Genomic DNA, 112,201 nt, shown 5'->3' on the forward strand with positions numbered 1-112,201 from the left:
GCTGGTCTGGGGCTCAGCCCCGGGCTTCTATCACGTGGCCATCTACCTGGGCAACGGCCAGGTAGTTCAGGCGCTGAATCCGGACGAGGGCATCAGCGTGACCCAGTTGAGCTGGATGGCCGGGATGCAGCTCCACCCTTACGCAGCCCGCTACTGATGCGGACAGGGCTGCGGTCCGAGGCTCCGGCCCGGGACTTCAGGCCCAGCGCTCGAGGCTCAGGACAGCACGTCCTTGGTGACAAACCGGCCATAGGCGAGCGCCCCGAACACGGCCACGTAGCCCGCCTGCAGCAGCGCGTTGCTGGCAAAAGAGTCCCACAGCACCGGCTGGCGCAGGATGTCCGCGAAGCCGAACCAGTAATGCGTAAACAGCCAAGGGTGCAGCCATTCCAACTGCGGCAGCTGGTCCAGCACCTGGGAGACCACCGACAGCACCACCGTGGCGGCCATCGCGCCGACAGGGATCACCGTCAGGGTGGACAGGAACAGGCCGATGGCCGAAAGCCCGGCCAGGGACACCGCAAGATAGGCGGCGATCAGGACCAGCCGCAGCGCGGCCTCAGGCGGCTGGACGACATCCCCGGACAGGAGCGTTACCGGCCCGACAGGGAACAGCGACGCCCCGATCGCGGCCCCGGCAAGGGCCACCGTGACGGGCGCGGCGATGCAAAACGCCAGTGCTCCGGCGTACTTCACCAGCAGCAGGCGCACGCGACCGGCCGGCGCCACCAGCAGGTAACGCAGCGTGCCCAGGCTGGCCTCGCCGGCAATGGTATCGCCCGCCACCACCCCGATGGTCAGGGGGAGGAACAGGGGCACGGAAACCAGCATCGCCGTAACCGCCACGAACAGCCCGTTCTGGCTGATCCGGTCCAGGAACGCCGGTCCCCTCCCGGCAGGAACGGATGACGAGAGCCGGACAGCGACGGCGATCAGCACCGGTATAGCGGCAAGGGCCACCAGCATGGCCGCGGTCCGGCGGCGCCGGAAAAGCGTCTTCAGCTCGGACCCCAGCAGGGACAGGCTCGACGGCGCGCTCGAAGCACTATTGGGCAATGTCGAACCCCTCTCCCGTCAGCGCCACAAAGCGTTCCTCCAGGCTCTCCCGCTCCACGGAAAAACCGCGGACGCGCACCCCGGCTGCCACGAGCTCCGCCACAATGTCCTCCGGGGCCTCAAGCCGGGACGCGGCCGCGACCGCGGTCAGAACGTCGCCGTCCGGTTCAGGCGTCCCCGTTCCCGGGGACATGCCCAACCGCAGCAGGACCTCGCTGGCCGTCCCGGCGTCGGGCGTTAACAGGCGGATCCGGGTCTCGCCTGCCTGGCGGAACTCGGCCAGCGGCCCTTGGGCCACCAGCCGCCCGGCGCTCATGATGGCCGCGTGCGTGCAGATCTGCTCCACCTCGGCGAGGAGGTGGCTGGAGATAAAGACGGTGGCACCATCGGCGGCCAGCGACCGGACCAGGCTCCGCACCTCCCGCGTTCCCTGCGGATCCAGTCCGTTGGTGGGCTCATCGAGCACCAGCAGCTCCCGCGGCGACAGCAATGCGTTGGCGATCCCCAGCCGCTGCTTCATGCCCAGGGAGTAGGCGTGGACCCGCTTGCCGGCGGCGTGTGAGAGGCCCACCCGCTCAAGCGCGGCAGCAACGCGGGCGGTCCGGGTAGCGGGCGCCGCATGCCGGCCGGCAGCATCCAGGCGGTGCAGGTTGGCGGTGCCGGAAAGGAACGGATAAAACGCAGGCCCCTCCACCAGGGCACCGACGCGCGGCAGAACCTCATGCAGGCGCTGCGGCATCGGCAGGCCCAGGACGCTGACGGTTCCGGCCGACGCGGCAGCAAGGCCCAACAGCATCCGGATGGTTGTCGTCTTGCCGGAACCGTTAGGGCCCAGGAACCCGAACACGGCACCGTGGGGAACAGCGAGGTCCACGTTGTTGACCGCCAGCTGGTTGCCGAAACGCTTAGTCAGGCCCTGGGTCTCGATGGTCAGCCCGGTTGTGCCGTTCCTTTGAGGGCTGGTCCGGGCGGCGGCCAGTCCGGCAGCCGTCCCCCCGGCCGCGGTCACACTGCGCCGGCGGCGGCCTGGAGCCGCTCCGCCGGGACCATCCCCACAAAGATCCTGCCGTCGTCGGTCAGCAGGACGTTGACCAGTGCCGTGGACAGGAGCCTTCCGCCGGGTACGACGACGGCGGCCTGGGACAGGAGCGGATCCTTCAGCAAGGATTCAGGCAAGGCAGCCCCTTGGCCGTCGGGTGCCGCGGGGAACCCGATGACGGTCTCCCAGCCCTTGCCAGTCACCGTTGGCCGGGGTGCATCCCGGTGCCGCAGGCCGGCGTCGCTGCCGGGAACCTTCTCCGGGCCGCTGTCTGGAACCACGCCGGGCGTAATCCCTCCGGGACTGGGCGGGAGGTCCGGCATGCCGGGCTGGAGCGGGAGCGGTGGTACCTGCAGCTCCTTAACCGTGGCGCCTGGCGGGGCAACGAACGTAAACACCGAGTCGTCCGGAGCCGCCAGGGACAGGCTGGTGAAGCCGGCCTCAAAGGCCGGTTCCGCCTGGCCGCGTGCCATCACAGTTACGCGCAGCGGCATTCCGGTCTCGCCGTCGACAGCGATGACAACCTTCTCAAGCAGTGTTCCCTGCGTCCTTGGCGCCAGTGCCAGGCTGTAAGCGGACCGGCCGGCGACGTCGACGTCCGGACCCACCGTCACCTCGGTGGAACTGTCCACGACCGCGAGGAACTTCCGGGCCAGGTCCTCGGGGGTGGGCGGTACTGGCGGGCCGGGCAGGATGGGCATAGGCAGAACGGGCAAGGGCAGGTCCCGGCCCGGCAGGTCGCCGGGCGGTGCGGGAGGTCCTGGCAGAGCGGGACGTTCGGGGACGGGCAGCGGCAGGTCGCTGCCGAACGCCGGCAAGGCCAGGTGGGCGGCGCTGTTGTCCTTGGAGTTGTAGAACCACACCTCGCCGTCCCGCCGGATAACGTCACGTTCAGCCAGCCGGTCCATCACCTGGACCCGCATCTTTGTTGGCCCGTCCATGAATATCCGGGCAGTGTGCTCACCGGTCAGGAACGCCAGGATCGACGCGGCTCCACCAGCCGACACCGGTCCGGACGTGGGACCGGCGGCCGGCAGTTCGGGCAGGCCCAGTTCGGCGGATTGCTCGACCGTTCCGGAGAATGACCCGGTGTTGTGCTGGCCAAGGAGGGCAAGGACCTCAGCCGGAGACTTTTGTGGCAACGGATCGCCGGCCCTCGCCGGAATGGATCCCACCAGCACGCCGGCGGCGATCACTGCAGGTACAGCTACGGCAGGCACCCAGCGCAGCCATGCGCGGATCATGCCAGCCCTGCTTCATCCATGGAGCCCATACTTCAGGTTACGCCTGGGGACCGCCAGCGCACACGTCTCTTCAGGAAGTCTTGCCGGGGGCTGCCCTGCTACGAAGGCACTACGGTTCCGGCGCCGCCGTCGACCGTTATTTCCTGCCCGGTGGAGAGCCGGAGCGTGGCGTCCGGGACGCCCACCACCGCGGGAATGCCATACTCCCTGGCCACCACGGCACCGTGGGAATTGGGCCCGCCCATCTCCATCACCAGTCCGCCCGCGGTAAGGAACAGCGGTGTCCAGCCGGGGTCCGTGGATGGCGCCACCAGGATTTCTCCCGGTTCCAGGCGCGCGCCCACCGGGTCGAGGATCACACGGGCAGTGGCCGTGACAACACCGGCCGACGCCGGACTCCCGGTCATTGCCCCCGGCACCCTGGATGCCGCCGCAGCGCCGGCGGATGGAACAGCTTCCGGCTCGGTGCCGTCCGACAGCAGCACCCGCGGCACGTGACGCCGTTCGAGTTCCAGAGCGTAGTCCGCGCGCCGCTGCGCCACCAGGTCGCGAAAGTCGGCTGTTTCGGAGCTAAGGCCGGCCCTGGCTTCGTCCAGGTCCAGGAAGAAGACGTCATCCGCCTCGGCCACTGCCCCCGCCGCCGCCAGCGCTGCACCGGCCAGGGCCAGTTGCTTTCGCACTTCGGCAAGGCCCACCACCAGCTGGTACTTGGGCAGTTCGCGCAATCCGGCGAAAAGCCGCGCCCGCCGCAGCGCCGCCCGGACCACAGCCCCGCGCAGCCGGCCGCGGCTCCGCGCCTCCGCGACGAGACGCTCAACGCAGGCTTCGGCTTCTTCTGCCGCATTGCTGAACTGGACATCCGGCGCCAGCGCCGAGCCCTCGAGTCGGAGATAATTCGCCAGGACACCCAGGATGTGCGTGGCGTCGTCCGACCAGCGCGGCAAACCGACGTCGATCTCGGCCACGGCACGGTGCCCGTACTGGCCCATGAACCGGGCCACCCCGGACTGCAGCACGGCGGGCAGCTGGCCCGCACGGAAGTCTTCGGCCAGCTCGGCGGGTGCCCGGTCCGTCACGGCGGTGCGGGAATCGCCGTCGTTCCTAATCACCTGGGCGAGGCGCCACAACTCCAGGTCCATCTCGGTGGTGACGTTGTTGGGCAGCCCGCGGAGCACAGTCTGCAGATCTTCCCACCGGCCGCCGCCGAGCAGTTTTCCGGCGAGCGCCAAGGCAGCGAACCCGAGCGCCGGAAGCGGCAGGATGGACGGCACTACTGAGAAGATGCGGGTGCCGAGCACGTGTTCGGCGTAGTCCAGGTGCTGCAGCGGGGTGAGGCCGGCGGGCGGTTCGAGTGAGTGGGCGAACTCGCGCGCGCGCCGATTGGTCCTGCGGAGGGCCGCGTCGGGGCGGAAGATGGCCCTAAGCAGCGTCTCCGGCACCCCGGCATGCACCGCCGCAGGGACCACGTGCCGCAGCAAGCCCAGCGGCGTCCCGCGGGTCACGGAAAACCGCGGGTCCTCGAAAACCCGGCGCAGCACCGTGGCTGAGCGTGCTTCCATCACGTCAAAGACTTTGGGAACAATCCGCCGGCCGGTGGTGCTGCGGGCTACTGCGGTCAGATCGAAGTAAATCCGCTGGCCCGCCGCTGCGTACGGCGACGGACCCTGGCGTGGCTCGGGTACGTCGAACTGCGCCGCGCGGGCCACCGAGGAGGCAATGAGGCGGAAAGCTGCCAGGCCCATGGGCGTGATGGGCCGGGTCAGGCCCTGCGCCAGGCTGAAGCAAAGATAGACGCGAATGCCCTCCCCGCCGGGAGTGCTCCCGCCGGCGGCACTCTGCGGGACGGGGAACAGCGTGGTGATGGGCCGCGACTGGGTCAGCCAGAGGCGGCCGTCGCCGGCGATGGCCCATTCGATGTCCTGCGGTGAGCCAAAGTGGCCCTCCACCCGGTGGCCCATGGCCGCCAGCTCGGCGGCCTGCTTGTCCGTCAGGCAGGCCGCTGCTCCGCCATTGCTGATGGCCAGCGTCCGGGTTCCGCCCCCGGGGATCGGCCGGACCGCGATGCGTTTGTCCCCAAGCCGGCGTTCCAGCACCCGCCCGGTGAGCGGGTCAACAACGAAATGGTCCGGGTTCACGGCCCCGGACGCCACAGCCTCCCCCAGCCCCGGACTGGCATCGATCACGGCCTGCTTCCGGCGGCCCGTCAGCGGGTTGGCGGTAAAAAGCACACCGGCGGCGGTGGCATCCACCATCCGCTGGACCACCACCGCCAGCGACACCGCGGCCGGATCGATCCCCCGGGTTGCCCGGTAGCTGACGGCCCGGTCCGTCCAGAGCGAGGCCCAGCAGTCTCGCACGGCTTCCACAACGGCGGCTGCGCCCACCACATTGAGGTAGGTGTCCTGCTGGCCGGCGAAGCTCGCCGACGGAAGGTCTTCGGCAGTGGCCGACGACCTGACGGCCACCGGAACGTTGTCACCCATGGCTGCGTAGGCCGCCTCGACGGCGGCGGCCACCTCGGTGGGGACCGGGGCGTTTTGGACAATATCCCGGGCCCGGGACGCCAGGGCGGCCAAGGCGGGGAGGTCGCCGTCGGGCGTTGCTTTCAGCGCCGGGTGGACCTCGGCGAGCGCACCGCCCGCAGTCGCTTCACGGTAGGCCTCCGTGGTGAGGCAGAAGCCGTCCGGCACGGGCAGCCCAGCGGCGAGCAGCTCCCCCAGGTTCGCCGCTTTGCCACCCACCAAGGGAACCATTGCTGCGGTGACCGCCTCCAATCCGAGGATGGGCGGCTGGCTGCCGGTGTCAGGCATCTTCATGCCTCCTGCTGCGAAGGTAACTGGTCAGGCTGCGCCGGGGAGCGGCCCAAACTTGTCGCGGTCCGCCAGCCGCGGATCGTCGCGGTCCGGAACTACCAGGACCGGGCTCTTGGCGTGATGGAGCACGCCGCCGGATGTCGAACCCAGGAGCATTCCGGTGAACCCGCCATGGCCCCGGGTGCCCACCACGACGAGTTCCACGTGCCGGCTGGCCTCCACAAGGACGTCCACGGCAGAACCGTCCAGCAGTTCCGACTCCACGGCAAGGTGCGGGTAATGGCTCTTCAGCCAGGCCATTCCGGCGTCAAGTTGGATCTGGATGTCATCGAAGAGTGCTTTGCGGTCCATGGGGGCCGGGACCCAGGCCAAGGATCCACTGAATTGCGGCACCGCACAGATGACGCGCAGGGTTGCCCCGAGCCGTTCAGCCTGGTCGGCAGCCTCCAGCAGAGCGATCCGTGCCTGTTCGGACCCGTCCACGCCCACCACCACAACGTTCTCGACCTGCGTGTGCCCTGGCTTGGCCTGCTCGGCCCTGATGCGTTTGTCTTCGGTGGTTTCGCCCAGCCTGTCCGAACACACCAGCGGCACCGTGACCGTGGGGCACTTGGCGTGTGCCGGCAGGGCACTGCTCACCGAGCCCAGCAGGCGTCCCACAAATCCGCCACGGCCGCGGGTGCCAAACACCAGCAGATCAGCTGTCTCGGACATTTCCAGGAGCACGCCCGAAGCGTCCCCGTTCTCCACGGAGCCGTCAACCTCGATGTTGTAGCCGGAAACCTTGTCCAGCGCCTGCTTGACGATCGCTTCGGCGCCCTCGCGGATCACGGAATCATCCACGGTGGCGTACCCGCCGTCCAGCCCGGACGCCGCAAAGATCGGCACTGAATAGGCGGTGACAATGTGCAAAGGCCGACGGCGGCGCTCGGCTTCCCGGGCTGCCCACACCAAGGCGCACTGGCCGTGGTCGGACCCGTCTACGCCGACAACAATTCCCACCGGAGCCGCCGAATTTCCGGCCCTGTCCTCGTCCGGATCCGGATGCAACTCATGTGCGCCCATGGGGCCGCCTCCTCGCGATACTGCCTTATGTTGCGGCTATTCTGCCAGACGCGGCGCCCTCCGCCCGCACCGGCCGCGATGTGTGCCCCGACGGGCTGGAGAGCCCTGCTTCCGCTTCTCACTATTCTCGGTCCGCGGACACTTAGCAAGCGGCCCAGCGCCGCTGGCCGGCCGGTTATCCACAGCCCACGGCGAACGGAGCGGAAAGCGTATTCATCGCGGAGAAGAATGTTTGTGTTTGGGCTATCCACGGTCCTGAATGTTCGGTAGTCTTCGAGGCACTGCCGGTCCGCCGACGCCCGATTCACGGTGCGTCCCGGGCCGGTGCTGCGGCCGGACTTTGGGGGTAACGGAACGCATGCGGGGCGACGCTGCCTGCATCCGAAAGCCTTTGAAGGAGGAAAACTGTAGTGTCAAGCATGCCTGTGAACGGCGGGACCGAACGGACCACCACGGTGATCATCGGCACGGGGCTGTCAGGCCTGGCGATTGGCGCGGAACTGCGCCGCCGTGGCGTGCACGCCATCGTAGTGGACGGGCTCGACATCCTCGGCGCCGCACAACCGGCCAACACTGCTTCACTGCAGCGCTGCGACGCAGCAGACTCCGAATCCCTCCGGGAACGCAACGAGATCCTCCGCCACCTGCGCAACTACGCCGCCAGCCACCACATGGATGTCCGCACCACCACCCGGGCGGTTCAGCTGACCATGGTGGGCGGCGAACCCGGCGGAACCAGCACGGGAACGGCCGCGGGGTCTCCGTCCGGCCAGTGGGAAGTCCATACGCCCAACGGCATCCTGCTGGCAGACAACATTGTGCTGACCCGGTGCGCGCACAGCCAGCTGCGGCGTATGCTCAGCGACTTCGGCATCACTGTTGGCCGCAACCTGGTGGCCGCGATGCGCCAGATCGGCATCTACCTCGTGGGCGTGGGCGAGCTCATCACGCCCTCACCCAAGGAAGTCCTGCGTCAGGCCAAAACCGTGGGCCAAGCCATCTCGGCCACGGTCCACCCGGAAAGCGCCGCCGCCGTCTAAGCCTGTTCGGTTTCGTCGTCGTCGCTGCGTGTGGTGAGGCGGCGCTTCGCGAGGATACCGATGGCCACCAGCAGGCCCACGGCCACTGCAGCAAAGATCACCAGGCTCCAGGGGAACGGCTGGGACGCGTTTTCAGCCGGCGCCGGAGCCGCCACGGTTCCCGGCTCCGCGCTTCCCATCGTGGGAATAGCGGCCGACGGCGATGCGCCCGCCGATGCTCCCGAAGGCGCGGCTCCCGCCGCAGCTGCTGTCGCCGTAAAGCCGAACGTCCCCTCGATCGGATGGGAATCCGAGCTGACGACGCGCCAGACCACCGTGTATGCGCCCGCCGGAGCGCCGGCTTTGAGCTTTTGGGTGGCCGTGCTGTCCACGATCTCAAGAGCGCCATCCGCCCACTCTGCACCGGCCGAATCCTTGACGGAGAACTGTGCGCCGATGCCCAGCGGGTTCTTATTGAAGGTGACGGACACCTGCTCCGGGGCCGTGGCCACCGTGGCGCCCTGCGCGGGACTGCTGGACTCGGCGGCATCGTGTGCCGAGGCCGGAGCCGCGAATCCCAGGACCGCGGCTACGAAAACGAAGGTCCCGAGCACAACGCTCAGCAACTGGCGGCGTATGGATCGCATGGGTGTACTGCTCCCTTGGGTTGGCGTCCTTCCAGCCTAGGCGAACTTCCGTAGGCGAACTTCCGTAGCGAGATTCGCGGGCAGCGCCCGCCCACGCTGTCCGGGCACCGGCGTCCAGCCGGCGACGTTCAGCCGGCGACGTTCAGCCGGCGACGTACGCCGCGAGGTGCTTGCCGGTGAGCGTGGACTTGGCGGCCACAAGCTCGGCGGGAGTCCCCTCGAAAACGACCTTACCGCCGTCGTGCCCTGCTCCCGGACCGAGGTCGATGACCCAGTCGGCGTGCGCCATGACCGCTTGGTGGTGTTCGATGACGATGACCGATTTGCCGGAGTCCACGAGGCGGTCAAGGAGGCCGAGGAGGTTTTCGACGTCGGCGAGGTGGAGGCCAGTGGTCGGTTCGTCCAGGACGTAGACATCGCCCTTCTCTGCCATCTGCGTAGCCAGCTTGACGCGCTGCCGCTCGCCGCCGGACAACGTGGTGAGCGGCTGGCCGAGCGTCAGGTAGCCGAGCCCGACGTCGACGAGCCGGCCCAGGATCTTGTGGGCCGCGGGCGTGCGGGCCTCCCCTTCGCTGAAGAAGACCTCAGCCTCTGTCATGGCCATGGACAGCACCTCGGAGATGTTGCGGCCGCCCAGCGTGTATTCCAGCACTGACGCCTGGAAGCGCCGGCCCTCGCAGTCCTCGCACGTGGACTCGACCGTGGCCATCACGCCCAGCTCCGTGAAGATGACGCCCGCGCCGTTGCAGGTGGGGCAGGCACCTTCGGAGTTGGAGCTGAACAGCGCCGGTTTCACGTCGTTCGCCTTCGCGAAAGCCTTGCGGATCGGCTCAAGCAGGCCTGTGTACGTGGCGGGGTTGCTGCGGCGCGAGCCCTTGATGGCGCCCTGGTCGACTACCACCACGCCGTCACGTCCGGCCACGGAACCGTGGATCAGCGAGCTCTTGCCCGAACCCGCGACACCTGTCACCACGCAGAGCACGCCGAGCGGAACGTCGACGTCGACATCCTGGAGGTTGTGCGTGGAAGCGCCACGCACCTCGAGGGCGCCGGTGGAGGTTCGCACGGATCCCCTGACCTTCGCACGGTCATCGAGGTGGCGGCCGGTGATGGTGTCGCTCCGCCGCAGCCCGTCCACAGTGCCCTCGAAGCAAACGCTGCCGCCCGCGGTGCCGGCGCCGGGGCCGAGATCGACCACGTGGTCGGCGATGGCGATGGTCTCGGGCTTATGTTCAACCACGAGGACGGTGTTGCCCTTATCGCGCAGCTGCAGCAGCAGCTGGTTCATCCGTTCGATGTCGTGCGGGTGCAGGCCGATGGTGGGTTCGTCGAAGACGTAGGTGACGTCGGTGAGGGACGAGCCCAGGTGCCGGATCATCTTGGTCCGCTGCGCCTCGCCCCCGGAGAGGGTGCCTGCCGGGCGGTCCAGCGAGAGGTAGCCCAGCCCGATTTCGGCGAAGGAATCCAGCAGGTGCCGCAGACCCTTGAGGAGCGGCGCAACCGACGGCTGGTCGAACCCGCGGACCCACTCGGCCAGGTCGCTGATCTGCATCCCGCAGAGCTCGGCGATGTTTTTGCCCTGGATCCTCGACGACCTGGCCTCGGGGCTGAGCCGCGTGCCCTCACACTCGGGGCAGGCCTGAAAAGTAATGGCGCTCTCCACAAAGCGCCGCACGTGTGGCTGCATCGCCTCGACGTCCTTGGACAGCATGGACTTCTGGATCTTAGGGATGATGCCCTCGAACGTGAGGTTGACGCCCTCAACCTTGATCTTGGTGGGCTCGGCATACAGCATCGTCTCAAGCTGTTTCTTCGTGAACACGGCAATCGGCTTGTCCATCGGCAGGCCCATGCCCTCGAACAGCCGGCCGTACCACCCGTCCATGCTGTAGCCGGGGACAGTCAGGGCACCGTCGGCGAGGGACTTGGTGTCGTCGTACAAAGCGGTCAGGTCAAAGTCGGAGACCGAGCCCATACCCTCGCAGCGCGCACACATGCCGCCCAGGTACACAACGTTCTGCACCACGGCCTTCTCCACCCGGCCGCCGGCCTTCTCGGTACTCATCACACCGCTGGCCTTCCGCGTCGGGACGTTGAAGGAGAAGGCCGTGGGCGGCCCGACATACGGGGTGCCCAGCCGGCTGAAGAGGATCCGGAGCATGGCGTTGGCGTCCGTGGCAGTTCCCACCGTGGAGCGGGGGTTTGCGCCCATCCGCTCCTGGTCAACGATGATCGCCGTGGTCAGCCCTTCGAGGTGGTCCACGTCAGGCCGCGCCAGGTTGGGCATAAACCCCTGCACAAAGGCGCTGTAGGTCTCGTTGATCATCCGCTGGGACTCGGCGGCGATCGTCGCGAACACCAGTGAGCTCTTGCCCGAGCCGGACACCCCGGTGAATACTGTCAGGCGGCGCTTGGGGATCTCGATGCTGATGTCTTTGAGGTTGTTCTCCCGGGCACCCTGCACACTGATCAGATCGTGGCTGTCGGCGACGTGCGCCGCGGGGAGCTGCTGGTCTGTCGATGCGTCAGTAGTCATGGTGTCTCCAACATATGCTCGGCATTGTGAGGTTCCTGACAGATATTCTAGGCGCGCGCCCCCCGCCCTCTAGGATCGAGTAACCCCCAACAACACATCCGGAGGACTAATGCTTAAGCAGGGCTCTGCCTTGGACCGGTACTTCAAGATCTCCGAGCGGGGGTCCAACCTCTCCCGCGAGATCCGCGGCGGCTTTGCCACATTCTTCGCCATGAGCTACATCGTGGTGCTTAACCCCCTGATCCTCTCCGGCCCGGATTCCACCGGCACCACACTGGGCTTTGCCGCGGTGGCTGCTGTGACGGCGTTTGTGGCGGGTATCCTTACTATCCTGATGGGCGCCTGGGGCAGGCACCCCTTCGCGCTGGCCGCCGGGCTGGGCGTGAACGCGTTTGTTGCCGTCACGGTCGCTACGAACCCCGGCCTGACGTGGCCGGACATGATGGGCCTGGTGGTCCTGTCCGGCGTGACCATGCTGATCCTGGTCCTCACCGGCTTCCGGACCGCCGTCTTCAAGGCCGTCCCGGACGGGCTCAAGACCGCCATCGTGGTGGGCATCGGACTGTTCATCGCCCTGATCGGGTTGGTGAATGCCGGTTTTGTGCGCCGGATCCCCGACGCTGCCGGCACCACTGTTCCCGTGGGCCTGGGCTTCGACGGCAAGCTGCTGGGCTGGCCCACTGCCGTCTTTGTTTTCGGCCTGATCCTCACCATCGCCCTCGTGGTCCGCAAGGTCAGGGGTGCCATCCTGATCGGCATCATCGCCTCCACCATCATTTCCGTGATCCTGGAAATGACCCTGCACATCGGTCCCAGCTTTGACGGCACCACCGCCAACCCGCAGGGCTGGTCCCTGGTGGCGCCGTCCTTTACGGGGTGGAGCGCCCCGGACCTGTCGCTGATCGGCAAGGCCAACCCGTTCGGCGCTTTTGAACACCTGGGCTTTGTAGCCGCCACGCTGCTGGCCTTCGTGATCCTGCTCAGCATCTTCTTCGACGCCATGGGCACCATGGTGGGCCTGGCAAACGAGGCGGGCACGGTGGACAAGGACGGCAACATCCCCGACGTGGACCGTGTGCTCCAGGTGGACGCGCTGGGCGCTATCGTGGGTGGCGGCGCGTCCGTCTCCTCGAACCAGATCTACGTTGAGGCCGGCGCCGGAATCGGCGAGGGTGCGCGAACGGGCGTGGCGTCCATCGTCACCGGCCTGCTGTTCCTGGTGGCCATGTTCTTCACACCGCTGATCAACCTCGTGCCATTCGAGGCGGTAGCCCCTGCACTGGTGGTGGTGGGCTTCATGATGGTCTCCCAGGTGGGCAAGATCGACTGGCAGGACTGGGGCATCGCCATCCCTGCTTTCCTGACCTTCACGCTGATGCCGTTTACGTACTCGATCGCCAACGGTCTCGGCGCCGGTTTCATCGCCTTTGTCCTGATCCGGACGTTCCAGGGCCGCGCCAAGGACGTCCACCCGCTGATGTGGGCGGTGGCCGGCGCATTCCTGCTGTTCTTCGCTGTCGGTCCGATCGAGGCCGCCCTGGGAATGTGACCTACACGGCAGTGGTGGGGGCCTTGCCCTCATCGCCGGATTCTGCCAGGGCCTTCCGCTCCCGCATGCGGTCGAGCCGGTTCATCAACGGCGAAGTAGTGGCCCCATGGATCACGATGGAAAGGGCCACTACCAGGCCCACGAAGGACCACAGCCACTCAGCCTGCTCGGAAAACCGGCCCTTTCCCAGCGCATACGCCAGGTAGTACAAGGAACCGATGCCGCGGATCCCGAAGAAAGAAAGGGCAACGCGTTCGTAGGGGCCCGTCTTTCCGCCAAGCAGTCCGATCCAGCCGGCCGCGGGCCGCACCAGGAGCAGGAACGCCAACGCAACCAGGAGTTCCGCCCAGCCGACCTCGGCCAGGAGTCCGCGGCCAATCGCGCCGCCCAGCAGGACGAGGATCACCACGGTCACCAGCCGTTCCAGCTGTTCCACGTAGGAGTGCAGCACACGGTGGTAGCCGTGGGTATGCTCGGCGGACCGGATGGTGACCGCGCAGACAAACACCGCGATGAAACCGTAGCCTTCGATCATCTCGGTGAGGCCGTACGCCAGGAACGTTGCCGCCAAGGCCACAAATCCTTCGGAGTGGTTGGCGAGCCGCAGGCTTTGCATCCTCGCGGAGAAAAACAGCCTGGCCAGCAGCTTGCCCGTGGCGAAGCCGCCGAGGACCCCGATTGCCAGGCGCCAGACCACGTCTACACCGAACCACTGGGGGAACCACTCCGACGGCGACGCGCCCACCACACTAATGGCGATGGCCAGGTACACAAACGGGAAGGCGAGTCCGTCGTTCAGGCCGGCTTCCGACGTCAGGCCGAAGCGGACCTCGTCCTCTTTGTCCGTTTCGTCGTCATCATCGGCCGGTTCGCCCACCTGGACCTCAGCGGCCAGCACCGGGTCCGTAGGGGCGAGGCTGGCCGCCACCAGCAAGGCCGCCCCCAGCCCCAGCCCCAGGAACCACAAACCCATCAGTGTCAGGGCAATGATGCACAGCGGCATGGCTATTCCCAGGAGCCGCCAGGTTGTGGCCCAGCTCCGGCGCCCCAGGGGCCTGTCCAGGGCCAGACCCGCGCCCATCAGGGAAATAATGACGCAGACCTCCGAGAGGTGGACGGCAATGTCGCTGTGCACTATCGGATTTGGATCCGGCAGGCTGGGGATCAGCGAGAAAGCTGCGATCCCGGCGCCCAGGAACACCATTGGCATGGAGAAGGGTACGTGGCGCAGGACCTTGGGGAGAATCGCGGCGACAAAAACCGCAACGCCCGCCACGGCGAAGAGGATGCTGGTGGATTCGAACATGGTGCTCCGACCTGCCGACTTGCCCTGAGGCGCCTGCCCTGCGGACGGGCCCACCCCGCGGAGGGATTGCTCCACCTTAGCGTGCGGCTGCCGAGACCACACCTGCTGCCAGTCTTTCACCCCGGGCCTGTGGTTCCGTAATTACAGACACGACGACGGCGGCCCCGCTGGCTTTGGCGGTCCGCATGCGGTGAGCTTGGAACATGGCCCCCTCCGCATTCACCGCCGATGTCCCCCCTCAGCCCTGGAGTGGGCGGTTCGACGGCGACGGCGACGGGCACCGGCGCTGGTGGCAGGCTGTTTCGCCCTACGCACCGCTCAGCGCATCCTCCTCTTCCCCTGCCCCAGTCACGCACGCCGGCTCCCCTACCGGCGCCCCGCAGCGCCCTGCCGTCATCCTCGGATTCGCCAGCGACGAAGGAGTGCGCCGCAACAAAGGCCGGACGGGTGCAGCTCTTGCCCCGGCAGCGATCCGCGCCGCGCTTGGCCCGCTGGCTTTCCATCTGGGCCGCTCTGTGTCCGATGCCGGAGACGTTGTGGTTTCGGACGGCGCCCTGGAGGCCGGGCAGGCCCGCGCCGGGAACGCCGTTGCGGCCATGATTGACGCAGGCATGCTCACCTTTTTGCTGGGCGGCGGGCACGAGACCGCCTACGCGAGCTATCTGGGAGTTGCAGGCTCCGAAGCGGTGAGTGGCGGGCAGCGGCTGGGCGTCCTGAACCTGGACGCCCACTTTGACCTCCGCGATGAACAGCTGCCAAGCTCCGGCACACCGTTTCTTCAAATGGCGCAGGCGGAAGCTGCCGCGGGACGCGAATTCAGGTACGCCGTCGTCGGGATTTCCGAGCCGAACAACACACCGGCGCTGTTCGCTACCGCCGAGCGGCTGGGCGTGAAGTATGTGCTGGATGAGGACTGCGCCGCCGGGCGGGTAGAGTCTTTCGTTGCTCAGTTCCTGGACGGCGTGGACCTGCTCTACCTGACCATTGACCTGGACGTGCTGCCGGCGTCGGTAGCTCCCGGCGTAAGCGCGCCCGCGGCGTACGGAGTGCCCCTGCCGGTGATCAGCGCAGTGTGCAGGCAGGCAGCGGAAAGCGGGAAGCTCCTGCACGTGGACGTGGCCGAGCTGAACCCCGGGTTCGACGTCGACGGGCGGACCGCCAAGGTTGCCGCGCGGCTGGTAAACACGCTGCTGCGCTAAGTCCCCCGGCCCGAATGCTGGCGGCCGGTACGGCTAAGCCTTGAGCATGTATCGCCGCTCGGGCCTGCCCACGCCGTACTTGAGCCGGACCTCCAGGACGCCTTCGTCATGGAGGTACTCCAAATAGCGGCGCGCACTGACCCGGGACGTGCCCAGCTCGGCGGCCACTTCGGCGGCGGACAGGGTTCCGTCGGCCTCATTCAAGGCTGCTTCCACCAGCTTCAGCGTTTCGATGCTGCAGCCCTTCGGCAGCGGCCGATCTATCCGGTCCAGCCCGAACACCCGGTTCACGTCCGACTGCTCCGCCACATCCTTGGCCGAGTCAAGGCCCTGGTAGGCGCTGCGGTAGTGCTCCAGCCGTTCCTGCAGGTCAGCCTGCGAGAAGGGCTTGATGAGGTAGTGCACAATGCCGCCGCGGAGGGCCTTGCGCACCGTGTCCACCTCACGGGCGGCGCTGATCACCAGGACATCCAGTTCAGGGGCCACCTCGCGGAGTTTGTGCATGAGGTCCAGGCCGTTGATATCCGGCAGATGGATATCGAGCAGCACCAAATCCGGTTGCAGCCGCCCGGTCTCGATGACCGCCTGGGCGCCGGTGTGGGCCACCCCGACGACGGCAAAACCCGGCGTGCGCTGGATGAACCCGGCGTGGACCTTGGCCACCATAAAGTCATCATCGACGATCAGGACTTTGATCATTGTTGCAGTCTCCGTGTTCGTTCCAGGCGGGTCCGTATCAGCCGGGCGGTGAAGACCGCCCCGTTGTTGTTGGTTACCGTGAGGTCTCCGCCGCTGCGCCGGCAGACCACCCGTGAGAGCGCCAGTCCGAAGCCGCGGCTCCCGCCGGGGCCGGGGTCCTTGGTGGTGAAACCCTGCCGGAAGATCTCCGCCGGATCACCGGTGACGCCGGGGCCGGAATCGCGGACGGTGACCGTGACGCGGTCGGCCGTGTCCTCCACGAGCACGCTTACCACGGCCTCTGGAAGCCCGGCGACGGCGTCGAACGCGTTGTCCACCAGGTTCCCGACGACGGTGGTGAGGTCCCGGGACAGCTCATCGTCAACGCGCTCCAGCCCGGAATCCGGATCGAGCTGCAAAGTGACCCCGCGTTCGGCGGCCAGGCTCGACTTGGCGATCAGCAGGGCGGCGAGCGCCGGGTCCTCGATGCGGCTGGTGACCTCGTCGTTGAGCCGGGTCCTGTCCAGGGTGGCGCCGTTGACGAACTGGACCACGGAATCATATTCGCCGATCTGGATGAGCCCTGAGATCACGTGCAGCTGATTGGCGAATTCGTGGGCCTGGGCACGGAGCGTGTCGGTGGCCGTCCGGGTGGCTCCGAGTTCCCGCTCAAGTGCGGACAGTTCCGTACGATCGCGAAGCGTGGTGACGGACCCGATGTCGCGGCCGCGCGAAAGGATGGGAACCCGGTTCAGTACCACCAGCCGATCGCCAACGAGCACCAGCTGGTCCGGCTCCGGCTGCTCACGGGTGAGGACGTCCTTGAGTGCGGGCTCCACGGCCAGGCTGGCGAGACGCTTGCCCACGCAGTCCGCGGGGAGGCCCAGGAGGGCACGGGCACTGTCGTTGGCGACGGTGATGCGCTCGTGCGGGTCCAGCGCCACCACCCCTTCCTTGAGGCCATGCAGCATGGCCTCGCGGTTTTCCACCAGACCTGTGATTTCGCTCGGTTCCATGCCCAGTGTCTGCCGCTTCACCCGGCGGGAGAGCAGCAGCGAGCCGGCAACACCCAGCACGCTTGCCACGCCGAGATAGGTGAGAAGGTTAGGTACGGCGTCCCCCAGCCGCTCCAACGTGGAGGGGTAGTTCCGGCTGATGGACGCAATGCCGATCATGATCCCGGCGTCATCCAGGACCGGAACATGGGCGGAAAGTTCCTCCGTGCCGGATCCGTCAACCACGCCGGTCCACGAACGGCCTTCCAGCACGCGGCTGGCGCCAAGCTCCAGAAGTGTCCCCAGCAGTTCGGGATCGGAGGCGGCCACGATGGTCCGGTCCAACTTGGCCAAGGTCACATGGGATGAGCCGGAAACGGTCCGGACCGACTCCGCCACAGCCGGAAGGATGGCGCCGGCCCGCGGCTCGGCAGCGGGGAGCAGTTCGCGGACCGTGGGGTTATTGCCCAGCGCTTCGGCGGCGGACAGCGCCCGGCGGCCCTCGATCCGCTCGAACGCTGCGGCTGACTGCGCCAGCGAAATGCCGACGACGGCAACTAGGACGGCGAGGACTATCAGCAACTGAAGGACCAGGTACTGCCCCGCAAGGGACATCCCTCTTCGTCGAGTCACTGTAATTCTGTCCTCTTGTTGGCGGGTCTCTGGTGGTCAGGCTACCTGAACTATGCGCACTGCAGAGTCCCGGTGGCATACCGGAAACGTGAACGCAATGAACTTAACTTTCTCTGCGTACACAAGAGTGATGCCGGTCACGGCCGGGCCTAGCATCGGAATTACAAGTCAGCCCAGCTGATCAGTTTTGATGAAAAGAGGAACACCATGCGCCAGATCCGCGCATTGCGAATTGCCGCCGTCGCCGCCGGCATCGCCCTGATGGCCACCGGCTGCGGTGCCACCGGCAAGAGCTCCACCGACGGCGCCAGCTCCCGCGCCGCAGCAGGCCCCGTGACCGGGCTCCAGATCATGGTGCCCAACACTCCGGGCGGCGGCTACGACACTACCGCCCGCGTCGCAGCAAAAGTTCTCGACGACGAGAAGGTCGCCACCAACACGGAGGTCTTCAATCTGGCGGGTGCAGGCGGAACTGTCGGCCTGGCCCGCATCGTCAACGAAAAGGGCAACGGCGATCTCGCCATGCTCATGGGCCTGGGCGTGGTGGGCGCGAGCTACACCAACAAGTCCGAGTCCAAACTGACGGACACCACCCCGCTGGCCCGGCTCATCGAAGAGCCCGGCGCGATCATGGTCAGTAAGAACTCGCCCTACAAATCCATCGGTGACCTGGTCAGCGCATGGAAGGCCGACCCCGGTTCCATCAGCGTCGGCGGCGGCTCCTCGCCCGGTGGACCGGACCACTTGCTGCCGATGCAGCTTGCGGGAGCCGTCGGAATTGACGCCACCAAGGTGAACTTTGTCTCCTACGACGGCGGTGGAGACCTCCTCCCGGCCATCCTTGGCAACAAGGTGGGCTTCGCGGCCTCCGGCGCGGGAGAGTACCTCCAGCAGATCAAATCCGGCGATGTCCGAGTCCTGGCAACCAGCGGCACTGAGCGGCTCGAAGGCGTCGACGCACCTACGCTGAAGGAATCCGGCATCGACCTGGTGTTCAGCAACTGGCGCGGCATGGTGGCTCCTCCGGGAATCACCGAAGCCGACAAAGCCAAGCTGATCGCCGCGCTCGAAAAGATGCACGGCACCGACGCCTGGAAGGAAGCCCTTAAGAAAAACAGCTGGACTGATGCCTTCGTCACCGGTGACGAGTTCGAAACCTTCCTGACCGAGCAGGACAAGCGGGTGGCTGACGTCCTCACGAAGCTTGGCTTGGCGTGAGCTCCTCCCCAACTTTGGCGTTCAAGCTCAAAGGCCGCTCCGAGCTGGGGGTTGCCCTCCTGCTCGGAGTGGCGGGCGTCGTCGTCCTGGTCGACGCCATCGCACTGGTCACCCCGTATTCCCAGTCTGATCCGGTGGGACCAAAGACCCTGCCATACATCATTGCGGGTCTGCTCCTGATCTGCGCCGTCCTGCTGGCAGTCAACGTGCTGCGGGGCGGACAGGGAGAAGCCGAAGGCGGTGAGGACGTGGATCTCTCGCACCCCGCCGATTGGAAGACGGTCCTGCCACTGGTGGGGGCCTTCGTGGCCAACATCCTGCTGATCGACTGGGCAGGATGGGTGATATCGGGAACCGTCCTGTTCTGGGGCAGCGCGTGGGCACTGGGGAGCCGGCATTACGTCCGCGATGGCCTCATTGCCCTGGCTGTGTCCGTACTGACTTTTTACGGCTTCTACCTGGGCCTCGGCATCCCGCTGCCCGCCGGTCTCCTGGAAGGAATTCTTTAATGGATGTCTTCTCGTCCCTCATGGACGGCTTTGCCACCGCCCTGACCCCGATGAATCTCCTCTACGCCGTTATTGGCGTGATCCTGGGTTCCGCCGTCGGCGTGCTTCCGGGCCTTGGCCCGGCCATGACCATTGCCCTGCTGCTCCCGGTCACCTACGTCCTGGAACCCACCAGCGCCTTCATTATGTTCGCTGGCATATACTACGGCGGAATGTACGGCGGCTCCACCACTTCCATCCTCCTAAACACCCCAGGGGAATCGTCTTCTGTTGTCACCGCCATTGAAGGCAACAAGATGGCTAAAGCCGGCAGGGCCGCCCAGGCCCTGGCGACGGCAGCCATCGGTTCCTTCGTGGCCGGCACCATCGGCACCGCACTACTGGCTGTCTTCGCACCGATCGTGGTTGAGTTCGCAGTCAGCCTGGGCTCGCCGAGCTACTTCGCCATCATGGTGCTTGCACTCCTGGCAGTGACCGCCGTCCTTGGATCTTCGCGGCTCCGGGGCTTTGCCTCGCTCGGCCTCGGGCTGGCCATAGGCCTGGTAGGCATGGATTCCGTCACCGGCCAGCGCCGCCTCACCTTCGGCCAGCCCCTGCTCGCCGATGGCCTGGACATCGTGGTGGTGGCAGTGGCCATCTTTGCGGTGGGCGAAGCACTGTGGGTTGCCGCTCATATGCGCCGCACACCCTTGCACGTTATACCGGTAGGCCGGCCCTGGATGGGAAAGCAGGACTGGAAACGTTCATGGAAGCCCTGGCTCCGCGGAACGGCGTTCGGTTTCCCTTTCGGCGCACTTCCGGCCGGTGGAGCCGAGATCCCCACGTTCCTCTCCTACGTGACGGAGAAGCGCCTAAGCAAGCATCCCGAGGAGTTCGGCAAGGGAGCCATCGAAGGAGTTGCCGGACCGGAAGCAGCCAACAACGCGGCCGCCGCCGGCACCATGACGCCCCTCCTGGCGCTGGGCCTGCCCACCAATGCCACTGCCGCCGTGATGCTCGCAGCGTTTGTCCAGTTCGGCATTCAGCCGGGACCCCTCCTGTTCGCCAACGAGGGACCGCTGGTTTGGGCGCTGATCGCGAGCCTCTTCATCGGCAACTTCCTGCTCCTGCTCATCAACTTGCCCTTGGCACCGATGTGGGCAAAAATCCTGCAGCTCCCGCGGCCGTACCTGTACGCCGGGATCCTGTTCTTCGCCACGCTGGGCGCCTATTCAGTCAACCTGCAGGCATTCGACCTGATACTCCTGCTGGTGCTCGGCGCGTTGGGATTTATGATGCGGCGTTTCGGACTCCCGGTGCTGCCGCTTATCCTGGGCGTCATCCTGGGGCCGAGGATCGAAGGACAGCTTCGCAAGAGCCTCCAGCTCAGCGCGGGTGACCCCGCCGGTCTCTTGAGCGAGCCGATCGCCGTCGGCATCTATGTCATTCTGGCGATTATTCTCGCCTTTCCGCTGCTGCTCAAGCTGTGGCGTCGGAACCGTCCGGCAGCGGGACTCGCGGGGATGCCCGCTAAGTCCGGTTCCGCCGAGCAGACGGATCTCGGAGACGGCGGCAGCCATGGCAGCCGCCGGGCCGACGCCACCGCTGGTGGCGACGGGGACGGCAACGGCTAGCCAGACCTGGACATCCGCCCCGCAACAAGATATTAGACGACAGAAGCAGAGGAGCAACCATGACGATTGTGGTGGGATACGTCCCTTCACCCGAGGGCGAAGCGGCGCTGACCCAGGCCATCGCCGAGGCCCGGAAGAGCAACACCACCCTGCTGGTCATCAACTCCTCCAAGGGCGATGCCCTGGTGGATAACCGGTACGCGCAGGAAGACGAAGTGCAGAGCATCGAGCAACGCCTGGCATCCCACGGGATCGACCACGTGATTAAACAGCCGGTCCGGGGCCATGATGCGGCAGCGGAGGTTCTCGATGCCGCGGAGGAGCACAACGCCGAGCTCATCGTGATCGGACTGCGGCGGCGCACCCCGGTGGGCAAACTGATCATGGGCAGCACGTCGCAGCGGATCCTGCTCGAGGCTGATTGTCCTGTTCTGGCCGTCAAAGCGGGCATGGCGGGCTGATCCGGGCGTCACCGCCTATCCGAAGTTTGTTCGCAGGACCGCGCCTTGACGGCGGGGTTCCGCGAACAAGCTTCGGATTTTTGGCGCCTGGGCGCACCAGATAGCAGTCATCTGACATCCTAAGTCCTGCAACCGGTACAATGAATCGAGCCCTTCGGCACGAGACACAGAAAGTTCGGCACATGACGACAGCATTTTTGGAACGCCCCCTGGCCGCAGTTGCGGCCCTCGAAGCCCCGGCTTCCCTGTCCATCGACCTGCAGTTTTCCACAGCGCACGAGATGCACGAAGGCCTGGACAAGGCTGTTGCCACCTTGATCGCACCGGCAAAAGACGCGGCCTGCGGCATCCTTGTGACGCGGTTGCGCCCGGGACGCTTCACCGTGGCCCTGAACGAGTCGGTCCCCTTCGGTGAAACGTACGAAAGCTTTGCGGCCTGAGCTATTCAGACAGCATTGCGGCCTGAGCTGATTCGGCCCCGAATCCGGGCTACGATCCCTGCTGGGATCCAGCCCGCGATCCAACGCGATCTACGCAAGAGTCCCCGCCCTCCGGCAACGGAAGGCAGGGACTTTTTTTGCGTTTTGAAGTTGCGTTCCTAGCTCCTGCGGACTTCTACACCGTCAGACTTAAGGAAAAGTTCCTTCTCTGACGGGGTGGCCGGCACGAGCCACAGCACGTTCCCGCTCTGCGATACTTCTTCCACTTCGCCCGCCGCAATGACGTGCGCGTGTTTAATGATTTCCACCCGGTCACCAGCTTTGAGCGTTCCCCACTCCGAGATGGTGGCCGAATGGACATTACGCCTCGACAGGACAGCCCCGCGTGCTTTCATTTGAACTACTACCCCTTTGTATACGTTCTGCGCCACAGCCTCTTTGATGTGACTTTCACTACACCTTCATTTCTACTACACTCCCGGCGCCGAATTGTACGTGTCGCACCATATTTCGACATTGCTTGGATTTCGTAGCAGGACCGAAGAATATTTCCCGCTCAGGAAAGAATTCCGACGGCGGATTCGGCGGCTGCCCGGACCTTTCCGGAGGCAACCAGACGGTCAGCCGCCTCCAGCTCCGGTGACAGGAACCGGTCGGTTCCGGGGCCTTCGACGACGGACCTCAGCACCCCGATCACGGCAGTGCCTGCCGGGCCCGGAGTGAGCTCGCCATCGGACAGCTGCGTCCGCATGTCGATGGCGCGGGCGCTCGTCACCAGTTCGATGGCCAGGACACGGCGGAGGTTCTCCACGGCTTTGCGCAGCTTCCGGGCCGCGTGCCAGCCCATGGACACGTGGTCCTCCTGCATGGCGGAGCTGGGGATGGAATCCACCGACGCCGGGACGGCCAGTCGCTTGTTGTCCGAGACGAGCCCTGCCTGTGTGTACTGGGCGATCATCAGGCCCGAATCCACGCCCGGATCCGCGGCGAGGAACGCCGGCAGCCCGTGTGAACGCGCCGGGTCCAGCATCCGGTCCGTCCGGCGTTCGGCGATGGAGCTGAGGTCCGCCACGGCGATGGCCAGGAAGTCCAGGACGTACGCCACGGGTGCGCCGTGGAAATTGCCGTTGGAACTGACGCGCCCGTCCGGCAGGACCACCGGGTTGTCGATGGCCGCGGCAAGCTCACGGGATGCCACAAGGGCGGCGTAGTCCACGGTATCGCGTGCGGCGCCTGCCACCTGGGGTGCGCAGCGCAGCGAGTAGGCGTCCTGGACCTTGGAATCCCCCACCCGGTGCGAGGCCACGATCGGGGAGTTGGACAGCACTCGCAGCATGTTGTCTGCACTGGCGGCCTGGCCGGGGTGCGGACGCAGCGCCGCATGCAACTCCGGCACGAAGACCTGGTCCGTACCGAGCAGCGCCTCCACGCTGAGCGCGGCGGTGATATCCGCCGTCGTGAGCAACTGGCGGATGTCCGCTATGGCCATCAGGAGCATGCCCAGCATGCCCTCGGTGCCGTTGACCAGCGCAAGGCCTTCCTTCTCGGCGAGGACGACCGGCTCGATGCCGTGACCGGCGAGCAGCGCGGCGACAGGCGCCTCACCCCGCCCCCCGTACGTCACGCCGTCGGGCCCTTCCGCTTCCCCCTCGCCCATCAGCACCAGCGCGCAGTGGGACAGCGGGGCGAGGTCGCCGGAGCAGCCGAGCGAGCCGAACTCGCGGACCACCGGCGTGATGCCGGCGTTGAGCACGTCAACCATGGTCTGCAGGACGACCGGACGGACGCCGGTTCGGCCGGACGCGAGAGTCTTGGCGCGCAGGAACATGATGCCGCGGACCACCTCGCGTTCCACGGCCGGGCCCATGCCCGCGGCGTGGCTGCGGATCAGCGATTTCTGCAGCTGGGTGCGCAGCTCGCTGGGGATATGCCGGTTGGCCAGCGCACCGAAGCCGGTGGAGATCCCGTAGGCGGGGGTCTCGCTGTGCGCCAGCTCGTTGATGTGCGCGCGGACCTTAGCCACCGTGTCCAGCGTTTCCTGGGCGATGGTCACCCGGGCATTGTGGCGCGCGACGGCGACAACGTCCTCAGGTGTGACTCCGCTGGAGCCGAGGGTGACGGTGAGCGCTTCGTTCGTGGTGATGGTCATGATTCCTACTTCTGGTGATTGAGCCTTGGCCGGTGGTTGAGCCTGTCGAAACCTGGATCTCGAGGCTCGATCACCGGGTCTCTTGCATGGGGATGCGGACGCCGCGTTCTTTAGCGACGTCGAGGGCGCGGTCGTAGCCTGCGTCGGCGTGGCGGATGACGCCCATGCCGGGGTCGTTGGTGAGGAGGCGTTCGAGTTTCTGCGCGGCGAGGTCGGTGCCGTCGGCGACGGAGACCTGGCCGGCGTGGATGGAGCGGCCGATGCCGACGCCGCCGCCGTGGTGGATCGAGACCCAGGTGGCGCCTGAGGCGGTGTTGAGCAGGGCATTGAGGAGCGGCCAGTCCGCGATGGCGTCCGAGCCATCTGCCATGGCCTCGGTTTCGCGGTATGGGGAGGCGACGGAGCCGGAGTCGAGGTGGTCGCGGCCGATCACGATGGGCGCCTTGACCTTGCCGTCCTTGACGAGCTGGTTGAACAGCAGGCCGGCCTTGGCGCGGTCGCCGTAGCCGAGCCAGCAGATCCGGGCCGGCAGCCCTTCGAACTCCACCCGTTCCTGTGCGGCGTCGATCCAGCGGTGCAGGTGCTTGTTCTCGGGGAAGAGTTCCTTGATGGCTTTGTCCGTGACGGCGATGTCCTCCGGGTCGCCGGAGAGCGCCACCCAGCGGAACGGTCCGAGGCCCTCGCAGAACAGCGGGCGGATGTAGGCCGGGACGAAGCCCGGGAATTCGAACGCGCGGTTGTAGCCGCCCGTGCGGGCCTCGTCGCGGATGGAGTTGCCGTAGTCGAAGACCTCGGCACCGGAGTCCTGGAACTCAACCATGGCCTGGACGTGCCTGGCCATCGAGGCCTGGGCCTTCTTGGTGAAGCCTTCCGGGTCGGCGGCGGCCTCGGTGTGCCACTCCTCGACTCCGATGCCTTCAGGGAGGTAGCTCAGCGGGTCGTGGGCACTGGTCTGGTCCGTGACGATGTCCACCGTGAGTTCGCCGGCGTTGTGGCGGCGCAGGATCTCGGGGAAGACCTCGGCGGCGTTGCCGACGTAGCCCACGGACCAGCCGCGGCGCTCTTCCTTGGCCTTCAGCACCTTGGCGATCGCGGCGTCGAGGTCGGTTTCGACCTCGTCGAGGTAGCGTTTGCCGGCGCGGCGGCGCAGGTGGCTTTCGTCGACGTCGACAATCAGGCAGGCGCCTTCGTTCATGGTGACGGCGAGCGGCTGGGCGCCGCCCATGCCGCCGCAGCCGCCGGTGAGGGTCAGGGTGCCGGCGAGGGTGCCGTCCTCGTCACCGGTGAGTTTGCGGGCGATCGCCGCGAAGGTCTCGAAGGTGCCCTGCAGGATGCCCTGGGTGCCGATGTAGATCCAGGACCCGGCGGTCATCTGGCCGTACATCATCAGGCCCTCGGCCTCCAGCCGGCGGAATTCAGGCCAGTTGGCCCAGTCGCCCACCAGATTGGAGTTGGCCAGCAGCACACGGGGTGCCCATTCGTTGGTGCGGAACACGCCAACCGGTTTGCCGGACTGGACCAGGAGCGTCTCGTCGTTTTCCATGGTTTCCAGGGTGCGGGTGATCGCGTCGAACGCAGCCCAGGACCGGACGGCGCGGCCGGTGCCGCCGTAGACCACCAGGTCATCGGGGCGTTCGGCTACCTCGGGGTCCAGATTGTTCATCAGCATGCGCAGCGGGGCTTCGGTCTGCCAGCTCTTGGCGGTGAGCTCGGTGCCGCGGGCTGCTTTGACCGGACGGGCACCGGTGGTGAAATCGGCGGGTGCCATGAGGGCTCCTTTGTGTTCTGGCGAGTGGTTCGCGGGGATGGGAAGAGATTCTGTCTCTACTAAAGCCCCTTCTCGCCGGGGCAAACAGGGCTTTCGGACGGGTAGTGTCCGGGATTCCAGACCGCTGCGGTTTCCCTGTTGCCCTATCAGATCCGGTCGCCAAACCGGGCGGGAACCGAAAGTGATAGAGCATCGTTCCGGGGCGGCGCTATTTGGCCGGGCGGCCGTGGATGCGCACCGACAGCTCGTCCGCTACTTTCTGGACCCGCGCTGCGAGCGCCGGCCACTGGTCCGCCGGCAGCCTGTCCTCGATGAACGTGACGGCGACAGCCGCCGTCGGCCACCCCACGTGGTCCGTAACAGCGGCGGCGATCGAGCCGAAGCCGGGCGTCACCTCGCCGTGTTCGGTGGCGTAGCCGCGCTGCCTGACCCTGTCGAGGTGCGAGGACAGCGCGGAGTACTTCATAATGGCGCCCTCCACCTCGTGCCGGGCAGTGAAGGCCTCGGCATTCGGGTAAAGCGCACGGACCTGGGACTTGGGCAATGCCGCGAGGATGGCGCGACCGCTGGCCGTGAGGTGGCTGGGGAGCCGGACGCCGACGTCGGTGACCAGGGACGGGCGGTTCTTGGCCCGCTCCTCCACGATGTACAGCACGTCGCGCCCGTGGAGCACAGCCAGGTGCGCGCTCTCGCCGATCACGTCCACGAGCGACGCCAGCAGCGGCCGGCCCAGGCGGGACAGCGGCTCCTGCCGCGAGTAGGCCGAGCTGAGCTCGAAGGCACTGATCCCCAGCCCGTAGCGCTGCTCCTCGTGCAAGTGGAGGACAAAACCGTTCGCCTCCATCACCCCGAGCAGGTGGTAAACGCTTGAGCGCGGCAGTCCCAAGGACGTGGCAATGCTCGACGCCGCCATCGGCCCCCGCTTCGAGGCCAGTAGTTTGAGGATACGGAGGGTGTTCTCAGCTGCGGGGACTTTCGACGTTGCCTTAGTATCAGGGCCTCCCAATGTGTCCTCCGATGCATCGCCGTCGTTATCTCCGGGTGTCCGGATGTCCGGGGTACCGTACTTAAGCTTGCGCCCTTGGCCCGCTTCGCTTGTGCCGGACACACGTGGTCAGTGTCCGGCATACCAGACTATTCCTCGACTGTGAATGACCGGGGATCTGTGCCCAAAGAAAAACCGGCCGTTCGGTAGAGTGCCCGCTATGGATGAAAAAGACACCCAACATCGCTACCTCCGGGTCCGACGGGACACCTGCTCGGCAAGCTGGACGGCCTGAGTGAGTAAGACGTCCGCCGGCCACTCACGCCGACCGGCACCAATCTGCTGGGCCTGGTCAAGTATGTGGCAAGTACGGAAGTCGGCTACTTCGGCGAGGACTTTGGCCGCCCCAGCGGGGGGCATCTCCCACGGTTCGACGATGACGCCAGCCCAGATGCAGACCTCTGGGCTGGCGCCGAGGAAAAGCCGTTCTGAGCCCGTTGAGCTGCACCAATTTCCCGCAGCACACAGCGACGCCACCATCGAGGCTGCGGCGAGGCAGGCATGAGCACCAGCGACGTTACTGCGCAGATCGGGGATCTGCCACCGATCGGCCGGCCGGCAAACGGCGCCCTGCTCCATGCGGGCATCACTTCCTTGGCTGAGGTGGCCATGCTTGGACGCAGGGAACTGCTTGCCATGCACGGCATTGGCCCGAAGTCCTTGCGGATTCTCGAAGCGGCCGCCACCGAGCGCGGGCTCACCTTCACGCCCTGAAGTCGGGGTTCGTGCCTAGGTTACCGAGGGCATCCCGGAGGTCAGAAATGACGCCTCGTCCGGGTATGACTCCTCATCCAGCGGATCGTCGGGCGGGGTGCCTCCATCTGGAACGGCGCCTGCGTAGAATTCCGGGTCTTTCATTCCGGGCCACTTTGGTGGTTCCCAGTCGGGGTGTTCGCTGGTGTAGTGGCGTCCGGTGGGTGATGTCCAGCCGGGTGGTTCATTCTTGGTGGCCGGGGTGGGGGTCCAGCCGGTGGTGTGTCTGAGTCTGTGGTGTTTGTGGCAGGGCTGGCTGAGGTTTGAGATGCCGGTGGTGCCGCCGTGGGCCCAGGCGAGGAGGTGGTCTGCTTCGTTGTCCAGGGACTGGTTGCTGCAGCCGGGGAACGGGCACTTGCCATCGCGGAGTCGGAGCCATTGGCGTTGGGCTTTCGTGACCCGGTAGCTGCTCCGCCCAATCTCCAACGCAGCACCATCACGCGGGTCGATCAGGACGCGGTGGAAGGAGTCGGCACCGCCGGCGACGAGACGGCGGGCCATCGACGGCGGGATCGGGCCGTATCCGTCCAGCATGGCGGGTTCATCGGTCAGGCCCAGCAGCGCGAACACCGGCACGGTCACGAGGACTTGGGCCTTCGGTGACGGGATCAGATCGGATTCCCCGCCCAATAGCCAGTCCGCGGCAACGTCCGCACGCAGCTGGGTGAGGGTCCGGGATTCGTCGGAGCCCTGCAACGCCCTCGCGGCGGCTGTGGTCCGGTCCCAGATCCCCGCCGCCTGATCAGCGGGAAGGTAGGCCGAGAGCCAGGCCATACCGTCCCGGTCCGGGGCATACTCCACCCGCCGATCCTGGACACCGCGTGCACGGCGTTTTTCGATGCTGACCGGATGATGGCGTTCCCTCCAGGTCCGGGCCTTAGCCCGGAACCGGCCGGGGAAAAGCTCACCCGCCGGGCCACCCCTCGCCGCGTTCACGGCGTCAGGATCCAGGAAATGCGCCTCCATCGCATGCTTGCCAGCAGGGTCCAGGTTCACGGTTTCATCGACCATGATCCTGGCGTGCTGCCACGAAATCGTCCCCGTCTGCAACGCCGAGAACGTCAGCGGCAGGTCCGTCGTCAGGACGTGCGATTCGCCGAGCAGCGCGCCGGCCGTGCGTTCACTGACCGTCATGGCGCAGGCGACCTCGGCCTGGATGCCCATGTCCTGGGCGGTCTGGTCTCCAGGGGATGTGATGGGTGCGGCGATGGCCTGGGCCGCCTCATCGAAACCGTTCACGGCATGGACCTTCACGGCAGCCATCATGGCTTCCATCCCGGCAGTTCCGGACAAAACGGTCAGGCACGCCTCAGCCCGCCAACGCAGCAGGTCCGAGCCCGTAGCCAGGCCCGTCGTGGAAGGGGCATCAGCCGGCCAAGTGGCCGACGGTCCAGCCGCCAACGAGCCTGCTGCCAAGCCCTCAGCCGGTTTTACAGCTGCCCCACGGAGCACACCGGCCATCTGCAAAGCAGAAGCCGCGATAGCCTCCAAAACCCCTGCACATGCCGTCCTATCCACACTCATATCATCCTGCGAGGCACTGACATTAACCGGGCAGAAGATTGCGCATGTGGATACCCCGCGGCAATCTTGGCCTTCAGAGCAGCGAGCTCAGCTTTCGCCCGAGCGATATCGGCGAGAATGGCCAGGAACAAGCCGTGACGTGCCACTGAATCAATGTACTGCCCATAAGGCGACGGCTGGTCGGGCGCGGCCGCGACTATTCTCCTCGCGAGAACGTAGGCCCTCGAGCGGATCGACTCCAAGGCTTTTCGATTTTCGGCCTCCCAGGCTTCTCGGCTTTCCATACCTCCAGCTTTCCGCGGGAGTCCAGCAAAAGCATCGTGCCCTCTTGCCTATGTGGATAACCTGAACCATCCAGACCCTAACAATCAATCAGATGCTGACTACTACTTTGCCGCGGGCCCGGCCCTCGTGCATGTATTCAACGGCGGCTGGCGCTTCAGCGAGCGCGTATACCTTGTCCACTGCAGGCCACACACTGCCAGCTTCAATAAGCGTGGTCAGCGCCTCGAGATCGCCGTAGTTCTCCGTCGAAACAAGCCCCTTGAATTTCTGCCCGGAAAACAGCGACACCAGCGGCGCACCCATCGAACGCTCAAACCCGCCGGTCAGGTTCCCTCCGCCCTCACCGCCGACAATCACCAGGATCCCGCGCGGCTTTAGCGCCTTCCGCAGGACTGAGAGCGGCCGGTTGCCGGCGGTATCCAGAATGACGTCGTACTGCAGCCCGGCGAGCGCAAAGTCGTCCTGGGTGTAGTCGATGACGTGATCCGCGCCGAGGGACCGGACCAGCTCCACTTTTCCGGCGCTGCAGACTCCTGTGACCTCCGCCCCGAATGCCTTCGCCAACTGCACAGCAAAGGACCCGACTCCCCCGCCGGCGCCGATGACCAGCACCTTCTGGCCGGTACGGACCTGCCCGGCGTCGCGGACAGCCTGCAACGCGGTAACACCAGAAATAGGTGCCACCGCGGCCTCCTCGAACGTGAGGTTTGCGGGCTTCGCGGCCACACGCTTCTCCTGGGCGCAGACGAATCCGGCGAAAGATCCCTCACAGGTGCCGAACACTTCATCGCCGGGCTGAAAGCGTGTCACGCCTGCCCCCACAGCCTCCACGATGCCGGCCACCTCGCGTCCACGGACGGGCACCTTGGGCTTCTTCAGCCCGAACCCGAAGAGCCGGAGCAGGTACGGCCGCCCGGTCATGAGGTGCCACACGCCCTGGTCGACGCCGGCCGCGCGGACCCCGATCAGCACTTCCCCAACGCCGGGCAGCGGCTGCGGAATTTCCCGTAGCTGGAGTACATCGGAATTCCCGTATACGTCCTGAACGATAGCTTTCATGATGCGTCTCCCTCGTGGTTCGGGTACTGGAACACGTCCTCAAGCGGCACGCTGAGCACATGGGCGATCTGAAAAGCCATCTCCAGGGACGGCGAGTACCGGCCCTGCTCGATGGCAATGACGGTCTGGCGGGTGACGCCCACACGCTCGGCGAGTTCGGCCTGCGTCATCTCGCCCCGTTCGAACCGCAGGCGCCGGATGGAGTTGGTTACCCGCGTTGGCTTCACCACGGCTGGAACCCCCAGCGGTAGGCCACGATTTTGGCCACGGAGCCCAGTATGGCGGACAGGACGAACGTCAGGTAGATGACGTTCGCGATCCAGAAGTGGTCCACCTCGGCCATCGCCAGCAGCAGCGCCGCGACGCCGCCGATGACCACAAACGACTGTCCGATGTACTCACCGAAACGGTAGATCTCCCTGTCGCGCTGGTCCTTCTTCCCTGCCTCCTTGGGCGAAAAGATGCCCAGGAGAATGTGCAGGGCGATGGACGCAGCAATGGATGCCCCGACGGTCCACAGCAGTGGAGCAACGTACGGAAGCTCGGCTACTGGCATAGTGCCGGCCAGCCCCAGGACAATGGCCAGATACACGCCATAAGAGCCCACAGCCACCACCCCCATGATCCAGGCGCTCTTCTCTTCGAAGGACATTTCCGCTCCTGACATTCCCACCAGATGTAAAACAAAGCTGACATCTCAAAAGTAAAGAAAACCAGACATGGTGTCAATAGTTTTGGACTCCGCAGGAAAAGAAAAGACCACACGCCGCCCCCAGTCTGAGATGGAAGACACCGACCGCCCGTGAATCTCATCACCTCGGGCGCCAAAGTGGTCTGTTGGTTGGCGATCCCCCTCCCAACGACGAGAAGGTATTCGTATGCAGCCCGCCACCACCAGGCAAGACACAGCCGCCACCCAGGACGCAAGCCCGGCCGAAAAGCCCAGGCCGGGAGCCGCCGTCGCGCACGTCCTGAACCGGGGACTGAACGTCCGCCATATCCGCTTCATGGCACTGGGTTCAGCGATTGGCACAGGCCTGTTCTACGGCTCAGCCTCGGCCATCCAGAAGGCGGGCCCGGCGGTCCTGCTCGCCTACGTTATCGGCGGCGCGGCAGTGTTTATGGTCATGCGGGCCCTCGGCGAGATGGCCGTCCGGCACCCCGTCTCGGGCTCGTTCGGCCAGTACGCCAGCCGCTACCTCGGGCCGCTTGCAGGGTTTGTGACCGGCTGGACCTATGTCTTTGAGATGGCGATCGTGGCCATCGCCGATGTCACCGCATTCAGCATTTATATGGGCTTCTGGTTTCCGCAGGTGGACCGCTGGATCTGGATCCTGGCCATCATCTGTTTCCTGGCCGCAATGAACCTGCTCAGCGTGCAGGTCTTCGGCGAGCTCGAGTTCTGGTTCTCGCTGATCAAGGTGGTGGCCATCATCGCCATGATCGTCGGCGGATCCGCCATCATCGCCTTCGGTTTCCAGGCCGGCGGTTCCACAGTAACTCCGGGACTCGGCAACCTCGTGGAGCACGGCGGGCTGTTCCCCAACGGCTTCGAGGGACTGCTGGCATCGTTCGCCGTTGTGATGTTCGCATTCGGCGGGATCGAGACGCTCGGCATCACCGCCGGGGAGGCCGCAGACCCCAAGAAGGTCATCCCCAAGGCCGTGAATACGGTTCCGGTCCGCGTCCTGCTGTTCTACGTCCTGACTCTCGGCGTGCTGATGAGCCTGTTCCCGTGGAACGAGATCGGGACCAACGGTAGCCCGTTCGTCCAGATCTTCAGTGGCCTGGGCATCCCGGCCGCACCGCACATTCTCAATGCCGTGGTGATCACCGCTGCACTCTCCGCCATCAACAGCGACATCTTCGGCGCCGGGCGCATCCTGTTCGGGCTGTCCGGCCAAGGCCATGCACCGGCACTTTTTGGCAAGGTCTCGCGCCATGGCGTGCCATGGATGACTGTAGTGATGATGGCCGGCATCCTCCTGGTGGGCGTGGTTCTGAATGCGGTCATTCCCGAGGACGTCTTTATCCTGATCGCCTCGATTGCCACGTTCGCCACCGTCTGGGTGTGGGCCATGATCCTGGCTTCCCATGTCGCGATGAAACGCGAGATCGCGCGGGAGGGCCTGCCGGCGTCGGAATTCCCGTTCCCGTGGTGGCCGGCTGCCTCCATCCTGACCATCGCGTTTATGGCACTGGTCATTGCCGTCCTGGGCGCCTTCGAGGACACCCGCGTGGCTCTCTATGTGGGCGCGGTGTGGCTGGGGCTTTTGGTCCTCGCCTACCGGCTGTGGGTCAAGGGGAACGGACGACGCCGGGCCGAACTCGTGGACGAAACTTCGCCGCTGCCGGTGGTCAGCTGACGGTGCCGGGCAACGCGGCCGGGCAACTGGTGCAGGTGGCCGCAGTGACCGGCAGCAAGTCCTGGTTGCCCTGCGCTGAAGGCAGGGCGGGCAACCAGGCCGCGAGGCTGTTTAGGCCGAAGCGAGCGCGGAACGGACGGCAGCCGGCATGGGCGTTGTAGGCCGGCCGATCAGAGTCCGGAGGTCCGAGCCGCTGACCAGGAGGTCGCCCCGGGCAATCCCGAGGTCCGAGTCCGCCAGGATGTCCGCGAAGAGCTCCGGCACGCCGAATCCGGCGAGAAGTCCGGCGTAGTCGCTGGCAGGAAGGTCCTGGTAAACCACGGGCCTGTTGGCCGCCGTGCTGATTTCCCGGGCCAGCTCGGTGAGTGTGAAGGCGTGGTCCCCACCGAGCTCGTAGATCTTGCCGGCCTGGTTTTCGGCAACAAGCACGGCGGCGGCGGCTTCGGCGTAGTCCGCCCGGGACGCGGCACTGATCCTGCCTTCCCCGGCGCTTCCGGCAAGCGCGCCCTGGGCAAGCGTGCCTTGGAGCTGGTCGGTGTAGTTTTCGAGGTACCAGCCGTTGCGGAGGACGGCGAACGGCACGCCTGCATCCTTCAGGATGGCCTCCGTTGCCTGGTGCTCGGCGGCCAGCTTCATGCCGGTGGTGTCTGCATTGGCGATGCTGGTGTAGGCGATCAGGTCCACGCCCGCCGCTGCTGCTGCCTCAATCACGGTGCGGTGCTGGTCCACGCGCTGGCCAACCTCGCTGCCGGAAATCAGGAGGACCCTGCTGGCGCCCCGCAGGGCCAGCGCCACCGAGGCGGGGTCCGTGTAGTCCATCGCCTTGACCTGGACGCCGCGGGCTGCGAAGTCGGCAAGCTTTTCAATGGACCGGCCGGCAGCCACGATCTCTGCTGCCGGAACATTGCGCTGCAGGAGGGCCTCGACGACGTGACGGCCAAGCTGTCCGGTTGCTCCAGTGATAACGATGCTCATGGGTTGGTTCCTTTCACCATTCCTTAGGGGGTCACCCTTCACAACCAGCCATCCTTGCCGATACTTCCTGAAAGACAGTACGTACTTTGAAGTAAGGTACTTACCTTTTGGTAAGTTGTAGGTATGGAAGCAACCGTATGGCCCGCCAGCCTGCCGGCAGATCTCCGGGCACATCTGCCGGAAGGACTGGCCGACGGCGTGTTCCCGGCCGGATGCCCCAGCCGCACCGTCCTGGACCACATCACCAGCAAATGGGGAGTGCTGATCCTGCTGGCGCTCTCGGAAGGCGAGCAGCGCTGGAGCGAACTCCGGCGCCGCGCAGAGGGAATCAGCGAGAAAATGCTGGCGCAGACCCTCAAGACCCTGGAGCGCGACGGCCTGGTGCTGCGGGAGGCCCAGCCGGTCATCCCGCCCCGCGTGGACTACAGCCTGACACAGCGCGGCTATGAACTGTCCGGCCTGCTGGTTCCCCTGGTCACCTGGGCCTACAACAACGCCGACGACATCCTCAACAGCCCGCTCCAACCCTGAGATCACCTAAGTAGGACTGGTCCGCAAAGACGAGTACATGTTACTGGTGTGACTGGTGTGAATAGGGCCTACCGTATTTGTAAGGTGCCAGCCAGGAATAGGAGGACCATCCTCTGCTGGGAGCTTTCCGGCTACCGCACCAGACTGAGCGGCTCCACGCCGCTCCAAGGAGTGGTTCGCATGGTGAAAGCACACGTCCAGGACCTGGCCAGCATGGGGCGGCCCGTCAGACTCTCTACCCTCGTCCACCGCGCCTGCGGCCGGGTCCTCGCGGCGTTCCGCCCGCGCTGCCCCTATCGCGTGGGCGAAGCCGTGGTGGGCGACGATCCGTTCAACGGCCGGCACGCGGGAATCATCATGTCCCACCGCGGTCCGTCCGTGGAACTCGGCGCCGAGGCCGGGGTCTTCTTCTACGATCACCGCCACCTGAGGCGCCAGGACTGAGTTTTTGTCCAGATAACGCTCCCATCAGGCCCTTGAACCCGCGTTATCTGGACAAAAACTCCAAGCCCCGGAAGGACCAGGGGCTTACCGCGCCGACCAGCCGCCGTCCATCACGTAACTGGACCCGGTGACCATGCCGGCATGATCGGACGCCATCCAGGCCACCAGCGAAGCAACTTCCTCCGGTTCCACCAGGCGTTTCACGGCGGACTCGGTGAGCATCACCTTGGCCAGGACCTCAGCCTCGGGGATGCCGTGCACTTTGGCCTGGTCCACGATCTGCTTTTCGACGAGCGGAGTCCGGACGTAGCCGGGGTTGATGCAGTTGGATGTGACTCCGTGCTCCCCGCCCTCAAGCGCCGTCACCTTGCTCAGCCCTTCGAGGCCGTGCTTGGCGGAAACATACGCGCTTTTGAACGGGGAGGCCCGGATTCCGTGCACGGATGACACGTTGATGATCCGTCCGAATCCGTTGGCGTACATGTGCGGCAGTGCGGCCCGGATCAGCAGGAACGGGGCTTCGAGCATAAGCGCGATGATCCGGCGGAAGTCCGCCGGATCGAACGCTTCGATGGGGCTGATGCTCTGAATCCCGGCATTGTTCACCAGGATGTCGCAGTCCAGGCTCAGGGTGGCGAGTCCGTCCACGTCCAGCAGGTCCACGGACCAGGCCGTGCCGCCCACTTCATCGGCGAGGGCGGCAGCGCCGGCGGAGTCGACGTCGGCCACCACCACTTTCGCCCCGCGGGCGGCGAGTTCCCTGATGCAGGCAGCGCCGATCCCGCTGGCGCCGCCGGTCACCACGGCCTTGCGGCCGTTCAGGGTGTTATCCATTGCACTTCCCATCGTTTTACCCAGTCCTCAGTAGCTCGGCGGCTCAAGCAGCTCAGCGTGAGCCGGCCGGGAGCAGTCCCTCGCGGGCGGCGTCGGCCTTGTCCACTTCCTCCAGGGCGATGCCCTTGGTTTCCTTCAGGCTCAGCACCGCCACCGTAGTGATGGCGCATGCAACCACCAGATAGATGGCCGTGGGCAGCCAGGAACCGGTGTCCTTGAGCCACTGGGTAGCCAGCAGCGGCGCCAGCGAACCAGCGAAGATCGAGGTGACCTGCGAGCCCAGGGATACACCCGAGTAGCGCATCCGGGTGGGGAAGAGCTCGGCCATGATGGCAGGCTGGCCGGCATACATAAACGCGTGCAGGCACAGGCCGATGGTCACGGCCAGGACAATCACCACGGCGTTGCGGGTGTCAAACATGGGGAAGGCGAAGAACGGCCAGGCCGCACCGGAGATGGACCCGATCAGGTAGACGGGCTTGCGTCCCAGCTTGTCCACGAGCCGTCCCACCTGCGGGATGACCAGGAAGTGGATGACGTGGGCGATCAGGAGTGCGAGCAGGAGCGAGGACGTGTCGTACTTGTGCACGCTCTTGAGGTAGACGATCGCGAAGCTGACCACCAGGTAGTACATGATGTTCTCCGCGAAGCGCAGCCCCATGGCCTGCAGGATGCCCTTGGGGTACTTGCGCACCACCTCGAAGACGCCGTAGCTGACGGCCTGCTCCTTCTCCACAAGGGCCTTGGCTTCCAGGAAGATGGGCGCCTCGGTGACGTGGGTGCGGATGTAGTAGCCAACGAAGACGATCACGGCGGAAAGCCAGAAGGCCACGCGCCAGCCCCAGCCGAGGAATGCCTCGGGGCTCAGGGTGGTGGACATGATGAACAGAACCAGTGTTGCCAGCAGGTTGCCCACCGGCACTGCGGCCTGCGGCCAGCTGGACCAGAATCCGCGGGATTTGTTGGGGCTGTGTTCGGCAACCAGCAGCACCGCGCCGCCCCATTCACCGCCGAGCGCGAAGCCTTGGATGAAGCGGAGGGCCACCAGCAGCGCCGGAGCCAGGTAGCCGATGTCGGCGAAGCCCGGGAGGCAGCCCATCAGGAAGGTGGCCACGCCAACGATCACGATGGTCAGCTGCAGCGTGGGTTTGCGGCCCAGCTTGTCGCCGATCTGGCCGAAGACGATCCCGCCGAGGGGGCGCGCCACGAAACCCACCGCATAGGTCAGGAACGCCTGGATGATGCCGTCCAGCTCGTTGCCGGTGGCAGGGAAGAAGTACTTCCCGAAGACCAGGGTGGCGGCGGTTGCGTAGAGGAAGAATTCGTACCACTCCACCACCGTGCCCACCATCGAGGCGGCCACAATCTTCTTCAGTCCGGATCCCTTGGGTGCGGATCCGGCGGCATTGTCTGCCGAGCGCTGCTCTACGCTCATGAGTTTCTCCTTAGTGTCCACTTTGACACGCGCTGTGATCCACAGCACTAATGGCTCCACTGAGTATTACTGCACAAACATGCGCATTCAATGGCCAAACCAGCACCAACTGTGTGCACAATTGCAGATATGATGGCAAATCCCGATGACCTCCTGATCCTGCTCGCGGTATCCCGCTCCGCAAAATTTACGACGGCGGCGCAAGTGTTGGGGCTGAACCACACCACCGTTTCGCGTCGGATAGCCGCCCTCGAGAAGGCGCTCGGCGGCCGCGTCCTCGCCCGGGCGGCCGGCGGCTGGGAACTGACGGAGCTGGGCACGGACGCTGTCCGGGCTGCCGAACAGGTTGAGGCAGCGGTGAGTGCGCTGGGACCGGCAGGCCAGGCACCTGACCCGATTACCGGCGTCGTACGCATGACCGCGACCGACGGCTTCAGCGCCTACATCGCCGCACCCGCGGTGGCGCGGCTGCGCCGGAAACACCCGGGGCTGAGCGTGGAAGTGGTGACTATGACCCGGCGGGCCCTGCAGCAGCGGTCGGGCCTGGACATCGAAGTGGTGGTGGGCGAACCGCAGGTCCACCGGGCGGAGGCTGTGCAATTGGGCGAGTACATGCTGGGGATGTACGCCTCGCGTGCCTACCTCGCCGAGAACGGGACGCCGGCGAGCGTGGCCGAACTGACAGAACACCCGCTGGTCTACTTTGTGGATTCCATGCTGCAGGTGGACGATCTGGACGCACCCCGGCGGCTGGTGCCCGCCATGCGCGAAGGGCTCACGTCCACCAACGTGTTTGTCCACGTGGAGGCCACCCGGGCCGGCGCGGGCATCGGCTTCCTGCCGTGCTTTATGGGCAATCTGCACACTGACCTGGTCCGGTTGCTCCCCGACGACTTCGCCGAGTTGCTCCCGTATTGGATGGTGCTGCGGCCCGATTCTATGCGCCGCCCCGCCGTGGCCGCCGTGGTACAGGCCCTGCGCGACCAAACGGCGGCGCACCGGGACGCCCTGCTGGGCCAGGGGCGGGAACTCCGGGGGTTGAGCTTGTCGAAACCTGGATTTCGACGAGCTCAATCACCGGAGGCGTTCACGGCCGGGTCGTGACGAACCGGGGAGTTCGCGGCGAAGGCGCGCACCTGGGCGTCGCTCCAGATGTGGGCCGGGACGGCGCCGCCCAGCAGCCGGCGGGCCAGCTGCGGATCTCCGTCGAGCGGGCTGTCGCTGCCGGCCATGACCATGTTGCCGTAGCGGCGGCCCTTCAGCATGGCGGGGTCGGCGATGATGACGGAGTATTTGAATGCGGCCGCGATGGTGGCGGCATCTTCACGCGCATTCTTCAGGTCCGGCGCGTCGCCGGAATTGACCACATAGATGCCGCCCGGCGCCAGGACCCGCTGGATGTGGTCATTGAACTCGGCGGTGGTGAGCGGCCGCGGTGTGAGTGAACCGGCAAACACGTCTCGGATGATGAAGTCGCGGCTGTCCGGTGTCAGCGTCTCGGTGACCTCGCGGGCCTCCCCCACGCGGAGGCGAAGGAGCGGTGCCTTGGGCAGGTCGAACCAGCCGCGGACATACTCGGCCAGTTTGCCGTCGAGCTCCACCACCACTTGCCGGGCGTCCGGATAGGCGGTGTGGAAGTACCGGGCCAGCGAACAGGCCCCGCCACCCAGATGCAGTCCGCGCAGCTTCTCTGTCCCGCCTGCGGTGGGCGCGACCGCCCTGGCTCCGCCCTTGCCGGACTTCGGCGGCCAACGGGACTCAATCAGCGCCGCCATCCAGCGCATGTACTCAAAATCGAGGAACAACGGATCGGCAAGGTCGATGTGGGAGCTCATGACGCCGTTGATCTTCAGGAGCCACCCGTTGGAGTTGTCCTGGTCCGCAATGAGCTCGCAGTCGCCGGTATCAACGTAGTAGACGCCCTCAACCGGGCCCTCAGGACGGGTCCCCTTGGGCACCTCGATGACACCCGCCGTCGAACGCTGGCTGTTCCGCCCGCCCGACTTGGCGCGCTTTGCCATTACCCGTGTGCCGCTTCAGTCATGGATCAACCATAATTGACCACCCAGCGTCGGCGGTCCGCGCAGTCTTGGTCCGGCGATGGGTTCCGTCGCCGGGACCACGCCCAGGTTGCGGGATCAGGGTCAGGTTGAAAGCGGTCGGTCCCGGTCTGTCCGGTCACGCCGAAGTTCCTCGGCGCGGCTGGCCTCGCCCGGATGCACGTCAGCGTCAGCCGGCATGGATTCGGCCTCCATGGCGTCGGGTCGCGCGTCCCCGTCCTGATTTATGTCGGGGTCCAAGGCGTCGGCTTTCTGCGTGCGCTCGGCCACATCTTCGCGGAGTGACCTGGCCGCATCGTTCTTCTGCTCAGCCTCCTGCTTCAGCCTCGCAGCGTCCACCTGTGCCTTTTCCGCGTCGGCACGGGCGCGGTTGGCCCGGGCTTCGTTCTCACGCGCATCGAGCTCGATGTTCTCGGCTTTCCTGCGCATTTCGGCGGCCTTTTCACGGTGTGATTCGTCCCGCTTCTGCTGCATGGCCTGTCGGCGACGCCCGGTCACCAGCCACAGCACAATCAGGACCAGCACAACGATGGCAATAATCACCCAAATCCACGATGTTGTATCCACGACTGCCCACCCTTTCCACTTCATTGTGACGGGGTCCCTGCGATGCCGGGCGGCAGGCGATACGAACCCCTTTGAAATTCAGGTAGGAAGGGTACTTACCTTCCGTTACTAATCATGCTTACTATTTTACGGCCAGTATCGCTGGTTCTTAATCAACAACAGGCCTTCTTTTGAAAGAGAGAGCGAAGATGACAGAGAACCAATGGCCCGAGGATTCGGCTTACCCGTCTCCACCTGCCACCCATGGAACCACAGGAGAACGTGAGCCAAGCACGTTCCCCAGCACGTTACCCACAGCAGCGCCGCAGACGGGTGATACGTACGGGACCTCCCGCACGGATGCAGCCAAGGAAGAAGCCGGAGATGTGGCGCGGACCGCGGCGGATTCCGCACAGAGTGTGGCTGAAACCGCCAAGTCGGAAGCGGCCAACGTCGCATCGGAGGCCAAAGCGAACACCAAGGAGCTCCTGCAGCAGGCCCGCTATGACCTCACCCAGCAGGCCAGCACGCAGCAGCAGAAGGTAGCCAGCGGCCTCCGGTCAGTCTCGGACGAACTGCACGCCATGGCCCAGGCGTCCGACCAGCCCGGGGTGGCCACCGACATGGTCCGCCAGGCAGCGGAACGTTCCTCGTCCGTCGCCGCCTGGCTCGACGGACGGGACCCGGGGTCGCTCCTGGACGAGGTCAAGAGCTTCGCCCGGCAGCGCCCTGGGACTTTCCTGCTCCTCGCGGCCGGCGCAGGAGTCCTTGCTGGCCGGCTCAGCCGCAGCCTGAGCGCCGGCGCACCAGAGTCCGCGTCGAATTACCCTGGCACGGGCGGCCAGCGCGGCGCGGGTCCTGGCGGCTACACGCCGTCGGCTGGTGGCACTGTCCCGCCCCCTCCGGTGCAGTTGCCGGGCCCGGCCACCAACACGGCAGGGTTCGACGGCGGCGCACCGGGGAGCAGCTACGGTGACCCTACGCGTCCCGCCAGTCCGTTGGACAGCCCGCAGCTCGCGGAGGAGTGGTCTGATGAGCGCCGCGACGACGATCCCTTGCGGGATGGCGCTTTCGCCGACGATCCTATGGCCAACGACCCCTTGACCCGGGACCGCTCCGCAGACGGCCAGGCTGGCAGGCTCTGATGAGCAGCCAGATACCTGCGCCTCCCCCGTCTGCGGCGCACGCTAAGGCGGACAACACGTCGTTGGGTGACCTGCTCGGCGAGGTGACGCGCGACCTGTCCACGCTGATGCGCCAGGAAGTGGAGCTTGCCAAGGCCGAACTCAAGGAATCTGCCAGCAAGGCAGGAAGGGGAGGTGGCATGCTGGCCGGCGCCGGCGTCGCCGTCCACTTCGTGCTCCTGTTCCTGTCGATCGCCCTCTGGATCGCGTTGGGCGGGCTGATGGGACTCGGCTGGTCCGCCGTCGTCGTCGCTGTCATCTGGGGCGTCATCGCCGCAGTGCTGGCGTCAGTGGGCCGCAGGGAGCTCAAAACTGTAAAGGGCATGCCCCAAACCGCTGAAACACTCCAGGAAATTCCCCCAACCCTAAAACCCGGTGAGGTAAAACCATGAGCGAGAACCCGGACGTTATCCGTTCAGATATTGAGGCAACCCGTGCCCGCCTGGGCACGAACGTGGACGCGGTGGCAGACAAAGTGACGCCGTCGAACATCGTCCATCGTCAGACAGACAAGGTCAAGGACGCCGTGTTCGGAGTGAAGGAGAAAGTCATGGGAACAGCCGACGACGCCACCGGCCGCGTGCACGGTAGCGCCCGCACCGACAGTGCAGGCAACGCCCTCAGCGAAGCCGGCGCTGCCATTGGTGACGCTCCGCACCAGGTGAAGGCCAAGACGCAGGGCAACCCGCTTGCTGCTGGGCTCATCGCTTTCGGCGCCGGCCTGCTTTTGTCATCGCTGGTCCCGGCGAGCGAGAAAGAGCGCGAAGCAGCTGAAGCCCTCAAATCCGCCGCCGAACCGTTGACCACCGAGCTGACCGAGGCCGCTAAGGAGATCGCTGAGGGCTTGAAAGAACCGGCGCGGGAAGCCATGGAGAACGTCAAGGCCACAGCAGCCGACGCGGCCGAACACGTCAAGACAGAAGGCCAGGTTGCGGCAGCGGACGTCAAAGACCGTGCCGCGGACGCGAGGGAGAACGTGCAGAACACGTAACGGCGACAGCCCCTGAGTGCGCCACGACCTTACGACTACAGCGCACAGACGGGCCGGTTCCACCTCCCCCCGGCGGAACCGGCCTGCTCCTTTTTCCAACACCGGGAGGACACCCCATGGCCACTCACGACGCACCCGAAACCAGCACCGCCAAGGCGGGCAGCGCTCCGGCGCCCGACGATTCCCGGAAACCGGATAGCCCCACTGACGTCACCAAACCGTCCTGGCAGTACATCGCCAAAAAGACGATCAGGGAGTTCAGCAAGGACCAGTGCCCCGATCTGGCGGCAGCCCTGACCTATTACGCCGTGCTTTCACTGTTCCCGGCGTTACTGGCGCTGGTTTCACTGGTAGGCCTTTTCGGCGATCCGGAAAAGACCAGCACGGCCCTGCTCGAAATCGTCCGGGGCGTTGCGCCCCCAGACACCGTGAACACCGTCAGCGGGCCCGTGCAGGAGCTCGCCGCCGCGCCTGCCGCCGGACTGACCCTGTTCGTCGGCCTGGCAGCTGCGCTGTGGTCAGCCTCCGGATATGTCGGAGCGTTCGGCAGGGCCATGAACCGCGTTTACGAAGTGGATGAGGGCCGCCCGTTCCTGAAGCTGCGCGGGACCATGCTGGCCGTGACGTTGCTGGCAGTGGTCACGGTGGCCGTCCTCGCCGGCTTGCTGGTGCTCAGTGGACCGGTCTCGGAGGCAGTCGGCGGGGCCATCGGGCTCAGCGACGCGTTCCTCACTGTCTGGAACATCGCGAAATGGCCCGTGATCGTGGCCCTGGTCACGGCTATCATCGCCATGCTCTACTACGCCACGCCCAACGTGAAGCAACCCAGGTTCCGGTGGATGAGCATCGGCTCGTTTATCGCCTTGCTGGTGTTCCTGCTGGCCTCGCTGGGTTTCGCCTTCTATGTGGCCAACTTCGGCAACTACAACAAAACGTACGGCGCGCTCGGCGGTGTGATCGTGATGCTGCTCTGGCTGTGGATCCTGAACATGTCGCTGCTGTTCGGGGCAGAGTTCGACGCCGAGATGGAGCGGGGACGGCAACTCCAGGCCGGAATCGAGGCCGAGGAGACCATCCAACTGCCGCCCCGGGACACCAAGAGGAGCGAGAAGATACAAGAGCAGGAGGAAGACGATATCCGGCGCGGGCGCGAGCTGCGTGAGCACCATCGGAACGGCGCGGAGCAGTCGGAACGGGACACCACCACGCGGGACTAGGCAGGGCACCCCACTTGGAGGAAAATCAATACCAGCAGATTCCCTCAGGTTTCCCGGGGCCGTGATGTCCCGGGTGTCAGGCGGGGTCGGCGGCGAGGTGGCCTCTTCTGAGACCGAGGCCAGTCCCCCCAGTCGTCGTCGGCCCCCTCAATGTGTCCGCTGCGCAGCGGCCATGTGGTTCCACCGTTTACGCTTCCTCAGCGTTCGAACGCCACCGCGGATTCCATGCCAAGGGACAGCAGATATGCGCCGAATCCCTGCGGCGCCCGGGCCTCGGTCCGCCCGGAGGTCACAACCCGGACCGTGTCCGTGGAAGTAATCCGGTACCCGTTGCGGCGTAGCTGTGCTGCCAGTGCCCGGTCCTCATGCGAGCGCTGGCGGGGAAAGCCACCAGCACCAATGTAGGCCGAGGCCCGTACCCCGAAATTCGCACCGTACACGTGGGGATGGTCCTCCCCCAGCTTATGCCGGACGTGCCAGCGCCGCAGGAGTTCGCCGTCCATCCCCGCCGGATCCGGTTCCACCGTTCCCAAGACTGCATCGGCGCCGCGGTCAGCCAGTTCCACTTGGCGCAGGAGCCAGTTTTCCGGAACGCAGGAATCGGCGTCTGTATTGGCCAGCCACACCCGTTCGGTGGCCAGCAGGCGGCCCGCCCGCGAACGGTCCGGCCAGCGTCCTGCGAGAAGCAGGTTGATCCCTGCCCGCCGGCTCCTCCCCACGCTGCGGAACGCGACCGGCAGCAGGGCGATGCGGCCATCCGCCGCTGCAAACCGTGCTGCCACGGAGCCCGAGCCGTCCGTGCAGGCGTCCAAAACCACCACTATGGCGAAGTCGATGTCCGGTTGGCTTTGCTGCAGCGCATCAGCTGCGCTACTGAGCGCTGCCAGCGCACGTGCCAGGTGCGGTTCCTCGTTATGGACCGGAATAACCGCGGCAACCTGCTCGATCCCGCCCATCTCAGGACACCGGAGGTCCGGGATCGGCGGCATCGGCGGGAGCCACGAGCGTTTCCAGCACAAAATCGCGTTCCTGGTACAGACCGGCGGTGGGCCACCGCAGCCGGTTCCGGGCCAGCGCGTGGACCGAGTCGCCGTCGAGCTCCCATCCGGAAACCGGGTGCCGCCAGTGGCACAGCAGCAGCGTGCCGCCCGGCGCCATCGATTCCTGGATCCGCTGCAGCAGCAGCTCCAGCTCTGCCGCCGACAGGTAGTAGCCCACCTCGGAGACCACCACGAGGTCAAAGCGGCCCCCGGGCCAGTCGGCAGGGAGCGTCAACTGCCGCGTGCTGACGCCGGGAAACGGCGCGAGACGGCGGGCCGCATGCTCAAGCGCGGTACCGCTGGCATCCACGGCAAGCAGGCTGGTGCATCTGGGGGCCAGTTCGGCGGTCAATGTTCCGATGGAGCAGCCGATTTCCAGGCCGGAAAGGTAGGTCTCCTGGGGCAGTGCGGCGAGGGTGAGGGTGCGCTTGCGCCGCTCGTACCAGCTGGTGGTGTACGCCCAGGGGTCATCGGACTCCGCGTGCACGGCGTCGAAGATCCGTTGCGCGTCCGCGCTGGAATGGGGAGGGGAGTGGACCAGTTGGGCCCCGGGCGGCGTCCAGGCGAATGTCTCAAAAGCGCGCCTGAAATGTTGCAGCAGCCCCTCGCCGAGGAGCACTTCGTCTCCGGCCAGCCCTGACAGCGGACGTATCTGGCTCGTGTGTGAGTCCATGGCGGATCTCTTCGCCGCCTGCTGTTCAGTACTTAGCGGAACGCGCGACCAGGACCGCCATGCAGGGTCCTCCGGGGAGGCCCACAGCCAGTACCAGATGGGATACTCCAGCAGGCCGTGCCCATCTTCGCCGGCGACGTCCGCGGCCACCTCGCCGAGGGCGTTGTGGTCCGCGTGCCCGTCATCCCGAAAGGGTGCCACAATTGCCAGCTGCTGCGGTGGGCCGGCGAATCGGCCAATGGCCTCGCGCAGCCGGTCGGCGATTTCCGGCGCCAGTTCCTGCAGGCCCCTGTCCGGCAACCCGAGGAAGCGCCAGCGTCCGGCCATCCCCAGGACTCGCATCGCCGCCGCAAACTCCTCAAGCCGGACGGCGGCGAGCTGTTCAGGCGTGGTTGTCGCCGAGTCCGGGTGCGAGCCCTCCCCCGCTGTGCACAGCAGCACCTCGACGTCGGCGCCCAGCGAGTGCAGCAGCGCCAGCAGGCCCCCGGCGCCCAGGGTCTCGTCGTCGGGGTGTGCAGCCAACACCACGAACCGCATGGCAGCCAGTTCATTTTGCCCCAACGGCAACTCCGCTATTGCGGCGAGCCCGCTCGCCGCCCAACGGGCCTCGGCAGTCCCCTGGTCCGTGTGCGAAAAAGTCACCACAGATGTTCCCCCTTCAGCGTCAGTTTTCCCAGCTGCGCGTCGTCCCGCATGGCATGGTGCTGGCGCACGTACAGCGCCAGGTCCGCCACGCGTTTGGCATACGGTTCGTCGAACGCCAGCGGCGCCGGTCCCCGGTTCTGGCTGACCAGGGAGAGGACGCGTTCGACGGCGGCCGCTACGGTTCCGCGTACGCGTAACGCATCGCTCCATACGCTCCCGTCCGTCCCCGTGTGCGCCCCTGGCTTCCAGGGGCTTTCCCTGGCTTCCGGGCTGCGGCCTCCAGTCTCCGGCGCATCGTCCCCGGTGGACAGGCCGCCGTCGTCAACAACTGTTGCCATTCGCGCCAGGTACTGGAGCGCGGCGGTGAGGATCCTGTCTGTTTCGCCGAGTGCAGCCAGGGCAATCTGGTCAGGTTCGCGGCCGGACCGGGCTGCGGCAGTCAAGGCCTCTTTGTAATCCCGTGCCACGCCCACGGCGCCCCCGAGCCAACAGGCAGCTACCCCCATGCCACCCCAGGCAAATCCGGGCCGGCTGAAATACCAGCCGTCGCTGCCCAGTTGCTGTGCGGGCACTTGGCTGAAATGGACCGTACCGCTGGGAATCTCCCGCAGCCCGCGGGCCACCCATGCCGGCTCGTCACAGGTCACGCCCGGATGCCGGAGGTCCACAGCAAAGGCGGCTCGTCCGCCGGTTTCTGTGTGGGCAGTGATAACGGCCCGGTCCAGGAGCGTGGCCAGTGAACACCACGGCTTGGACCCGCTTAAGAGAATTCCGGCGTCGCCGGTCTTGGCTTCGAGGCGAAGCCCCGGGCCTTCGGCGGCAAACACTCCCCATGCCCCCGCGCGATCGGCCGGATCGTGGCCCGCCCGATAGTTCCCTGCCTGGGCAAGGATCGCTTGGGCATCCACATGCGGTTCGAAGACACGCCCGGCGGCAACGTCCACGGCGGAGACGGAAGCGAGCAGCTCCCAGAGATGGGCAGTATGCCCGCCCCCTGGCTGCGGCCAGTTGCCTCCTGCCTCCCGGGCCAACGACAGCAACGCGGGAACGTCGCCTGCCGCGGAGGCCACGGAGTCGAGCAGGGGAACTGTCCAAGCCAGTTCGGATTGAGTTGAGATCATGCGGACAGGCCGCTGGGGCGATGCAGACATTCTGGCGTTTCTCCGGCCTGACCTACGTTGCCGCCGGGTCCGTGACGGCGGTGGACGGCGTCATGGTTTCGGCGTTGACCATCCACGCCAGCTGTTCCAGGCGTTCGATGCCGGCATGCAGCAAGTCGGCGCTGGTGGGATCCTCTTCGTCCACCTCATCGTGGACATCCCGCATGGTCTTCACCGTCCGCTCCAGCCTGGCCGTGACCAGCTTGACGGCCTCCTTCGTGGAAATCAGCCCGCCGGTGAGCTCATCAAGGCGTGTGTCTGCGGCTACGGTCCGGCTCCGCCCGTCGGGCAAGGCGTGCAGTGCCCGCATCCGCTCTGCCGTCTGGTCGGCAAACAGCCGGACACTGGCGATGATTTCGTCCAGTTGCAGGTGAAGGTCTCGGAAGTTGGTGCCCACGATGTTCCAGTGGGCCTGTTTGGCCTGGAGATGGAGCTCAATCAGGTCCGTGAGGACCATCTGAAGGTTGCTGGCAAGGGTGGGTGACGCTTTCATCGTGTTCCTCCAGTGCAGGCGGCTCCGGACGGAGCATTGGCCGGACAGTCATTCTAAGCATACTTAGCAATTGACGAATGTCCCGGTGGCGCTGTGCGCTCAGCGGACGCGTGCCAGGGCAAACCCGTCCCAGCCTTTGGAGCCGACAGTCTGGATCACGGTGGCGTCGAGCTGCGGGTGCTGGCCCAGCAGCTCCAGGGCGCTGATGATCCCCGGGGCGTTGACCTGGTCCATGGAAGGATCCAGCACGGCACCCTCCCAGACGGCGTTGTCCAGGACCACTGTGGTTCCCGGCCTGCCCAGGCGCACGGCCCATTCGAGGTACGCGACGTCGTTTTCCTTGTCCGCATCGATGAACACAAAATCGAACGGCTCCTGGCCCTCCGCCTGCAGCGCGGCCAAAGTGTCCAGGGCAGCGCCCACGCGGACCTCTACCTTGTCCCCCAACCCGGCCGCCTCCACATTCGCCTTGGCGATGTCCGCGTGCTTGGCGAGATATTCGCACGTCACCAGCCGGCCGCCGTCGGGCAGTCCCTGCGCCATCCAGATGCTACTGAACCCGGCCAGGGTGCCGATCTCCAGAACCCTCCGGGCGCCGGACAGCTGAACCAGGAGCTTAAGCAGCTTGCCGGCGTTGGGCGTGACTTCAATGGGCGGCATCCCGGCGTCGACGGCGGAGCGCACCGCCTGCTGGAGCGCAGCGTCCGGATGCACCACTGTAGCTGTGAGGAAGTCTTCCACGGCCACCCACCCCGGCTGGGTCTTGTGCTCAAACATGGCCACAGTCTGGCACGCGGGCATGCGCCGGTCCAGGACTCGGCGCAGGAAACCTGCTTAGGAACCGTCTGAGAGTGCCTCTTCGAGGCGGTCAACCTTGGCGCTGAGCTCGCCCTTGTAGCCAGGCCGGATGTCCGCCTTGATGACCAGTGAGACACGGCTGCCAAACTCTCCCACGGCTTCGGTGGCGCGCTTGACGACGTCGAACACCTCGTCCCATTCGCCCTCGATGGTGGTGAACATTGAGTCCGTCTGGTTGGGCAGGCCCGACTCCCGGACGATCCGCACGGCGGCCGCAACGGCGTCGTGCACTGAAGCGTCGGTGGGACGCGATCCCCCGGCGGGCGTACCGGACGGGGCGACTGAAAATGCAAGCAACATAGGGCAAGTCTGTCATGCAGCCCAACCCTGAACGGGTTTGGCGAGGCCGGCAAAGCGTCACATAGCCGGCTACCCTCCGGTAACCATGATGGCTGCCTGCCGCATTGCTAACCTGAACGAATGAGCATTGCTGTCGTCCGCAAGCCACTACGTGCAGACGCTGCCCGGAACGTGGACAAGATCGTCCTGGCCGCGCGCCAGTGCTTCCGGGAGCATGGTCCCGAGGTTCCACTCCAGACCATTGCGTTGACGGCGGGCGTTGGCCCGGCCACCCTGTTCCGGAACTTCGCCGACAAGGAGGAACTGGTCCTGGCCGCCCTCAACCGGCAGCTTCGCGAGACCGTGGACCCCGTCATGGCGGGCGCATTGGCTGACATCGACGCAACCGCGGGGCTGCTGCGCGTCCTCGAAGCCCTCATGGCCGCGGCCAGCGCTGATGCCAACCTGCTGGGCGCCGTTGCGGGCCGCCGCGAACTCCTCACCGGCATCACCGGCTCACTGATGGATTCCATGAGCGTCCTGCTGGGCCGCGGCCAAGGTCAGGGCACCCTGCGTTCCGATATTTCCATGACTGACATGTTCCGCCTGCTCGCCATGCTGATCGGCGTTGTGGACACCATGGAACCGGGTTCCGATGCCTGGCGCCGCCCCTTGGCACTGATCGAGGACGCCATCCGCGCGGAACGGCCCCACCGCCCGTTGCCCGCGCATGTACCGCTGCCCGCTCCGCAGCTACAGGGTCCACAGTTCACCTGACACCCCCCGCCTGACCAACCGCCGGGCCGGCTAAGCACTCGCCTGCACAGAGCCCCCGTCGCCCCATTGTTGGTGTCCCAAGGTTGGATTAGACTCGGGTAGGGTTACGCAGCCAGCCTCTGAATCTTCAGAGGGAGCAACAGTGAAACAACCGCGGCGCAACCAATCCAACGCCATCGTCCGCCGATGAACCAGGCTGACCTGTCCCGGCTCATCCACGACCCCCTCGGCCCGGAGAAGATCCTTCCTTCGTTGGCAGCGGAAGACCTGGCCAATCTGCTGGACACCCTCTTCCAAAACCTCGACACTCCCACCCCAGTGTTCGGTGCGCAGGTTTGGTACGAGCTGGGAGTTGAAGAAAGCGCCCGCCGGATCGGGTCGCCAGAGGATGAACAAACGGCCTGACCGGCCTACGGCTGGGGTTCTGCGGGCGGGGTTTCCTGGCGCCCGGCGCTGTCTTTCCCCTCCGCCCCGGGGTGTTCCTTGCCATGCTTGTGCGGGTCATGATCGTAGTCGTGGGGCACATGCTCCTTGGCCTCCACCAGATGCTGCTGCAGCTTCTCCTCTGCGTCGCGACGGCGACGGGAAGTATCCCGCAGTTCCCGCGTCGATTCGGAGACACTGGTGTCGTACACCGGCCGCGGCTTCGGGTCCGAACCCTTGGGGTCGTCGGTTCCGCTGCCCGGATCGGGCGCGTTGGGATCGGGCTGATCATTCATCTAAGGGGCTCCTTTGGGCGTTGCAAACTGCGTCACGCCGACATTTTTCCGGCCTTCAGCCGTCCGGTTCCGTTTCCCGGTTTCGGACTTCGGCCCGAACCGCCGCGTGCAGGGCGGCCATATTCGCTCCCTGGCCGAGGTCCAGGGCCCGTCTTATGCGCCCGGAAAGTAAATCCAGGTCCTCGGGCGGCAGGTCGGCCAAGGACCGGAACCGGGTAAAGAAGCGCTTGACCGGCAGTCCTGCTCGCCTACCACCAGATGCCTGACGGCGGGCTTTGATGGGTCTTGAACCGACTGGATGCAGCCTTATCTCCATGGTCAGCGCTCTCACGAGAGTCCACGGCCAACTGCATAGCCAGGCCCATGCTACAACGCATGTGAACCGCACCACCAGTAGTTTGATGCCGGTTTCACAGGATGGACGGTCAGTTCCAACCGATCAGCCGCAGCAGGGCTGCAGCACCGGCACCCACCACGACCACCACGAGGAAGGGCGCCCGAAAGGCCAGTGCGACGGCCGCGGCGGCGAGGGCTCCCAGCCGCGCGTCGGCGGCCAGCGTCTGGCCGGACGCCACAGTGTTGACGATGGTCAGCGATGCCAGCAGTCCGATGGTCATGGTGCCGGCAATACGCGACATCCGGGGGTCCTTCAGCAGTTTTGCCGGGACGAAATAGCCCACCAGTTTCCAGGCGTAGGCAAGGACGCACGCCAGCAACAACCAGATCCAGAGATTCATGTGCCCGCCTGCCCTGCCTGCCCGTGGCCGTCCCCGTGCTTGTCCCGATGCGTGTCCGGTTCTTTGTCCCGGCGCGTGTTGTTGATCCGGTCCCGGCGCCCGTGGTGCGGGTGGTAGGGATCCACGTCCGGTTCCAGGCCTTCATCACTGCGTCCGTGGCTGAACCAGCCGATCAGCGCAGCCACGACAGCGGCAATCAGGATGGGCACGCCCGCGGGAACGAACGGCACGGCCACCACCGTGGCCAGGGCGCACACCACAGCAATCGCCGCCGGTTCCCGGCCCTTGAGCCGAGGCCACAGCAGGGCTAGGAATGCGGCCACCGCTGCACCGTCCAGGCCCCACTGCTTGGGATCGCCCAACCCGCTGCCCGCGAGGGCACCCACTGCGGTGAACAGGTTCCAGAGTATGTAGATGCCAATGCCGGCCGTCCAGAAACCCCGGAGTTGCTCACCAGGATCAGTCTGCCCGCTGCTGGTGGCGGTCGACTCGTCGATGGTGACCTGCGCTGCGACGTACCGCCGCCAGCCTGTCGGATGCAGGAGGGCGTTGAGCTGCATGCCGTAGATGCCGTTCCGCATGCCCAACAGCGTGGCCGCGCTCATGGCGGCAATACCGGATCCTCCGCCCGCCACCACACCGATGAACGCGAACTGGGAGCCGCCGCTGAAGAGCAGCAGGCTGAGCGCCATGGTTTGCCAGAAATCAAGTCCGGAGGTGACAGACAGTGCGCCGAAGGAAATTCCGTAAAGCCCCGTTGCAATGCTGATCGAGATCCCCACCCGCACGGCGGGCGAGGCGAGCAGCTTCATCGCCGTCGTCCCGGTTTCCGCAGGCTCCAGGCCCACAGGATCAGCGGCACCTGGAGCGGCAGCCTGACAGTATGCACGTTGCGCTGCGCCGGCGAACCGGCAGGGCCATACGCGCGGCGAAGGGCGTCCAGGTGCCCGGCCAGGAAGACCGCGAACATAGCCGTAACGGCGGTGGCAGCAGCCTGCCGCGTCACCGGGATCAGGAGGCCGACGGCGGCGCCCGCCTCCAGCAGTCCGCTCACCGCAATCCATTCCTCCCGTGACATGACGGCCAAGGGCCGATTGCCGCCGTCGGGCGCCGGTGCTTCGCTCCCGTGCGGCGACGCGCCAAGAGCACCCGGAATCTCGCGGCAAAGGTAGTCAGGGACCACCTGTTCGAAGAATTTTGGCTCGCGGAAGTGCTTCATGGCGCTGGTCATCAGCAGCGCGCTCATGGCCGCCGCGGAGACGATTTGGGTGGCCCGGGCGGACCAGCGAAAAGGCATGGGTCCACTCAATCACAGCGCCGCTCCGGCGGCTAAACAGCAGAGGCCTAAACAACACAGGCAGACAGCACAGGCTCAGGAGGGCAGCTGCACATGTTGCCCGCTCGGTTGGAGCTGCGCCAGTACACTGGCAGGTTTGTTCGTGGTAATTTCGTGGATCCCCAGTCCCTGGCAGAGCGCCACGTCCCGCTCGGAATCCACGGTCCACACGCGGAAGCGGCGGCCGGATTCCAGCCAGCGCTGCACCGTCCGTGCGTGCTCGCGGACGTACATGATGCCCGGCCCCGCGAGTCCCACCTCGCAGTCATCCAGGATGCGTTCGCCTTCCAACTGCGCCGCCTTCATCAAATTGGCGATTGCGCCGCCTGTCAAGAGGCCCAGGCTCAGTTCGTCGCGGAGTTCGTCGACGTCGATGTCGTCCACCAGCTGGCAGATGAATTCGGCCGGCACACTCCGGAGCAGATGCTTCACCGAATCGGGGCTGAAGCTCATGAAGGTCACCCGGACGTTGTCCACCCTCGAAGTTCCGGCGTCCCAGCCTTCTGCCCGGAGTACGTCCAGCACACGGTCTTCGAGTTTCAGCTGATAGGGGCTGGGGTGCTTGAGCTCGATGGCCAGTCCGATGGGCCGGCCAACGCCGCGCAAAATGTTTAGGAGTTCCGGCAGGGTCAGGAGCTGCTCAGACCGGGCACCGTATTCCTCCGGGATCCGGGCGCCCTTCCAGGACGAAAAGTCCAGCAGCCGCAACTCCGCCAGCGTTCGGTCCGCAACGGGCCCGGTCCCGTCCGAGGTCCGGTCCAGGTTGGCGTCATGCAGCAGTACGGCGTGCTGGTCCCGGGTGAGGTGGACGTCGCACTCAACCCCGTCTGCGCCGTCGACTATCGCCTGCAGGTAAGCGGCGCGTGTGTGCTCGGCAAATGCCGCGCTGGCGCCCCGGTGAGCAAAAACCAGTGGCCTTTCCGGCTCAGACTCCTCGAATGTCATGAGGACACGCTAGCGGACGCTGCCCGGCGGCGCGGGGCTAGGCTGGGCACATGCAGGTGAACTCTGAGCCAACTACCCGCCAGCCCCCGCCCGGGCCCCCAGATCCCGCGTCGCGGTCCCCCAAGGCCAGTGCCGCCGTCGCCGGTCATCAGCTCAGCGCCGGGGACGCCGAAAAGGCGGCAGCGCTGCGGAAAATGAAGCTTCTGGCGCTGGGACTCCTCATTGCTATGGCGGTCATCTTTGTCTTCGCGTTCGCGCTGCAGAAGGAGTATCCGTGGCTGCAGTATGTCCGTGCCGCGGCCGAGGGCGGCATGGTGGGCGCGCTGGCCGACTGGTTCGCCGTCACCGCGCTCTTCAAGTACCCCATGGGCATCAAGATCCCGCACACCGCCATTATCCCGCGCCGCAAGGACCAGATCGGGGCGTCGCTGGGTGAATTTGTGGAGACCAACTTTCTGTCGGAGCAGGTGGTCCAGGACAAGCTGGCCAGCGTAAACGTCGCCGGGAAGGCCGGCCAATGGCTTGCCGGGCCGGGTGGCGCCGAGCGGGTGGCGAAGGAGGGTGCCGCCGTCATCCGCGGTGCGTTCAAGGTGTTGAACGACGACGATGTCCAGGCGGTCATCGAGGGAATGGTGCGTAAGCACCTGCTGGCTCCGCCGTGGGGACCGCCCGTAGGCAGGATGGCGGAACGGATTTTTGCCGACGGGCACCACCACAAGCTGGTGGACCTGCTGGTGGACCGCGCCGCGGATTGGGTGGACGACAACCACGAAACCGTCAGCCGGCTGGTCTCGGACCGCTCCCCCACCTGGGTCCCGCAGTTTGTGGACGGGCTGGTGGGCGACAAGGTTTACGTGGAGATCCTTAAGTTCGCGCGCGCCGTGCAGTCCGATCCGAACCACCAGGTGCGGCAGCAGATCGACAAGTACCTGAACGACCTCGCGCAGGATCTTCAGCATGATCCCGTCATGATCGCCCGGGCCGAGGACATCAAGGCACAGGTTCTGGGAGACCCCGAGGTCCGCGAGCTGGCCTCCCGCACCTGGGGAACCGTGAAGAGCGCCCTGCTGTCTGCGGTGGACGATCCGGACAGCGAGCTGACGGTGCGGTTCAAGGCCGCAGTTCGCGATTTCGGCTCACGGCTGGTGAACGACGCCGAACTTGCCGGCAAGGTCAACGCCTGGATCGGCGACGCCGCCGGCTACCTGGTGCGGACCTACCGCTCCGACATCGCAGGCGTGATCACCGATACCGTGGCCCGCTGGGATGCCGAGGAAACGTCGCAGAAAATCGAACTCCAGGTGGGCAAGGACCTGCAGTTCATCCGGATCAACGGCACGGTGGTGGGTTCACTGGCCGGGCTGGCCATCTTCAGCGCGGCGCACCTGGTCTTCGGCTGATCTGGCCCTTCCAAAAGCAGTGGGCTGACTACGCGAAGGACTCCAGCTGAACGCCGGCCGCTTCGAGTCCGGCGCGAACACCGGCGGCCATCTCCACGGCCCCGGGGGTGTCGCCGTGGATGCACAAGGAGTCGGGCCTGACCTGAACCACCGTGCCGTCGACTGCGACAACTTCGCCCTTCGTCGCGAGCCGCACGGCCCGCTCAACGATCGAGTCGACGTCGTGCAGGACCGCACCCTCCTGGGAGCGCGGCACCAGGGTCCCGTCCGCCTGGTAGGCGCGGTCCACAAAGGCCTCAACAAACACCGGGTGGCCGGCTTCCTTGGCCTGGATCAGCAACTGCGAGCCGGGCAGCCCGAGGATCGGCAGCCCGGGGTCGTAGGCCTGGATGGCGGCGACCACGGCAGAGGCCTGCTCGGCATCGTGAACCAGGCGGTTGTACAGGGCGCCATGCGGCTTGACGTAGTCAACGGAGGCACCGACGGCGTGCGCCACGCCGTCGAGCGCGCCCAGCTGATAGAGCACGTCGCCGAAGAGCTCGTCGAAGGACATGTCCAGGGAGCGGCGGCCGAACCCGGCCAGGTCCCGATACCCCACGTGCGCACCGACGGTCACATCAAGTTCGAAAGCGGCGCGGCAGCTGTCCAGCATGGTGATGGGGTCACCGGCGTGGAAGCCGCAGGCCACGTTGGCACTCGTCACGAGCCGGAACATCGCGGCGTCGTCCCCCATGTTCCACGAGCCGAACGATTCGCCGAGGTCAGCGTTAAGATCCAAGGTTGTTGCCCTCCAGAGTAAGTTTGTCCGGTTCCGCCGCCGTGGCCATAAGCTCCCCTGGGACAGTGTCCGGCATGGGGCCAAAAGCTTCCTTGGCGTTAGCCACCACGGCGCGGCCCATTATGAGGTTACCGGCACCGCCCACCACCGCGCCGATGCCGAACGGAAGCGCCCGGCCAAGCAGCGCAGTGCCCTGGCGTTTGAGCAGGTTCTTGAGGAAGGCCTTCTGGATCTTGTTCCGAATGGCACCGAAGCCCGATGGCATGGACTTGGTCAGCGCGTTGCCCCACGCCTGCGTCTGGCTGGCTCCCTTGCCCATGGCCTGGCCGCTCAGCGTTCCCAGCAATGCCGTGCCTTCTTCGCCCAGCATGATGGCCATGACCATGGTGCTGGCCTTTTCCGGGTTGGTCAGCCGGATGCCATGGAGTTCCGCCAGCGACGTGGCATAGAGAGCTGTGGCTTCCAGGAATCCAACGGTAGCCGCAGCGGAGAGGCCCAGGGAAGCCACGGTTCCGACGCCGGGAACAACGGCAGTTGCGCCAACGATTGCACCGCCGCCAGCCACCGCCCGAAGGTAGTCGCGTTCGAGGATCTCCGCGAGCTTGGCGGCACTGGCGCGCGGGTGTTTTCGTTGCAGCCGCCGGACGTAGGCGAGCACCAGGGGCCGCTGGATTTCGACTGCCCGGAGGAGAACGTTGTGGACGCCGGGTTTCGGTTTGCCGTCGGAGTCGAACACCGCGTTGTGGGCGGTCTCCTGTGCGATACGTACTGCGGGATTTCTGCGCCTGGCCATGGTCACCTCTGCTTCGGTACTGCTCGTGTCCGCCGGCAGTTTTTGGCTGCGGCCCTGCCTTAACACTAAGGGTGCTTAAGACTAATGCGGTTCCGGCCCCAACCGAACCATGCCTCTGAGTTACACCAAGAACCGTCCGAGCCTAGATGTGGGCTGTCGCCATGGTCTTACCAGGTGATCCACCTCGGCGGCGGACCGCTGGAACTGTCCCTGGTGGCCACTGCCGGCAGCATCGGCCTGCTGCTTTTGTCCTCGCCGGCGGGATCGCCATGGCTGGCTGCAGCTGTGGCACCTTGCCGTGGGAAGCTTTGTCCTGGGCGTGGGCGTGGGCGGGGCCGCCGGCTAGCTGGTGACCGCGTCCCTGAAACTGCCGCGCCGCTACCTCACGGTCATAATGGTGTCCTGGGGTGCGGGCAGCCTGCCACTGGCCACCGTCGGTATTCTGGACAACTTCTGGACCATGGCCGCCGCGATGTTTGTGTTCGGGTCAACCGGCAGTGTGGGCATGGTCATCTGGGGCACGCTGCTGCAACGACGCGTGCCCAGCCACCTGATGGGACGTGTGTCCAGCCGCGACTTTTTTGTGTCCCTCGCGCTGATGCCGGTCTCCATGGCGCTGGCCGGACCGGCTGCGGAGGTCTTCCCCATTTGGGCGATTTTCCTTGCCGCCGGCGTGGTCTGCCCCGTGCTGGCGGTGATCGCCATGATCGCTGCCCGGATGCCCGCCGACGAACTGGCCCACCCTTTGGACAAGCCAGCAGACGTGGAACGCACGACGGCGGCAGGAGACTGACGCTTCAGCTTCACCTAAGGCGCGCAGTCACTTCAGGCGCGAACCCCCACAATGGGGAGGCTCGCCGTCGGGGGTCCGCTGGGGAAGACAGTGCGCTCCGGACACACAACAGGCTCCAGGGCAATCCGGACCGCGTCTGCGCCAATGGTGTGCACCTGGCCGCGGACATCCACGTCGAGCGGTCCGCCGCTGCGGATGCTGAGGGTGAGTGCACCGGCGTCGAGCTCCGCCAGCAGCAGCCGTCCTTGGATCTTCAGGTGGAAGGACAATGCCTCCCACTCCGCCGGAAGCCTCGGATCGAAGAACGGCAGGTGGCCCTGGTCCCGGAGCCCGGCAAAGCCGGAGACAAGCGAGCTCCAGACTCCCCCGGCGGAGGCGATGTGCACGCCGTCGATGGTGTTGCCATGGGTGTCGTCCAGGTCGATGAAAACGGCGTTCGTAAAGTGCTCCAGGGCAGCTTCGGGGTGACCCACCTCGGCAGCCATGATTCCCTGCACGCAAGCCGAGAGGGTGGAATCGCCGGTGGTGATGGGGTCATAGAAATCGAACGCCCGGCGCTTCTCCTCAGCGGAGAAATCCTGCCACTGCAGGAACATGGCCAGCACCGTGTCTGCCTGCTTCAGTACCTGGTGCCGGTAGATCACCAGCGGGTGGAAGTTCAGCAGCAGCGGGTACTTGGACCGGGGAGTGGTCCAGTCCCACGGCTCCAGGGTCATGAAGTCGTTGTCCTGCGAATAGACCTGCAGGTCATCGTCGAACGGCAGCTGCATGCGGTTCGCTGCCTGCTCCCACAGCTCGCGTTCCGCGTCGTCGATCTCCGGGTGGTCCAACGCTGCGGCGGCGCGGAGGTTAAACCGGGCCATCACATTGGTGTAGAGGTTGTCATTGACAACGGCCGTGTATTCGTCCGGACCGGTAACACCGTGGATGTGGAATTGCCCGTCCTTGCCGAAGAAGCCCAGGGAGCTCCACATGCGGGCGGTTTCGATCAGCAGTTCGGCGCCCATGCCTCCGCGGAAGGTTTCGTCGCCGCTGGCCCACAGGTAGCGGTTGGTGGCGAAGGCGATGGCGGCTGCGATGTGGAACTGCGCGGTGCCGGCGGCGTAATAGGCGCTGGCTTCAAGGCCGTTGATGGTGCGCCACGGGAACAGCGCGCCGTCCACGCTGAGCTCCTTGGCCCTGATCTTGGCGGCCGGCAGCATGTCATGCCGGAACTCGAGGACCTGGCGGGCGCCGTCGGGGTTGGTGTACGTGAGGTAGGGCAAGAGGTAGACCTCCTGGTCCCAGAAATAGTGCCCCTCATATCCTGAGCCTGTGACGCCCTTTGCGGGGATGCCTGCGATGTCGGCCCGAGCGGTGGCCTGGGCCAGCTGGAACAAGTTCCAGCGGATGGCCTGCTGGAGTTCGGGCTGGCCACCCACCACGATGTCCGAGGTGGCCCAGTACGCGCGGTAGTGCTCGCTGCTCTCGGTGAAGATGTCCTCCACAGTCCGGAGCCCGGCTTCGGCGGCCTCCGCGGCGTCCCGCACCGAGTCCTGGACACCGCGGCCCGCTGCGTAACTGACGCTCTTTTCCAGCCGGAACGGCTCCTGGGCACCTACTGCCAGGACGTAGCGGACGCTGCTTTCATCCTCGCCCGCCACAGTCTCGAAAGGCTGGTGCCCGGCCGAGGTCCAGTGGTCCACGGCGATTCCTACGCGCTGCCCGGATTCCGCCGCTTCCCAGGAGAGTCGGAGCGAGCCGTCGCCGCCGTCGGTCCTTACCGGCAGGAGGACCCGGCCGGCGTGCCGGCCTGCCCGGCGCGGGTCGTGCGCCGAGTGGTCCTCCACAGGCTGGTCCTGGCGGTTGATGACGGACGACGTCACGTCGGCGGAAACCTCGCGGTCCGAAGCCACTTCCAACGAGATGCCCAGGCTGCCGCGTGAGGCGAAGCCCACGGCGCGGCGTTCAGTGGTGGTCACCGTGGCGCCGGACCGGCACAGCCAGGTGATCCGGCATTCGTAGATGCCGGTGGCGAAGTCAACGGAGCGGCGGTAATCCAGGACTGTCGATTCGGCGAGCATGAGGCTCTCACCGTCGATGACCACTGTGAAGTTGTTCGCATCCGGGATGTAGATGATCCGCTGTCCGGTCCGCGCGAAACCGAATGCATTCTCGGCGTGCTTGATATCCCAGATCTCGTGCAGGCCATTGATGAAGCTGCCCGGAAGATCGGCGTCCGCGGCCGCCCAGTGCGCGCCGCGGATACCCAGATGCCCGTTGCCAAGGGCAAAGAGCGTTTCCAACGTGCCCGCGCTGCCCGGCTGGTGGCGTGTTTCCACAAGCTGCCAGGGGGTGTTGGGGAACCGTTCACGGTCCGCGGTGATAAGAGCCATGGTGTTGGGGTCCTTTGGCGTTGTGCGGTGCGGGGAGGTGCTTCGTGCCTGAGGCCGGGGAGCGTCAGGCAGCGATTGGCGTTAGAGGAGCTCGTTGAGGTCGTTGACCACACGCGTGGCCCCGGCGTCGAGCAGGGTCTGCCGGCCGGCGCCGCGGTCCACGCCGATCACCGAGTGGAAGTGCCCCGCGTGTCCGGCCTGGACGCCCGAGACGGCGTCCTCAACCACCACGCATTCTTCGCTGGGCAGGCCCAGCAGTTCCGCGGCGTACTGGTACGTGGCCGGGCTCGGCTTGCCGGGGAGGCCTTCGGCCGCAGCCACGACGCCGTCAACCACTATTTCGAAGTGCCCGTTCAAGCCTGCGGCCTTCAGGACAGCCGGAGCATTCCGGGACGAGGAGACGACGGCGACCTTGAGTCCGCGGTCCACCGCGGCTTCCAGGAAGCGCACCGAGCCTGCAAACGGCTCGACGCCGGCGCTGACGATGTCGTTGAAGATCTTGTTCTTGCGGTTGCCCAGCCCCTGGACGGTGGCATCGGCGGGGTCCTGCCGGGTGGCATCCTGCTCGGCGCCCTCGGTGGACGCATGACCGGCAGTGCCGTCACTTGGCGCACCTTCGGGCAGCACGATGCCGCGGGACGCCAGGAAGTCCCGGACGCCGTCGAACCTGGGCTTGCCGTCGATGTGATCGAAGTAGTCGTCCTCGCGGTAGCCGGGCACATCCGGACGGGACGCCAGGAAGCCCTCGAAAAGTTCCTTCCACGCCTGTTCGTGGACAGTGGCCGTGGGGGTCAGCACGCCGTCGAGGTCGAACAGGATGGCGGAGGCGGTGGTCCAGCTGGTGCTTCGGGTGTTCAGAACGTCAGTCATGCGCGGTGTCCTTTCAGACGGCGGGCCACAGACGGGTGTCACGGGCGGGTTCTCACTGGGCGGTAGGTAAGTAGGCAGAAAAGCGGAGCGGGCCGAAAATCGGGGGCAGCAAGGAGGGGCCGAGCACGAGCGGGGAGGGCGGCCACGATGCCGCCGGGTCAGCAGGGGCGGCTGAGGGCCAGGGTGAAAACCCCGGCGGGCCGGTGGGCTGCTGTTGAATGTCTGCTTCCATCATGGGCGCCTTGGCACGGCCTGACAACTTGGCGGACGCGGGCCGGCGGCGCAAGGCAGGCAGGAGGCATGGCACGTGGCATGTGTCCGGCTTCCCTTTCCGATGGTTTCAGTGGCCCGCAATGGTGGGCCACCGACGAGTGTAAGCGCTTACAAATTTGGCGTGCAACTGTTTTTTCTCATGTTGCGATACCGGGCACACGCCGTGCGGGTACGGTTTTCAGCCCGGCATGCCGTTGAGTGGAGCAGGCAGTCAGCCGAGCACGTAGTGGCGCAGGAAGGCGCTGACGTCCACCATCTCCATCTTGCTCATGGCGTGGCCCATGCCCGGATATGTCCTGGCGGTCAGCCGGGTGTTTTCGTTCAGCCATTGTTCGGTGTAGGTCGTTGCGTCCTCATTGATCACCAAGTCCGCCTTGTCCCGACCCCAGAAGAAGGGCGGCGGGGCCGTGAAGGATTCGGTCAGCGACAGCAGTTCGCTTTCCAGCACAAAACCGGAGAGGCCCACCGTTGCCTGGTAATCCGCGGGATGCAGGCGCAGCAGCGTGCTGGCCATGGCCATTCCCTGGGAATAGCCCAACAGACTGACGCTGCTGTGCTGGCCCCGGACGGAGTTGATCCACGCCTGGACGGTGTTGGTGGCGGTGATGACATCCGCGAAATCGTTGGCCAGGAAGTAGTCCAGGAGGAACCAGCCGTAGTGGTCGCCGATCACCATGGGCGCCCGCAGCGCGGCACAAGTGAACTCGGCCGGGAGGTATTCAAACAGCCGAACCATCCGGGACTCGTCCGTGCCGTAGCCATGCATCATGACCAGCAGCGGCGTGCCGCCCCGTTCAGCCTCCGGTTTGGACCAAACAACAGTCTCCATCAGATCAGCCTAACGAGCGCCAGGCTCCTGAACAGCCAAGACGCTGGCGCGCCCCGGGCGGCCCAATCATTGAATCGCGCCCCGACGGGCTGTAGCGTGAGCGTAAGACAGCATGCTTATCAACTTTGGCATCACACGTATTCGAACTAAGGAGCAAGTCATGAGAATCGGTTCCTCTATATTCCTTATTGCACTCGGTGCCATCCTGGCCTGGGCCGTAGCCCCGGGGTTGATTCCCTTTGTGGACCAAGCCTTGATTGGCTACATCCTGATGGCGGTTGGCGTAATCGGGCTGATCGCCTCCCTGATCCTGGCCTCACCGGGCCGCAGCCGCCGGGTCAGCGAAACCCGGTCGGTAGTTGATCCCAACACCGGCGAGCGCATCACCCGCAACGAAAGCCGCGACGGCGGCATCTAGGCTTCAAACCACCCGGAAGCCGGGCCAGACCGCGAAGGTCTGGCCCGGCTTTTGCGTTTCCGGCCTAACCCAGGCCTAACCCAGCTCGCCCCGCCCCGCGAGTTTTTGTCCACTTATCGGGACTTTCGGTCCGTTCGGCGCGCAATATGTGGACAAAAACTCCCTGGGATTCTGTGTTTTTATGGTTTTCATTGACAAACCAACATAGACAAAGATAAAGTCAAGTAATTCAACATCATGTGATGCCAGTCACTGGATTCAGGGCTGGGGATTCAGCACTTTACGCAATGGAGGGTACGTGTTTGCCGAGGAGCGCCAGCAGAAGATAGCCGAGCTTGTTGCCGGCACCGGCCGGGTGAGCGTGACCCTGCTGGCTGAGCGTTTCCGCATCACCACCGAAACTGTCCGCCGCGACCTGGCCGCCCTCGAAAGCACCGGCACTGTGCGCCGTGTCCACGGCGGAGCGGTTTCCGCCGACCGCTTCAGCACCACCGAGGAAAGCATCAACGAACGGACCATCCAGCGCCCGGACCAGAAGGTGCGCATCGCCCAGGCGGCCCTCGCCCTGATCCCCCAGGCCACGTCCGGCAGCATCCTGCTCGACGCCGGTTCCACCACTGAAGCGTTGGCCGACCTTCTCGCCCGGCGCACCGCCGTCGAGCCTTCCACTACCGGACCCGGCGCCGAACTGGTAGTCATCACCCACGCCGTCCCCATCGCGGCGAAGCTGTCCAGCGCGTCCGGCATCGCCCTCCAAATCCTCGGCGGCCGGGTGCGCGGGCTCACCCAGGCCGCCGTGGGGCAGGCAACTGTGGAAGCGGCGCAGCGGTTGCGCCCCGACGTCGCTTTCATCGGCACCAATGGCATCCACGCCAGCTTTGGCCTTAGCACTCCCGATCCTGAAGAAGCCGCCGTCAAGGCGGCCTTCGTCCATTCGGCGCACCGCATCGTGGTGCTGGCCGATTCCTCCAAGCTGGACGTGGAAACCCTGGTCCAGTTCGCCTCCCTGAAAGATCTGGACACCTTGATTACAGACAGCGAGCCCAGCCCCGAACTCGCGGCAGCCCTGACCGAGGCCGGCGTTGACGTGGTGATCGCATGATTGTCACCTTCACGGCCAACCCCAGCCTGGACCGCACGGTGGCCCTGCCAGGCCCCCTGGAACGCGGCGAAGTCCAACGCGCGGTCTCGGTCAGCCAGGAATCCGGCGGCAAGGGCGTCAACGTATCACGGGCCCTGGTTGCCTCCGGTCTGGAGACCATCGCGGTGCTTCCGGGCGCTGAAAGTGACCCCGTCCTCGCGGGACTGCTCCACGATGGCGTGCCGTTCGCGGCCCTTCCCATCGACGAGCCGCTGCGCACCAACGTGGCACTCACCGAGCCGGGTGGCGTGACCACCAAGATCAACGAGCCCGGACCCATCATGGATGCAGACCAGCAGGAAGCCCTGATCTGCCTGCTGCTGGAACGCGCCCGCGGCGCCAGCTGGGTAGTCCTGGCAGGTTCCCTGCCTCCCGGCTTCCCGGCCGACTTCTACGCGACCGTCACCCGGCGGCTGCGGACTGCGGCCGACGGCGGCGCCCCGCTGATCGCCGTCGACTCCTCCGGCGGCCCGCTCGTCGCCGCAGTCTCAGGCATCTCGCCGGACGGCACGGCGCAGCATGGTACTTCACAGGACGGTGTGTCCGGGAAACCGGACCTCCTCAAACCCAACGCCGAGGAACTGGCGGAACTGGCTGCTGCAGCCGGCTTCGCCACGGCGTCCACCGCAGACGAACTGGAAGCGGATCCGGAGGCTGCCGCGGCAGCCGCCGCCGCCGTCGTGCGTTCAGGTGTGGGTGCTGTGCTGGCAACTCTCGGATCCAAGGGAGCTGTCTTGGTAACGGCCGACGGCGCGTGGCTGGCCACGCATCCGCCGGTCGCCGCGGTCAGTACGGTCGGTGCGGGCGATTCATCGCTGGCTGGCTATCTGCTCGCCCACGGCCAGGGCGCCGCCCCGGCCGATTGCCTCCGTCAGGCAGTGGCACATGGTGCCGCCGCCGCCTCCCTGCCGGGTTCCACTGTCCCGGCAGTCCACCAAACCACCCCGGATGCCGTAACCATCACGGCTCTTCGAAAGGATTGACAGTGACTCAGCTCATCACCACCGACCTGGTCGTGCTCGACCAGAACCTGGGCACCTCGCCCGAGGACGTGATCCGGCACCTGGCCAGCACAGTAGCTGCGACCGGCCGCGCGTCAGAAGTCGAAGGCCTCTTCTCCGATGCTTTCGCCCGCGAACAGAAGACCGCCACCGGCATCCCCGGCGGCATCGCCATCCCGCACTGCCGCTCTGCTGCGGTCATCGAACCCACGCTGGCCATGGCCAGGCTCAACCCCAAGGTGGACTTCGGCGCCAAGGACGGGCCCGCGGACCTGGTCTTCTTTATCGCTGCGCCCGACGGCGCGGACCAGGAGCACCTGCAGCTGCTGTCCAAGCTGGCCCGGTCCCTGATCAAAAAGGATTTCACTGCGGCACTCCGCAATGCATCTTCGCGGGAAGAGATCGTGGCACTGGTGGACGGCGCTTTGGCGGACAAGCCGGCGGCCCACGCAGCTGCTGCAGTTGCCGAAGCTGCGCCCGCTGCTGCTGTTGCTACTGGTTCAACCACCGCTGGCCCCCGGCGTCTGGTGGCCGTGACCGCGTGCCCCACCGGCATCGCCCACACCTACATGGCCGCCGATTCACTCGTGGCCGCAGCCCAGGAAATGGGCGTGGACCTGCAGGTGGAGACCCAGGGTTCCTCCGGCGCCAAGCCGCTTGACCCTGCCGTCATTGCCGCCGCCGAAGCCGTGATCTTCGCCGTGGATGTGGATGTCCGCGGCAAGGAGCGCTTCGCCGGCAAGCCCGTCATCAACGCCCCCGTCAAGCGCGGCATCGACGAGCCGGCCAAGATGGTCCAGGAGGCGCTCGCTGCCGCTGCCAATCCGAATGCGCGCCGAGTCCCCCACTTCGGGGCCGAGGAACAGGCTGAGAACGAAGCCACCGAAAAGGGCGAACACATCGGCCAAAAGCTGAAGAAGGCACTCCTCACCGGTGTCAGCTACATGATCCCGTTCGTCGCCGGTGGTGGCCTGCTGATCGCCCTGGGCTTCCTGCTGGGCGGCTACCTGATCACTGATTTCGCCAACGCGATCGTGGTGGAAAACAGCATCTTCAACCTGCCCACCGAATACCCTGACAACGCCTGGGGACCACTCGGCGCCTACCTTGGTGCCGTGCTCTTCAAGATCGGCGCACTGTCCATGGGCTTCCTGGTGCCTGCCCTGGCCGGATATATCGCGTATGCGATCGCCGACCGGCCAGGCATCGCACCGGGCTTCGTTGCCGGCGCCGTTGCCGGCTTTATGGGCGCAGGCTTCCTCGGTGGAATCGTCGGCGGCTTGCTCGCCGGTTACGCCGCCCATGTGATCGGAAGTTGGGCCGTGCCGCGTTGGTTGCGCGGCCTGATGCCGGTGGTGATCATTCCGCTGCTCGCCTCCCTGGTCGCGTCGGGCCTGATGTTCCTGATCCTCGGTGGCCCGATCGTTGCGCTTACTGCGGGACTGAACGGGTGGCTGTCCGGCCTTACCGGTGCCAGCGCCATCGCTCTGGGCGTCATCCTGGGCCTCATGATGTGCTTCGATCTCGGCGGCCCGGTGAACAAGGTCGCCTATGCCTTCGCCGTCGCCGGACTTGGTGCCGCTTCCTTGGATAACCAGGCCCCGTGGCAGGTCATGGCAGCTGTCATGGCCGCTGGCATGGTGCCGCCGCTGGCCATGGCCCTGGCATCGACAGTCCTGGACAAGAAGCGCTTCAGCCTTGCTGAGCGCGAAAACGGAAAGGCAGCATGGCTGCTGGGAGCTTCCTTCATCTCCGAAGGTGCCATCCCGTTCGCTGCCGCTGACCCGCTCCGCGTTATCCCCGCCAGCATGCTCGGTGGAGCTGTCACCGGCGCCATCTCCATGGCGGCGGGCGTAGGATCCAAGGCCCCTCACGGCGGTATCTTCGTGTTCTTCGCAATCGATAACTTCCTGATGTTCGTCGTCGCCATTGCGGCAGGAACCATCGTCACCGCCCTGTCAGTGATCGCTCTCAAGCGCTGGGCCGTCCGCCAGCCCGCTGCTACCGTTGAGTCGGTTCCAGTAACGGTTTGACCGGCCGCACCGCACCACCACCCACGGCGTTGAACCAACGGACGCGCCGAAAGACAATAGGAGCAAGAATGTCAGAACGCACCGCAACCGTCGCCAGCCGAGTAGGCCTGCACGCCCGCCCCGCCGCCATCTTTGCCGAGGCCGCCGGCGAGTTCGACCTGGACATCACCATCGCCCGCCAGGGCGAGCCGGTCGATGAGGCAATGGACGCCGCCAGCATCCTGTCCCTCATGAGCCTGGGTGCCGCCCACGGCGATGTTGTGGTGCTCCGTGCAGAAGGTACCGGCGCGGATGACGCCCTGGAGCGTCTGGTGCAGATCCTGGAAACGGACCACGACGCCGAGTAAACAGCCTGACGCCAGCGGCCGCCGTCGCGCCTGTCCCCTCTCCTGGGAAGGTACGACGGCGGCCGCTGGTTTCTTAGCCGCGTTCTGCGATCTTCTTGACGTCCGCCACGAGCATGTCCCACATGCCCTTGGAGTGTTCCGCTGCGTCTTCGTTGGCGTTGTTGTCCTGCGAGAGCGTGAGCGTTGTTGCACCGCCCTGGCCCTCGAGGGTCCAGGTGAGCGTGTGGTAATTTTCCGGCTTGTCTTCCTGACCGCCCAGCGGGCTGAAGTGCGAATGGACCAGCCTGCGGCCGGGGTCTACCTCGAGGATCTCGCCCTTATCTTCGTAGGGTTTGCCTTCCCACTCCCCGCGCCAGGCGATGGGGCTTCCTTCCGTCCAGTCGGTTTCCAGGTCCGCGCCGAACATGAACTCCTTGACGGCGGCGGGATCGGTGATAACCCTCCAGACGCGGTCCGCCGGAGCTTCGATGGCGATGGTGGACGTGGCCACAAGATTCCCGGCCACTACCTGGCCTCCTTCGCGGTCAACAGCAGATATTCCCAATCCATTTGCCACGCGGCATCACCGTGGGCCTCGCCAAAGGAATCGGCCAGTTCGGTGAGCGCTCTGTCCAGGGCCTGCGCCTTATCCTTGTCATCGCCAATGAACTTATAGACCGAGATGGTGGGGCCGTCGTGGGACTTGAAGTACCGCAGGAAGTCCTCCGGCTGGTGGAAACTGCGGATGGCCAGTGAACGCTTCTTCGCCTGGATATCGGTGATCCTGCTACCGAAGAGTTCCCGCACGTGGTCCTCGCTTCCCCACAGCGGCGGCGGCTGGGCTCCGGGCGAAGGCGGCGGCGCGAGCGGCTTCATGGTGGCAAACATCCTTCCGATGAAGCCTTCGGGCGTCCAACTGAGCAGGCCTATGGTGCCGCCGGGTTTGCATACCCGGACAATTTCGTCCGCTCCGGCCTGATGGTGCGGCGCGAACATCACGCCCAGGCAGGACGTGACCACGTCAAACGAATCGTCCTCGAACGGCAGGGACTCGGCGTCCGCTTCCACCCATTCAAGCCCAACGCCGCGATCGGCAGCCTGCCGTCGCCCGGCGTAGAACAGTTCCGGGGTGAGGTCGCTGGCCACAACATGGGCGCCCATCATGGCCGCAGGGATGGCCGCGTTGCCGGCACCGGCAGCCACGTCCAAAACGTGCTGCTTCGGCTTGATTCCGCAGGCATCAACCAGAATGGCCCCGAGATCCTGTACCAGTTCACTGGCCAGTGCCGGGTAATCCCCCGAGGCCCACATGGCCCGGTGCTTTTGCTTCAGTGCCCGGTCTGCCTCGTCTACGTCCGCTTGGTCATTCATGGTGGCGCCCCTCTTCTTTGACAGGTTTTCCCTTGACAGGCTTCGAGTGACAGCACGCTGTTCCACAGCGCTGTGATGCGACCCATTGTGGCCGCAGCAGTGCGGGCTGTAAAGCGTCTGGGGCTAACGGCCCACCACGGAAGCAAGCAACCTTACTGCTTCCTTGTTTTTCGCGAGTCCCGGAATTAGCGTGGAAGCCTGACCAGCCAATACGGTGCTAATCCCGGACCCGGCGAAGGAGGACCACATGCCCGGTAAGAACAACCCGAGCCTGAAAGATCCTGAACTGTACGAGGAACTGCGGGACGACGGCGCGTCCAAGCAGAAGGCCGCCCGCATCTCGAACGCGGCCGCCAACAAGGGCCGCTCAGCGGTGGGACGCAAGGGTGGGAAAGCCGGCGATTACGACGATTGGACCGTCCCGCAGCTAAAGGCCAAAGCCAAGGAGATAGGCCTCACTGGCTACTCAGCCAAAAAGAAGAGCGAGCTTATCTCCGCCCTGCGGAACTCCTAGGCGGCGGCCATCCCCACCACCACAGACTGTTCGCGGCCCGCTTTAAGCACCCTTTCGCGCCCGCGTTGTGGTGGCTTTCGCCGCAGGCTTCGCGGCGGTGGCTTTGGTTCCGGAGGACTTGGTTCCGGAGGGCTTCGCGGCAGCAGATTTCGTGCTTGCAGTCCTGGCACGGGCTTTGGCGGGAGCCTTCGCGCCGGAACTGTCGGCACTCTCTTCCGTGTCGTCGTCGTCCGCGTCTCCGGAGGCCGTATCCCCGGAGCCCGCCTCCGCAGACGCGGCAGGTTTCCCGCCGCCGCGTTTCCGCTCCAGGCTGCGCTTCAGCGCCTCCATCAGGTCGATGACCTCGCCGTTGCCGCCCTCACCCGCGTCTGCACCGAATGTTTCGTCAGTATCGAGCGAATCCCCCTTCTCCAGCTTGGCCTCGATGAGCTTCCGGAGCTGCACCTGGTAGTCATCGGTGAAGTGCTCGGGTTCGAAATCGGCGGCCATGGACTCTACGAGGGCAGCGGACATTTCGCGTTCCTGTGCCGAAATCCGAATGGAAGTGTCCAGGGCCGGGAAGCTGGCCTCCCGGACCTCGTCGGGCCACAGCAGGGACTGCAGGACCAGTACGTCGTCCTTGATGCGCAGCGCCCCCAGCCGGGTCTTCTCGCGCAGGGCGAACTGGACGATGGCCACCCGGTCCGTATCCTCGAGCGCCCGGCGCAGCAGCACGTAGGCCTTGGGCGATTTGGAATCCGGCTCCAGGTAATAGCTCTTCTCGAACATCATGGGTTCGAGCTGCTCCGACGGGACAAACTGGACCACCTCGATCTCGTGGCTGTTTTCCGCCGGGATGGATTTGAGTTCATCCTTGGACAGGACCACCGTCCGGCCATCGTCCTCAAATGCCTTGTCAATGTCCGAATAATCGATGATCTTGCTGCACACCTCGCAGCGGCGCTGGTACCGGATCCGGCCGCCGTCGGCATTGTGGACCTGGTGGAGGCTGATGTCGTGGTCCTCGGTGGCGCTGTAGACCTTCACGGGCACGTTGACCAGGCCAAACGCGATGGCACCTTTCCAGATGGCTCTCATCCCTCAAGTGAACATCACGCGGGGCCGGAGGTGAAGACCCATGGCCGGCCCTAAAGAGCGTGTCAGGGTGGCCGGCCGGGAGCTGACCCTCACCAACCTGGACAAAATCATCTACCCGGAGACCGGCACCACCAAGGCCGACGTCCTGGCCTACTACGCCGCTGTGGCCCATGTCCTGATCCCGGCAGCGGCCAACAGGCCCGCCACCCGCAAGCGGTGGGTCAACGGCGTGGGCACCGCCGGGGAGCCCGGCGAGGTGTTCTTCCAAAAGAACCTGGAGGATTCAGCGCCCGGCTGGCTCCCCCGCGCCGCCATCACACACAAGGACCGGACCATCTACTACCCGATGGTGAACGATCCCGCCACGCTCACCTGGTTCGGGCAGATCAATTCGCTGGAAATCCACGTCCCCCAGTGGCAGGTGGACTCGCACGGCAAGCAGCTCAATCCGGACCGCCTGGTCCTTGACCTCGATCCCGGCGACGGCGCAGGGCTTGAGGAATGCGCCGAGGTTGCCAGGCTGGCCCGCGCCATCCTGCAGGACGTGGGCCTGGAACCCGTGCCGGTGACCAGCGGCAGCAAGGGCATCCACCTCTATGCCGGCCTTGACGGCACGCAGACCTCCGATCAGATCTCGGACTTTGCCCACGAACTGGCCCGCGCACTGGAAGCGGACCACCCGAATCTCGCCGTCAGCGACATGAAAAAGACGCTGCGCAAAGGCAAAGTACTGGTGGACTGGAGCCAGAACAGCGCCGCCAAAACCACCATCGTGCCGTACTCCCTGCGTGGCCGCCTCACCCCCACCGTGGCTGCCCCGCGGACCTGGCGGGAGATCGGCTCCCCCAAGCTGCAGCACCTGGACTACGACGCCGTGCTGCGCCGGATGGAGGCGGGCAAGGACCTGTTCGCCGCCGTCGGCCGCGGTGCCGGGCACCCGGGGGACGCCGGGAACCCTGGCCCCCCGGACGGGAAGACGGACGACGGCGGCACGCACGCCCGGCTGGAGCGGTACCGATCGATGCGGGACCCGGATGGGACGCCTGAGCCGTTCTCCGGCACCTCCGGAAACGGGGACACCTTCGTGATCCAGGAGCACCATGCGAGCAGGCTCCATTTCGATTTCCGGCTGGAGCACGAGGGTGTGCTGGTGTCGTGGGCCCTGCCGAAGGGAGTCCCGGAATCCGGCGGGAAGAACCACCTGGCCGTCCAGACCGAAGACCACCCCCTGGACTACGCCACGTTTGAGGGCACCATTCCCAAAGGCCAATACGGCGCCGGGGAGGTCACTATCTGGGACCATGGCACGTATGAACTGGAGAAATGGATCAACGGCCGCGAGGTCATCGCCACCCTGACCGGCGCAGAGGGCGGGGGCCTGGGCGGCACCAGGAAGTTCGCCCTCATCCACACCGGCCGCGGGCGGGGCAGGGAAACTGAAGGGCAATGGCTCATCCACCTGATGGACAAGGACCACCACACATTCCATCCGCGGCGGGCCCACGTGGAGGATGAACCGGCGGAGGAATTCAGTCCCATGATGGCAACGTCCGGGACCGCCGCCGACCTTCACGGCAGCGATTGGCAGTTTGAACTGAAGTGGGACGGCGTGCGGGCCCTGCTGGTCGCGGACGAAAAGAAGGTCCGGATCTTCAGCCGCAACGGCATCGACGTCACCGCAACCTACCCGGAGCTGACGGACCGGTCCTGCTGGCCGGCGGGGCCGTTTGTTGCCGATGGTGAGATCATCGCCGTCGGGCCTTCGGGGAAGCCCGACTTCGGGCTGCTTCAGGGGCGCATGAAGCTGACCCGGCCCGGCGACGTCGCCAAGGCCCGCGCAGCCATCCCGGTCCGGCTGATGCTCTTTGACCTGCTGTCCGACGGTGGCGAGGACCTTCGCCGGCTGCCGCTCGTCAAGCGGCGGCAGCGCCTTGAGCAGTTTTATCGGCCTTCGGACTGCCCGGTGGAGCTGTCTCAGGTCCTGGACGAAAGGATCGAGCACATTCTGGAAAGTGCGCAGGAGCTGGGGCTTGAGGGTGTCATGGCGAAGCGGACCGACAGCCGCTACGTCAGCGGGCGGCGGACCCGGACGTGGATCAAGATCAAGCTGCACCAGACCCAGGAAGTTGTGGTGGGTGGCTGGCGGGCGGGCAAGGGCGGGCGGCGGAGCTCGGTAGGGTCGCTGCTCGTGGGCATCCCCGACGGCAACAAGCTGCGCTACGTTGGCCGGGTGGGCAGCGGGTTCAGCACCCGGGAACTGGAAGGACTCCGGCAGAAGGTGGACAGTCTGGCCCGCAAGACGTCACCGTTCGACGACGTTCCCAGCGAGGATGCCTCGGACGCTCACTGGGTCACGCCGCGCCTGGTCGGCGAGGTGACCTTCGGGGAATGGACGGGCAGCGGAAAGCTCAGGCATCCGGTGTGGCGGGGCTGGCGGCTGGACAAGAGCGCTGACGAAGTGGTGCCGGAGGGCTAGCGACGCGCCATGGTGCTGCTGACCTGGCGACGCGCAAATTCGTCCAGGACTCGCAAAATCGCCCGGGACACACAAAAGGTCTGGCGACGCCCGAATTCGGGTGTCGCCAGACCTTTTGTGTGTCGTCAGGTCAGATGCGCGTCGTCAGCGGGCGTGTGCCTAGGACGAGTGCGGCATCTGCGGGCGGCCAGTGCGGTGCACGGCCGTGACTGCAGCTTCCTGGCCCATGCGGCCGTGGCCTGTACCCCGCTCTTTGGGGTGCCGCCGCTTGCCGTTGCCGTCCGGCCACTGGCGTTCGCCAGCCATCGCGGTAGTCACCGCAATGGTGGCCGGGTCCGGCATGGACGGGGTGTCCATGGCTGCCGCGAGATGACCCGCGACCTCCGGTTCGATCTTTGATCCAGCATGATTTTCAGCCATTATTCTTCCCTTCGCAATGAAATGAAGTGGTTACCAATAGTAGGTCTGGCGTGCTGTCCCGGCGCTGGAATTACCAGCGGACCTTCTTTTCCGCCGGGCCCTGCTTGCCGCTGGCGTGGGTGGGCTTGTGGCTCTTGCCGACGCTCTGCAGTCCGGCGTCGCCGCCCCGGGATTTGCTGGCGAGCATGGCCCGCTGCGCTTCGGTGAGCCCGGCCCGGATGCCCTTGGCGTCGGCGTCGTCCAGTGCGGAGTCGGGCTGGCTGGGAGTGTTGTTTTCAGTCATTTGGTGGAACCTTTCTGAGGAGAATCAGTGTGTCTGACGAGATCAGCTGGACGGGGCCTGTGATACCAGGCCGCAGGCGTCCGCCTACTCAAAAATCAGTGTTCCCATGGCTCAACAATAGGCAGTTTCAGGCTCGGTTGTGAACCCCCGGTTTCCGGCCCGTACATGGGGCGGGATGGTGGTCCGCAGGGCAGCCGGGGCAGCGGTCCGGATGGCCGTGGCGGCTGTCACTTTCCGGCGCGAATCAGGGGAAAAATGGCCTAAAAAATGCGTCGTGAACAAAAAGATTCCATAACGGTGGCCCCGAACCGCCCGAATCCCAATGATGACGGGGCGAGACCCGCCAAAAAAATCCCTGGAAACCGGTGGAAACGCTCTCTAAGGAGGGCACTTTACGGTACAAAACTCTCATTTGCCATGGAATTCGCGTAAAATTGAAGGCCTGCCCGGAGCGGGGCAGCTACCAGTCGCAAGCAAATGACCTCCACAGGAGCCGCCCAAATGCCCACAGACCGAAGCACGACCGACTCTTCAGCAGGCATGAACAACGCCAGCAGAACCAACAATGCACCAGCCAAGGGCGCACTACCAAGCGTGCCTGAACCGAAGATCCTTGCGCGTCGCCGGCTCAAAGAGTCCGACGTGAATGTTGTAAACCGGCCCATGCTGAAAAAGGCGCTCGGCGGAACCATCGTTGGAAACACCATGGAGTGGTACGACGTCGGTGTTTTCGGCTACCTGATCACCACCATGGGACCTGTCTTCCTGCCGGAGTCAGATCCATCAACCCAGACGCTGTTCCTGCTTGGCACCTTCGCTGCCACCTTCATTGCCCGCCCGCTGGGCGGCGTCATCTTCGGGTGGCTGGGCGACAAGGTGGGCCGCCAGAAGATTCTGGCCACCACCCTGATGATCATGGCCGCCAGCACTTTCGGCATCGGCCTGCTGCCGGGCTTCGCGCAAATCGGTCTCTGGGCCGCTGCGCTGCTGGTAATCCTGAAGCTGGTGCAAGGCTTCTCCACCGGCGGTGAGTACGCCGGCGCCACCACCTTTGTGAGCGAATACGCCCCGGATAAGCGCCGCGGATTCTTCGCAAGCTTCCTGGACCTGGGCAGCTACATGGGCTTTGCCCTCGGCGCGGCGCTGGTTTCTGCCCTCCAGCTGACCCTTGGCCAGTCAGCCATGGAGGAATGGGGCTGGCGGATTCCATTCCTCATCGCCGGCCCGCTGGGCCTTATCGCCATCTACTTCCGCAGCCAGATCGAGGAATCGCCTCAGTTCCAGGCAACCCTGGACGCCCAGGAAGAGCTGGCTAAGAACGCAACAAACGGCGACGCCGCTGCGGTTAAGGGTCCGGTGGGGATCGTCAAGGCGTACTGGCGGCCCATCATCGTTGCCATGGTGCTGGTGGCCGCAGCCAACACTGCCGGTTACGCGTTGACCTCCTATATGCCGACTTACCTCACCCAGTCCATGGGCTACGACGAGGTTCACGGAACGCTGCTGACAATCCCCGTCCTGGTGATCATGGCCTTGTGCATCCCACTGACCGGCAAGCTGTCCGACCGCATCGGCCGCCGTCCAGTGCTCTGGATCGGCGCCCTGAGCACGGTGGCCTTCTCGGTCCCGGCCTTTACGCTCATCGGAATCGGCGAAGTCTGGTCCACGCTGGCAGGGTTGTCCCTGATCGCGTTCCCCGTGACGTTCTACGTGGCAAACCTCGCGTCGGCCCTGCCGGCCCAATTCCCCACCTCGAGCCGCTACGGCGCGATGGGCATCTCCTACAACTTCTCCGTGGCCATCTTCGGCGGAACCACGCCCTTCATTGTTGCAGCGCTCATCAAGGCAACCGGCGATGACATGATGCCGGCCTACTACCTCATGGGAACGTCTGCGATCGGGGCAGTGGCGATCTACTTCCTAAAAGAATCCGCTAACAGGCCGCTGCCCGGCTCCATGCCCAGCGTGGATACGCAGGCGGAGGCCAGGGAACTGGTTGCAACCCAGGACGAGAACCTGCTGATCGACCTGGACGAGATGCCGTTCGAAACCCAGGACATCAAGGACGCCTCAACTTCCAAGGTTCCGGCCGGAGCCTAAGCAACACAGCGGAACACCAAACCGGCCTATCCGGGCCGTCCTGCAGCCCGCGCCTGAAGGCCCGTCCCCGCACGTTTTCCCTGGGTGGAAGCACGCAGGACGGGCCTTCAGCCGGGCCAGCCCGGCCGGCCCCAAGCGACGCCCTGTGACCGAGCTAATGGTCCCCATTCCGGCCGTCTGCTAATTTTCAAACACGGGTCTGATTGATAGGTGGTGTTGGCTGTGCGCAGAGTCATGGCCCATGCCCGCTCGCTGCATGCGCTGGGCCCGGCCAACAACGACCGGCTCTCGGCCGTACGGGTTGCCCTCAGCGTGGCACTTCCCTCCTTGGTACTCCTGGCCATCGGCCGCCCAGAGCTGACTATGTACGCAGTGTTCGGCGCCCTGACCGGCATGTACGGACGCTCTGAATCCCATCAGCTGCGCCTCAAGCACCAGGCCCAGGCGGCAGTGGTCCTGATCAGCGGCATCACGGTGGGCGTATTCCTTTCCCTCAACCACATCCACTCCTGGTGGCTGGTGCTGGTAGAGGCTGTGCTGGCCGGAGTCGGGTCCCTGTTCTCCGACAGGGTGCAGCTCAAGCCGAACGGACCGTTCTTCGGCATCCTGGCACTAGGCGCCTGCGCCTCGGTTCCGACGAACGTGCCGTTCCTGACGGCCGTGCTGATCGGTGCAGCCTCGGCTGCATTCTCAATCCTTGTGGGCTTCGCTGGCTGGCTGCGGGTTCGGACCTGGCAAGCGGGCGCCATGCGGGACGTTCCGCGTCTCAGCGGCGAACTCCGTCAGGCCGCGCTGGTGCACGCAGCCCGCTATGTCCTGGCCGTCGGTGCCGCCGGCGCCTGCGGAGTGCTGAGCGGCAGCGGCCACCCGCACTGGGCCATGGCCGCGGCCGCCGTCCCGCTTGCCGGAGCCGACCTGCCCAGCCGCGTCCACCGCGGGATCCACCGCATCGTGGGGACGTTCGTCGGTTTGGCGCTGGTCGCCGTCGTACTTTTCCCTGGTCCGCTGTCGCCGCTGCAATATTTCCCCGGCCACACCGCCGCCGTGCTGGCGCTGCTGGTGATCGCATTCCAGTTCCCCACCGAGCTGTTCATGGCGCGGCACTACGGCTGGGCCATGGCCTTCTTCACGCCGGTGATCCTGCTCATGACGCAGCTTGCCGCGCCCGCGGACCCGGGCCTGCTGGTAACCGAACGTGCGGTGGAGACCTTTGTGGGCGCGGTGATCGGTATCGCGGTGGTGGTTGCGGTCCGCGCACCGCGGAAGACTACTGTTTCGGGCGTCGCGGCGGCCCGGACGTAAGCCGCGCCGGCAGCAATCGCGAGATGGCCGCCACCAGTTTGTAACGTTTGGTGGGGATCGAAACGCCCTTCCCGCTAACGTTGTCCGCCAGCCCGTCCCGGACCACCCAGTCCGCCCGCAGCCACATCCAGAGCGGCGCGACCGATTTGTCCATGCCCATGCGGTCATGGAATTCGGTGTGCGTAAATCCGGGGCACAGAGCCGTGACTTGCACGCCTCTTGGTCCATAGGCAATGTTGGCCCAGCGGCTGAAGCTGACCTGCCAGGCTTTCGCAGCCGAGTAGCTGCCGCGGTTGGCAAAAGCCGCCACGCTGGCCACGTTGATGATTCGGCCGGAATGCCGCTCCAGCATCCCCTGCAGGGCGGCATGGCAAAGCACCATGGGGGTCTCAACGTGGAGGCGCAGGTGCCGTTTCTCGTCGTCCAAGGAATTGTTTTCGAAGGAATGCAGTAGCCCGATCCCCGCGTTGTTCACCAGGACTTCAACCGGCCGCGCAGCGTCCGTGAGCCGCCCGACGACGGCGGCCACTCCGGCGTCGTCCGTCAGGTCAGCGGGCAGCACCTCAGCGGAGACGCTGTAATCACGCTCGAGTTCATCAGCGATCTGCTGGAGCCGGGCGGCGTCGCGGGCCACCAGCACCATGTGGTGGCCTTCCTGCGCAAGCTGGCGGGCGAACTCCGCACCCAGCCCTGCCGTTGCACCTGTTACGAGCGCTGTGGTTGGTGTCTCCATGCGCCAAGACTAACCGTGTTATTCCGTAGTCCGTAGCGTTTTCCTCCTGGCCCGGCGTCGAGGTCCTCCACCCTGATGTTCATCTCATGCCATCCGGTGCTGTCCAAGGAGGCCCGGCTGGACGCGTCCGGCCGCCCGGTACTTCTGGAGGACCAGGACCGACGGCGGTGGGATCTGTCCGCGATTCGGCGCGGACGTGCAGCGCTGGCGCGGGCAGCGGGTTCCGGACGCGGGCTGGGTGCTTATGGTCTCCAGGCGTCCATCGACGAGTGCCATGCCGTGGCTCAATCGGTTGCCGAAACGGACGGGAGCTGGTGGGGGCGCGCGCGGTCCTGGAGCGCACGGTGGACGAGCTCGGCTGACCCCGGGCTGGGCCTTGGTCTAAGCGAACCTGGCGAGCGGGTTGGCGAGCCGGCCCGCCATCTGCAGCCCGCCGGACGGGTCGGTGAGGTCAAGCATCTGCTGGTTGTTCCGCAGCTGCAGCCGGTTCAGGCACGACAGTTCGAAGTCCGCGGCGAACAGGTCGTGGCGGGCGAACTGGTCCGCGAGCTCCGGGTTCTCCGCCTGGTAGTCCTGGATAACCCGGGCGGCCGTGCCCCAGAACTCCTCCTCACTGAGTTTGCCGTCCTCCACCAGGAGGGCACCGAGGAAACGGAAGATGCAGTCGAACACATCCGTGAAGATCGCCAGGACCTTTTCGGTGTCGGGAATGTCCACCTGGATCCGTGACACCTCCTCGGGCAGGTCCAGCCGGCGCCCCATCACCACGATTTCCTCGGCGATGTCCTTCATAACCGCCCGCACTGGGACGCCGTCCTTCAGCACCAGGATCACGTTCTCGCCGTGCGGCATAAAGGCGAGTTCGTACCGGTAGAGGCAGTGGACCAGCGGGACGAGGTAAGCCTCGAAGTAGCGGCGCAGCCATTCGACCGGTTCCAGTCCGGAGCGCTCGATCAGGGCAGACACCATCGGCTTGCCGGCCGAATCGACGTGCAGCAGGGACGCCATGGTGGCCAGCTGCTGGCAGTCCTCCAGCAGAGGGAGCGGACTTTCCCTCCACAGCACAGACAGCATCTTCCCGTAGGGCGAGCCTTTGGCGGACGCGGCTTCGTAGTAGCTGTTGTGGTAGCCGATCGCCGCGATCTCGCTGATCATGGCCAGGCCGCGCTTCTGCAGGGCTGCGTCTGACCGGATCAGGTCCTGCAGCCAGTCATTGATGGCCGGGGTGGCTTCCATGTACTGGGGCGAAAGTCCGCGCATAAAGCCCATGTTCAGGACGGACATCGCTGTCTTGACGTAGCTCTTGGCGGGCGCGGCTGTATTGAAGAACGTCCGGATGGACTGCTGGGCCTGGTACCTGTCAGTCCCCGTCCCCAGGTGGATGATGTGCTGCTGGGCGATCTCGGCAGCGAACGTGACGGTGAGCTTGTTCTCCCACTGCCAGGGATGCACCGGCATCAGGAAGTACTGCGCGGGGTCCACACCCTGCGCTGCGAATTCGGCGTCAAACGACTGCAGCGCGGCGGCGCCGAGCTCGGCCTCTAAGTGGGCACGGTAGTCCAGTCCGGCGCTGGACGTGAAGACAGCCTTGCTGCGGTGGACCCCGATCCACTCCAGGCTGACGGAGGCTCCGGTCTCCGGCGCGAACGCCCGGTAGTCGCTGACACCGAAGCCCAGCCGGCCGTTGTTGGCCACAAAACACGGGTGGCCCTCTGTCATGCTGCGTTCGATGGCCTGGAAGTCGGCTGCGGGGTCGGTGCCGCCGGTGACTCCTGCCACGAGCTCTTCAGCAGATGGCTGTCCCAGCCACTGCTTGTAGGAGTGTCCGGCCAGCGTGCTGCTGATCTCTTCCAGGTAGACCGGGAGCATCTCCTCGCTGATGCCCAGGGTGTCCCTGAACTCGGTGATGAAGCGCAGCGCGTCCGGGGCGGCATCCTCGCCGCCGCGCGTGCAGCGGATGGATGCTGCGTCCACCGACCAATGCTCCAGTTCCAGCACGCGGGCGGTGAATGAGTACGCGGTTGAGCCGTCGTCGCTGCGCACCGCGTATACCGCGGGCTCTTCCGCACCTGTGGCACCTCCGCCGGAGCCCAGGCGCTGCGGCTCCAGGATGCGTTCGTGCAGGAATTCGGCGAGCGCCTTGCGGACCAGATGGCGGTTGGCCGTAGCCCAGCGCTCGGGCGCGAGGTGGGGAACGGTGTTGGCGGTGGATTCCGCCATTGCGGCGATGGCGGGGTTCAGCTCGATAGTAGTCACAGTGGTGCTCCCTGGTGGATCGGGGCGGAAAGTTCATGGGAAGGGTCTTGGGTGTGGCGCAGGGCTGCGCGGGCGGCGAGGTAGTCCTGGCGCGTGCAGAAGCTGAGCAGCGCTTCCTTGTCCGGCAGGTTGACTACCCCCGACGGCTGGAAGCCGAGCCGCTCGTTGAGCACATGGATCTTGGAGTTCCTGGCGTCCGGTTCCACCACCACGCGTTCCACGCCTGGCTTTTCGAACAGCCGCTCCAGCACGGCGTCCATCACCGCGGCCGTGTACCCCGGCTTGGGGTCTCCCGACGGCGGCGCTACCAGCAGGTGCATGCCGATGTCGCCCTCCTGCACGGCATAGACCGCGGCCAGAGGCGAGGCGGCCGGAACGTATTCCTCCATCAGGAAGGCGGGGACGCCGTCGTCGTTGATCCCCAGCAAGGCATGGTGATGCCCCGTTGCCTGGATTCTCGAGTATTCCTCCACAAGGCCGTCAACTGTGGAGGACAGCATCCCCCAGAACGACGCGTACGGCTGGGTCACCCAGCTGTGGAGGAGGGGGGCGTCTGCAACGGCGTCAACACAGCGGAACGTGAAGCTCACGCGGGCACCTCCGCAGCCTGGATCGGAGCCGGCACAGCGATTGGGCCGGGCCGGGGCGGTCCGAACTGCTGGAACGCGATGCTGCGTTCCACGGGATAGACCTCGCGGCCGGTGATCTCGCGCAGGATGCACGAGTTGCGGTAGGCGGCCATGCCGAGGTCCGGGGTGACAAAGCCATGCGTGTGCAGCTCGGCGTTCTGGACAAATATTTCGCCGGGTTCCACGCCGGTGCCGTAGTTGCGTGCGACGGCGAACCGACCGGCGGTGTCCCTGGCGATCCGGTCCTGGATGCCCGCCAGGAAGGTCGGCTCCCGGTAGGTGTAGCCGGTGGCCAGGACCACTGCTTCGCTGTCCAGAACATAATCCGAACCCTGCTCCTCGTGCCGGAGCCGCAGGGTGTGGGAGCCGGCGGCGGGATCCCACGCGGCGTCGGTGAGAGATGAGTGCGTCAGCAGCTGCGTGTTCACCATGCCGGAGAGGCTCTTGGTGTACAGGAGGTCGTAGATGGCGTCGATCAGCTCGGAGTTGATGCCCTTGTACAGGTTCTTCTGGCTCTTGATCAGGCCGTCGCGCTGGTCTCGAGGCAGCCCATGGAAGTAATCCACGTACTCCGGCGAGGTCATCTCCAGGGTGAGCTTGGTGTATTCCAGCGGGAAGAAACGCCCGGACCGGGTGACCCAGTTCAGCTGGTAACCGTAGGTGTCCATGTCCTGCAGGAGCTCGTAGTAGATTTCTGCGGCGCTCTGGCCGCTGCCGACGATGGTGATGCTGCGTTTGGCCTGCAGTTCACTCTTCCTCGACAGGTAGTCGGCGTTGTGGAGCACAAGCCCCCCGCCGCCATCAACAGCAGACCCGACTATTCCGTCACAGGAAGCCGGCACGTACGGCGACGTGCCGGTGCCCAGCACCAGCCGCCGGGCCAGCAGCACCTCGGGCCCCTCCGGACCTTCCACCGAAAGGCGGTACACGCCGGCGTCGTACGTTATATCCAGCACGGCTGTGCTAAAACGGACCAACCGCAGCTGGCCGGCCACCCACTGGCAGTACTGGTTGTACTCCGCACGCAGCGGATAGACGTTTTCGCGGATGTAAAACCGGTAGAGCCGGCCGGTCTGCTTGAGGAAATTCAAGAACGAATACGGCGAGGTAGGGTCGGCCAGCGTCACCAGGTCCGCAATAAACGGCACCTGGAGATGCGCCGGCTCCAGCATCATGCCGGGGTGCCAGTCGAAGGATTCCCGCTGCTCCAGGAAGACACCGTCCAGCCCGTCCACCGGCTCACTGAGGGCGGCAAGGCCCAAATTGAAGGGCCCGACGCCGATCCCGGCGAAGTCGAAAATGCGCGTTTCTGCAGAAGCGCTAAAGTCCGGGGCGCTCATGCGGACACCACGCTGGTGCTGGGGCTAACACCGTCGCCGTCCAGCAGTTGCGCACCGGTGCGGCGCAGCAGTTCGATGATCTCGCTGATGTCCTCCAGGGTTGCTTCGGCGTTGAGAAGGGTGAACTTCAGATAGTGCCTGCCCGCCACCTTGGTGCCGGCCACCACGGCCTGCCCGGACGCGAAAACGGCTGCGCGGATGGCCGGGTTGAGGGTGTCGGCCGCGTCCTCGGAAAGCCGGCCGTGAGCGTCGGTGAGGCCGACATCGGCAAAACCGGCGCCGGCAAGGGCAGCAGCACCGGACACAGTTCCGGCCACCCGGGGCCGGTACCGGAACACCAGCGTGCTGAGCTGCGGGTCGGCGGCGAGCTCAAAGTCGCCGTCGGCCGCCAGCACTGATCCCACGCGGGCGGCGAGATCGATCGCTTCATCAAACAGGGCGCCAATGGCATCAGCGCCCATGATGCGCAGGGTCAGCCACAGCTTGAGCGCGTCAAAGCGCCGGGTGGTCTGGATGCTCTTGTCCACCTGGTTGGGGATCTCGGCCTGCGCGGCGCTTTCCGGGTTCAGGTAGTCCGCGTAGTAGGTGACGTGCTGGAGCATCGCTCGGTCGCGGACCAGCAGGGCGCTGGAGCTGACGGGCTGGAAGAACGTTTTGTGGAAGTCAACGGTGACGGAATCGGCCAGCCGGGTCCCGTCCAGCAGGTGGCAGTAACGGCCGGAAACCATCAGCCCGCCGCCGTAAGCCGCGTCAATGTGGAACCAGGCACCGTAGGCGCGGGCCAGGGCGGCGAGGTCCGCCAGCGGGTCCACCGCACCGAAGTCGGTGGTCCCGGCGGTGGCCACAACCGCCATCGGAATCAGCCCGGCGTTGTGCGTTTCCGCCATGGCCTCGGCGAGCGCGGCCGGGTCCATCCTGTGGTCAGCGGCGCACGGGACGGAGATGACGGCGTCGAAGCCCATGCCCAGCATGGACGCGGACTTCCGGATGCTGAAGTGGCTGTCCGCGGACGTGAAAATGCGCAGCTTTTCCAGCATGGCGGGCAGCCGGAGTCCGGCGTTGGCCGGCTCCTGCCGCAGCCCCGCAACGGCGTGGTTGCGCGCAATCAGAAGTGCCTGCAGGTTGGACTGGCTGCCGCCGGAGGTGAATACGCCATCGGCTGCAGCCCCCAGCTGCAGCCTTTCGGCGGTCCAGTCGATGAGCCGGCGCTCGATCATGGTGGCCCCGGCGCTCTGGTCCCAGGTGTCCATCGAGGAGTTCACCGCGGACAGGATGGCCTCCCCCACCAGTGCCGGGATCACCACCGGGCAGTTCAGGTGGGCCGCGTACTTCGCGTCGTGGAAGTAGATGGCGTCCCGGAGGTACACGGCCTCCAGCTCTTCCAGCGCCGCGGCTGTGTCCGGGAGCGGCTGGTCAAGGTCCACGGCGCCGATGCGCGCCTTCATTTCGGCAGGCCCGACGCCGGTGAACGGCCGGGTGGTGCGGTTCAGCTTGGTGGCCACGGCGTTGACGCCCTGCAGTACCTGCGCCACGTACCGGCTGGAGTTCCTTGTGTTGAACAGATGGTTGGTGGCAGCGAGGGCCAGCTCCACCCGGGAACCGAAATCCTGCCCAGGCAGGATTTCGCTCACCCGGTTGTCCACGTACATCTCATCAACACGGGGCAGCAGCGGCACAGTGGTCATCCTTAGTTCGACGTTGCGGATTGTCTTTAGCAAGGTAAGCCTTACTTAGGTAAACCTTTTCGTCAAACTTTAGTGACTTATTTATCTTAAGCTCCGGGAATACCGCCGTTCTGCGGGCGGGTGCGCGTCATTGACTGGCCCCGGTCGCGAATCGGGGGCAAGATACTCCACGCTAGTTGTCCGGCCAGTCGATGTGTTGTTCGTAACCCTCGTGGGCGCGGAGGTAGCCGGCAATGAACGGGCAATGCGGAATGATCCGCTTACCCGAGGCCACCACGTCGTCCAGCGCGAAGTGAGCCAACACCTTGCCCAGTCCCTGCCCCTTGAAGTCCTCGGCTGTGTCGGTGTGGAGGAAATCCACGTGTCCGGGCAGGTCCCGGAAGAAGGACTGGACGGCGACCTTCCCGCCCACCCGCAGCTCGTAGCGGTGATGCTCGTCATCCCTGGACAACGAGACGTCCGGGCTGAACTTGTCCTCTGTGGAAATCATGTTCTCAGTCATGGTTCGACATTGGCACTACTTGGCGCGGCTGGCAATGGTCCATCAGGCTGCCGTCCGTTGTGGGCGGCCAGTTCGGCACGGACATCGCCCGGGACGCGTTCCGGCATCCTGCCCAGCAGCAGCACGGCCAACACAAAGCACGCTGCGCCACCTCCGAGCAGGCCGAGCGTCAGGCCGTTGAGGGCAGCGTGCCCCACCGGGATGAAGACGACGACGGCGGCCGTCAGCACCGCGGCGGCGGGCCTGCCGCGGGTGTGGACAGACGCCGTCGGACGTTCCTCAAGGCCACCGAACGCGGCCAGCACCGGGAGGAGAAGGGCCACAATGCCCAGGAGGACGAGCGGACGGGCCCACCACCATTCAGCTGTGCCTGCCGCGGGCTTGGGGAAGTCTGTGAGGAGCAGGAGCCCGGACATGGCCACGAGCAACGGCAGGTGCCAGAGGTAAACGGTCATGGAGCGGCGGCCGGCGATCATAACCACCGCGCGGACCCAGCGCACGCCGGAGACCCAGCCGAGTCCCGGCCGGAAAAGCTGGAGCGCTGCGGCCTGGGACACGCCCAGGAGCAGCAGGCAAAGGTTGGGCGGGTTGAGGTTAACCAGCATGTTTCCGGAGTAGAGGCCCAGGCCGGTGACCAGCCCGAGCAGCAGGTTGGCTGCCAGGATGAGCCCCACCAGGCCGGAGCGGGTGAGCCTGGCGAGATGTCCGTCGGCCATCAGGAAGCCGAGCTGCTGCACCGCGCACCACAGGAAGACAAGATTCGCGTAGGCGAGTACGGGGAGGGCCCCGCGGAAGCAGTCGACGGCCACTACCAGGGCGGCCAGGACGGCAACAGTCAGCCAGGGCGCGCGGCTGTGGAACCGGGCCAGGAGCGGAATGTTGAGCTGGGCTGCAAGGTAGGCGGCAAGGAACCACAGGGGCATACCGGCTCCGGTGGCCATCAGCTGGACCACCTGGGCGTCCACACCGAACAGAAGCGCCGCCGAAAGGCCCAGGAACATCACCGCCAGGAGGGCCGCCGCCGGACGGACCAGCCGCAGGAGCCGGGCCTGGGCAAACTCGAAGCCGGTGCCGCCAAGGGCCTGCAGCCGCTGCCAGGACTGCAGCCCGGTGGTACCGCCGGTCACGAAGAACAGCGGCATGACCATAAAGATCCAGATGACGGGCACGAACCACGGCTGATCGCCGAGGGTGTTTTCGGAGGACACGGTGCCGTCCCTTTGCAGGACGGGGCTGACCATCATGCAGTGGCCCACCACCACCAGTGCCAGGCAGAAGAACCGGACAAGATCGATCACCAGGTCGCGCTGGACCGCCTGTTCACCGTGCGGGGCGGGCCCCGGCTCCTTCACACCACTCACGTGCAGTCCCTACATGCGCCGATGCTGTTGTTGACTCAATTGTCCGCCCGCGATGCGCTCCCGGCCAGCAAGGACCAGCCGAAACGCCAGCAGGGCCAGTCAGCCCGCAACGGCCAGCAACCCAAGCACGACGGCGAGCAGCGGCGTCGTGCCTTGAAGCGCCGCGGCGCGGAGGTACTTTTTCCCACTGAGTGCCAGCACCGCGGCGGCGAGCAGCATGGAGCCGCAGCAGCTGAAAATGAGGGTCCAGCCGGCCACCTGCTGCGCCGAGACGCCGGGGCCAAGCGCCACGCAGCCCACTCCAATGAACGCGCCGATGGCCAGGAACAGGTTGTAAAAGCCCTGGTTGTAGGCGAGTGGCTTGGTGGTCTCGGCGTCGGCCTGGGAGGCGAGGCCGAAACGTTTCCAGGTGGCCGGGGTGGTCCACGTGAGGGACTCCATGGTGAAGATGTTCACGTGCAGCCCGGCGGCGATGAACGCAAAAAGAAGGGAGGCCAGGATCATGTGCTGATCCTAGCCTCCCCAAAACTCAAAAGGGCGTCACCGGGTGAGCATGCCCAGCGCCGATGTGGTGAACTCCCTGGCCGTGGTGTTCCAGTGGCCCAGCAGGCCCTGGAGGTTCTCGCCGTCGGCACGGTGCGCGGGCAGCTGTTCCTGGAGTGTGGACAGCAACCCGGTGCGGAGCTCGGTGTTGAAGTTCACCTTGCCCACGTTCATCGCGGCCGCCTTGACCAGCTCCCCCGCAGGGATGCCGGACGCTCCGTGGAGCACCAGTGGAATGTGCGTCCGCACGGCAATGTCCTGCAGGACGTCCCAGCGAAGCTGGGGCTCGCCCTTGTACTTGCCGTGGACGTTGCCCACCGCTACAGCCAGCAGTTCAGCGCCGGTACGGGCCACAAAATCCTCCACCTGGGCGGAATCCGTCAGCCCTGCAACGGCCACACCGGCTTCATCCGCGCCGAAGGCCCGGTCCTCGTCGCCGGCCAGGCCGCCGAGTTCGGCTTCAAGCACGACGTCGGCGCCCAGCACAGCGCGTGCCTGACGGACGAGCACAATGTTCTCCTCATACGGCAAGGAGGAACCGTCCGCGAGGACCGAATCCGCCCCCGCGGCGACGGCGTCGGCCATCACCTTGAGGTCCGTCGCGTGATCAAGCTGGACAGCCACCGGAACGAACGCGGCGTCTGCCAGGCCACGGAGCGCGGCGATCAGCCGCAGTCCGTTCGCCGTGGCAGCCGTCTTGGGGGCCACCAGCAGGATGATCCCGTGGCCAGCGTCCTCGGCCGCGCCCACTACGGCAAGCGCCGTGGTGAAGTCGTAGCAGGTGAAGGCGGGAACGGCCGAGCCCTGCTGGAGGGCTTGCGTGACCAGCTGGTCGAGTCGGGTGCGCATCAGACGCTCAGGCCGCCGGCCAGGATCCATACCAGGAACGTCAGGGCGAAGCCTGCCAGTCCAAGGATGGTGGTGAGCACGGTCCAGGTCCGCAGTCCGTCTGCGACGGACAGGCCCAGGAAACGCGTGACGATCCAGAAGCCTGAATCGTTGACGTGGCTGAGGCCGAAGGCGCCGAAGCCGATCGCTACCAGGATGAGTGCGGTCTGCACCGGCGAGTAGCCGCCGTCGGCAACCGAAGCGCTCAGCAGGCCAGCGGTGGTGATGATGGCAACCGTGGCGGAGCCTTGCGACGCCCGAAGGATTGCCGCCAGGACGAAGGCCATCAGGATGACCGGGAGGCCGACTGTGTGCAGGCCCTCGGCCAGCGCCTTGCCGATTCCGGAGACGGTCAGGACCTTGCCGAAGACACCGCCGGCGCCGGTTACGAGGATCACGATGGCCGTGGGGGCCAGGGCGGAGTCCATGACTTCACCGGTCTGCTGTGAACTCCAGCCGCGGCGGATGCCCAGGAAGTAGTAGGCGAGTCCCAAGGTGGTCAGCAGGGCGATGAGTGGCGCACCGACGAAGCCCGCAACGTCTGCAGCAGGGCTGCCCTTGGGCAGGATAACGGCGCCGAGGGTTCCCACCATGATCATCAGGATCGGCAGGACGATGAGGGAGATGATCATGGCCGGGCTCGGAGCGGTCTTGACCGGCGAGACGCGGGTCTTGACGGCGACGCCGGACCCGCCTTCGTTTGCGTCCTGTTCGACCTCGGATTTGCCCGTACCAAAGAGCCGGAACTGCGCCGCGGTGGAGGGAAGCATGGTGAAGTCGCGGCGGTTCAGCCGGCGGGCAACGAAGTAACCGAGGACGCCGACGGGGATGCAGAGGGACAGACCGATGATGGTGGTCCATCCGATGTCCGCGCCGAGGATTCCGGCGCCACCCACCACGCCCGGGTGCGGCGGGACAACAACGTGGATGGCGAGCATGATCGCGCCGACCGGCAGGCCGATCTTGACCGGGTTGACGCCGGCAGCCTTGGCGAAGCCGTAGATGATCGGGATCAGGATGATGAATCCGACATCGAAGAACACGGGGATGGCCAGCAGGAAGGCGGCCGAGGTGAGCGCGGCGATGACACGGCGCGGCCCCAGCAGTTGGGTGAACTTGCCGGCCAGGGCCTGGGCCCCGCCCGAGATTTCGATCATCTTGCCGAGCATGGCGCCGAGACCGACGAGGATGGCCACGTTGCCGAGTGTGCCGCCCATGCCTTCTGTTACGGTCTTGACGACGTCGGCCAGCGGGATGCCGGCGGTGAGTGCCACTCCCACGCTGACGACCAGCAGGGCCAGGAAGGCGGGGATTTTGAACTTGATGACTGCCACGAGCAGCAGGGCGACGCCTGCTACTGCTATGGCCAGGAGAGCGAGAGCGCTCATGGTGTGTGTCTCCTTCGACGGTGCTAGTTCGGCCTAGCGGGCTGGGTGGATCGACGACGGCGGAAAGGGGGGATCCGCCGTCGTCGGGTTATGGGGGTGGCGGTTAGGGGGTGCGTTTGGCCGGGGCGACGACCTTGATGACAGCGGAGTCATCGGCGGCGGCCAGGCCCTGGGCCTGGCCCAGGAGGTACAGCTGCTCCGCCGCGGCGGCGACGGGGGCTGCCAGGCCGGCGGCGCGGGTGGCCTTGCCCACGATGCCCATGTCCTTGACGAAGATGTCCAGGCGGGACAGGACCTCGGCGCCGCCCTCAGTGTAGGCCTCGAGAATACGCGGGCCGCGGTTGGAGAGCATAAACGAACCTGCCGCGCCGGCTTCGAGCGCGGCGAGGGTCTTGGCCTGGTCCAGGCCGAGCGCGTCGGCGAGGGCCATGGCCTCCGCGGCCGCCGCGATGTGGATGCCGCAGAGGAGCTGGTTGACGGTCTTGAGGGCCTGGCCGTCGCCGGGTTTGTCGCCCACAACAGTCAGCGTGGAAGCCAGCAGGTCGAGGGCCGGGCGGGCCTTCTCCTGGGCTTCCGGGGAGGCGCCGACGACGATCAGCAGGTCGCCTTCGCCGGCGCGCTTGGGGCCGCCGGACAGCGGCGCGTCCACAAGCTCAACGCCGTATTCGGCGAGGCGTGCCACGGTGGTGGGGATCGCCTCGGTGCCCACGGTGCTGCCCAGGATCACGACGGCGCCCGGCTCGAGCACGGAGGCCACGCCGTTCTCACCGAAGAGGACCTCGTTGAGCTGCTCGCCGTTGCGGACCGCCAGGAGCAGGGCGTCGGCGCCCTTGGAGGCTTCCCGGGCGGAGGCGAAGGTGCGGATGCCGGCTTCTTCGGCGAGCTTCAGCCGCGGCTCGGCGATGTCGAAGCCGTGCACGGTGAGTTCGCTGGCCAAGCGGGTGGCCATGGGCAGGCCCATGGCGCCGAGGCCCAGTACGGTGATGGTGTAGTTGGTGGTCATGGTGTTCTCCTTTGAATTCTTGCGCGTTTCGACAAGCTCAACCAACGGTCAGAAGGTGTTGCTGAGCTTTCGGGTGACGTCGGCGAGGGACTGGTCATCGCCCACGTTGCCGGCGAACACGATGTACGGGATGCCCTTGGCGGGGCCGTCCACCGGCTCCCAGAGCGAGACGATGCCCGGCAGCATGGGCCCGCGGACTATGGCGTGGCGGATTTCCAGGCCGTGGGCGGCGACGTCGGAGGACGTGATCCCGCCCTTGGCGATGACGAAGCGCGGCGGGAACGTCTTGAGCGTCCGGTTCACCACGGCAACGACGGCAGCGGACACCGTGCGCGCGATCCGCAGGCTTTCGGCGGGGTTGTCGGTCTTGATCAGCAGGCGGCTCGTGTGGACGATCACGTCTCCCCCATGGAGAGCCTCCACGACGGTTTCGACGGTCTGATCCAGGTGGGCGTCTCCGGTGTCGCTGAGCAGCTTCTCGACGTCGATCTCCACAATCCGGGCGGCGCTGTGCTGTTCGGTGAGGGCCTTGAGCTGGCGGGTGGTCACGCCCACGTGGGATCCGACGACGATCAGGCCGCCCGCCTCGGACGGGGTGTTGCCGGCAAAGGCTTCAGCGCCGGTGAGCTCGGCGCGGATTTCCTGGCCGATCCGGGCCCGGACAAACGGCGGTCCCACGCGGTAGAGGAGCTTCTTGCCGCGTCGTTCGGCTTCTTCCAGGCCAAGCGACAGGGCGCGGAGGTCGTTCTCCGTGACGATGTCGGCGATGATCGGCGTGGAGTCGGTGGCGGGATGGATCGCGTCGGCGATGGCCTTGGCGGTGATTTGCGGATCGGCAGAGGCGCGGATGATGTTCAGGTCAAGAACGATCACGGATTCCGCGGCGAAGCGGCCCTGCGACTTCTCTTCCACGTACTGGGTCATGTCCGAGTTGGCGAAGCCGAAGCTTGCATCCTTGGCGAATTCGGTCTCGGCCACGGGGGTGAGCTTGCCGGCGTCGTCCCCCGTGCCACGCATGTAGTGCACGCCGCCGATGGTCACGCGGCCGGCGTCGGGGAACGCCGGCACCAGCACAACGCCGTCGGTGGCTTCTCCGCTGACGTCAGCAACGGTGGCGGCGATGACGTCGGGCTCCAGCGGGTAGTGTCCGCGGAGAGTGGAGTCGCTGCGGCTCACGAACCCGAGCCGGAGGCCCGAACCGGCGCTGGCATCTGCGGGCCCCGCGGCGGCCAGCGCGTTGCGGACCACTTCCTCGTTGCGGGCCGCAGCTTCAGCGGGGTCCAGGCTGCGGGTGTTGGTCAGCACGTACACGGCGGGCTTCGCCTGGCCGAAGGCCCAGATGAAGTCCTCCACCTCCCAGCGGGTGAGCACGGGCAGATCCGCAACGGACTGCGTTCCGGTGGGGTCGTCGTCGAGCACTACGAGCATCCGGGTGGTCTCCGCACTGGAAGCGGCGACGGCGTCGGCAACAAGGCGGGCGGGAATCCGGACTTCGGCCGGGAAGGCGGCCAGGATGTCTGCTTCAAGCGTCACAGTGCACTCCGTTGTGTGGGAAATCTAAAATAATGACTTAACTGTAAGATGTCTGACATCTAACATTTCAAATAGTGTGGCACAGGACATAGAAACGCGCAAGTAGACTTGTCAGACATATCTGGCAACGCCGCAAGGGGACGTATGGCACGGAAATCATTGGTGGGCGTTGTTGCAGACGAGCTCCTGGACCGGATCATTGCCGGGGAATTTCCAGCCGGATCCAGCGTGCCCGGAGAGCTTGAGCTCAGTGCCAAACACGAGGTGAGCCGGATGACCGTGCGCGAGGCCATGAAAACCCTCGAGGCGCAGCGGATCCTCAGCGTGGAACGCGGCCGCGGCACGTTCGTTAACCCGCTGAACCGCTGGGCTTCGCTCGAAGCTGTGCTGCGTGCCGCGTCAGAGGGCCAGAACGAAGCCGCCGCCTCCGTGCAGCTGATTGAACTGCGCCGGATGTTGGAAACCGGGGCGTGTGAGCTCGCGGCCGCCCGGATCAGCGACACCGACATCCAGACGCTGTTCGTCCATGTAGCGGCGATGCGGGCCGCCCATGAGGTCAATGACGTGGCCGCCTTCGTGGAGGCTGACCTGGCATTCCATGACCTGATCCTGAGCGCCTCGGAGAACGTTTTTGTTGCGGTCCTTTTCGCGCCGCTGCACCGGGTGCTCGAAAAGCGCCGGGCCGAGACATCGGCCGTGCCCACCATCCAGGAGCACGCAATCGGGCACCACCAGAACATCGCTGAGGCACTGGAATCGCGCGATCCGAGCCGGTCGCGGGAAGCCATGGACCAGCACATGCAACAGACCCTGGATGACCTCAAGAACCTGGTCCTCGAGGCGCCCTGACCAGCATCCACTCCGGAGTATTGGGTCTGGCCACGCCTGAGAAGTGCCACTAGTGTTCAAGGACGGCCCGCAACCGGGAATCGAAGGCGATCACGAGGAGCGAAGTTGTCCAACCACACGTACAGCATTACTGAAATTGTCGGTACCTCCGAAGAAGGCGTGGACGCGGCAGTCCGCAACGGGATCGCCGAGGCCTCCAAGACCTTGCGCAACCTTGACTGGTTCGAGGTCAAAGAAATCCGAGGTCACCTCGAAGACGGCAAAGTTGCCGACTGGCAGGTGCGGGTCAAGCTCGGTTTCCGCCACGAAGGCTGACCTGCCTGGGTTTTAAAGAGTGATGGCCGCGTCCTTTGGGCGCGGCCATCACTCTTTGGCTTCAGTTGGACGAGGCACCACCTGCGGTGCGCCTGGCTAGAATCAGCGTTGCCAGCAGACGTACAGACCGGTCAGCTTTCGGCGGTGGCCGGAGGGAGTGCTTCCAAGTCCAGCGTCGTGCCCGGACGGGCAACTGCGGAGCCGGTCCCGGCATTGAGGCCAAGACTCAGTAACGCCAAGGCGTCCGACGACGGCGAGCCCGGTTTTGCGGAATACACCCTCAGGGTCTGGTCCGGATCGTCCGGAAGGACCAGGTTTTCAAAGTTCAGTTCCAGGTCGCCGACGGCGGGATGATGGAGCCGTATGCTGCCGGCGGACCGCGTGGCCACGCGGTGCCCTGCCCACCATTGCCGGAATTGCTCGCTGTGGACGGCCAGTTCGCCGACCAGCTGGCTGGCCTCCGGGTCGTTGGGGTGCCGGCCGACATCCACGCGGAGGGCTCCGGCCTCGTCCGCGGCCACTGCTTTCCAGTCGCGGAAGAGTTCCCGGGCACCGGGATCGAGAACCAGCCACCGGGTCAGGTTGCGCTCGTGCGCCGGCAGGTCCCGAAAATCCGTGAACAACAGGTAGGCCATCCGGTTCCCCACCAGCACATCGGTCCGGCGGCCCAGCACCAAAGCCGGAATGTCCCCCACCGATTCCAGGAGCTGCCGCAGTGCCGGCCGTACTGACTGCGCCGGTCCGGGTGAACGTGGGCTGGCCGCACAGTTTTCCATGAGGTCAAGCATGTGCGCGTGTTGGCCCGCATCCAGCCGGAGGGCCCGGGACACGGAGTCGAGCACAGAGCGCGACGGATGGATGTTCCTGCCCTGCTCCAGCCGGATGTAGTAGTCCGTGCTGACCCCTGCAAGCCTGGCCACTTCCTCACGCCGAAGGCCAGGAACCCGGCGCACGCCGGAGGTGGCTTCCGCCCCCGCGTCTTCCGGACTCAGCCGGGACCGCATGGCCTTCAGGAATTTTCCGAACTCGGCGCTCTGACCCATGCCCCTATTCTGCATCGTCCTGGCAGGCACTTCCTACGGCGAAGGTAGGACTGCCAGTCCTAGGAAAAACAGGGACACGGTCAGGGCCTGGCTATCGGCGCGAAAGTACATAGGCTCGTACCGGAGCAATTCCCGAAAGCGGTTTCCGGCCGGATATCCCGTGCCAGGAACCACCCTTCAGCACTACGAGGAGTCCCCCATGTCAGAAATCACGCTGAACAACGGCGTCGCCATTCCCCAGCTCGGCTTCGGCGTATTCCAGGTCCCGCCGGAAGACACCCAGCGGATCGTCGAAGATGCTCTCGCCGCCGGCTACCGCCACATCGACACCGCCGCCGGCTACCGCAACGAAGCAGGTGTGGGAGCTGCCATCGCAGCCTCAGGCATTCCGCGCGAGGAAATCTTCGTGACCACCAAGCTCCGCAACGGCGACCAGGGCCGGGCCCGGGAAGCATTCCAGGACACCCGCGACGCACTGGGTCTCGACTTCGTGGACCTCTACCTCATCCACTGGCCGGTTCCGTCGCAGGGCCTCTACGTCCAGGCATGGAAGGAGCTGGAGGCCCTGCATAACGCCAAGGAGATCCGCGCCATCGGCGTCTCGAACTTCCTCTCGGACCACCTGGACACCCTGCTCGAATCTTCGGACGTGGTACCGGCCGTGAACCAGATCGAGGTGCACCCCAGCTTCCAGCAGGCCGAACTTGCCGCCAAGAGCCGCGCCCTCGGGATTGCGGTGGAGGCGTACAGTCCGCTGGGCCAGGGCGGCGACCTCAAGGGGAACGCCGTTACCGCTGTCGCGCAGGCTCACGACGCCACCACGGCGCAGGTGGTCCTGGCCTGGCATCTGGCCGCCGGCACCATCGTCATCCCCAAGTCAGTTGACCCGTCCCGTATCCGCGAAAACTTCGCGGCCGCGTCCCTGACACTGTCCGACGACGAACTCGCCTCCATCACTGCCCTGGAGCGGGGCGCGCGCATCGGTTCCGATCCCGCCGTCGCCGCTTTCACGCAGCTGTAGCAACCGGTGACCGAGCCTGCCGGCAGGCTCGGTCACCGGGCTCCGATAGGTCCATCCACCAACGAAGGATTCCCCATGCAGTACACGCACCTGGGCCGCTCCGGCCTGAAAGTTTCCCGCCTGTGCCTGGGCACCATGAACTTCGGCCCGCATACCGACGAAGCGGACGCACACAACATCATGGATTCCGCCCTGGACGCAGGCATCAACTTCTTCGACACGGCCAACGTCTACGGTGGCAGCGGGCACCGCGGCTGGACCGAGGACATCATTGGCCGCTGGTTCGCGAAGGGCGGCGAGCGCCGCGAACGGACCGTCCTGGCCACCAAGCTGTACGGCACCATGACTGACCGCCCCAACGAGTCCAAGCTGTCCGCGCTGAACATCCGCCGCGCCTTGGACGCCAGCCTGAAGCGCCTCCAGACGGACTACATCGATGTATACCAGTTCCATCACATTGACCGGGACACGCCCTGGGACGAGATCTGGCAGGCCATCGAAGTGGCCGTCCAGCAGGGCAAGATCCTCTACTCAGGCAGCAGCAACTTCGCCGGGTGGCACATCGCCCAGGCACAGGAAGCTGCCCGTCGCCGGAACTATACCGGGCTGGTCAGCGAGCAGTCGATCTACAACCTGTTCCGCCGCGAGGTGGAGCTGGAGGTCATCCCTGCCGCCCAGCAGTACGGCCTGGGCCTGATCCCGTGGTCCCCTCTGCAGGGCGGGCTGCTGGGCGGTGTCCTGAAGAAGGAACGCGGAGGCGTCCGGCGCATCGAAGGACGCGCTGCAGAAACGCTCGAGGAGCACCGGGACCAGATCCAGCAGTTCGAGGATCTTGCGGACGGACTCGGACATGAACCCGGTGACATCGCGCTCGCCTGGCTCCTTCACCAGCCTGCTGTCACTGCACCGATCGTGGGGCCGCGCACGCAGGAACAGCTCGACGCCGGCATCCGGGCGTTGGACGTCACGCTTGACGCCGAAGCGCTCAAGCGGCTCGACGACATCTTCCCGGGCCACCGCCCGGCACCGGAGGACTACGCATGGTGAATCCATTGGATTCCACGGCGGACACCGTGGCGCCGCGGAGCCTCCTCTTCCTGGGCGGCACCGGGGTGATCAGCGCGGCGGCGGCAGAACGCGCCGTCGCGCTGGGGCACCGGCTGACTATCCTCAACCGAGGCCAATCAGGCAAGCCGGTACCTGATGGCGCCGAGGTGCTGCATGCCGATGTGCGTGACGTGTCCGCCGTGCGGGAGGTGCTGGGCGGCCGGGAGTTCGACGCCGTCGCGGACTTTATCGCCTACAAGCCGGATCAGGCACGGGCCAGCCTGGAGCTGTTCCGTGGCAGGACGGGTCAATACGTGTTCATCAGTTCAGCGTCGGCGTACCAGAAGCCGCCCACCCGGCTGCCCATCCTGGAATCCACCCCTCTGAAGAACCCTTTCTGGCAGTATTCGCGGGACAAGATCGCCTGCGAGGATATTCTGTTTGAGGCGTACCGTTCCGAGGACTTCCCGCTGACCGTGGTGCGCCCATCCCACACCTACGACCGCACCAAGATCGCCATGGTGGGCGGCTGGACGGACGTGCACCGGATGCGCGCCGGGCTGCCGGTTATGGTGCACGGGGACGGCACCTCGCTGTGGACCCTCACCCACAGCCGCGACTTCGCCAAAGCCTTTGTGGGGCTTCTAGGCCGGCCGCAGGCTGTGGGCGAGAGCTACACCATCACCTCCGACGAATACCTGCCCTGGAACCAGGTTTACCGTTCGTTCGCCCGGGCAGCCGGTGTCCCGGAGCCCGAGCTGGTCCATGTGGCCTCGGAAACCATCGCCGCGCACAGTGCGGAACTGGGGCCCAACCTGCTGGGCGACCGATCCCACTCAGTGGTCTTCGACAACACGAAGATCAAGTCCCTGGTCCCGGGCTACACGGCCACGATTCCGTTCGCGGACGGGACCCGAGAGATCGTTGACTGGCATGACAGCCACCCCGAACTGCAGGTGGTGGACCAATCGTTCATGGACCTGAGTGATCGGCTGATCAGGTGGGCAGGGAGAGCGGCTGACTGACGGCGTGTCCGCGGCGCCCGCTGCGTCCCGGATGGGGAGCCTCCGGCGGCGCCGCGGCACTAGGCCTTCTCAACCCACTGGGCCCGCCATTCGGGCGCCTCGAAGGCCTCGCTCCAGCAGGGCTTCGGCCACCACCAGGTTCCCGCCGCTCAGCATCCGGCGCGGCGTGATGGTGGGCAGCTGCGGGAACGCGTTGTAGATTCCCCGCCGGTTTTCCGCTCCGCGCACAAGCTCCCCGGATTGCGGCCAGTGCATCACCGCGTCGTCGTGAAACAGCTCGTCCATGACCTCAATGCGGCGATCGTTGATGCAGTCGATCAGCCTCGTAACCACGTTCTCATTACCAGTTGCCTCAACCACGATGTTGACCTGACTCCTCGACGATATCGGGGACGGCTGACCCTTGCATTGTGCTCCTGGAATCCGGCATTCACCACGGCTACCAGCCACTCCCCCGGCGGGCCTGCGCGTTCCTGCCCAGTTGCTGGTAGCCAACCTGCCGACATGCCGTGGCGCCGGCGTGGCACAGAGTCGTTTGCGGGCTTCGGAGTGGAGCAACCGGGCTGGAGCGCACGCAGGTCCGCGGTCTGGAGCCGAGGCCCCTTAGACGTGCGGCCTGGCTGAGGGCGATCCCGCGATCTTGTCTCGAACAGGTCACCCTGGACTCCACCCGGCCACGCCATTTACAACGTTCTAAATACAGCGGGCCCGGTCGCAAAGCAGCTGGCAGCGAGTGTGCAGCAGGCGGCAAAGGCAGTGGTCGACGGCGATGCCTCCCAAGCGGCGCACGCCATCCAGCGCTTCGTGAAGTTCCTGGAAGCCCGATCAGGCATCCAACGTGGCACGAACAGTGCTCGAACCACCAGGCCGGAAACATTCTCCGGGCATTCGAAGGCTAGGACGGCGAAAGCACGGCAGACTGTTGAAATGACTCTCTCACCGCTCATCATGCTCAATGACGGCTACAGCATCCCGCAGCTGGGTCTCGGCACCTGGCCGCTGGACGACGAACAGGTGACTGCCGCCGTCGTACATGCCCTGGAAGCCGGGTACCGGCACATCGATACGGCAGTGAAATACGGCAATGAAGAAGGCGTAGGGAACGGCATCCGCGCAGCAGGGCTGGACCGAAGCGAAATCTTCGTCACCACCAAGCTGGATGGCCAGTTCCAAGGCGAGAACCGCGCTGCGGCGGGGCTGGAGGGGTCGCTGACCCGCATGGGGCTGGACTACGTGGACCTGCTGCTGATCCACTGGCCGCTCCCTGCGCGGGATGATTTCGTGTCGACGTGGAAAACGTTCGAGCGGCTGCAGGCGGAGGGCAAAGTCCGGTCCATCGGCGTCTCCAACTTCAAGCCGGCACACCTGGAACGGCTGCTGGCCGGAAGCGACGTTGTGCCTGCCGTGAACCAGATCCAGCTGAGCCCGGCGATTACGCGCGAGGCGGAACGGGAGTTCAATGCCGGGCACGGAATTGTCACAGAATCATACAGTCCGCTGGGCGGGTCAGGGGCCAGCGTGCTGGGCGCTCCCCTGCTTGCGCAGCTGGGCGAAAAATACGACAAGACCCCGGCTCAACTGGTGCTGCGCTGGCATATTGAGCAGGGACTTGCAGTCATTCCCAAATCGGGAAATCCCGAGCGGATGCAGGAAAACCTGGACATCTTCGACTTCGCCCTGGACCGGCAGGATCTCGCGGAACTTGCCATCCTGGACGAGGGGCCAGGCGCCGGCAACGATTCGGACGCGACAGGGCACTGAGAGGGCCGCGGACATGCTTCTTGCGAGGATGCGGAGTGGCGAAAAGATACTAAGCATGATTAGGATTGAGGCAGAAGGATGAAGCGTCCCCGGGATCCGGGTACCTCCTTGATGTAGGAAGAAGGAATGAAAAAATGGGTTTCTTTGCATTTTTGATTCTTGGCCTTATTGCCGGCGCCATCGCTAAGGCAATCCTTCCAGGCAAGCAGGGTGGCGGCTGGATCATCACCCTCGTCCTGGGCGTCGTCGGCGCGTTCCTCGGCGGCTGGCTTGGCGGAATGATTTTCGGTACCGGCCTGCAGGAGTTCTTCTCGCTGCAGACCTGGTTGCTCGCGATCGCCGGCTCGATCATCGTGCTGCTTGTTTACGGCATGATCACGAAGCGCAGCGTTCGCAGCTAACTTCGTTACCGGCATGAACACCGGCCCCGGGACCTCCCGGGGCCGGTTTTCTTTCCCCCTGCCACTCGGGTCGGGGACTGACACCTTCTCAACGAGCAGGAGTTCACTATGAAATCAAAACTTCTTTTAGGTATTGGAATCGCGGCTGGTTACGTCCTGGGATCACGGTCCGGCCGGGCAGCGTACGACAAGCTCAAGGCCAGGGCTGCGAGTATCTGGGACAGCAAGCCGGTCCAGGACAAAGTCAGTGCCGCCGCGGAGGCCATCAAGGAGAAGGCTCCCGACGTGGCGGACCAGCTGGGTGAGGCCGCGCGCCGGGCGGGCACAGTCATCAGCTCCGCCGTTCACCACGACGCCGCGTCGGGTAACAGCAAGTCCAAAACGTCCGACGCCGGCACTTCGGTGGGTGAATCGGTGAACCCGGGAACATCGGACGTCGAGTCCGACCCCGCGTTCAATGACAACGAGGGCCAAGACTGGACCGGTGAAGGCGGCGCCACTACTGCCGGCGCAGCGACGAGCGTTGACCCCCGGCGGGAATGATCCGGGATCGTTGCGGGGACGTTACGCGGGATTCGCCGTGTGACAAGGAAACCACGTTGAAATTGTGCTAAAAATGGTCGTTGCTGGCCGCCGCGCTCCTTGGGGGACGCGGCGGCCAACAACGTCTCAGGTCATGGCCGCATGCCCTGACTCAGGTGGCCAGCTCGGCAGCACCGAACGACACGCTGAACTGAACGCACCACAGGTCAACCGAGCGGTACTTCGACAGATCCACGTCGGCGGGAAGCTGGTAAACCTGATTGCCCAGATTTCCCTTGATCAGGCCGAGGTCGTAGTAATCAGCGGAGCCGGCAGTGAACCATCCGGCAGTCCCTTCCACCACGTGCGCGGCACTTAACCAGACGTGCACGTCCGGACCGTTGGACGTAGCCAGGTTTTCGAGCGAGAGTAGCCTGGCACCGTCAGGCTGCTGGACGATCCGGACAGTTCCCGTGGTGGCGTGTTCATGGCTGATCAAAGTACCCACGGCAAGCTGCACCGGACCTGCAGGCACGGGTGCCGGCGTCTGCGTCGGCGCAAAGGGTGTAGGCGTAGCAGGTTGTGCTAGCGGTGGACCGCTGGCCACGATGGGAAGCTGTTCATCCACCTTCACATCCACAAAGAGAAGCCAGGGCTTGAACAACACAAGCCCAAGCACCAGTCCTACCGCTGCGACGGCCACCACAGCGAAGATCCAGCTCCGGCGCCGGTTTGGAGTTTGCGTTCTGCTTATGGGCTTTGCCGTCATGGACTCATAGTCCGCGTATCGGCTGACCGGCGCAACGCACCAGCCATAACTGGGCGTGCGGCGTTTTGGGCGACGGCCGCAGTAGGCGCATAAATGTCGTACCCCCTTAGCAGAGTCACAAGCCGCTAAAGTGGGTCCGAGGAACTGGGATATTTGAGAGCTTTCGTGGCGGCGTCACGCCATCACAACGTTGGCAGGGCGGCCGCCTCACTCAACCTGACCCCGTCCCCCGTGAGCAGGGGCATCCACGGCCTCGAACGCGATCTCGGGGTCGTCTTATTCGAGAGGCGGTATCACGCGCTAAAGCTGACTGCGGCTGGTGAAGCCGCGCTGACCAGAGCGGTCGAGATCCTTGCCCAAACTGCAGCCCTGCAGCGCGAGGCTAAGGGTGACACTCATCTCAGCCCCCTACGGATCGGCTCCACGCCCTGGCCCCCACCCGGTACGTGGAACGCCTGACCACCGTTTTGGGGTGAACTCAACGAACCAGAAACGAACGTGGACCTCGAAATGTCCTCAGAACTTCTGCATTCACTATGTAACGGTGATCTGGATCTCGCACTCGTCCATCTGCCCGCGGCCTGCCCGGACATGGCAGTTCGGGAACTAGGTTGCTACAAGTTCGTGGCGTTCAGAGACGCAGTCACCGAGCCATTCGACGTATCCGAACTCCGGCTCCCGGACCTAGCCGGCCGAACGATCCTGACGCTCCCGTCCAACCTTCAACCGCACCCATGCTGGCGACGCGCGACAGGCTCCTGGAAGCCGGTGTTGCAGCCGTCAACTAAATGGACCTCCGCAACAGCCGCAGGGCAGCGCGCACGAGGAACCTCTTAGAGAACACGGCGCGGATCAGGATTCGGCTTTACTGACTTTGTAGTTGAGTCCGATGTCCTCCCGGGGAACCCACACCTCGAAGGACTCATAGCATTCATATAACTTGCGCGTCCCAGTGCCATCCTGAACCCAGACAATGGTCCCGTCCTTCGTGACACCGTCAATCGTGCCCCTCGCCATTGTTTGTCCGTGCTGGACTATTTCCGCTTTTGCGCCATCAACGGAGGTCCAGTCTTTAACCCGCCGGCGCTTGCTGTCGGTTGCGTACATCAATTTTCTCCTGCTTCTGGGTTAAAGGGCTTGGGCGGTTCCGGGCAGGCGTCCTGCCGGGCCGAAAGTGGCGCTCGGAGAAGAAGTTTCTGCCGTGCAGTGCTTCCGCCGCTTGGACCCCCGTTGACGGACAGGTATTCGCTATTGCCGTTCGAGCTGCCTCGGCATCACCTTGGCGGAGCTCGTCGAGAATTTCCGCGTGCTCCTCTACTGCCTGCTGATCGCAACCGGGAACAGTTTCACTGAAGCTCAGCCACATGCTCTCGGAAAGGAGGCCGGGAGCTGGACGGGCAGGAACGGGACGGTTGGGGTACCCGTCCCGCTTCCCGTATCAGGAAACAAACTCTTTCAAAACCTCATCGTCGCTCTTCCTGCGCTCCAGGATGAAGCCGTAAATCAGCGCGATCAGGAACGTCACGAAGGGCAGTGCGACAAGGCCCCAACCCGTGGCATTCATTTCCCACGCCGGGCTGTCCGCTCCTGCCGTGCCGCTGATGAGTCCGAAGCGTGAGAGCAGCAGGTACTCGGCCACGATGATGGACACCAGACCCAACAGGGGCGCAATGAGGGTGTTCCAGACGCGGGTGTCAGCCCGCGTTTCCCTGAAGAAGCGGATAACTGCGATGCAGACGAGTCCCTGGATGAAGGTCAGCCCGAGAATTGCGGTGATTGCGAACCAGTAGAAGAGAGTCACAACCGGGTCCAGACCTGCCAAGGCGAAGGCCAAAATAGTTATGACACCAATGACGGTCTGCAATACCGATGCGCGGACGGGCGTCTTGAAGCGGCCGGTAAAACCGAGGCTGGCAGGCAGCAGCCCCGAGCGGCCCATCGCGTAAAAATACCGGGTGGCCGAATTGTGGAACGCCAGAACACCGGCGAACAGGCTCGAGATGAGAAGCCAGCTCATGACCTCGGGCAGCCAAGGTCCGACGTATTGTCCGGCCACGGTGAAGAGCAGCGCTGCAGGGTCGGCCAGGGGTGTGCCATCGAGGGCCGTTACTTCCAGCGTCTTGTTGACGATGTCCGCGGAACCGGCCCCGGAAATGATAGCGAAGGACGTCAGGGCAAAGACCAGAGTGATGATGATGACGGCGGCATACGTCGCCCGGGGAACCGTCCGTTTGGGATCGCGGCTTTCCTCGCCATAAATGGCGGTGGCCTCAAACCCAATGAAACCCGCGAAGGCAAAGGCAAATGCGATTCCTGGTGCACCTTGGAAAATGTTTACGGGGCTGAAGGATGCTGCGAAGTCCAGTCCGTCGGGTCCCCCGCCTTGGAAGACGACGGCAAGCCCGGTAAGAATCATGGACGCCATCTCCAGCGAGAGTAGAACCCCGAGGACTTTGGCGCCGAGGTCAACATTAAGGATACCGAAGACCTGGACGATCCCGATGCACAGGAGGCACCAGAACCACCAGGGCAAATCCAATCCGAGGGTTGCCATTTTCTGTGAGACGGTCGCTCCAAGAAACCCGTAGATGGCCGTCTGGACCAGACAGTAGGACAGAACGGAGACAAAGGCCGAGGCCACGCCCCAGGGCGCGCCCAGGCCGCGGCCCACGTAGGCAAAGAATGCCCCGGTATGGGTTACGTGGTGGCTCATGGTCGCGTAGCCGACGGCAAAGAACATCAGCATGATGCCGGCGATAAGGAATGCTCCAGGGGCTGCAGCTCCATTACCCAGCACAATGGTGCTGGGGACGAGTCCTGTCATGCCCGCGATAGGCGCGGCCGCTGCCACGACAAAGAAAACGATCCCGGGAACTCCCATCGAGTTCCGATGCAACTGGTTGTCTGGAGCCCCCTCTGCGTGCTTCGGGGAAAGCGCCAGAACTTCTTCTGATGATGCCATTGCTAGTCCACTTCCTGTGCTTTTAGCGTTGATTTGGATGTATCGAGTAGGGCGTCTGGGCCTAGTTCATGACCAGAACGGCGCGGCCCTTGATGCTGCCAGCGCGAAGGAGGTCGTGTGCGTGTTGCGCCTTCTCAAACGGGATGGGCTCGACGGAGTGCTGCAGTGGATGGTTTTGGGCAAACTCCAGAAGTTCCTTGAGTTCCTCAAGGCTTCCCCAGATGCTCGTGGTGAGAACTGCTTCGCTGGGTAGTGCTCCTACACCGAAGTCAATGCGGCCGCCCCAGAGACCGACGACGACGATGATGCCCTGCCGGTCGATGCTGGATGCCGCGGCGGCCATGGTCGCGTCTGCTCCAACGAAGTCAATGACTGCATCGTATTTTCCGGTAAGCCCTTCGGCGCCGCAGGTGAAGTCGGCACCAAGACTGCTGGCCGCGCTTAGCTTTTCGGCGGACGTGTCGACAACGGTCAGCTCCGCATTGGTCAGTGTTTTGAGGAACTGGATGGCGAACTGTCCGAGGCCGCCTGCTCCTATGACAATCGCCCTTGGGTTCCTCCCCTGCAGGTGGGACAGCACACGCTTTACCGCGCGGAAGGCCGTTAGACCGCCGCAAGCCAGAGGGGCAGTGGACACCGGATCCAGGTCCCCGATGGGAACGAGGTAATCCCGTTTCGGGACGAGCATGTACTCGCTGTAGCCGCCGTCCGAGACTATTCCGGCTTCGCGTCCGTTCGGACAGATCATGTCCAAACCAGCTGAGCACTGTCGGCACTCGGGCTTGCCACACCCCCACGGGGCATAAAGGAGAACGCGGCCCAACTCAGGGTGTTCGCCCACCACTTCGTGTCCCAGGACCACGGGGTACGGTCCGCCGAAATCACCGTCGGCTACATGCAGATCAGAGTGGCAAACACCGCAGGCCAGTACCCGGATCAATTCCTCCTCCGGCCCCACCGGCACCGGGATCTCCCGGTTCACCAGTTCCAACGGGGTATGCGGGGCGCTTACGACGAGTGACTTCAAGAAAATCTCCATTCATATTCGGTATACGGGATACGCTAACTGGTGATTTACATTACACTTAGGAAATATCCACTGGCTAGTAGGAGACCGAGGAAATCATGAACCCCACCGATTTGACGCCGCCGTCAACCCTGGAGGACTGCGCGACGCTGGCGCAGGAAAACGGCATCCATACCGTGGAATGTGTATTCACGGACACGTGGGGCATGCCGCGCGGCAAGATGCTGCCCCTTGAGCAGTTCCTGACTGGTGCCGGATTCTCCATTGCAAACGTGGCGTTCTCCTGGGACATGCGGAGTGACATCCATCCAACGCCCTGGTCCCCCGAGAACAGCGAATATCCGGACATGCACGCCGTGCCGGACCTTCCCACGTTCCGGGTGGCAGGCTGGACAACGGGCATGGCAACGGTCATGTGCGACATGCGTGATCCCAAAACCCATGAGCGCATCCCCATGGACGGTCGGGGCATGGTCAAGGACACGCTCAAGGAGTTTGAGGCGCTCGGCTACCGCGTCGACATGGCCACCGAACTGGAATTTCATCTCTTCACCGGCGACTGGCAGCCCATATCAGATAAGTCATACTGCTACTCCCTGGACCGCGCCAACGAACTCGAGCCCGTGATCGGTGCCATCCGTGCCGCACTCACAGCTTCCGGGATCACAGTGGAAGCCAGCAACGTCGAATACGGCCAGTCCCAGGTGGAGATCAACCTGAAATACGGCGACGCCATCACCATGCTGGACAACACCATTCTCTTCCGCCACATCGTGCGCCAAGTCGCACGGCAACACGGCTACAACGCCACGTTCATGGCCAAGCCCATCAACGGGGGCGCCGGCAGCGGCCTCCACGTACACCAAAGCCTCTGGAACAGCGACGGAGTCAATGTCTTTTCGACGAAGGACACTGCCGACCCGGTGCACTCAGACGTCATGCGCCGCTACCTGAGCGGTCTTGTCGCCCACCAGCTGGAACTCCAGGCCATCGCGCTTCCCACCGTCAACGACTACAAGCGCATCGTGGACTACTCTTTCTCCCCCACCCAGGTGTGCTGGGGCCTGGATAACCGCATGGTAGGCGTCCGGTGCATCACCGATGCCGGTCCCGGAACGCGTCTGGAGGTCCGCTGGGCCGCCGCGGACGCAAACCCGTACCTGGTCGCCCAAGGCTACCTCCGGGCGGGCCTGGACGGGCTGAAGAATGATTTGCCGCTGCAGCCCATCTCTACCGGCGACCCCCACGTCGATCCCAGACTCCAGAGAGTCGCGTCAACTCTAGGTGAGGCCGTTAACACGTTCTCCGGCAGCCCGTTCGCCAAGGAAGCCTTCGGTGAGATCTTTGTGGACACCTACACGGCGATGCAGAGGGTTGAGCTGGCTGCCTTCGCTGCTCACGTCACCGACTGGGAGTTCAACCGCTACCACGACATTCTCTAATGGCAGAGATGACTTCCACGATCAAGACCGTACTGCTCATCACGCACGAACAAACTTCCTCCACCGACACCGGCCTCGTCGGACAGGCGCTGCTCGACGCCGGCCACATCATCAAGACCCACGAAGTGTTCTCCGTCAGCCCTGACGGCACCCGGACAATCAACGCAGACTTCCCCGACCCGCGGGACTTCGACGCAGTCATAGCCTTTGGCTCCTTCGGCCACATTTACGAGATCCACGATGACTGGATCACCCGGGAGATTCTGTACATTTCGGTGCTCCACCAGCAGGAAATCCCCTACCTTGGTATCTGCTTCGGCGCCCAGTTGCTGGCTGAAAGCGTAGGTGGCACCACCGTCCGCGCCGACAGGATGGAAGCCGGCCTCATTACCTTCGAACCGGGCTACACCTGTCCGGTCCCGCCCGGTCCGTGGTTCTCCTGGCACAGCGACAAGGTTGAACTCCCCGAGCACATCGACGTGCTGGCCACGACGGCCATCGCCCCGCAGGTCTTCCGCACCGGCCGCTCCATCGGGGTGCAGTTCCACCCCGAGGCCGACGGGGACCTTATGGAGGAATGGATCAGACTTGGCGGCCACGAGTTGGAGGGCGTCCTCTCCATCGAGGACTTCCGACGCCAATGGGCCGTGCACGAGCCCGCCGCGGAAAGCAACACCAGGGAGCTGCTGGATTGGTTTCTGAGCTCACCGTAACTCCTGGTCCCGAACACCTCCTCCGGGCTGAAGGACCGAACAGACAGCTATTAGCAGGTGCGTTCAGCACCCAGATTTCGAATGGACGGGAAAGTGCAGACACCGCGTCGCAGACCCCTGATTGCCGTACCGGGACGATTTTCCGAGAGTGCCTCCGCGCTGAGGTACAAAGCGCTCGTCAATGCCCATGCACTCATTAAGGGCGTGTACGACGCCGGCGGCGAGCCGGTGACCATACTTCCGGTCGCGGATCCGGGAACGCCGGAAGACACACTCTATGAGGATGTCGCGCAGCGGCTGGCTTTCGCCGATGCCGTGCTGCTTCCCGGCGGTGGCGACATGTCCGCCTGGCGCTACGGCCAGGAATCCCACGCCGAATCCGACGCCGGGGACAACCTGCAAGACTCATTTGATCTCGCCGTTGCCCGGTACGTGGTGGCGAACAAGGTCCCCACTCTTGCGGTCTGCCGCGGGATGCAGGTCTTGAACGTATCCCTGGGCGGCGATTTGGAACAGCACCTTCCCACCCCCCACATGAACCAGATCCACACGATCACCCTGGACGCCACCAGTTCTCTGACGCCATCCATCGCCCGTAACCCACAGGTTTCCTGCTATCACCACCAGGCTGTGAGGAATCTCGGCAAAGGGCTCGTAGCCACCGCATGGGCCGAGGACGGCACTGTTGAAGCCCTCGAACTCCAAGGTGCAGAATTCTGGATCCACGCAGTGCAGTGGCACCCCGAAGATACAGTCGCTTCTGACCTCGCCCAACAGGCGCTGCTCAAGGAATTCATAGCAAACATCCCTCTGGTTTAGGCCCGGGACGAACACCAAAAAATCACAAAAAGGTTGTCGGGCGAGACGACCCCCACTAGAATTCCGTATACGGTATCCGCTAAATGGTGTGCCGTGGTCGGACTGGCCAGCATTACCCAAGGAGACGAATCATGAGCCAAACCCACGTGCACAACCACGACGCTCTTTCCGACCTCGCTTTCGAGGACGGGGTCCCGTACGAGTACTTTGACAAGGCCAGAAGGGAAGACCCTGTCCGCTGGGTTGAGGAAGAAGACGGGCCAGGTTACTGGTCTGTAACCCGCTATGCCGACGTCGTTGCCGTTACGCGGAATTTCCAGCAATTCTCGTCTGAGACGGGTGGAACCACCCGGGAGGACATCGGACACGAGGATCTGCTGGCGCGGCAAACCCTGATTGACACGGATCCGCCGCTGCACACAGCGATGCGGCGGGTCCTTTCCCCGCGTTTCACTCCCGGCACCGTTCACAAAGAATGGGTTGGCTTCGTCGAGGAGCTGGTCGAGAGGACGCTCGACCAGGCATTTTCGCGGCCCAGCTTCGACTGGGTAGCAGACGTCGCTGCAGTCATTCCCATGATTGTGCTTGGCGAGCTGCTCGGGGTCCCGACTGAGGACCGCGCCTATCTCAAGGCACTCGGCGACGAGATGATTGCCGGCGCTGACCCTGACCACGCTCCGCGCACCGCTGACTCCCCCGAGAACGTCAGGGAGAACAGTGGCTACCCGTTCTCCAGCCCGGCGGGAAGGGACATCTGGAAGTATGCTGATGCCCTGCGTGACAGGAGGAACGGCAACCTGGGTCATGACGTGTTTTCGCTGCTCATGACCGGGAACATCAACGGACGAAAGCTCACAACCCGCGAGCTGGACAACTTCTTCTCACTCCTGGTCGTGGCCGGCAACGAGACCACACGCATGGCCCTCTCCCATGGCCTCCTGGCCTTCGCTCAGAACCCGGACCAGTTCCACCGCCTCAAGGAAAATCCTTCCCTGCTGAACACTGCCGTTGAGGAAGTGCTTCGGTGGGCTACGCCCATCCATCACTTCCGCAGGACTGCGCTGATTGATACCAAGATCGGGGAAACGGCGATCAAGGCCGGGGACAAGGTCCTTATCTGGTATGCGTCGGCGAACCGCGACGAAACGGTGTTTGACGCACCGTCCACATTCGACATCTCGCGCAAACCCAATCCGCACGTGGCATTTGGTGGCGGCGGCCCCCACATCTGCCTGGGCAACAGCCTGGCGCGCCTGGAACTTCAGATTGTTTTCCGCGAACTGGCCAAGCGGGTAGAAACCATTGAAATAGACGGCCCTGTGCACCGGCTTCGCTCGAACCTGACGCACGGCATCAAGGAACTGCCGGTCCGTCTGACGTACGCCTCCTGATTCGACCACACTTACATGCCAGAAAAAGGAAAAGACATGACATACGACGCAGTGATTTCGGAAGCCTCGCACGAAGTCTCGCTTGCCACGCAAGCCTTCATCCAACGGACCCAGGGGCTTCGAATTGGCACCGACACAGACCGTGAAGCCACGTCGGGGGCAACATTTCAGTCCATCAACCCCGCCACGGAGAGAGTCCTCGGCTCCATTGCTTCCGGCTCAGCGGAAGACGTCAATTCGGCCGTGGAAGCGGCCAGCGCCGCCCTGTCCTCCAGTGCATGGGGCACAGCGAGCCCCGCCACCCGCGCACAGTACCTGTTCGATCTGGCTGACGCGGTGGACGCCAACCGCGAGCAGCTTGCTGAACTGGAAACACTGGACATGGGCAAACCCATCTCCCAGGCACTGGACGACGTCGGGGGCGTCGCGGCCGTCTTCCGGTACTACGGCGGCTGGCCAACGAAGCTCGAGGGTTCGATCAACCCCGTACGCCAACCCTATTTCGGCATGACCCAGATAGAGCCTCTCGGCGTGTGCGGCGCCATCACACCGTGGAACTTCCCGCTCGTGATGGCCTCGCACAAAATCGGACCTGCCCTCGCAGCGGGCAACACCATGGTCATCAAACCGGCCGAGGTCAGCAGCTACTCGACACTTCTTTTGGCCGACCTCGCCCGCCAAGTGGGCCTGCCCCCTGGAGTCCTCAACGTCGTCACCGGACCCGGCCGCACGGTAGGACAGGCCATCGTGGACCATCCCGACGTCGTCAAAATCTCTTTCACCGGGTCCACGCCCGTTGGCCGCCGGATCCTCGAAGCAGGCAGCCGGCAGATGAAGAAGGTCAGCGTCGAACTGGGCGGAAAGAGCGCGAACATCGTCTTTCCTGATGCTGACATCCAGGCGGCCGCAAAAGGATCCGCGGAAGCCATGTGGGAGAACGCCGGACAGGTGTGTGTCGCCCCGACCAGAATGTTTGTCCACGAGGATGTCTACGACGAGCTTGTCGAGGCGCTGGCCCACGAAACCAGGGCCCTGCGAATCGGCGACCCGCTCCTCACCGACACAGAGGTGGGCCCGCTCGTCTCCAAGGCCCAATACATCTCAGTCCAGGAGTACATCGACATCGCACGTTCTGAAGGAGCACACCTCAGCGTCGGAGGGCGCGCCCTGGACCAGCCGGGATACTTCGTCGAGCCGACCATCTTCACTGACGTCCGCAACGACATGCGCATTGCCCAGGAAGAGGTCTTCGGACCGGTCCTTTCCGTGCTTCGTTTCCGCACCGAGGAGGAATCCATCAGGCTAGCCAACGATTCAGCGTACGACCTTGCGGCCGCCGTGTGGACCAGGGACGTCTCCAGAGCCCTTCGCATGAGCAAGGCACTGAAGGCCGGCACAGTATGGGTCAACACGCACGGACGGCTCGATCCGGCGCAGAGCTTCGGCGGCTACAGCAAGTCCGGAAACAGCCGTGAACTTGGCCGCGAGAGTGTACTGTCCTACACGCGGTCCAAGGCGGTCATGATTGACATGTCTGCCTGAACCTTGCGTTCCGCTGCAGCCCGTTCCTTTAGGGGGCGGGCTGTTCGCCGTGGTGCGCGTGCAGTCCGCGGCCCTCATTGATGTGCTCGAAAGCAACCTTGCGTGCGAGTTCGGGGTCGCCGGACTCGGCAGCCTCCACGATGGGGCGGTGCATGTCGGGGAAATCGACAGCAGTGCGGCTTTCCAGGATATCTGCCCATACATGGGTGGCCATGGCCGTCTGCCAGATGACGTCGAACATGCTCAGGAGGTACTCGTTGTCCAGCGCCTCCACGGTGCAGCGGTGAATGGCCTTATTGACCAGGAAGACCTCCATGGCAGTGGTCTGCGGGGCCAATACCAGCTCCTCGTACGTGGACCTAACATACTTTGCGGCCGCGCCGCCCAGGCGCGCAACCTCCGCAAGAGCGAACGGCTCAATGGCCCCACGGGCTGAGTACTGCTTATCCAGCTCGACGTCGGTGAGCTTACGGACAATGTAGCCGCGCCGGCCGCCGGGTTCGATCACGCGTTCCATCTCCAGCCGGTGCAAAGCCTCACGCACGGGCGTCCGGCTGATCCCCATTTTGGCTGCCAAATCATCCATCAGCAGCCTGGCACCGGGACCAAGATCATGTGTCAGGATGCCTTCGGCAATCTGCGCGTACGCGGCGTCAGCAAGCGTCTCCCGAGCAAACTCAATCTTTTTCATGGGTCTCCCGCCATTTCCTGTTTTTCCCAGCCTACCGGCTATTGGCTTACATCGGATTTGCGTATACCGTATACCTTATTCGTCCAATTGAAATCCTTCTCTTATCCGGGTCGGACCGAAGACGCGTCACGAACCACCAGGAAGACCAACCTCACGAAGGAGGCGGCCCAATGACCGCAAAGATCACCGCCGGCGGCCCTGAGCTCACTCAGGAGCGCAGGCTCGTCACCCAGATCCCGGGCCCCCGATCGCGCGAAATTCTTGAGCGCAAGGCATCGGCAGTCGCCCGGTCCGTTGGCCACACCCTGCCCATCGTTGCTGATGCAGCAGGGGGCGGAACGCTCCTGGACGTGGACGGCAACTCGTTCATTGACCTGGGCTCAGGTATCGCCGTTACCAGCGTCGGCAACTCCAACCCCCGCGTGGTTCGCGCTGTCCGTGATCAACTGGATCGCTTCACGCACACGGCCTTCACGGTGGTGCCCTACGAGAGCTACATTGCCGTGGCGGAGAAGCTGAACGAAATCACGCCAGGCAACTTCACCAAGCGCACCGCGCTCTTCAACTCAGGCTCAGAGGCCGTGGAGAACGCTGTCAAGGTCGCCCGGCGCGCGACGGGACGCCAGGCCATCGTGGCCTTCGAACACTCCTTCCACGGGCGGACAAACCTTGCAATGGCGCTCACCGCAAAGAGCGCACCCTACAAGCAGGGGTTCGGCCCGTTTGCCCCGGAAATCTACCGCGTTCCTGCCTCCTACCCCTACCGCGACGGTGGCCTCACCGGACCTGAAGCTGCCCGCCAGACGATTGAACAGATCGAAAACGAGCTCGGGGCTGACTCAGTGGCAGGCATTATCATTGAGCCGATTCAGGGCGAGGGCGGCTTCATCGTTCCGGCAGAAGGCTTCCTGTCGACCCTTAAGGAATGGACAGAGCGCAACGGCATTGTGTTCATCGCGGACGAGATTCAGTCCGGCTTCGCCCGAACGGGTAAATGGTTCGCTGTCGACCACGAAGGAGTTGCCCCGGACCTCATCACCATGGCCAAGGGCATAGCCGGCGGATTGCCCCTTTCGGCACTTACGGGACGGGCTGCGCTGATGGATGCCGCCCAGGTTGGCGGCCTAGGAGGAACCTACAGCGGCAACCCCCTCGCCTGCGCAGCAGCCCTTGCGACCATCGAAGCCTACGAGGAGGACGGACTGCTCGATCGCGCACAGCAGATAGGGGATATCCTCACTCACCGCTTCACCGAACTGCAGGAAACAGATCCCCGCATCGGCCAGGTGCGCGGACGCGGAGCGATGTTCGCCATCGAACTTGTCGACCCTGACACCCTGAACCCGGATCCCGCGCTGACTGCCCGGGTCGTGAAGTACGCGCACGAAAACGGGGTCATCCTCCTGGCCTGCGGCACCTACGGCAATGTCATCCGGTTCCTTCCCCCGCTGTCCATCGATGATCAGCTGCTTGAGGAAGGAATCGGAATCGTCGTGGAGGGATTGGCCCGCTCATGAACCACACCCAACCAGCGGGCACCACAGGCTGGTCACTCCGCTCAGCAAAGGATGAAACAGCGATGACAGCACAGAGCAGTGATTTGGTCAGCCGCCTCGAGGACCGCAATGGCCTGACGCACTACGACCACTACATCGGAGGCACCTTTACGCCACCGGAGGACGGGGAGTACTTCGACACCGTCAATCCGTACACCGGAGAAGTTTGGGCCAGGATCGCCAAAGGCGGCCCCGCGGACGTATCGCGGGCAGTCGCCGCTGCTTCAGAGGCTTTCAAGAGCTGGGGCAGGACCAAGCCCCAGTACCGCGGCAAGCTGCTCATGGACCTCGCGGATCTTATCGAGGCCAACAGCGCCCACCTTGCCGAGATCGAGGTGAGCGACAACGGAAAGCTCTATGCCGAAATGTCCGCCCAGACCCGGTACATGGCCGGTTGGTACCGCTACTACGGTGGCCTGGCTGACAAGATCGAGGGTGCGGTCATCCCAAGTGACAAGCCGAACATCCTCAACTACACCCGGTTGGAGCCCCTCGGCCCGATCGCTATGATCACGCCCTGGAACTCTCCGTTGCTTCTGCTGGCGTGGAAACTGCCGGCGGCTCTGGCGGCAGGGAACACTGTCGTCATCAAGCCCTCCGAATTCACCTCCGCTTCGACCCTGGAGCTCATGAAGCTCTTCGAAAAGGCAGGATTCCCGCTCGGCGTAGTCAACACCGTCACAGGCTTCGGCCAGGAGGTGGGCGCCCCGCTCGTCAGTCACCCGGACATCACAAAGGTGGCTTTCACCGGTTCCGAGACCGCCGGGCAAAAGATCTACGAAAACGCAGCGAGCCAGTTCAAGCACGTCTCGCTTGAACTGGGCGGCAAGTCCCCGAACATCGTCTTCGAGGACGCGGACCTGGACGCCGCGGCTACCGGTGTGATCTCCGGGATCTTCGCCGCAACCGGCCAAACCTGCATCGCCGGCTCACGGCTGCTGGTCCAGCGCTCCATTCACGACGAGTTCGTCCAAAGGGTTGTGGCGCTGGCCGAACAAGCCAAAATCGGTGACCCTATGCTGCCTGAGACGCACGTCGGACCAGTGACAACCCGGCCGCAGTTCGAAAAGGTGCTCGACTACATCGACATCGCCCAGCGCGAGGGGGCAAAGTGCGTCCTCGGAGGCGCCGCCTACACCGGGGAAGGCTCGTCCGGCGGGCAGTTCGTCCAGCCAACGATCTTTACCAACGTCCGCAATGAGATGCGCATCGCTCAGGAGGAAGTCTTCGGCCCCGTCCTGGCCGTCATCCCGTTCGACGACGAAGACGACGCACTCTCCATAGCCAATGACACCAACTACGGTCTTGCCGCCGGAGTCTGGACACGGGACATCGGCAGGGCAATCCGCCTTTCAGAAAACCTGCAGGCCGGCACAGTATGGGTCAACACCTACCGCGCCGTCAGCTTTACGTCCCCCTTCGGCGGATACAAGCGCAGCGGCCTGGGCAGGGAAAGCGGAATTGATGCGATCAAGGAGTACCTCCAAGTCAAGTCGGTCTGGATCTCCACGGCTCCGGACACTTCAAACCCGTTCATCATCAAATAGGTTCAGCGCAGAAAGGTCCCCGGGAGTCATCCCGGGGACCTCTCTGCTGCGCGGGTTCCTCCGGATCATGCCGTCGCGCGATAAGGGCCTCCAGAGCACGCGAAGCACCACGGGCACTGGAGGACTTTTCTAATTGAGCGGCTATTCCGATGTCAATGACTGCGGACCCGCATCTCCGATGACAGCGCAATGACCAAGCTGAGGAATACCACAGGATGGGAAGGCTAAGAGCAAGACGGTCAGTCCTGAGGATCCAAAGGGAAGCAACGAACGGGCGGGCGAAGCCATGGAAAGGGCCTTGCAGTCGAGCATCTTTTGGTCGCCCGGCCCGGGTCGTAGAGACCCAACATAGTGTGCAGCACCGCGACATCCGCATCGTCGGCACCCGGGCCTGGTGAAGGAGCAGCCACAGGTCCTGACAAGCGCCGGCGCAAAGGCGCGGCGGCCGGCGTTGGCAGCGCGTGCAAGAACTTCCT

At 65.1% G+C, this 112,201-nt stretch carries 110 protein-coding genes and 2 pseudogenes (1 of these 112 cut by a window edge); 49 read left to right on the forward strand and 63 right to left on the reverse strand.

Going from position 1 to position 112,201, the window contains the following annotated elements:
- On the forward strand, positions 1–157 hold the final stretch of the coding sequence (locus DAD99_RS06375; RefSeq protein ID WP_193340817.1) for a C40 family peptidase. It extends 1,226 nt beyond the left edge of the window; the window shows 157 of its 1,383 coding nt (coding positions 1,227–1,383); its start codon lies off the left edge, out of view; the stop codon is at positions 155–157.
- 59 nt (positions 158–216) lie between these two features.
- Here DAD99_RS06375 and DAD99_RS06380 read toward each other — a convergent pair whose 3' ends face one another.
- From DAD99_RS06380 to DAD99_RS06400, 5 genes are all read right to left on the reverse strand, one after another.
- A complete protein-coding gene (locus DAD99_RS06380) occupies positions 217–1,056 on the reverse strand; it encodes an ABC transporter permease (RefSeq protein WP_255527445.1) in 840 nt (279 codons plus the stop codon).
- On the reverse strand, positions 1,046–1,990 hold the full coding sequence (locus DAD99_RS06385) for an ABC transporter ATP-binding protein (RefSeq protein WP_227007746.1): 945 nt from the start codon (positions 1,988–1,990) through the stop codon (positions 1,046–1,048). Before DAD99_RS06385 ends, DAD99_RS06380 begins: the two co-directional genes overlap by 11 nt.
- 71 nt (positions 1,991–2,061) lie before the next feature.
- Positions 2,062–3,339 (reverse strand): hypothetical protein, encoded by a 1,278-nt coding sequence (locus DAD99_RS06390; protein ID WP_193340818.1) that lies wholly within the window; start codon positions 3,337–3,339, stop codon positions 2,062–2,064.
- A 98-nt stretch (positions 3,340–3,437) separates the two neighbouring features.
- Positions 3,438–6,155 carry a PEP/pyruvate-binding domain-containing protein gene (locus DAD99_RS06395; RefSeq protein WP_193340819.1) on the reverse strand — a complete coding sequence of 906 codons (2,718 nt, stop codon included), beginning with the start codon at positions 6,153–6,155 and terminating at the stop codon, positions 3,438–3,440.
- A gap of 24 nt (positions 6,156–6,179) precedes the next feature.
- On the reverse strand, positions 6,180–7,217 hold the full coding sequence (locus tag DAD99_RS06400) for a universal stress protein (RefSeq protein WP_193340820.1): 1,038 nt from the start codon (positions 7,215–7,217) through the stop codon (positions 6,180–6,182).
- A gap of 419 nt (positions 7,218–7,636) precedes the next feature.
- Here DAD99_RS06400 and DAD99_RS06405 point away from each other — a divergent pair, with 419 nt between their 5' ends.
- Positions 7,637–8,257, forward strand: a complete 621-nt coding sequence (locus tag DAD99_RS06405) for an NAD(P)/FAD-dependent oxidoreductase (RefSeq protein WP_193340917.1) — start codon at positions 7,637–7,639, stop codon at positions 8,255–8,257.
- Here the strand turns inward: DAD99_RS06405 and DAD99_RS06410 are convergent.
- Both DAD99_RS06410 and DAD99_RS06415 read right to left on the reverse strand, forming a co-directional pair.
- The gene (locus DAD99_RS06410) at positions 8,254–8,883 is read right to left on the reverse strand and encodes a copper resistance CopC family protein (protein WP_193340821.1); all 630 of its coding nucleotides are present in this window, start codon (positions 8,881–8,883) and stop codon (positions 8,254–8,256) included. The genes DAD99_RS06405 and DAD99_RS06410 overlap by 4 nt on opposite strands.
- Before the next feature lie 142 nt (positions 8,884–9,025).
- Positions 9,026–11,419 (reverse strand): excinuclease ABC subunit UvrA, encoded by a 2,394-nt coding sequence (locus tag DAD99_RS06415; protein WP_193340822.1) that lies wholly within the window; start codon positions 11,417–11,419, stop codon positions 9,026–9,028.
- A 109-nt stretch (positions 11,420–11,528) separates the two neighbouring features.
- Here DAD99_RS06415 and DAD99_RS06420 point away from each other — a divergent pair, with 109 nt between their 5' ends.
- Positions 11,529–12,968 (forward strand): NCS2 family permease, encoded by a 1,440-nt coding sequence (locus DAD99_RS06420; protein ID WP_193340823.1) that lies wholly within the window; start codon positions 11,529–11,531, stop codon positions 12,966–12,968.
- Between the two features lies 1 nt (position 12,969).
- Here DAD99_RS06420 and DAD99_RS06425 read toward each other — a convergent pair whose 3' ends face one another.
- Positions 12,970–14,274, reverse strand: a complete 1,305-nt coding sequence (locus DAD99_RS06425) for a sodium:proton antiporter (RefSeq protein ID WP_193340824.1) — start codon at positions 14,272–14,274, stop codon at positions 12,970–12,972.
- 203 nt (positions 14,275–14,477) lie between these two features.
- On the opposite strand from DAD99_RS06425, the gene hutG reads away from it, so the two are divergent.
- Positions 14,478–15,473, forward strand: coding sequence for a formimidoylglutamase (hutG, locus tag DAD99_RS06430; protein ID WP_193340825.1), 996 nt, complete (start codon positions 14,478–14,480; stop codon positions 15,471–15,473).
- 33 nt (positions 15,474–15,506) lie between these two features.
- Here hutG and DAD99_RS06435 read toward each other — a convergent pair whose 3' ends face one another.
- Entirely contained in the window at positions 15,507–16,172 is a 666-nt protein-coding gene (locus DAD99_RS06435) for a response regulator (RefSeq protein WP_193340826.1), read from the reverse strand.
- Positions 16,169–17,761, reverse strand: coding sequence for a sensor histidine kinase (locus DAD99_RS06440; protein ID WP_193340918.1), 1,593 nt, complete (start codon positions 17,759–17,761; stop codon positions 16,169–16,171). The genes DAD99_RS06435 and DAD99_RS06440 overlap by 4 nt, the downstream gene beginning before the upstream one ends.
- 225 nt (positions 17,762–17,986) lie before the next feature.
- Here DAD99_RS06440 and DAD99_RS06445 point away from each other — a divergent pair, with 225 nt between their 5' ends.
- The 5 genes from DAD99_RS06445 to DAD99_RS06465 all read left to right on the forward strand — a co-directional run bounded on the left by DAD99_RS06445 (position 17,987) and on the right by DAD99_RS06465 (position 22,020).
- Positions 17,987–18,997 carry a tripartite tricarboxylate transporter substrate binding protein gene (locus DAD99_RS06445; protein WP_193340827.1) on the forward strand — a complete coding sequence of 337 codons (1,011 nt, stop codon included), beginning with the start codon at positions 17,987–17,989 and terminating at the stop codon, positions 18,995–18,997.
- Positions 18,994–19,506, forward strand: coding sequence for a tripartite tricarboxylate transporter TctB family protein (locus tag DAD99_RS06450; RefSeq protein ID WP_193340828.1), 513 nt, complete (start codon positions 18,994–18,996; stop codon positions 19,504–19,506). Before DAD99_RS06445 ends, DAD99_RS06450 begins: the two co-directional genes overlap by 4 nt.
- A complete protein-coding gene (locus DAD99_RS06455; protein ID WP_193340829.1) occupies positions 19,506–21,119 on the forward strand; it encodes a tripartite tricarboxylate transporter permease in 1,614 nt (537 codons plus the stop codon). Before DAD99_RS06450 ends, DAD99_RS06455 begins: the two co-directional genes overlap by 1 nt.
- A 59-nt stretch (positions 21,120–21,178) precedes the next feature.
- Positions 21,179–21,580 (forward strand): universal stress protein, encoded by a 402-nt coding sequence (locus tag DAD99_RS06460; RefSeq protein ID WP_193340830.1) that lies wholly within the window; start codon positions 21,179–21,181, stop codon positions 21,578–21,580.
- Between the two features lie 182 nt (positions 21,581–21,762).
- A complete protein-coding gene (locus DAD99_RS06465; protein ID WP_193340831.1) occupies positions 21,763–22,020 on the forward strand; it encodes a hypothetical protein in 258 nt (85 codons plus the stop codon).
- 158 nt (positions 22,021–22,178) lie between these two features.
- Here DAD99_RS06465 and DAD99_RS06470 read toward each other — a convergent pair whose 3' ends face one another.
- The 4 genes from DAD99_RS06470 to DAD99_RS06485 form a co-directional block, all read right to left on the reverse strand.
- Positions 22,179–22,415, reverse strand: a complete 237-nt coding sequence (locus DAD99_RS06470) for a hypothetical protein (protein ID WP_056348863.1) — start codon at positions 22,413–22,415, stop codon at positions 22,179–22,181.
- Between the two features lie 161 nt (positions 22,416–22,576).
- Positions 22,577–24,169 (reverse strand): histidine ammonia-lyase, encoded by a 1,593-nt coding sequence (gene hutH / locus DAD99_RS06475; protein ID WP_193340832.1) that lies wholly within the window; start codon positions 24,167–24,169, stop codon positions 22,577–22,579.
- 70 nt (positions 24,170–24,239) lie between these two features.
- A complete protein-coding gene (gene hutU, locus DAD99_RS06480) occupies positions 24,240–25,937 on the reverse strand; it encodes a urocanate hydratase (RefSeq protein WP_193340833.1) in 1,698 nt (565 codons plus the stop codon).
- 208 nt (positions 25,938–26,145) lie between these two features.
- Complete coding sequence (locus DAD99_RS06485) at positions 26,146–26,943, reverse strand: IclR family transcriptional regulator (protein ID WP_193340919.1); 798 nt, start codon at positions 26,941–26,943, stop codon at positions 26,146–26,148.
- A gap of 339 nt (positions 26,944–27,282) precedes the next feature.
- Here DAD99_RS06485 and DAD99_RS21540 point away from each other — a divergent pair, with 339 nt between their 5' ends.
- Both DAD99_RS21540 and DAD99_RS06495 read left to right on the forward strand, forming a co-directional pair.
- Positions 27,283–27,414, forward strand: a complete 132-nt coding sequence (locus tag DAD99_RS21540) for a hypothetical protein (RefSeq protein ID WP_309233214.1) — start codon at positions 27,283–27,285, stop codon at positions 27,412–27,414.
- Between the two features lie 69 nt (positions 27,415–27,483).
- On the forward strand, positions 27,484–27,696 hold the full coding sequence (locus DAD99_RS06495) for a hypothetical protein (RefSeq protein ID WP_193340834.1): 213 nt from the start codon (positions 27,484–27,486) through the stop codon (positions 27,694–27,696).
- A gap of 15 nt (positions 27,697–27,711) precedes the next feature.
- Here DAD99_RS06495 and DAD99_RS06500 read toward each other — a convergent pair whose 3' ends face one another.
- From DAD99_RS06500 to DAD99_RS06515, 4 genes are all read right to left on the reverse strand, one after another.
- The gene (locus DAD99_RS06500) at positions 27,712–29,196 is read right to left on the reverse strand and encodes an HNH endonuclease signature motif containing protein (protein ID WP_193340835.1); all 1,485 of its coding nucleotides are present in this window, start codon (positions 29,194–29,196) and stop codon (positions 27,712–27,714) included.
- A 435-nt stretch (positions 29,197–29,631) separates the two neighbouring features.
- Positions 29,632–30,603, reverse strand: coding sequence for an NAD(P)-dependent alcohol dehydrogenase (locus tag DAD99_RS06505; RefSeq protein ID WP_193340836.1), 972 nt, complete (start codon positions 30,601–30,603; stop codon positions 29,632–29,634).
- On the reverse strand, positions 30,600–30,833 hold the full coding sequence (locus DAD99_RS06510; RefSeq protein WP_160677130.1) for a helix-turn-helix transcriptional regulator: 234 nt from the start codon (positions 30,831–30,833) through the stop codon (positions 30,600–30,602). The genes DAD99_RS06505 and DAD99_RS06510 overlap by 4 nt, the downstream gene beginning before the upstream one ends.
- Positions 30,827–31,255 carry a hypothetical protein gene (locus DAD99_RS06515; RefSeq protein WP_193340837.1) on the reverse strand — a complete coding sequence of 143 codons (429 nt, stop codon included), beginning with the start codon at positions 31,253–31,255 and terminating at the stop codon, positions 30,827–30,829. The genes DAD99_RS06510 and DAD99_RS06515 overlap by 7 nt, the downstream gene beginning before the upstream one ends.
- A gap of 226 nt (positions 31,256–31,481) precedes the next feature.
- Here DAD99_RS06515 and DAD99_RS06520 point away from each other — a divergent pair, with 226 nt between their 5' ends.
- Positions 31,482–32,969, forward strand: coding sequence for an amino acid permease (locus DAD99_RS06520; RefSeq protein WP_193340838.1), 1,488 nt, complete (start codon positions 31,482–31,484; stop codon positions 32,967–32,969).
- Between the two features lie 111 nt (positions 32,970–33,080).
- Here DAD99_RS06520 and DAD99_RS06525 read toward each other — a convergent pair whose 3' ends face one another.
- Positions 33,081–33,944, reverse strand: a complete 864-nt coding sequence (locus DAD99_RS06525) for an SDR family oxidoreductase (RefSeq protein ID WP_193340839.1) — start codon at positions 33,942–33,944, stop codon at positions 33,081–33,083.
- 123 nt (positions 33,945–34,067) lie between these two features.
- On the opposite strand from DAD99_RS06525, the gene DAD99_RS06530 reads away from it, so the two are divergent.
- Entirely contained in the window at positions 34,068–34,475 is a 408-nt protein-coding gene (locus DAD99_RS06530) for a helix-turn-helix domain-containing protein (RefSeq protein ID WP_227007731.1), read from the forward strand.
- Between the two features lie 180 nt (positions 34,476–34,655).
- Positions 34,656–34,919: a hypothetical protein gene (locus DAD99_RS06535; protein ID WP_185262367.1), complete on the forward strand. Its 264-nt coding sequence runs from the start codon at positions 34,656–34,658 to the stop codon at positions 34,917–34,919.
- Positions 34,920–35,003: 84 nt separating this feature from the next.
- Here the strand turns inward: DAD99_RS06535 and DAD99_RS06540 are convergent, their stop codons facing one another.
- Both DAD99_RS06540 and DAD99_RS06545 read right to left on the reverse strand, forming a co-directional pair.
- A complete protein-coding gene (locus DAD99_RS06540) occupies positions 35,004–35,753 on the reverse strand; it encodes a 3-hydroxybutyrate dehydrogenase (protein WP_193340840.1) in 750 nt (249 codons plus the stop codon).
- A 52-nt stretch (positions 35,754–35,805) separates the two neighbouring features.
- Positions 35,806–37,188 carry an MFS transporter gene (locus DAD99_RS06545; protein WP_193340841.1) on the reverse strand — a complete coding sequence of 461 codons (1,383 nt, stop codon included), beginning with the start codon at positions 37,186–37,188 and terminating at the stop codon, positions 35,806–35,808.
- A gap of 129 nt (positions 37,189–37,317) precedes the next feature.
- Between DAD99_RS06545 and DAD99_RS06550 the strand changes: the two genes are divergently transcribed.
- Positions 37,318–38,292, forward strand: coding sequence for a LysR family transcriptional regulator (locus DAD99_RS06550; RefSeq protein ID WP_193340842.1), 975 nt, complete (start codon positions 37,318–37,320; stop codon positions 38,290–38,292).
- Here DAD99_RS06550 and DAD99_RS06555 read toward each other — a convergent pair.
- Together DAD99_RS06555 and DAD99_RS06560 are read right to left on the reverse strand one after the other, a co-directional pair.
- Positions 38,259–39,209, reverse strand: a complete 951-nt coding sequence (locus DAD99_RS06555) for a spermidine synthase (RefSeq protein WP_193340843.1) — start codon at positions 39,207–39,209, stop codon at positions 38,259–38,261. The genes DAD99_RS06550 and DAD99_RS06555 overlap by 34 nt on opposite strands.
- 123 nt (positions 39,210–39,332) lie before the next feature.
- Positions 39,333–39,815 carry a hypothetical protein gene (locus tag DAD99_RS06560; protein ID WP_193340844.1) on the reverse strand — a complete coding sequence of 161 codons (483 nt, stop codon included), beginning with the start codon at positions 39,813–39,815 and terminating at the stop codon, positions 39,333–39,335.
- Positions 39,816–40,003: 188 nt separating this feature from the next.
- Here DAD99_RS06560 and DAD99_RS06565 point away from each other — a divergent pair, with 188 nt between their 5' ends.
- From DAD99_RS06565 to DAD99_RS06580, 4 genes are all read left to right on the forward strand, one after another.
- A complete protein-coding gene (locus DAD99_RS06565; protein ID WP_193340845.1) occupies positions 40,004–40,939 on the forward strand; it encodes a hypothetical protein in 936 nt (311 codons plus the stop codon).
- Entirely contained in the window at positions 40,939–41,370 is a 432-nt protein-coding gene (locus tag DAD99_RS06570) for a phage holin family protein (RefSeq protein ID WP_193340846.1), read from the forward strand. Before DAD99_RS06565 ends, DAD99_RS06570 begins: the two co-directional genes overlap by 1 nt.
- A complete protein-coding gene (locus DAD99_RS06575; protein ID WP_193340847.1) occupies positions 41,367–41,969 on the forward strand; it encodes a DUF3618 domain-containing protein in 603 nt (200 codons plus the stop codon). The genes DAD99_RS06570 and DAD99_RS06575 overlap by 4 nt, the downstream gene beginning before the upstream one ends.
- Positions 41,970–42,085: 116 nt before the next feature.
- Positions 42,086–43,186: a YihY/virulence factor BrkB family protein gene (locus tag DAD99_RS06580; RefSeq protein WP_193340848.1), complete on the forward strand. Its 1,101-nt coding sequence runs from the start codon at positions 42,086–42,088 to the stop codon at positions 43,184–43,186.
- A 197-nt stretch (positions 43,187–43,383) separates the two neighbouring features.
- On the opposite strand, the gene DAD99_RS06585 is transcribed toward DAD99_RS06580, so the two are convergent.
- The 6 genes from DAD99_RS06585 to DAD99_RS06610 form a co-directional block, all read right to left on the reverse strand.
- Positions 43,384–44,142 (reverse strand): glycosyltransferase family 2 protein, encoded by a 759-nt coding sequence (locus tag DAD99_RS06585; protein ID WP_227007732.1) that lies wholly within the window; start codon positions 44,140–44,142, stop codon positions 43,384–43,386.
- Between the two features lies 1 nt (position 44,143).
- Positions 44,144–45,544 (reverse strand): bifunctional PIG-L family deacetylase/class I SAM-dependent methyltransferase, encoded by a 1,401-nt coding sequence (locus tag DAD99_RS06590; protein ID WP_193340850.1) that lies wholly within the window; start codon positions 45,542–45,544, stop codon positions 44,144–44,146.
- Positions 45,538–46,695, reverse strand: a complete 1,158-nt coding sequence (locus DAD99_RS06595; protein WP_193340851.1) for a hypothetical protein — start codon at positions 46,693–46,695, stop codon at positions 45,538–45,540. Before DAD99_RS06595 ends, DAD99_RS06590 begins: the two co-directional genes overlap by 7 nt.
- A 22-nt stretch (positions 46,696–46,717) precedes the next feature.
- Positions 46,718–47,197 carry a Dps family protein gene (locus tag DAD99_RS06600; RefSeq protein WP_193340852.1) on the reverse strand — a complete coding sequence of 160 codons (480 nt, stop codon included), beginning with the start codon at positions 47,195–47,197 and terminating at the stop codon, positions 46,718–46,720.
- 99 nt (positions 47,198–47,296) lie between these two features.
- Positions 47,297–47,974 carry an O-methyltransferase gene (locus tag DAD99_RS06605; protein WP_193340853.1) on the reverse strand — a complete coding sequence of 226 codons (678 nt, stop codon included), beginning with the start codon at positions 47,972–47,974 and terminating at the stop codon, positions 47,297–47,299.
- A 57-nt stretch (positions 47,975–48,031) separates the two neighbouring features.
- On the reverse strand, positions 48,032–48,355 hold the full coding sequence (locus DAD99_RS06610) for a thiamine-binding protein (protein ID WP_141139239.1): 324 nt from the start codon (positions 48,353–48,355) through the stop codon (positions 48,032–48,034).
- Between the two features lie 120 nt (positions 48,356–48,475).
- Here DAD99_RS06610 and DAD99_RS06615 point away from each other — a divergent pair, with 120 nt between their 5' ends.
- Both DAD99_RS06615 and DAD99_RS06620 read left to right on the forward strand, forming a co-directional pair.
- The gene (locus DAD99_RS06615; protein ID WP_193340854.1) at positions 48,476–49,111 is read left to right on the forward strand and encodes a TetR/AcrR family transcriptional regulator; all 636 of its coding nucleotides are present in this window, start codon (positions 48,476–48,478) and stop codon (positions 49,109–49,111) included.
- A gap of 186 nt (positions 49,112–49,297) precedes the next feature.
- A complete protein-coding gene (locus DAD99_RS06620; protein ID WP_185262350.1) occupies positions 49,298–49,516 on the forward strand; it encodes a hypothetical protein in 219 nt (72 codons plus the stop codon).
- Positions 49,517–49,521: 5 nt separating this feature from the next.
- Here DAD99_RS06620 and DAD99_RS06625 read toward each other — a convergent pair whose 3' ends face one another.
- The 5 genes from DAD99_RS06625 to DAD99_RS06645 all read right to left on the reverse strand — a co-directional run bounded on the left by DAD99_RS06625 (position 49,522) and on the right by DAD99_RS06645 (position 52,848).
- The gene (locus tag DAD99_RS06625; RefSeq protein ID WP_193340855.1) at positions 49,522–49,830 is read right to left on the reverse strand and encodes a hypothetical protein; all 309 of its coding nucleotides are present in this window, start codon (positions 49,828–49,830) and stop codon (positions 49,522–49,524) included.
- 425 nt (positions 49,831–50,255) lie between these two features.
- Positions 50,256–50,567: an AzlD domain-containing protein gene (locus tag DAD99_RS06630; protein WP_193340856.1), complete on the reverse strand. Its 312-nt coding sequence runs from the start codon at positions 50,565–50,567 to the stop codon at positions 50,256–50,258.
- On the reverse strand, positions 50,564–51,379 hold the full coding sequence (locus DAD99_RS06635) for an AzlC family ABC transporter permease (protein WP_193340921.1): 816 nt from the start codon (positions 51,377–51,379) through the stop codon (positions 50,564–50,566). The genes DAD99_RS06630 and DAD99_RS06635 overlap by 4 nt, the downstream gene beginning before the upstream one ends.
- Positions 51,376–51,864: a hypothetical protein gene (locus DAD99_RS06640; RefSeq protein WP_193340857.1), complete on the reverse strand. Its 489-nt coding sequence runs from the start codon at positions 51,862–51,864 to the stop codon at positions 51,376–51,378. Before DAD99_RS06640 ends, DAD99_RS06635 begins: the two co-directional genes overlap by 4 nt.
- 75 nt (positions 51,865–51,939) lie before the next feature.
- Positions 51,940–52,848, reverse strand: coding sequence for a glycerophosphodiester phosphodiesterase family protein (locus DAD99_RS06645; RefSeq protein ID WP_193340858.1), 909 nt, complete (start codon positions 52,846–52,848; stop codon positions 51,940–51,942).
- Positions 52,849–52,898: 50 nt separating this feature from the next.
- Between DAD99_RS06645 and DAD99_RS06650 the strand changes: the two genes are divergently transcribed.
- On the forward strand, positions 52,899–54,248 hold the full coding sequence (locus tag DAD99_RS06650) for a DUF445 domain-containing protein (RefSeq protein ID WP_193340859.1): 1,350 nt from the start codon (positions 52,899–52,901) through the stop codon (positions 54,246–54,248).
- A gap of 28 nt (positions 54,249–54,276) precedes the next feature.
- Here the strand turns inward: DAD99_RS06650 and DAD99_RS06655 are convergent, their stop codons facing one another.
- Together DAD99_RS06655 and DAD99_RS06660 are read right to left on the reverse strand one after the other, a co-directional pair.
- A complete protein-coding gene (locus DAD99_RS06655; RefSeq protein WP_193340860.1) occupies positions 54,277–55,026 on the reverse strand; it encodes a LamB/YcsF family protein in 750 nt (249 codons plus the stop codon).
- Positions 55,016–55,819 (reverse strand): hypothetical protein, encoded by an 804-nt coding sequence (locus DAD99_RS06660; RefSeq protein WP_193340861.1) that lies wholly within the window; start codon positions 55,817–55,819, stop codon positions 55,016–55,018. The genes DAD99_RS06655 and DAD99_RS06660 overlap by 11 nt, the downstream gene beginning before the upstream one ends.
- Before the next feature lie 307 nt (positions 55,820–56,126).
- Between DAD99_RS06660 and DAD99_RS06665 the strand changes: the two are divergent.
- Positions 56,127–56,612: pseudogene (locus DAD99_RS06665) on the forward strand (MFS transporter); the annotation flags it as partial.
- A gap of 32 nt (positions 56,613–56,644) precedes the next feature.
- Here the strand turns inward: DAD99_RS06665 and DAD99_RS06670 are convergent.
- The 3 genes from DAD99_RS06670 to DAD99_RS06680 all read right to left on the reverse strand — a co-directional run bounded on the left by DAD99_RS06670 (position 56,645) and on the right by DAD99_RS06680 (position 60,959).
- The gene (locus DAD99_RS06670; protein WP_193340862.1) at positions 56,645–58,987 is read right to left on the reverse strand and encodes a glycoside hydrolase family 65 protein; all 2,343 of its coding nucleotides are present in this window, start codon (positions 58,985–58,987) and stop codon (positions 56,645–56,647) included.
- 81 nt (positions 58,988–59,068) lie between these two features.
- Positions 59,069–59,857 (reverse strand): HAD family phosphatase, encoded by a 789-nt coding sequence (locus DAD99_RS06675; protein ID WP_193340863.1) that lies wholly within the window; start codon positions 59,855–59,857, stop codon positions 59,069–59,071.
- A gap of 484 nt (positions 59,858–60,341) precedes the next feature.
- On the reverse strand, positions 60,342–60,959 hold the full coding sequence (locus tag DAD99_RS06680) for an alpha/beta hydrolase (RefSeq protein ID WP_193340864.1): 618 nt from the start codon (positions 60,957–60,959) through the stop codon (positions 60,342–60,344).
- Between the two features lie 160 nt (positions 60,960–61,119).
- On the opposite strand from DAD99_RS06680, the gene DAD99_RS06685 reads away from it, so the two are divergent.
- The 5 genes from DAD99_RS06685 to DAD99_RS06705 all read left to right on the forward strand — a co-directional run bounded on the left by DAD99_RS06685 (position 61,120) and on the right by DAD99_RS06705 (position 65,899).
- On the forward strand, positions 61,120–61,377 hold the full coding sequence (locus DAD99_RS06685) for a DUF6458 family protein (protein ID WP_185262338.1): 258 nt from the start codon (positions 61,120–61,122) through the stop codon (positions 61,375–61,377).
- 298 nt (positions 61,378–61,675) lie between these two features.
- The gene (locus tag DAD99_RS06690) at positions 61,676–62,479 is read left to right on the forward strand and encodes a DeoR/GlpR family DNA-binding transcription regulator (RefSeq protein ID WP_193340865.1); all 804 of its coding nucleotides are present in this window, start codon (positions 61,676–61,678) and stop codon (positions 62,477–62,479) included.
- Positions 62,476–63,501 carry a 1-phosphofructokinase family hexose kinase gene (locus DAD99_RS06695; RefSeq protein WP_193340866.1) on the forward strand — a complete coding sequence of 342 codons (1,026 nt, stop codon included), beginning with the start codon at positions 62,476–62,478 and terminating at the stop codon, positions 63,499–63,501. The genes DAD99_RS06690 and DAD99_RS06695 overlap by 4 nt, the downstream gene beginning before the upstream one ends.
- A gap of 2 nt (positions 63,502–63,503) precedes the next feature.
- A complete protein-coding gene (locus DAD99_RS06700; protein ID WP_193340867.1) occupies positions 63,504–65,552 on the forward strand; it encodes a fructose-specific PTS transporter subunit EIIC in 2,049 nt (682 codons plus the stop codon).
- 68 nt (positions 65,553–65,620) lie between these two features.
- The gene (locus DAD99_RS06705; protein ID WP_193340868.1) at positions 65,621–65,899 is read left to right on the forward strand and encodes an HPr family phosphocarrier protein; all 279 of its coding nucleotides are present in this window, start codon (positions 65,621–65,623) and stop codon (positions 65,897–65,899) included.
- Between the two features lie 73 nt (positions 65,900–65,972).
- On the opposite strand, the gene DAD99_RS06710 is transcribed toward DAD99_RS06705, so the two are convergent.
- Both DAD99_RS06710 and DAD99_RS06715 read right to left on the reverse strand, forming a co-directional pair.
- The gene (locus tag DAD99_RS06710) at positions 65,973–66,404 is read right to left on the reverse strand and encodes an SRPBCC domain-containing protein (protein ID WP_193340869.1); all 432 of its coding nucleotides are present in this window, start codon (positions 66,402–66,404) and stop codon (positions 65,973–65,975) included.
- Positions 66,404–67,249: a class I SAM-dependent methyltransferase gene (locus tag DAD99_RS06715; RefSeq protein WP_193340870.1), complete on the reverse strand. Its 846-nt coding sequence runs from the start codon at positions 67,247–67,249 to the stop codon at positions 66,404–66,406. The genes DAD99_RS06710 and DAD99_RS06715 overlap by 1 nt, the downstream gene beginning before the upstream one ends.
- A 247-nt stretch (positions 67,250–67,496) precedes the next feature.
- Between DAD99_RS06715 and DAD99_RS06720 the strand changes: the two genes are divergently transcribed.
- Positions 67,497–67,763: a Rho termination factor N-terminal domain-containing protein gene (locus tag DAD99_RS06720; protein ID WP_193340871.1), complete on the forward strand. Its 267-nt coding sequence runs from the start codon at positions 67,497–67,499 to the stop codon at positions 67,761–67,763.
- 42 nt (positions 67,764–67,805) lie between these two features.
- On the opposite strand, the gene DAD99_RS06725 is transcribed toward DAD99_RS06720, so the two are convergent.
- Positions 67,806–68,840, reverse strand: a complete 1,035-nt coding sequence (locus DAD99_RS06725) for a Ku protein (RefSeq protein WP_193340872.1) — start codon at positions 68,838–68,840, stop codon at positions 67,806–67,808.
- Positions 68,841–68,880: 40 nt separating this feature from the next.
- On the opposite strand from DAD99_RS06725, the gene DAD99_RS06730 reads away from it, so the two are divergent.
- A complete protein-coding gene (locus DAD99_RS06730; RefSeq protein ID WP_193340873.1) occupies positions 68,881–71,316 on the forward strand; it encodes an ATP-dependent DNA ligase in 2,436 nt (811 codons plus the stop codon).
- A gap of 159 nt (positions 71,317–71,475) precedes the next feature.
- Here the strand turns inward: DAD99_RS06730 and DAD99_RS06735 are convergent, their stop codons facing one another.
- Both DAD99_RS06735 and DAD99_RS06740 read right to left on the reverse strand, forming a co-directional pair.
- Entirely contained in the window at positions 71,476–71,736 is a 261-nt protein-coding gene (locus tag DAD99_RS06735) for a hypothetical protein (RefSeq protein WP_193340874.1), read from the reverse strand.
- Between the two features lie 70 nt (positions 71,737–71,806).
- Positions 71,807–72,019, reverse strand: a complete 213-nt coding sequence (locus DAD99_RS06740; RefSeq protein WP_185262327.1) for a hypothetical protein — start codon at positions 72,017–72,019, stop codon at positions 71,807–71,809.
- Positions 72,020–72,520: 501 nt separating this feature from the next.
- Here DAD99_RS06740 and DAD99_RS06745 point away from each other — a divergent pair.
- Both DAD99_RS06745 and DAD99_RS06750 read left to right on the forward strand, forming a co-directional pair.
- On the forward strand, positions 72,521–74,119 hold the full coding sequence (locus DAD99_RS06745) for an MFS transporter (RefSeq protein WP_193340875.1): 1,599 nt from the start codon (positions 72,521–72,523) through the stop codon (positions 74,117–74,119).
- A 222-nt stretch (positions 74,120–74,341) separates the two neighbouring features.
- Complete coding sequence (locus DAD99_RS06750; RefSeq protein WP_309233215.1) at positions 74,342–75,421, forward strand: FUSC family protein; 1,080 nt, start codon at positions 74,342–74,344, stop codon at positions 75,419–75,421.
- Here the strand turns inward: DAD99_RS06750 and DAD99_RS06755 are convergent.
- Positions 75,387–76,154 (reverse strand): SDR family oxidoreductase, encoded by a 768-nt coding sequence (locus tag DAD99_RS06755; RefSeq protein ID WP_193340876.1) that lies wholly within the window; start codon positions 76,152–76,154, stop codon positions 75,387–75,389. The two genes, DAD99_RS06750 and DAD99_RS06755, sit on opposite strands and share 35 nt — an antisense overlap.
- Before the next feature lie 111 nt (positions 76,155–76,265).
- Between DAD99_RS06755 and DAD99_RS21545 the strand changes: the two are divergent.
- Positions 76,266–76,460, forward strand: a pseudogene (locus tag DAD99_RS21545) (DUF6596 domain-containing protein); the annotation flags it as partial.
- A 75-nt stretch (positions 76,461–76,535) separates the two neighbouring features.
- Here the strand turns inward: DAD99_RS21545 and DAD99_RS06765 are convergent.
- The 11 genes from DAD99_RS06765 to DAD99_RS06815 form a co-directional block, all read right to left on the reverse strand.
- The gene (locus DAD99_RS06765) at positions 76,536–78,374 is read right to left on the reverse strand and encodes an IucA/IucC family siderophore biosynthesis protein (RefSeq protein ID WP_193340922.1); all 1,839 of its coding nucleotides are present in this window, start codon (positions 78,372–78,374) and stop codon (positions 76,536–76,538) included.
- A gap of 32 nt (positions 78,375–78,406) precedes the next feature.
- Entirely contained in the window at positions 78,407–79,000 is a 594-nt protein-coding gene (locus tag DAD99_RS06770; RefSeq protein ID WP_193340878.1) for a GNAT family N-acetyltransferase, read from the reverse strand.
- Positions 78,997–80,379: a lysine N(6)-hydroxylase/L-ornithine N(5)-oxygenase family protein gene (locus DAD99_RS06775; protein WP_193340879.1), complete on the reverse strand. Its 1,383-nt coding sequence runs from the start codon at positions 80,377–80,379 to the stop codon at positions 78,997–78,999. The genes DAD99_RS06770 and DAD99_RS06775 overlap by 4 nt, the downstream gene beginning before the upstream one ends.
- Positions 80,376–82,028 (reverse strand): aspartate aminotransferase family protein, encoded by a 1,653-nt coding sequence (locus DAD99_RS06780; RefSeq protein ID WP_193340923.1) that lies wholly within the window; start codon positions 82,026–82,028, stop codon positions 80,376–80,378. Before DAD99_RS06780 ends, DAD99_RS06775 begins: the two co-directional genes overlap by 4 nt.
- A 208-nt stretch (positions 82,029–82,236) precedes the next feature.
- Positions 82,237–82,566, reverse strand: coding sequence for a GNAT family N-acetyltransferase (locus DAD99_RS06785; protein ID WP_185262322.1), 330 nt, complete (start codon positions 82,564–82,566; stop codon positions 82,237–82,239).
- Positions 82,563–83,927 carry an acyltransferase gene (locus DAD99_RS06790; RefSeq protein ID WP_375372176.1) on the reverse strand — a complete coding sequence of 455 codons (1,365 nt, stop codon included), beginning with the start codon at positions 83,925–83,927 and terminating at the stop codon, positions 82,563–82,565. Before DAD99_RS06790 ends, DAD99_RS06785 begins: the two co-directional genes overlap by 4 nt.
- Before the next feature lie 99 nt (positions 83,928–84,026).
- Complete coding sequence (locus DAD99_RS06795) at positions 84,027–84,431, reverse strand: DUF1304 domain-containing protein (RefSeq protein ID WP_193340880.1); 405 nt, start codon at positions 84,429–84,431, stop codon at positions 84,027–84,029.
- Between the two features lie 36 nt (positions 84,432–84,467).
- Positions 84,468–85,319: a class II fructose-bisphosphate aldolase gene (locus DAD99_RS06800; protein ID WP_193340881.1), complete on the reverse strand. Its 852-nt coding sequence runs from the start codon at positions 85,317–85,319 to the stop codon at positions 84,468–84,470.
- Positions 85,319–86,746, reverse strand: a complete 1,428-nt coding sequence (locus DAD99_RS06805; protein WP_193340882.1) for a GntP family transporter — start codon at positions 86,744–86,746, stop codon at positions 85,319–85,321. Before DAD99_RS06805 ends, DAD99_RS06800 begins: the two co-directional genes overlap by 1 nt.
- 103 nt (positions 86,747–86,849) lie before the next feature.
- The gene (locus tag DAD99_RS06810) at positions 86,850–87,749 is read right to left on the reverse strand and encodes an NAD(P)-dependent oxidoreductase (protein ID WP_193340883.1); all 900 of its coding nucleotides are present in this window, start codon (positions 87,747–87,749) and stop codon (positions 86,850–86,852) included.
- 48 nt (positions 87,750–87,797) lie between these two features.
- Positions 87,798–89,282, reverse strand: coding sequence for a four-carbon acid sugar kinase family protein (locus DAD99_RS06815; protein WP_193340884.1), 1,485 nt, complete (start codon positions 89,280–89,282; stop codon positions 87,798–87,800).
- A 144-nt stretch (positions 89,283–89,426) separates the two neighbouring features.
- Between DAD99_RS06815 and DAD99_RS06820 the strand changes: the two genes are divergently transcribed.
- Positions 89,427–90,131 carry a FadR/GntR family transcriptional regulator gene (locus DAD99_RS06820; RefSeq protein ID WP_193340885.1) on the forward strand — a complete coding sequence of 235 codons (705 nt, stop codon included), beginning with the start codon at positions 89,427–89,429 and terminating at the stop codon, positions 90,129–90,131.
- Between the two features lie 105 nt (positions 90,132–90,236).
- Positions 90,237–90,446, forward strand: coding sequence for a dodecin (locus tag DAD99_RS06825; protein ID WP_185262315.1), 210 nt, complete (start codon positions 90,237–90,239; stop codon positions 90,444–90,446).
- Positions 90,447–90,577: 131 nt separating this feature from the next.
- Here DAD99_RS06825 and DAD99_RS06830 read toward each other — a convergent pair whose 3' ends face one another.
- Positions 90,578–91,489, reverse strand: a complete 912-nt coding sequence (locus DAD99_RS06830) for a helix-turn-helix domain-containing protein (RefSeq protein WP_193340886.1) — start codon at positions 91,487–91,489, stop codon at positions 90,578–90,580.
- Positions 91,490–91,688: 199 nt separating this feature from the next.
- Between DAD99_RS06830 and DAD99_RS06835 the strand changes: the two genes are divergently transcribed.
- The 3 genes from DAD99_RS06835 (at position 91,689) to DAD99_RS06845 (ending at position 94,582) form a co-directional block, all read left to right on the forward strand.
- Positions 91,689–92,510: an aldo/keto reductase gene (locus DAD99_RS06835; protein WP_193340887.1), complete on the forward strand. Its 822-nt coding sequence runs from the start codon at positions 91,689–91,691 to the stop codon at positions 92,508–92,510.
- 75 nt (positions 92,511–92,585) lie between these two features.
- The gene (locus tag DAD99_RS06840; RefSeq protein WP_193340888.1) at positions 92,586–93,557 is read left to right on the forward strand and encodes an aldo/keto reductase; all 972 of its coding nucleotides are present in this window, start codon (positions 92,586–92,588) and stop codon (positions 93,555–93,557) included.
- The gene (locus DAD99_RS06845) at positions 93,551–94,582 is read left to right on the forward strand and encodes an NAD-dependent epimerase/dehydratase family protein (RefSeq protein WP_193340889.1); all 1,032 of its coding nucleotides are present in this window, start codon (positions 93,551–93,553) and stop codon (positions 94,580–94,582) included. Before DAD99_RS06840 ends, DAD99_RS06845 begins: the two co-directional genes overlap by 7 nt.
- 69 nt (positions 94,583–94,651) lie before the next feature.
- Here DAD99_RS06845 and DAD99_RS22010 read toward each other — a convergent pair whose 3' ends face one another.
- Positions 94,652–94,942, reverse strand: coding sequence for a nuclear transport factor 2 family protein (locus DAD99_RS22010; RefSeq protein WP_309233216.1), 291 nt, complete (start codon positions 94,940–94,942; stop codon positions 94,652–94,654).
- Positions 94,943–95,509: 567 nt separating this feature from the next.
- Between DAD99_RS22010 and DAD99_RS06855 the strand changes: the two genes are divergently transcribed.
- The 3 genes from DAD99_RS06855 to DAD99_RS06865 all read left to right on the forward strand — a co-directional run bounded on the left by DAD99_RS06855 (position 95,510) and on the right by DAD99_RS06865 (position 97,287).
- Positions 95,510–96,343: an aldo/keto reductase gene (locus tag DAD99_RS06855; RefSeq protein ID WP_193340890.1), complete on the forward strand. Its 834-nt coding sequence runs from the start codon at positions 95,510–95,512 to the stop codon at positions 96,341–96,343.
- Between the two features lie 134 nt (positions 96,344–96,477).
- Entirely contained in the window at positions 96,478–96,744 is a 267-nt protein-coding gene (locus DAD99_RS06860; protein WP_185262300.1) for a GlsB/YeaQ/YmgE family stress response membrane protein, read from the forward strand.
- A gap of 108 nt (positions 96,745–96,852) precedes the next feature.
- A complete protein-coding gene (locus tag DAD99_RS06865) occupies positions 96,853–97,287 on the forward strand; it encodes a hypothetical protein (RefSeq protein ID WP_193340891.1) in 435 nt (144 codons plus the stop codon).
- A gap of 151 nt (positions 97,288–97,438) precedes the next feature.
- On the opposite strand, the gene DAD99_RS06870 is transcribed toward DAD99_RS06865, so the two are convergent.
- The gene (locus DAD99_RS06870; RefSeq protein ID WP_193340892.1) at positions 97,439–98,035 is read right to left on the reverse strand and encodes a DM13 domain-containing protein; all 597 of its coding nucleotides are present in this window, start codon (positions 98,033–98,035) and stop codon (positions 97,439–97,441) included.
- 153 nt (positions 98,036–98,188) lie between these two features.
- Between DAD99_RS06870 and DAD99_RS22265 the strand changes: the two genes are divergently transcribed.
- On the forward strand, positions 98,189–98,494 hold the full coding sequence (locus DAD99_RS22265) for a LysR family transcriptional regulator (RefSeq protein WP_193340893.1): 306 nt from the start codon (positions 98,189–98,191) through the stop codon (positions 98,492–98,494).
- Between the two features lie 393 nt (positions 98,495–98,887).
- Here DAD99_RS22265 and DAD99_RS06880 read toward each other — a convergent pair whose 3' ends face one another.
- From DAD99_RS06880 to DAD99_RS06890, 3 genes are all read right to left on the reverse strand, one after another.
- Positions 98,888–99,142 (reverse strand): hypothetical protein, encoded by a 255-nt coding sequence (locus DAD99_RS06880; RefSeq protein WP_193340894.1) that lies wholly within the window; start codon positions 99,140–99,142, stop codon positions 98,888–98,890.
- Between the two features lie 331 nt (positions 99,143–99,473).
- Positions 99,474–100,997, reverse strand: a complete 1,524-nt coding sequence (locus DAD99_RS06885) for an APC family permease (protein ID WP_193340895.1) — start codon at positions 100,995–100,997, stop codon at positions 99,474–99,476.
- A gap of 61 nt (positions 100,998–101,058) precedes the next feature.
- On the reverse strand, positions 101,059–102,036 hold the full coding sequence (locus tag DAD99_RS06890; RefSeq protein ID WP_193340896.1) for an alcohol dehydrogenase catalytic domain-containing protein: 978 nt from the start codon (positions 102,034–102,036) through the stop codon (positions 101,059–101,061).
- 86 nt (positions 102,037–102,122) lie between these two features.
- Between DAD99_RS06890 and DAD99_RS06895 the strand changes: the two genes are divergently transcribed.
- The 5 genes from DAD99_RS06895 (at position 102,123) to DAD99_RS06915 (ending at position 107,931) form a co-directional block, all read left to right on the forward strand.
- Positions 102,123–103,466 (forward strand): glutamine synthetase family protein, encoded by a 1,344-nt coding sequence (locus DAD99_RS06895; RefSeq protein WP_193340897.1) that lies wholly within the window; start codon positions 102,123–102,125, stop codon positions 103,464–103,466.
- Positions 103,467–103,474: 8 nt separating this feature from the next.
- Positions 103,475–104,179 carry a type 1 glutamine amidotransferase gene (locus tag DAD99_RS06900; protein ID WP_193340898.1) on the forward strand — a complete coding sequence of 235 codons (705 nt, stop codon included), beginning with the start codon at positions 103,475–103,477 and terminating at the stop codon, positions 104,177–104,179.
- Between the two features lie 93 nt (positions 104,180–104,272).
- The gene (locus DAD99_RS06905) at positions 104,273–104,998 is read left to right on the forward strand and encodes a type 1 glutamine amidotransferase (protein ID WP_309233217.1); all 726 of its coding nucleotides are present in this window, start codon (positions 104,273–104,275) and stop codon (positions 104,996–104,998) included.
- A gap of 131 nt (positions 104,999–105,129) precedes the next feature.
- Positions 105,130–106,389, forward strand: a complete 1,260-nt coding sequence (locus DAD99_RS06910; protein ID WP_193340900.1) for a cytochrome P450 — start codon at positions 105,130–105,132, stop codon at positions 106,387–106,389.
- Between the two features lie 36 nt (positions 106,390–106,425).
- Positions 106,426–107,931: an aldehyde dehydrogenase gene (locus tag DAD99_RS06915; protein ID WP_193340901.1), complete on the forward strand. Its 1,506-nt coding sequence runs from the start codon at positions 106,426–106,428 to the stop codon at positions 107,929–107,931.
- 28 nt (positions 107,932–107,959) lie between these two features.
- On the opposite strand, the gene DAD99_RS06920 is transcribed toward DAD99_RS06915, so the two are convergent.
- Complete coding sequence (locus DAD99_RS06920; RefSeq protein ID WP_193340902.1) at positions 107,960–108,622, reverse strand: GntR family transcriptional regulator; 663 nt, start codon at positions 108,620–108,622, stop codon at positions 107,960–107,962.
- A gap of 170 nt (positions 108,623–108,792) precedes the next feature.
- Here DAD99_RS06920 and gabT point away from each other — a divergent pair, with 170 nt between their 5' ends.
- Positions 108,793–110,139 (forward strand): 4-aminobutyrate--2-oxoglutarate transaminase, encoded by a 1,347-nt coding sequence (gabT, locus tag DAD99_RS06925; RefSeq protein ID WP_193340903.1) that lies wholly within the window; start codon positions 108,793–108,795, stop codon positions 110,137–110,139.
- Between the two features lie 62 nt (positions 110,140–110,201).
- Complete coding sequence (locus DAD99_RS06930; RefSeq protein WP_193340904.1) at positions 110,202–111,725, forward strand: aldehyde dehydrogenase; 1,524 nt, start codon at positions 110,202–110,204, stop codon at positions 111,723–111,725.
- The last annotated feature ends 476 nt before the right edge of the window (positions 111,726–112,201 follow it).

The organism is Pseudarthrobacter sp. AB1, assembly GCF_014926485.1.
Lineage (GTDB): Bacteria > Actinomycetota > Actinomycetes > Actinomycetales > Micrococcaceae > Arthrobacter.

Coding starts and splice junctions, on each gene's coding strand:
- DAD99_RS06390 (WP_193340818.1), bottom strand. CDS start 3,339: ATGATCCGCGCATGGCTGCGCTGGGTGCCTGCCGTAGCTGTACCTGCA.
- DAD99_RS06395 (WP_193340819.1), bottom strand. CDS start 6,155: ATGAAGATGCCTGACACCGGCAGCCAGCCGCCCATCCTCGGATTGGAG.
- DAD99_RS06400 (WP_193340820.1), bottom strand. CDS start 7,217: ATGGGCGCACATGAGTTGCATCCGGATCCGGACGAGGACAGGGCCGGA.
- DAD99_RS06405 (WP_193340917.1), top strand. CDS start 7,637: ATGCCTGTGAACGGCGGGACCGAACGGACCACCACGGTGATCATCGGC.
- DAD99_RS06410 (WP_193340821.1), bottom strand. CDS start 8,883: ATGCGATCCATACGCCGCCAGTTGCTGAGCGTTGTGCTCGGGACCTTC.
- DAD99_RS06415 (WP_193340822.1), bottom strand. CDS start 11,419: ATGACTACTGACGCATCGACAGACCAGCAGCTCCCCGCGGCGCACGTC.
- DAD99_RS06420 (WP_193340823.1), top strand. CDS start 11,529: ATGCTTAAGCAGGGCTCTGCCTTGGACCGGTACTTCAAGATCTCCGAG.
- DAD99_RS06425 (WP_193340824.1), bottom strand. CDS start 14,274: ATGTTCGAATCCACCAGCATCCTCTTCGCCGTGGCGGGCGTTGCGGTT.
- hutG (WP_193340825.1), top strand. CDS start 14,478: ATGGCCCCCTCCGCATTCACCGCCGATGTCCCCCCTCAGCCCTGGAGT.
- DAD99_RS06435 (WP_193340826.1), bottom strand. CDS start 16,172: ATGATCAAAGTCCTGATCGTCGATGATGACTTTATGGTGGCCAAGGTC.
- DAD99_RS06440 (WP_193340918.1), bottom strand. CDS start 17,761: ATGTCCCTTGCGGGGCAGTACCTGGTCCTTCAGTTGCTGATAGTCCTC.
- DAD99_RS06445 (WP_193340827.1), top strand. CDS start 17,987: ATGCGCCAGATCCGCGCATTGCGAATTGCCGCCGTCGCCGCCGGCATC.
- DAD99_RS06455 (WP_193340829.1), top strand. CDS start 19,506: ATGGATGTCTTCTCGTCCCTCATGGACGGCTTTGCCACCGCCCTGACC.
- DAD99_RS06460 (WP_193340830.1), top strand. CDS start 21,179: ATGACGATTGTGGTGGGATACGTCCCTTCACCCGAGGGCGAAGCGGCG.
- DAD99_RS06465 (WP_193340831.1), top strand. CDS start 21,763: ATGACGACAGCATTTTTGGAACGCCCCCTGGCCGCAGTTGCGGCCCTC.
- DAD99_RS06470 (WP_056348863.1), bottom strand. CDS start 22,415: ATGAAAGCACGCGGGGCTGTCCTGTCGAGGCGTAATGTCCATTCGGCC.
- hutH (WP_193340832.1), bottom strand. CDS start 24,169: ATGACCATCACCACGAACGAAGCGCTCACCGTCACCCTCGGCTCCAGC.
- hutU (WP_193340833.1), bottom strand. CDS start 25,937: ATGGCACCCGCCGATTTCACCACCGGTGCCCGTCCGGTCAAAGCAGCC.
- DAD99_RS06495 (WP_193340834.1), top strand. CDS start 27,484: ATGAGCACCAGCGACGTTACTGCGCAGATCGGGGATCTGCCACCGATC.
- DAD99_RS06500 (WP_193340835.1), bottom strand. CDS start 29,196: ATGGCCGGTGTGCTCCGTGGGGCAGCTGTAAAACCGGCTGAGGGCTTG.
- DAD99_RS06505 (WP_193340836.1), bottom strand. CDS start 30,603: ATGAAAGCTATCGTTCAGGACGTATACGGGAATTCCGATGTACTCCAG.
- DAD99_RS06515 (WP_193340837.1), bottom strand. CDS start 31,255: ATGTCCTTCGAAGAGAAGAGCGCCTGGATCATGGGGGTGGTGGCTGTG.
- DAD99_RS06520 (WP_193340838.1), top strand. CDS start 31,482: ATGCAGCCCGCCACCACCAGGCAAGACACAGCCGCCACCCAGGACGCA.
- DAD99_RS06525 (WP_193340839.1), bottom strand. CDS start 33,944: ATGAGCATCGTTATCACTGGAGCAACCGGACAGCTTGGCCGTCACGTC.
- DAD99_RS06530 (WP_227007731.1), top strand. CDS start 34,068: ATGGAAGCAACCGTATGGCCCGCCAGCCTGCCGGCAGATCTCCGGGCA.
- DAD99_RS06535 (WP_185262367.1), top strand. CDS start 34,656: ATGGTGAAAGCACACGTCCAGGACCTGGCCAGCATGGGGCGGCCCGTC.
- DAD99_RS06540 (WP_193340840.1), bottom strand. CDS start 35,753: ATGGATAACACCCTGAACGGCCGCAAGGCCGTGGTGACCGGCGGCGCC.
- DAD99_RS06545 (WP_193340841.1), bottom strand. CDS start 37,188: ATGAGCGTAGAGCAGCGCTCGGCAGACAATGCCGCCGGATCCGCACCC.
- DAD99_RS06550 (WP_193340842.1), top strand. CDS start 37,318: ATGATGGCAAATCCCGATGACCTCCTGATCCTGCTCGCGGTATCCCGC.
- DAD99_RS06555 (WP_193340843.1), bottom strand. CDS start 39,209: ATGGCAAAGCGCGCCAAGTCGGGCGGGCGGAACAGCCAGCGTTCGACG.
- DAD99_RS06565 (WP_193340845.1), top strand. CDS start 40,004: ATGACAGAGAACCAATGGCCCGAGGATTCGGCTTACCCGTCTCCACCT.
- DAD99_RS06570 (WP_193340846.1), top strand. CDS start 40,939: ATGAGCAGCCAGATACCTGCGCCTCCCCCGTCTGCGGCGCACGCTAAG.
- DAD99_RS06575 (WP_193340847.1), top strand. CDS start 41,367: ATGAGCGAGAACCCGGACGTTATCCGTTCAGATATTGAGGCAACCCGT.
- DAD99_RS06580 (WP_193340848.1), top strand. CDS start 42,086: ATGGCCACTCACGACGCACCCGAAACCAGCACCGCCAAGGCGGGCAGC.
- DAD99_RS06585 (WP_227007732.1), bottom strand. CDS start 44,142: ATGGGCGGGATCGAGCAGGTTGCCGCGGTTATTCCGGTCCATAACGAG.
- DAD99_RS06595 (WP_193340851.1), bottom strand. CDS start 46,695: ATGTCTGCATCGCCCCAGCGGCCTGTCCGCATGATCTCAACTCAATCC.
- DAD99_RS06600 (WP_193340852.1), bottom strand. CDS start 47,197: ATGAAAGCGTCACCCACCCTTGCCAGCAACCTTCAGATGGTCCTCACG.
- DAD99_RS06605 (WP_193340853.1), bottom strand. CDS start 47,974: ATGTTTGAGCACAAGACCCAGCCGGGGTGGGTGGCCGTGGAAGACTTC.
- DAD99_RS06610 (WP_141139239.1), bottom strand. CDS start 48,355: ATGTTGCTTGCATTTTCAGTCGCCCCGTCCGGTACGCCCGCCGGGGGA.
- DAD99_RS06615 (WP_193340854.1), top strand. CDS start 48,476: ATGAGCATTGCTGTCGTCCGCAAGCCACTACGTGCAGACGCTGCCCGG.
- DAD99_RS06620 (WP_185262350.1), top strand. CDS start 49,298: ATGAACCAGGCTGACCTGTCCCGGCTCATCCACGACCCCCTCGGCCCG.
- DAD99_RS06625 (WP_193340855.1), bottom strand. CDS start 49,830: ATGAATGATCAGCCCGATCCCAACGCGCCCGATCCGGGCAGCGGAACC.
- DAD99_RS06630 (WP_193340856.1), bottom strand. CDS start 50,567: ATGAATCTCTGGATCTGGTTGTTGCTGGCGTGCGTCCTTGCCTACGCC.
- DAD99_RS06635 (WP_193340921.1), bottom strand. CDS start 51,379: ATGAAGCTGCTCGCCTCGCCCGCCGTGCGGGTGGGGATCTCGATCAGC.
- DAD99_RS06640 (WP_193340857.1), bottom strand. CDS start 51,864: ATGCCTTTTCGCTGGTCCGCCCGGGCCACCCAAATCGTCTCCGCGGCG.
- DAD99_RS06645 (WP_193340858.1), bottom strand. CDS start 52,848: ATGACATTCGAGGAGTCTGAGCCGGAAAGGCCACTGGTTTTTGCTCAC.
- DAD99_RS06650 (WP_193340859.1), top strand. CDS start 52,899: ATGCAGGTGAACTCTGAGCCAACTACCCGCCAGCCCCCGCCCGGGCCC.
- DAD99_RS06660 (WP_193340861.1), bottom strand. CDS start 55,819: ATGGCCAGGCGCAGAAATCCCGCAGTACGTATCGCACAGGAGACCGCC.
- DAD99_RS06670 (WP_193340862.1), bottom strand. CDS start 58,987: ATGGCTCTTATCACCGCGGACCGTGAACGGTTCCCCAACACCCCCTGG.
- DAD99_RS06675 (WP_193340863.1), bottom strand. CDS start 59,857: ATGACTGACGTTCTGAACACCCGAAGCACCAGCTGGACCACCGCCTCC.
- DAD99_RS06680 (WP_193340864.1), bottom strand. CDS start 60,959: ATGGAGACTGTTGTTTGGTCCAAACCGGAGGCTGAACGGGGCGGCACG.
- DAD99_RS06685 (WP_185262338.1), top strand. CDS start 61,120: ATGAGAATCGGTTCCTCTATATTCCTTATTGCACTCGGTGCCATCCTG.
- DAD99_RS06695 (WP_193340866.1), top strand. CDS start 62,476: ATGATTGTCACCTTCACGGCCAACCCCAGCCTGGACCGCACGGTGGCC.
- DAD99_RS06705 (WP_193340868.1), top strand. CDS start 65,621: ATGTCAGAACGCACCGCAACCGTCGCCAGCCGAGTAGGCCTGCACGCC.
- DAD99_RS06715 (WP_193340870.1), bottom strand. CDS start 67,249: ATGAATGACCAAGCGGACGTAGACGAGGCAGACCGGGCACTGAAGCAA.
- DAD99_RS06720 (WP_193340871.1), top strand. CDS start 67,497: ATGCCCGGTAAGAACAACCCGAGCCTGAAAGATCCTGAACTGTACGAG.
- DAD99_RS06725 (WP_193340872.1), bottom strand. CDS start 68,840: ATGAGAGCCATCTGGAAAGGTGCCATCGCGTTTGGCCTGGTCAACGTG.
- DAD99_RS06730 (WP_193340873.1), top strand. CDS start 68,881: ATGGCCGGCCCTAAAGAGCGTGTCAGGGTGGCCGGCCGGGAGCTGACC.
- DAD99_RS06735 (WP_193340874.1), bottom strand. CDS start 71,736: ATGGCTGAAAATCATGCTGGATCAAAGATCGAACCGGAGGTCGCGGGT.
- DAD99_RS06740 (WP_185262327.1), bottom strand. CDS start 72,019: ATGACTGAAAACAACACTCCCAGCCAGCCCGACTCCGCACTGGACGAC.
- DAD99_RS06745 (WP_193340875.1), top strand. CDS start 72,521: ATGCCCACAGACCGAAGCACGACCGACTCTTCAGCAGGCATGAACAAC.
- DAD99_RS06755 (WP_193340876.1), bottom strand. CDS start 76,154: ATGGAGACACCAACCACAGCGCTCGTAACAGGTGCAACGGCAGGGCTG.
- DAD99_RS06765 (WP_193340922.1), bottom strand. CDS start 78,374: ATGGCGGAATCCACCGCCAACACCGTTCCCCACCTCGCGCCCGAGCGC.
- DAD99_RS06775 (WP_193340879.1), bottom strand. CDS start 80,379: ATGAGCGCCCCGGACTTTAGCGCTTCTGCAGAAACGCGCATTTTCGAC.
- DAD99_RS06780 (WP_193340923.1), bottom strand. CDS start 82,028: ATGTACGTGGACAACCGGGTGAGCGAAATCCTGCCTGGGCAGGATTTC.
- DAD99_RS06785 (WP_185262322.1), bottom strand. CDS start 82,566: ATGACTGAGAACATGATTTCCACAGAGGACAAGTTCAGCCCGGACGTC.
- DAD99_RS06795 (WP_193340880.1), bottom strand. CDS start 84,431: ATGATCCTGGCCTCCCTTCTTTTTGCGTTCATCGCCGCCGGGCTGCAC.
- DAD99_RS06800 (WP_193340881.1), bottom strand. CDS start 85,319: ATGCGCACCCGACTCGACCAGCTGGTCACGCAAGCCCTCCAGCAGGGC.
- DAD99_RS06805 (WP_193340882.1), bottom strand. CDS start 86,746: ATGAGCGCTCTCGCTCTCCTGGCCATAGCAGTAGCAGGCGTCGCCCTG.
- DAD99_RS06810 (WP_193340883.1), bottom strand. CDS start 87,749: ATGACCACCAACTACACCATCACCGTACTGGGCCTCGGCGCCATGGGC.
- DAD99_RS06820 (WP_193340885.1), top strand. CDS start 89,427: ATGGCACGGAAATCATTGGTGGGCGTTGTTGCAGACGAGCTCCTGGAC.
- DAD99_RS06830 (WP_193340886.1), bottom strand. CDS start 91,489: ATGGGTCAGAGCGCCGAGTTCGGAAAATTCCTGAAGGCCATGCGGTCC.
- DAD99_RS06835 (WP_193340887.1), top strand. CDS start 91,689: ATGTCAGAAATCACGCTGAACAACGGCGTCGCCATTCCCCAGCTCGGC.
- DAD99_RS06840 (WP_193340888.1), top strand. CDS start 92,586: ATGCAGTACACGCACCTGGGCCGCTCCGGCCTGAAAGTTTCCCGCCTG.
- DAD99_RS06845 (WP_193340889.1), top strand. CDS start 93,551: ATGGTGAATCCATTGGATTCCACGGCGGACACCGTGGCGCCGCGGAGC.
- DAD99_RS06855 (WP_193340890.1), top strand. CDS start 95,510: ATGACTCTCTCACCGCTCATCATGCTCAATGACGGCTACAGCATCCCG.
- DAD99_RS06860 (WP_185262300.1), top strand. CDS start 96,478: ATGGGTTTCTTTGCATTTTTGATTCTTGGCCTTATTGCCGGCGCCATC.
- DAD99_RS06865 (WP_193340891.1), top strand. CDS start 96,853: ATGAAATCAAAACTTCTTTTAGGTATTGGAATCGCGGCTGGTTACGTC.
- DAD99_RS06870 (WP_193340892.1), bottom strand. CDS start 98,035: ATGACGGCAAAGCCCATAAGCAGAACGCAAACTCCAAACCGGCGCCGG.
- DAD99_RS06880 (WP_193340894.1), bottom strand. CDS start 99,142: ATGTACGCAACCGACAGCAAGCGCCGGCGGGTTAAAGACTGGACCTCC.
- DAD99_RS06885 (WP_193340895.1), bottom strand. CDS start 100,997: ATGGCATCATCAGAAGAAGTTCTGGCGCTTTCCCCGAAGCACGCAGAG.
- DAD99_RS06890 (WP_193340896.1), bottom strand. CDS start 102,036: ATGGAGATTTTCTTGAAGTCACTCGTCGTAAGCGCCCCGCATACCCCG.
- DAD99_RS06895 (WP_193340897.1), top strand. CDS start 102,123: ATGAACCCCACCGATTTGACGCCGCCGTCAACCCTGGAGGACTGCGCG.
- DAD99_RS06900 (WP_193340898.1), top strand. CDS start 103,475: ATGACTTCCACGATCAAGACCGTACTGCTCATCACGCACGAACAAACT.
- DAD99_RS06910 (WP_193340900.1), top strand. CDS start 105,130: ATGAGCCAAACCCACGTGCACAACCACGACGCTCTTTCCGACCTCGCT.
- DAD99_RS06915 (WP_193340901.1), top strand. CDS start 106,426: ATGACATACGACGCAGTGATTTCGGAAGCCTCGCACGAAGTCTCGCTT.
- DAD99_RS06920 (WP_193340902.1), bottom strand. CDS start 108,622: ATGAAAAAGATTGAGTTTGCTCGGGAGACGCTTGCTGACGCCGCGTAC.
- gabT (WP_193340903.1), top strand. CDS start 108,793: ATGACCGCAAAGATCACCGCCGGCGGCCCTGAGCTCACTCAGGAGCGC.
- DAD99_RS06930 (WP_193340904.1), top strand. CDS start 110,202: ATGACAGCACAGAGCAGTGATTTGGTCAGCCGCCTCGAGGACCGCAAT.